At 42.2% G+C, this 115343-nt stretch carries 85 protein-coding genes and 4 pseudogenes (1 of these 89 running past the window's edge); 46 read left to right on the top strand and 43 right to left on the bottom strand.

From position 1 onward, the window contains the following. Window positions 1-139, bottom strand: the 5' portion of a protein-coding gene (locus LC653_RS48270) for a helix-turn-helix domain-containing protein (protein WP_504828427.1). It extends 56 nt beyond the left edge of the window; 139 of the gene's 195 nt are visible here — the first part of the coding sequence; the start codon lies at window positions 137-139; its stop codon lies beyond the left edge, outside the window. Between the two features lie 601 nt (window positions 140-740). On the opposite strand from LC653_RS48270, the gene LC653_RS10470 reads away from it, so the two are divergent. Both LC653_RS10470 and rdgB read left to right on the top strand, forming a co-directional pair. Beyond that, window positions 741-2177 (top strand): phosphoglucomutase/phosphomannomutase family protein, encoded by a 1437-nt coding sequence (locus LC653_RS10470; RefSeq protein WP_229494415.1) that lies wholly within the window; start codon window positions 741-743, stop codon window positions 2175-2177. Window positions 2178-2263: 86 nt separating this feature from the next. Beyond that, on the top strand, window positions 2264-2842 hold the full coding sequence (gene rdgB, locus LC653_RS10465) for an RdgB/HAM1 family non-canonical purine NTP pyrophosphatase (protein WP_229494414.1): 579 nt from the start codon (window positions 2264-2266) through the stop codon (window positions 2840-2842). Between the two features lie 130 nt (window positions 2843-2972). Here rdgB and LC653_RS10460 read toward each other — a convergent pair whose 3' ends face one another. From LC653_RS10460 to thiD, 3 genes are all read right to left on the bottom strand, one after another. After that, on the bottom strand, window positions 2973-3311 hold the full coding sequence (locus tag LC653_RS10460; protein WP_012410794.1) for a P-II family nitrogen regulator: 339 nt from the start codon (window positions 3309-3311) through the stop codon (window positions 2973-2975). A 357-nt stretch (window positions 3312-3668) separates the two neighbouring features. Further along, the gene (locus LC653_RS10455) at window positions 3669-4277 is read right to left on the bottom strand and encodes a cell division protein ZapB (protein WP_229494413.1); all 609 of its coding nucleotides are present in this window, start codon (window positions 4275-4277) and stop codon (window positions 3669-3671) included. 168 nt (window positions 4278-4445) lie between these two features. Continuing rightward, window positions 4446-5288, bottom strand: a complete 843-nt coding sequence (thiD, locus tag LC653_RS10450; protein ID WP_229494412.1) for a bifunctional hydroxymethylpyrimidine kinase/phosphomethylpyrimidine kinase — start codon at window positions 5286-5288, stop codon at window positions 4446-4448. A gap of 805 nt (window positions 5289-6093) precedes the next feature. Between thiD and LC653_RS46790 the strand changes: the two genes are divergently transcribed. Both LC653_RS46790 and LC653_RS10435 read left to right on the top strand, forming a co-directional pair. Continuing rightward, window positions 6094-8934, top strand: coding sequence for a choice-of-anchor D domain-containing protein (locus LC653_RS46790; protein WP_308189064.1), 2841 nt, complete (start codon window positions 6094-6096; stop codon window positions 8932-8934). A gap of 195 nt (window positions 8935-9129) precedes the next feature. Then, window positions 9130-9306 (top strand): hypothetical protein, encoded by a 177-nt coding sequence (locus tag LC653_RS10435; RefSeq protein ID WP_229494411.1) that lies wholly within the window; start codon window positions 9130-9132, stop codon window positions 9304-9306. A gap of 15 nt (window positions 9307-9321) precedes the next feature. Here LC653_RS10435 and LC653_RS10430 read toward each other — a convergent pair whose 3' ends face one another. After that, window positions 9322-9756, bottom strand: coding sequence for a hypothetical protein (locus LC653_RS10430; protein WP_229494410.1), 435 nt, complete (start codon window positions 9754-9756; stop codon window positions 9322-9324). 113 nt (window positions 9757-9869) lie between these two features. Here LC653_RS10430 and LC653_RS10425 point away from each other — a divergent pair, with 113 nt between their 5' ends. Then, window positions 9870-11720, top strand: coding sequence for a S8 family peptidase (locus LC653_RS10425; protein ID WP_229494409.1), 1851 nt, complete (start codon window positions 9870-9872; stop codon window positions 11718-11720). Window positions 11721-11843: 123 nt separating this feature from the next. Further along, window positions 11844-12065 (top strand): hypothetical protein, encoded by a 222-nt coding sequence (locus tag LC653_RS10420; RefSeq protein ID WP_229494440.1) that lies wholly within the window; start codon window positions 11844-11846, stop codon window positions 12063-12065. On the opposite strand, the gene LC653_RS10415 is transcribed toward LC653_RS10420, so the two are convergent. After that, on the bottom strand, window positions 12062-12385 hold the full coding sequence (locus LC653_RS10415) for a thioredoxin family protein (protein ID WP_229494408.1): 324 nt from the start codon (window positions 12383-12385) through the stop codon (window positions 12062-12064). The two genes, LC653_RS10420 and LC653_RS10415, sit on opposite strands and share 4 nt — an antisense overlap. A gap of 2346 nt (window positions 12386-14731) precedes the next feature. On the opposite strand from LC653_RS10415, the gene hetF reads away from it, so the two are divergent. Beyond that, window positions 14732-17263, top strand: coding sequence for a cell division protein HetF (hetF, locus tag LC653_RS10410; protein ID WP_229494407.1), 2532 nt, complete (start codon window positions 14732-14734; stop codon window positions 17261-17263). Window positions 17264-17410: 147 nt separating this feature from the next. On the opposite strand, the gene LC653_RS10405 is transcribed toward hetF, so the two are convergent. After that, window positions 17411-20458, bottom strand: coding sequence for a COR domain-containing protein (locus tag LC653_RS10405; RefSeq protein WP_229494406.1), 3048 nt, complete (start codon window positions 20456-20458; stop codon window positions 17411-17413). A gap of 397 nt (window positions 20459-20855) precedes the next feature. Here LC653_RS10405 and LC653_RS10400 point away from each other — a divergent pair, with 397 nt between their 5' ends. After that, on the top strand, window positions 20856-21092 hold the full coding sequence (locus LC653_RS10400; RefSeq protein ID WP_229494405.1) for a hypothetical protein: 237 nt from the start codon (window positions 20856-20858) through the stop codon (window positions 21090-21092). Between the two features lie 496 nt (window positions 21093-21588). Here LC653_RS10400 and LC653_RS10395 read toward each other — a convergent pair whose 3' ends face one another. Together LC653_RS10395 and LC653_RS10390 are read right to left on the bottom strand one after the other, a co-directional pair. Continuing rightward, window positions 21589-22212, bottom strand: a complete 624-nt coding sequence (locus LC653_RS10395) for a Uma2 family endonuclease (RefSeq protein ID WP_229494404.1) — start codon at window positions 22210-22212, stop codon at window positions 21589-21591. A gap of 52 nt (window positions 22213-22264) precedes the next feature. After that, on the bottom strand, window positions 22265-22888 hold the full coding sequence (locus tag LC653_RS10390) for a Uma2 family endonuclease (protein WP_229494403.1): 624 nt from the start codon (window positions 22886-22888) through the stop codon (window positions 22265-22267). 102 nt (window positions 22889-22990) lie between these two features. On the opposite strand from LC653_RS10390, the gene LC653_RS10385 reads away from it, so the two are divergent. Both LC653_RS10385 and LC653_RS10380 read left to right on the top strand, forming a co-directional pair. Continuing rightward, window positions 22991-23281, top strand: coding sequence for a hypothetical protein (locus LC653_RS10385; RefSeq protein WP_229494402.1), 291 nt, complete (start codon window positions 22991-22993; stop codon window positions 23279-23281). Next, window positions 23281-23706, top strand: coding sequence for a type II toxin-antitoxin system VapC family toxin (locus LC653_RS10380; RefSeq protein WP_229494401.1), 426 nt, complete (start codon window positions 23281-23283; stop codon window positions 23704-23706). The genes LC653_RS10385 and LC653_RS10380 overlap by 1 nt, the downstream gene beginning before the upstream one ends. 95 nt (window positions 23707-23801) lie before the next feature. Here LC653_RS10380 and LC653_RS10375 read toward each other — a convergent pair whose 3' ends face one another. Then, window positions 23802-24617, bottom strand: coding sequence for a type 1 glutamine amidotransferase (locus LC653_RS10375; protein ID WP_229494400.1), 816 nt, complete (start codon window positions 24615-24617; stop codon window positions 23802-23804). Between the two features lie 90 nt (window positions 24618-24707). Continuing rightward, window positions 24708-26066, bottom strand: a complete 1359-nt coding sequence (locus tag LC653_RS10370; RefSeq protein WP_229494399.1) for a Mur ligase family protein — start codon at window positions 26064-26066, stop codon at window positions 24708-24710. Window positions 26067-26390: 324 nt separating this feature from the next. On the opposite strand from LC653_RS10370, the gene LC653_RS10365 reads away from it, so the two are divergent. Continuing rightward, complete coding sequence (locus LC653_RS10365) at window positions 26391-26978, top strand: thylakoid membrane photosystem I accumulation factor (protein ID WP_229494398.1); 588 nt, start codon at window positions 26391-26393, stop codon at window positions 26976-26978. 197 nt (window positions 26979-27175) lie between these two features. Next, window positions 27176-27784, top strand: coding sequence for a hypothetical protein (locus LC653_RS10360; RefSeq protein ID WP_229494397.1), 609 nt, complete (start codon window positions 27176-27178; stop codon window positions 27782-27784). A 324-nt stretch (window positions 27785-28108) separates the two neighbouring features. Here LC653_RS10360 and LC653_RS10355 read toward each other — a convergent pair whose 3' ends face one another. From LC653_RS10355 to LC653_RS10330, 6 genes are all read right to left on the bottom strand, one after another. Further along, the gene (locus LC653_RS10355; protein WP_229494396.1) at window positions 28109-33145 is read right to left on the bottom strand and encodes a PAS domain S-box protein; all 5037 of its coding nucleotides are present in this window, start codon (window positions 33143-33145) and stop codon (window positions 28109-28111) included. A 913-nt stretch (window positions 33146-34058) separates the two neighbouring features. After that, window positions 34059-34274 (bottom strand): hypothetical protein, encoded by a 216-nt coding sequence (locus LC653_RS10350; protein ID WP_229494395.1) that lies wholly within the window; start codon window positions 34272-34274, stop codon window positions 34059-34061. After that, window positions 34271-34774 (bottom strand): CpcT/CpeT family chromophore lyase, encoded by a 504-nt coding sequence (locus tag LC653_RS10345; protein ID WP_229494394.1) that lies wholly within the window; start codon window positions 34772-34774, stop codon window positions 34271-34273. The genes LC653_RS10350 and LC653_RS10345 overlap by 4 nt, the downstream gene beginning before the upstream one ends. A gap of 288 nt (window positions 34775-35062) precedes the next feature. Then, a complete protein-coding gene (gene bioF, locus LC653_RS10340) occupies window positions 35063-36241 on the bottom strand; it encodes an 8-amino-7-oxononanoate synthase (RefSeq protein WP_229494393.1) in 1179 nt (392 codons plus the stop codon). A gap of 148 nt (window positions 36242-36389) precedes the next feature. Continuing rightward, complete coding sequence (gene ruvA / locus LC653_RS10335; RefSeq protein ID WP_229494392.1) at window positions 36390-37022, bottom strand: Holliday junction branch migration protein RuvA; 633 nt, start codon at window positions 37020-37022, stop codon at window positions 36390-36392. After that, complete coding sequence (locus LC653_RS10330; protein ID WP_229494391.1) at window positions 37022-37780, bottom strand: sucrose-phosphate phosphatase; 759 nt, start codon at window positions 37778-37780, stop codon at window positions 37022-37024. Before LC653_RS10330 ends, ruvA begins: the two co-directional genes overlap by 1 nt. A 190-nt stretch (window positions 37781-37970) precedes the next feature. Between LC653_RS10330 and LC653_RS10325 the strand changes: the two genes are divergently transcribed. Next, window positions 37971-38174, top strand: a complete 204-nt coding sequence (locus LC653_RS10325) for a hypothetical protein (protein ID WP_229494390.1) — start codon at window positions 37971-37973, stop codon at window positions 38172-38174. Between the two features lie 637 nt (window positions 38175-38811). Here the strand turns inward: LC653_RS10325 and LC653_RS10320 are convergent. From LC653_RS10320 to xseA, 3 genes are all read right to left on the bottom strand, one after another. Further along, window positions 38812-40623, bottom strand: a complete 1812-nt coding sequence (locus LC653_RS10320; protein WP_229494389.1) for a hybrid sensor histidine kinase/response regulator — start codon at window positions 40621-40623, stop codon at window positions 38812-38814. A gap of 679 nt (window positions 40624-41302) precedes the next feature. After that, window positions 41303-41530: an exodeoxyribonuclease VII small subunit gene (xseB, locus tag LC653_RS10315; RefSeq protein ID WP_229494388.1), complete on the bottom strand. Its 228-nt coding sequence runs from the start codon at window positions 41528-41530 to the stop codon at window positions 41303-41305. Continuing rightward, window positions 41523-42791, bottom strand: a complete 1269-nt coding sequence (gene xseA / locus LC653_RS10310) for an exodeoxyribonuclease VII large subunit (protein ID WP_229494387.1) — start codon at window positions 42789-42791, stop codon at window positions 41523-41525. The genes xseB and xseA overlap by 8 nt, the downstream gene beginning before the upstream one ends. 478 nt (window positions 42792-43269) lie before the next feature. On the opposite strand from xseA, the gene LC653_RS10305 reads away from it, so the two are divergent. The 3 genes from LC653_RS10305 to recA all read left to right on the top strand — a co-directional run bounded on the left by LC653_RS10305 (window position 43270) and on the right by recA (window position 45750). Continuing rightward, window positions 43270-43503, top strand: coding sequence for a hypothetical protein (locus LC653_RS10305; RefSeq protein ID WP_229494386.1), 234 nt, complete (start codon window positions 43270-43272; stop codon window positions 43501-43503). After that, window positions 43496-43981 (top strand): PIN domain-containing protein, encoded by a 486-nt coding sequence (locus LC653_RS10300; RefSeq protein WP_229494385.1) that lies wholly within the window; start codon window positions 43496-43498, stop codon window positions 43979-43981. The genes LC653_RS10305 and LC653_RS10300 overlap by 8 nt, the downstream gene beginning before the upstream one ends. 689 nt (window positions 43982-44670) lie before the next feature. Continuing rightward, window positions 44671-45750, top strand: coding sequence for a recombinase RecA (gene recA / locus LC653_RS10295; protein ID WP_229494384.1), 1080 nt, complete (start codon window positions 44671-44673; stop codon window positions 45748-45750). A gap of 575 nt (window positions 45751-46325) precedes the next feature. On the opposite strand, the gene LC653_RS10290 is transcribed toward recA, so the two are convergent. The 6 genes and pseudogenes from LC653_RS10290 to LC653_RS10270 form a co-directional block, all read right to left on the bottom strand. Beyond that, window positions 46326-47048, bottom strand: coding sequence for an FHA domain-containing protein (locus LC653_RS10290; protein ID WP_229494439.1), 723 nt, complete (start codon window positions 47046-47048; stop codon window positions 46326-46328). Window positions 47049-47834: 786 nt separating this feature from the next. Continuing rightward, window positions 47835-49439, bottom strand: coding sequence for a serine/threonine-protein kinase (locus LC653_RS10285; protein WP_229494383.1), 1605 nt, complete (start codon window positions 49437-49439; stop codon window positions 47835-47837). A gap of 1558 nt (window positions 49440-50997) precedes the next feature. After that, window positions 50998-51828 (bottom strand): squalene/phytoene synthase family protein, encoded by an 831-nt coding sequence (locus tag LC653_RS10280; RefSeq protein WP_229494382.1) that lies wholly within the window; start codon window positions 51826-51828, stop codon window positions 50998-51000. 918 nt (window positions 51829-52746) lie between these two features. Next, complete coding sequence (locus LC653_RS45910; protein ID WP_308189068.1) at window positions 52747-53007, bottom strand: Rieske 2Fe-2S domain-containing protein; 261 nt, start codon at window positions 53005-53007, stop codon at window positions 52747-52749. Between the two features lie 129 nt (window positions 53008-53136). Beyond that, window positions 53137-53697, bottom strand: a pseudogene (locus tag LC653_RS45905) (FAD-dependent oxidoreductase); the annotation flags it as partial. Window positions 53698-53786: 89 nt separating this feature from the next. Continuing rightward, the gene (locus tag LC653_RS10270; RefSeq protein ID WP_229494381.1) at window positions 53787-54482 is read right to left on the bottom strand and encodes an NAD(P)/FAD-dependent oxidoreductase; all 696 of its coding nucleotides are present in this window, start codon (window positions 54480-54482) and stop codon (window positions 53787-53789) included. Between the two features lie 504 nt (window positions 54483-54986). Between LC653_RS10270 and LC653_RS10265 the strand changes: the two genes are divergently transcribed. From LC653_RS10265 to LC653_RS10255, 3 genes are all read left to right on the top strand, one after another. Beyond that, window positions 54987-57368: a glycoside hydrolase family 31 protein gene (locus tag LC653_RS10265; protein WP_229494380.1), complete on the top strand. Its 2382-nt coding sequence runs from the start codon at window positions 54987-54989 to the stop codon at window positions 57366-57368. Window positions 57369-57555: 187 nt separating this feature from the next. Continuing rightward, complete coding sequence (locus LC653_RS10260; RefSeq protein WP_229494379.1) at window positions 57556-61917, top strand: PAS domain S-box protein; 4362 nt, start codon at window positions 57556-57558, stop codon at window positions 61915-61917. Between the two features lie 932 nt (window positions 61918-62849). Beyond that, window positions 62850-63461, top strand: a complete 612-nt coding sequence (locus tag LC653_RS10255) for a helix-turn-helix transcriptional regulator (RefSeq protein WP_229494378.1) — start codon at window positions 62850-62852, stop codon at window positions 63459-63461. A gap of 817 nt (window positions 63462-64278) precedes the next feature. On the opposite strand, the gene LC653_RS10250 is transcribed toward LC653_RS10255, so the two are convergent. Both LC653_RS10250 and holA read right to left on the bottom strand, forming a co-directional pair. Beyond that, the gene (locus tag LC653_RS10250; protein ID WP_229494377.1) at window positions 64279-64761 is read right to left on the bottom strand and encodes a DUF4168 domain-containing protein; all 483 of its coding nucleotides are present in this window, start codon (window positions 64759-64761) and stop codon (window positions 64279-64281) included. A 109-nt stretch (window positions 64762-64870) separates the two neighbouring features. Further along, window positions 64871-65860 (bottom strand): DNA polymerase III subunit delta, encoded by a 990-nt coding sequence (gene holA / locus LC653_RS10245; RefSeq protein WP_229494376.1) that lies wholly within the window; start codon window positions 65858-65860, stop codon window positions 64871-64873. A gap of 260 nt (window positions 65861-66120) precedes the next feature. On the opposite strand from holA, the gene LC653_RS10240 reads away from it, so the two are divergent. Next, window positions 66121-66909 carry a DUF1868 domain-containing protein gene (locus LC653_RS10240; protein WP_229494375.1) on the top strand — a complete coding sequence of 263 codons (789 nt, stop codon included), beginning with the start codon at window positions 66121-66123 and terminating at the stop codon, window positions 66907-66909. Window positions 66910-67395: 486 nt separating this feature from the next. Then, a pseudogene (locus LC653_RS10235) lies at window positions 67396-67626 on the top strand (type II toxin-antitoxin system VapC family toxin); the annotation flags it as partial. 116 nt (window positions 67627-67742) lie between these two features. Here the strand turns inward: LC653_RS10235 and LC653_RS10230 are convergent. Further along, window positions 67743-68522 (bottom strand): RDD family protein, encoded by a 780-nt coding sequence (locus tag LC653_RS10230; protein WP_229494373.1) that lies wholly within the window; start codon window positions 68520-68522, stop codon window positions 67743-67745. Window positions 68523-68567: 45 nt separating this feature from the next. Further along, the gene (locus tag LC653_RS10225; RefSeq protein ID WP_229494372.1) at window positions 68568-69413 is read right to left on the bottom strand and encodes a hypothetical protein; all 846 of its coding nucleotides are present in this window, start codon (window positions 69411-69413) and stop codon (window positions 68568-68570) included. Between the two features lie 80 nt (window positions 69414-69493). Between LC653_RS10225 and LC653_RS10220 the strand changes: the two genes are divergently transcribed. The 14 genes from LC653_RS10220 to LC653_RS10155 all read left to right on the top strand — a co-directional run bounded on the left by LC653_RS10220 (window position 69494) and on the right by LC653_RS10155 (window position 83383). Continuing rightward, window positions 69494-70447 carry a stage II sporulation protein M gene (locus tag LC653_RS10220; RefSeq protein WP_229494371.1) on the top strand — a complete coding sequence of 318 codons (954 nt, stop codon included), beginning with the start codon at window positions 69494-69496 and terminating at the stop codon, window positions 70445-70447. 113 nt (window positions 70448-70560) lie between these two features. Beyond that, window positions 70561-71130 (top strand): Uma2 family endonuclease, encoded by a 570-nt coding sequence (locus tag LC653_RS10215; RefSeq protein WP_229494370.1) that lies wholly within the window; start codon window positions 70561-70563, stop codon window positions 71128-71130. A 541-nt stretch (window positions 71131-71671) separates the two neighbouring features. Next, window positions 71672-72208 (top strand): hypothetical protein, encoded by a 537-nt coding sequence (locus tag LC653_RS10210; protein WP_229494369.1) that lies wholly within the window; start codon window positions 71672-71674, stop codon window positions 72206-72208. Window positions 72209-72465: 257 nt separating this feature from the next. Next, on the top strand, window positions 72466-72693 hold the full coding sequence (locus tag LC653_RS10205) for a DUF6745 domain-containing protein (protein ID WP_308189066.1): 228 nt from the start codon (window positions 72466-72468) through the stop codon (window positions 72691-72693). A 201-nt stretch (window positions 72694-72894) separates the two neighbouring features. Beyond that, a complete protein-coding gene (gene pstS / locus LC653_RS10200) occupies window positions 72895-73938 on the top strand; it encodes a phosphate ABC transporter substrate-binding protein PstS (protein ID WP_229494367.1) in 1044 nt (347 codons plus the stop codon). Between the two features lie 232 nt (window positions 73939-74170). After that, complete coding sequence (gene pstC / locus LC653_RS10195; protein ID WP_229494366.1) at window positions 74171-75172, top strand: phosphate ABC transporter permease subunit PstC; 1002 nt, start codon at window positions 74171-74173, stop codon at window positions 75170-75172. Between the two features lie 63 nt (window positions 75173-75235). Continuing rightward, on the top strand, window positions 75236-76117 hold the full coding sequence (pstA, locus tag LC653_RS10190) for a phosphate ABC transporter permease PstA (RefSeq protein WP_229494365.1): 882 nt from the start codon (window positions 75236-75238) through the stop codon (window positions 76115-76117). 328 nt (window positions 76118-76445) lie between these two features. Next, window positions 76446-77225 carry a phosphate ABC transporter ATP-binding protein PstB gene (pstB, locus tag LC653_RS10185; protein ID WP_229494364.1) on the top strand — a complete coding sequence of 260 codons (780 nt, stop codon included), beginning with the start codon at window positions 76446-76448 and terminating at the stop codon, window positions 77223-77225. Window positions 77226-77958: 733 nt separating this feature from the next. Then, on the top strand, window positions 77959-78738 hold the full coding sequence (locus tag LC653_RS10180; RefSeq protein ID WP_229494363.1) for a phosphate ABC transporter ATP-binding protein: 780 nt from the start codon (window positions 77959-77961) through the stop codon (window positions 78736-78738). Between the two features lie 186 nt (window positions 78739-78924). After that, window positions 78925-80211 carry an IS1/IS1595 family N-terminal zinc-binding domain-containing protein gene (locus LC653_RS10175; protein ID WP_229494362.1) on the top strand — a complete coding sequence of 429 codons (1287 nt, stop codon included), beginning with the start codon at window positions 78925-78927 and terminating at the stop codon, window positions 80209-80211. 86 nt (window positions 80212-80297) lie between these two features. Beyond that, window positions 80298-81002 (top strand): SDR family oxidoreductase, encoded by a 705-nt coding sequence (locus tag LC653_RS10170; protein ID WP_229494361.1) that lies wholly within the window; start codon window positions 80298-80300, stop codon window positions 81000-81002. A gap of 106 nt (window positions 81003-81108) precedes the next feature. Next, the gene (gene hppD / locus LC653_RS10165; protein ID WP_229494360.1) at window positions 81109-82194 is read left to right on the top strand and encodes a 4-hydroxyphenylpyruvate dioxygenase; all 1086 of its coding nucleotides are present in this window, start codon (window positions 81109-81111) and stop codon (window positions 82192-82194) included. After that, window positions 82194-82628: a GNAT family N-acetyltransferase gene (locus LC653_RS10160; RefSeq protein WP_229494359.1), complete on the top strand. Its 435-nt coding sequence runs from the start codon at window positions 82194-82196 to the stop codon at window positions 82626-82628. Before hppD ends, LC653_RS10160 begins: the two co-directional genes overlap by 1 nt. Before the next feature lie 71 nt (window positions 82629-82699). Next, the gene (locus LC653_RS10155) at window positions 82700-83383 is read left to right on the top strand and encodes an HAD family hydrolase (RefSeq protein ID WP_229494358.1); all 684 of its coding nucleotides are present in this window, start codon (window positions 82700-82702) and stop codon (window positions 83381-83383) included. A 275-nt stretch (window positions 83384-83658) separates the two neighbouring features. Here the strand turns inward: LC653_RS10155 and LC653_RS10150 are convergent, their stop codons facing one another. After that, window positions 83659-84285 carry a CPP1-like family protein gene (locus LC653_RS10150; protein ID WP_229494357.1) on the bottom strand — a complete coding sequence of 209 codons (627 nt, stop codon included), beginning with the start codon at window positions 84283-84285 and terminating at the stop codon, window positions 83659-83661. A 646-nt stretch (window positions 84286-84931) separates the two neighbouring features. Between LC653_RS10150 and LC653_RS10145 the strand changes: the two genes are divergently transcribed. Continuing rightward, window positions 84932-85651 (top strand): response regulator transcription factor, encoded by a 720-nt coding sequence (locus LC653_RS10145; protein ID WP_069071980.1) that lies wholly within the window; start codon window positions 84932-84934, stop codon window positions 85649-85651. A gap of 663 nt (window positions 85652-86314) precedes the next feature. Here LC653_RS10145 and LC653_RS10140 read toward each other — a convergent pair. Then, window positions 86315-86506, bottom strand: a pseudogene (locus tag LC653_RS10140) (DUF2811 domain-containing protein); the annotation flags it as partial. 893 nt (window positions 86507-87399) lie between these two features. On the opposite strand from LC653_RS10140, the gene LC653_RS10135 reads away from it, so the two are divergent. Beyond that, the gene (locus tag LC653_RS10135; RefSeq protein ID WP_229494356.1) at window positions 87400-88656 is read left to right on the top strand and encodes an MDR family MFS transporter; all 1257 of its coding nucleotides are present in this window, start codon (window positions 87400-87402) and stop codon (window positions 88654-88656) included. A 263-nt stretch (window positions 88657-88919) separates the two neighbouring features. Here LC653_RS10135 and hisIE read toward each other — a convergent pair whose 3' ends face one another. Then, window positions 88920-89570, bottom strand: coding sequence for a bifunctional phosphoribosyl-AMP cyclohydrolase/phosphoribosyl-ATP diphosphatase HisIE (gene hisIE / locus LC653_RS10130; protein ID WP_229494355.1), 651 nt, complete (start codon window positions 89568-89570; stop codon window positions 88920-88922). A gap of 101 nt (window positions 89571-89671) precedes the next feature. Further along, window positions 89672-89860, bottom strand: coding sequence for a ChaB family protein (locus LC653_RS10125; protein ID WP_100899632.1), 189 nt, complete (start codon window positions 89858-89860; stop codon window positions 89672-89674). A gap of 105 nt (window positions 89861-89965) precedes the next feature. On the opposite strand from LC653_RS10125, the gene hemL reads away from it, so the two are divergent. After that, window positions 89966-91264, top strand: a complete 1299-nt coding sequence (gene hemL / locus LC653_RS10120) for a glutamate-1-semialdehyde 2,1-aminomutase (RefSeq protein ID WP_229494354.1) — start codon at window positions 89966-89968, stop codon at window positions 91262-91264. Between the two features lie 754 nt (window positions 91265-92018). Here the strand turns inward: hemL and LC653_RS10115 are convergent. Beyond that, window positions 92019-92852: a fasciclin domain-containing protein gene (locus LC653_RS10115; protein ID WP_229494353.1), complete on the bottom strand. Its 834-nt coding sequence runs from the start codon at window positions 92850-92852 to the stop codon at window positions 92019-92021. A 736-nt stretch (window positions 92853-93588) separates the two neighbouring features. Here LC653_RS10115 and LC653_RS10110 point away from each other — a divergent pair. From LC653_RS10110 to LC653_RS10095, 4 genes are all read left to right on the top strand, one after another. Further along, entirely contained in the window at window positions 93589-94383 is a 795-nt protein-coding gene (locus tag LC653_RS10110; RefSeq protein ID WP_229494352.1) for a glutathione S-transferase, read from the top strand. Between the two features lie 175 nt (window positions 94384-94558). Further along, entirely contained in the window at window positions 94559-96289 is a 1731-nt protein-coding gene (locus tag LC653_RS10105) for a helicase HerA domain-containing protein (protein ID WP_229494437.1), read from the top strand. A gap of 590 nt (window positions 96290-96879) precedes the next feature. After that, complete coding sequence (locus LC653_RS10100) at window positions 96880-97863, top strand: RNA polymerase sigma factor, RpoD/SigA family (RefSeq protein WP_229494351.1); 984 nt, start codon at window positions 96880-96882, stop codon at window positions 97861-97863. A 523-nt stretch (window positions 97864-98386) separates the two neighbouring features. Beyond that, window positions 98387-98692, top strand: a complete 306-nt coding sequence (locus tag LC653_RS10095; RefSeq protein WP_229494350.1) for a type II toxin-antitoxin system RelE/ParE family toxin — start codon at window positions 98387-98389, stop codon at window positions 98690-98692. 373 nt (window positions 98693-99065) lie between these two features. On the opposite strand, the gene LC653_RS10090 is transcribed toward LC653_RS10095, so the two are convergent. Both LC653_RS10090 and LC653_RS10085 read right to left on the bottom strand, forming a co-directional pair. Beyond that, entirely contained in the window at window positions 99066-101108 is a 2043-nt protein-coding gene (locus tag LC653_RS10090) for a tetratricopeptide repeat protein (protein ID WP_229494349.1), read from the bottom strand. After that, entirely contained in the window at window positions 101098-101742 is a 645-nt protein-coding gene (locus LC653_RS10085; protein ID WP_229494348.1) for a hypothetical protein, read from the bottom strand. The genes LC653_RS10090 and LC653_RS10085 overlap by 11 nt, the downstream gene beginning before the upstream one ends. Before the next feature lie 1118 nt (window positions 101743-102860). Between LC653_RS10085 and LC653_RS10080 the strand changes: the two genes are divergently transcribed. Continuing rightward, entirely contained in the window at window positions 102861-103562 is a 702-nt protein-coding gene (locus LC653_RS10080; protein ID WP_229494347.1) for a hypothetical protein, read from the top strand. Between the two features lie 8 nt (window positions 103563-103570). Here LC653_RS10080 and cobO read toward each other — a convergent pair whose 3' ends face one another. Together cobO and LC653_RS10070 are read right to left on the bottom strand one after the other, a co-directional pair. Continuing rightward, window positions 103571-104248 (bottom strand): cob(I)yrinic acid a,c-diamide adenosyltransferase, encoded by a 678-nt coding sequence (gene cobO / locus LC653_RS10075; RefSeq protein ID WP_229494346.1) that lies wholly within the window; start codon window positions 104246-104248, stop codon window positions 103571-103573. A 703-nt stretch (window positions 104249-104951) separates the two neighbouring features. Next, window positions 104952-106214 (bottom strand): plasmid pRiA4b ORF-3 family protein, encoded by a 1263-nt coding sequence (locus LC653_RS10070; RefSeq protein ID WP_229494345.1) that lies wholly within the window; start codon window positions 106212-106214, stop codon window positions 104952-104954. 185 nt (window positions 106215-106399) lie between these two features. Here LC653_RS10070 and LC653_RS10065 point away from each other — a divergent pair, with 185 nt between their 5' ends. Beyond that, window positions 106400-106936 carry a nucleotidyltransferase family protein gene (locus LC653_RS10065; protein WP_229494344.1) on the top strand — a complete coding sequence of 179 codons (537 nt, stop codon included), beginning with the start codon at window positions 106400-106402 and terminating at the stop codon, window positions 106934-106936. 306 nt (window positions 106937-107242) lie between these two features. Here LC653_RS10065 and LC653_RS10060 read toward each other — a convergent pair whose 3' ends face one another. Then, window positions 107243-107686 (bottom strand): (2Fe-2S) ferredoxin domain-containing protein, encoded by a 444-nt coding sequence (locus tag LC653_RS10060; RefSeq protein ID WP_229494343.1) that lies wholly within the window; start codon window positions 107684-107686, stop codon window positions 107243-107245. Window positions 107687-107858: 172 nt separating this feature from the next. Next, complete coding sequence (locus LC653_RS10055) at window positions 107859-108539, bottom strand: GntR family transcriptional regulator (RefSeq protein WP_229494342.1); 681 nt, start codon at window positions 108537-108539, stop codon at window positions 107859-107861. An 89-nt stretch (window positions 108540-108628) separates the two neighbouring features. On the opposite strand from LC653_RS10055, the gene LC653_RS10050 reads away from it, so the two are divergent. Next, window positions 108629-110248 carry a 2-isopropylmalate synthase gene (locus LC653_RS10050; RefSeq protein ID WP_233718171.1) on the top strand — a complete coding sequence of 540 codons (1620 nt, stop codon included), beginning with the start codon at window positions 108629-108631 and terminating at the stop codon, window positions 110246-110248. 32 nt (window positions 110249-110280) lie between these two features. Here LC653_RS10050 and LC653_RS10045 read toward each other — a convergent pair whose 3' ends face one another. Continuing rightward, a complete protein-coding gene (locus tag LC653_RS10045; protein ID WP_229494341.1) occupies window positions 110281-111252 on the bottom strand; it encodes an alpha/beta fold hydrolase in 972 nt (323 codons plus the stop codon). Between the two features lie 501 nt (window positions 111253-111753). Here LC653_RS10045 and LC653_RS10040 point away from each other — a divergent pair. Then, window positions 111754-112182: a KTSC domain-containing protein gene (locus LC653_RS10040; protein ID WP_229494340.1), complete on the top strand. Its 429-nt coding sequence runs from the start codon at window positions 111754-111756 to the stop codon at window positions 112180-112182. Here the strand turns inward: LC653_RS10040 and LC653_RS10035 are convergent. Further along, a pseudogene (locus tag LC653_RS10035) lies at window positions 112172-114211 on the bottom strand (hybrid sensor histidine kinase/response regulator). The gene LC653_RS10040 and the pseudogene LC653_RS10035 sit on opposite strands and share 11 nt — an antisense overlap. Window positions 114212-115343: the final 1132 nt, after the last annotated feature.

The raw sequence follows: 115343 nt of genomic DNA, 5'->3' as shown, positions 1-115343 counted from the left end.
TACCAAACTTTTTATAAGAATTGATTCTATTATGTACTGCGGCGTTATATATTTCCTTGTGCAATCGTCTATGGTATTGCAACAAATCATTCACTTTCTTGGTAGGGTATAACCTAAAAGTAGCTCTACGTAACGCCAATAGTAATCACCTCCTGTTCGGTCACTTTTTGGAATAGAATCATTGTATCACTACTGTGGATACAATATGAAAGAAAAATCTATAAGAGTTAGACTATCTCAAAAGCGATACGATAAGCTTAGGATTTATGCTCTTAGTAAAGAAAAGACAGTTACCCAACTTGTTGAGGACTGGATTGATAGGCTGCCTAATCCAAAAATTGACGATTCCTCAACCACCCCACTCCCCTATCAACAAGAAGGTTGATATCGGTCGGAGGTGCTTTCGTCATCGTCCGGCGTGATGCACGCCACCCTGCTGTCGCTGAGGGTGGGGAATTCCGCCGAATTTGTTAAATATAGCAGGAGGCACAGGAGTGGAGTTATGATCTGCGTTTGCTAAGTATCAAAGGCTTATTAACGGAATTCTAATAAGACTTAAACACGACTTGGAACAATGTCTGCATCAGTGACAGAATTCCGGGATGATCGCACCTCTACAATGCACAAATTTACTCACTTTTGTGTTGAACATTATTAGTACATATTATTACTAGATTCTTTTTTTACTTTGTACACTGTATAAATGCTAGAATCCTCAAGTAGACAGTTAGGATACTTAGATGCCAGTTGTAGCTAACTCAATCAAGTTTGGTACAGACGGCTGGCGGGGCGTTATTGGTGACGAGTTCACCTTTGAACGCCTAGCCCTGGTCGCGCCAGTTGCCGCAAAAGTATTATATGATACATATTTTTCTACAGTGGGTAGCCGGACAATAATTGTCGGTTATGATCGCCGATTCATGGCAGAAGATTTTGCTCGTGCTGTTGCTGATACTGTCACTGCTGTCGGATTTGATGTGCTACTGAGCGAAACTTATGCCCCAACCCCAGCTTATAGTTGGGCAGCAAAACAACTCAATGCTTTAGGGGCGCTGGTAATTACAGCCAGCCATAATCCTGGAGCATATTTGGGTTTAAAAGTCAAGGGTTGTTTTGGTGGGTCGGTACCGCCAGAAGTCACAAAAGAGATAGAAGCGCAGTTGTCGGTTGGAGTAACATTAGCAGCTACTCCAGGGAAGCAAGAGAAATTTGATCCTTGGCCTAGTTATACAGAAGCACTAGAAGGTAAAGTTGATATTACCAAAATTCGAGAAGCGATCGCATCTGGCGAATTGACATTATTTGCCGATGTTATGCATGGCGCGGCGGCTGGCGGATTGGCGAAGCTACTAGGTAATCAAGTCAAAGAAATCAACTCAGAACGCGATCCCCTCTTTGGCGGTGGTGCGCCGGAACCCTTGCCAAAATACCTTTCAAAGTTGTTTGAAGTCATCAAAGCTCACCGAAAAACCGATAAATCAGGTTTAACGGTGGGGTTGGTATTTGATGGAGACTGCGATCGCATTGCAGCAGTTGATGGAGAAGCCAACTTCCTAAGTTCTCAAGTATTAATTCCAATATTAATCGACCACTTAACCCTGCGGCGTGGCTTTAGTGGTGAAATAGTCAAAACTGTTAGTGGTTCCGACTTAATGCCCCTTGTCGCAGCACTACATAACCTGTCGGTATTTGAAACAGCAGTTGGTTATAAATACATCGCTGATAGAATGTTAGTAGCAAAAGTGTTGCTGGGCGGCGAAGAGTCGGGAGGAATTGGCTATGGCAGTCATATTCCCGAACGCGATGCGCTGCTGTCAGCATTATACGTCCTAGAGGCGATTGTAGAATCTGGTTTGGATTTAGGTGAGTATTATCGCTACTTGCAGAAACAAACAGGGTTTATTTCAGCTTATGATCGCATTGATTTACCCTTAGCAAGTATGGAAGTGCGATCGCGTCTTTTGCAACAACTGCAAACTCAACCCTTAACAGAAATTGCAGGGTTAGCAGTAATTGATTGCCAAACAATTGACGGCTACAAGTATCGCCTCGCTGATAAAAGCTGGCTAATGATTCGGTTTAGCGGTACCGAGCCAGTTTTACGCCTCTACTGCGAAGCCCCGACAATTGAGCAAGTGCATCAAACTCTTGCTTGGGCGAAACACTGGGCGGAGTAAAATTAATTATTAGTCATTAGTCATTAGTCCTTTGTCCTTGGTAAATGACCAATGACCAATGACCAATGACCAATGACCAATGACTAATGATCAAATTACTCGTAGTAGCTACAGGAAATCCAGGTAAGTTGCGGGAAATGCAAGCTTATCTGGAAAATTCTGGTTGGGAATTAACCCTCAAACCTGAAGAATTGGAAATTGAAGAGACAGGCGAAACCTTTGCCGCCAACGCTTGTCTAAAAGCATCACAAATTGCTAAAGCGACAGGAAACTGGGCAATTGCTGATGATTCGGGCTTGCAAGTAGATGCCCTAAATGGCGCACCAGGGGTATATTCTGCACGTTACGCCAAAACCGACTCAGAACGCATTGCTAGGCTATTGAGAGAATTAGATAACGAAGTCAATCGACAAGCTCAATTTGTTTGTGCAGTAGCGATCGCTCGTCCTGATGGTGCGATCGTATTACAATCTGAAGGTATTTGTCGTGGCGAAATTCTCCATGCACCGCGTGGTGATGGTGGTTTCGGCTACGATCCAATTTTTTATGTGCAAGAGTTGCAATTGACCTTTGCTGAGATGACACAAGAGTTGAAAGGATCAATTAGCCATCGAGGCAAGGCTTTTACAGCTTTACTTCCGCAACTGGAGAGAGTTAGGAGTTAGGAGTTTGGAGTTAGGAATTGGGAGTTAGGAGTTAGGAGTTTGGATTTATGAATTTTGCTAAATCTTCACTCATTTAGTCTTGACTCACAGATCATAACTCTTAACTCATAACTCTTAACTCATAACTTTTTTAAACTGCTTCTGTGTTCTTTTCGCCGGTGCGAATCCGAATCACTTGCTCAACAGGCGAGATGAAAATTTTACCATCGCCGATTTCACCAGTGCGGGCAGCAGCAATAATTTTGTCCACCACCATATCAACTTGATTGTCATCAACTACGATTTCGACTTTGAGTTTTTGTAGAAACTCAACGGTGTACTCAGAACCGCGATACCGTTCAGTTTGGCCTTTCTGCCGTCCGAACCCCCGGACTTCAGAAACCGTCATGCCGACAATACCAGCGTTAACCAAGGCAATTTTTACCTCATCTAGCTTAAATGGGCGGATAATAGCTTCTACTTTTTTCATCTTTTTGACTCCTGACTTCTACTAGCTTCGTTTATATATCTAACCAGATCCGTTGTCTGAAGCTGTAACTAGCAGTGCTTTTCCTAAAATATATGTAATAATTACCACTTTTTTAAGTGTAGATGCTCTGCCTGAGGGTTTGGGACATGAAAAGCGGCAAGGATTTATTAATTGGATAATCTTTGAGGTTCTAACATAAAGAAGTTGCTGTCAATTTAGCATTTTATGTAGCTTTTATAACCTAAAAATAAATAAATTCCGCGATTTAGCAGATATGCTCAGATATTTTAGAGAATGATTGCAGAGAAATTGCACGGTAGCTCGAAACCTTAGTGCTGCTGACTGTGGGAGTGTCAACTAACGTTTCTGATGTTCAAACAAGGGGCGCACAACAAAATATCCAGCACTAAAGGCAGTAAGCATGATTAACAATATGGTGATAATTAACCACCAACCATTGATTCCCTTGGGATCTGGCTCAATAGTGGAATAATAACTTACTTGTTGCTCTTCTATAAAAACTGGTTCTGGGATGGGGAAATTCATTTCCATTACAGGTGGAGAAAAGTCTTGGCGGCGGCTTTTTTCGGGTGGCGTCTTGGGGATAACGGGTGGATGCGAACGAGAAACCTGCTGACGTGAACGCCCTTGTGTTACTGGCACTTTAGCGGCATTTTTAACATCATCAGAAGCTTGGGGGACTTGGTGATAACTAGGCGTAGTATGGGAATCCACAAAATTTTGCAAGTGAGACAAAGACTCAACAACTTTGGTAATTTCTTGGCGTAGTAGTTGATTTTCTTGTGCTAGTTGCTGATTTTTAGTGGTAAGTGCATGTAGCTTCGCCTGCGCTGCTTGCAACTCTGTTGACAATTCCCTGTATACAGATAATGGTACAGAGGGAGGGTAGGCTTGAGTAGTCGGTGTTGGCGAATTGCTGTGAACAGAACCTATGGTTGTTCGCATCGGGGGCTTGGTATTAAAAATCAAAGTAAGTAGGTCGTACAGAGATGCTAACAGAGATAGTCAGCCGTGAAACTATGCCCAAGAATAATAGAAAAATAGCGAAAGGGCAAAGATTTATTATTGGGTATTGGGGATTGGGTATTGGGTATTGGGGATTGGGGATTGGTACTAAGAAAACTTTTCCCTAGTCCCCAGTCCTAACAATGGGAAGAAATGTCCTACAGGGCCTTGCCCTTCACCAATATCTAAGGCGTAAGTGAGTGCAGTAGTCACATACTCCTTTGCCTCTTGCACTGCTTGCCACAAGTCTTTTCCCTTGGCCAGATTAGCAGCGATCGCAGCCGATAGTGTGCAACCAGTACCGTGAGTATTTTTTGTCTCTACTTGCTGGCAAGTTAAAACTTCCAACTTGTCCCCATCAAACCAGATATCAACGCCACGCAAATCTCCCTGCATACCTCCGCCCTTGACTAAAACAGCCTTCGTCCGTAAAGTCTTGTGAATAATTTCAGCAGCAGCTTGCATATCCTCCAAAGAGTTAATTTGCAAACCGCTTAAAATCTGGGCTTCGTAGCGATTCGGCGTGATCACAACCGCCTTGGGAATCAGGGCATGGCATAGAGTCTTCACAGCATCATCATCAATCAATTGTGCCCCTGTACGTGACACCATTACTGGATCAACTACTAAATTATCGATTTGTAAAGCTTCCACCTGCTGGGCAACAGCAAAGATAATTTCCTGATTAAGCAACATTCCCGTTTTGACAGCTTGTACGCCAATATCCTCTACTACTGCCTGAATTTGCGCCACAACAGCCTCTGTTGACATGGCATCAACCCTATTCACTCCTAAAGTGTTTTGTGCAGTGATGCAGGTTATAGCGCTAGTACCGTGGACACAGTGAAAAGCAAAGGTACGTAAATCAGCTTGAATTCCTGCACCGCCACCGCTATCTGAACCAGCAATGGTTAAAGCAACGGGTATTCTGGAGTTGATTTCAGTGTTCATATTATGAAGATTAAGTAAGTTGGCACCATTAAACCAAACTATCTCAAAGATTGATGATCTAGGCTAAAACCCTCTTCCTTCCAGCCTCCTTTGTGATCGCAACCACAAAAATTTACGACAACTTGACTTGAAAGTGCTGTTAGCGGTAGCGGGGTGTTTGGTAAAGAAGGCATCGCTTCTTTAAAAATTTTTAGAGAAATTTCATTAAATCCTCGCACAAAGCGCTCTCCACTCCCATATCACTTTGGAAATTAACAGGACTCCACCACGACATCTCCATAAATTTGTTGCTTTTGTTGTAAAAAAAATAACTATATTCAGAATATTCACTGATTTCTATTTCCTGTATCAAGGTTAGTTTTAATACATGAGTTCACAAGGCTCAGTTACACCGCGTACAACAGGTTCGACTAAGTTGTTACATTAGTTCCCTTAAGTTAAAGGGTAAACCTACTAAAGTTTCAACCAATTCAACTTTGACCACTCAAAAAACGCAGAGATGACAGGAAACGTCTTTGGCTTTGCGCTGCCTTGTCTGCGTGCAAATTGTCCGATCACCCTCAATAAAATACTCACGATTGACGGTATCGACATCCCTACTTTAACCATCAACGGTTAATAGGATAAAAATTTTCAGTTTTCCAACAGTTTTTCTACAAGCGACGCGATTTCAAGTTGCGATCGCACAGCTGCGACTGTCTTGAAAAGTCCAGATAAATGATCCATTCAAATAACTACTTAGCAACATAGTTTATTGCTGAGAACGTACTACCAATTCCCCTTATAAACATTCGGAGTTAATCTCATGGCTGGCAAAACATATTACGTTTCTGGAACAGGCAATGATAAGAATGATGGCTTGAACCAAGGAGAGGCATTTCGCACCCTCCAAAAAGCTGCGGACTTGGTGCAGGCCGGTGATACCGTCTACGTCATGAATGGTATTTACACAAACATTTACCCTAATATCCTGAGTATTTCAGATAAGCATGGTACCGCTAATGCGCCGATCACATTTACTGCTTATCCTGGACACACACCTGTTTTAGAAGCACACAAAAACAATTGGAATGCTATCTCTATTACAGGCTCTTCTTATGTAGTAATTGAAGGGCTGACACTGCTGGGAGCACGAGATGAAACTACATTAGAATATGCGCTCGAGCATAAAGATAATTTGAATAACTCAGCAACATCTGGGAATGGTATTAGCGTTACATCTCTGGATGATAACGAAAATCAGCATTCACATCACATCACAATTAGCAATAACAAGGTTTCTAATTTTCCAGGAGGCGGGATTGTAACAATTCAAGCAGACTACATTACAGTAGAAAACAATATCGTTTCTGGAAATGCTTGGTACTCACCTTTTGGAACCCAAGGAATTACAATGTTTAAGCTTTGGAACTCTGACAACAATGTCACAGATTACAAAGTAATTATTAGAGGTAACACATCCTTTGATAATAAGCAATTAGTTCCTTGGATTAATGCAGGAGAAGTAACAGAGGGTCATGGAATAATGCTTGACACTGCTTATATTGGAAATGTTGCATACCAGGGCAAAGCCTTAATCAGTAATAACTTAGTTTACAACAATGGTGGCGCAGGTATTCAGATTTTCAAAGGAGAAAACCCTGTAGACATTGTCAATAACACAATTTACCAAAACTCACAAGAACTTTCAGTCGGAGAAATTCTCCTTAACAGTGCTAAAAATGTTCGGGTTGTTAACAATATTATGTATGCAAAGGACGGAGAGTCTGCCAGTTCTATTGCTAATTCTAGTAATTATTCATTTGATAACAACCTTGCTTACAACGGAGTTTTTAAAGGTACAGGATCAGGAAATGTATTAAACAAAGACCCGTTGTTTGTTAATGCAGCGAATGGTGACTTTAGGCTCAGACCTGGAAGTCCGGCAATCGATGGTGGTTCCAATGCTTTCAATAGCATCACTAAGAACACTCCCCTAGATGGCGATGGCGACGGCAGTGTATTGATTGATATTGGCGCATACGAAGCCCCCACCGATAAGACTCCTAGCCCCGAAATTCAAGTTCTTGATGGCACAGTTGACATTGCAGATAACAGCACTACCGCCATTAACTTTGGCGAGGTGATTGCTGGCAGCACCGTGACCAAAACTTTTACCATTAAGAATACAGGTATAGCTGCACTCAACCTGAGTAATCTCAAACTCCCCGACGGCTTTAGTTTGGTAGGAACTCTTCCATCTACTCTGGCTGCCAAGACTTCGGCGAATATAACAGTGGCACTAAATACCACCACTGGCGGAACCTACACTGGCAGCTTCAGTTTAAGCAACAACGATAGTAACGAAAGCCCCTTTAACTTTGTTATCAGTGGTAAAGTTAATGCTCCCGAAATTGAAGTTGTCAATAACAAAGTTGACATTGTAGATGGCAGCACCACTGCCATTGACTTTGGCGATGCCGCTTTCGGCAGCACCGTATTTAAAACTTTTACCATTAAGAACACGGGTAAAGCTCCACTCAACCTGACTAATCTCGAACTCCCCAACGGCTTTAGTTTGGTAGGAACTCTTCCACCTACCTTGGCTGTCAATAATTGGGCGAGTCTAACGGTGGCACTCAATACAAAAACACCTGGAACCTATGCTGGCAGCTTCAGTTTGAGCAATAACGATCCTGACGAAAGCTCCTTTGATTTTGCCATTAGGGGTAAAGTTCAGCCCGCTCCTGCCCCCGAAATTCAAGTTCTCAATGGCACAGTTAACATTGCAGATGGTAGCACCACTGCCATTAACTTTGGCAACGTCGCTTTCGGTAGTACCATAACCAAAACTTTCACCATCAAGAACACGGGTACAGCTACCCTCAACCTGAGTAATCCCAAACTCCCCGACGGCTTTAGTTTGGTAGGGACTTTTCCATATAGTGTGGCTGCCAAGGATTCAAGAAGTATAACGGTGGCACTCAATACGAATACACCTACACCTGGAACTTATGCTGGCAGTTTCAGTTTTAACAGCAACGATAGTAACGAAAGCCTGTTTAACTTTGCCATTAGTGGCACAGTTAAACCCCCTCTTGCTAGCGAAATTTATCTTCTCAATGGCACTGATAGCTCTGAGTACTTAAAAGGCAATGCCCCAGCCAACAAGATTTATGGGTTTGGGGGTGCAGATAGCATGGTAGGTAATCTAGGAAATGACCAACTTTCCGGAGGCGACGGAAACGATACTCTCTGGGGAAGTGAAGGTAATGACCTGTTGTATGGCGATAGTGGCAATGATAGGCTTTTGGGTGATAACGCTAACGATACGCTATTTGGTGGTATCGGCGATGACCAACTATTCGGGGGCGCAGGCAATGACTGGCTTTATGGGGGCTATGGCAAAGATGTACTTACAGGGGGTTATGGCGCTGACACCTTTGTATTGGCTTTAGATGAAGGCACGGACTCCATTACTGACTTTGAAATAGGTAAGGACAAGGTTGCGTTGTCAGGTAGTCTCCAGTTTGGTCAATTGTTGATACAGCAACAAGGAAGTCAAGCCTTCATTATGGATAGTTCTGATAATCAAGTGTTGGCGAAGTTGGATAATGTTAGTGCAAGTATACTTGTTGCTCAACCTTCCAATTTCATCACTATTTAGTTATGTATTTTGATAACCAAGTCTCTTCTCTTCTTAGGCTGCGCCAACGGAGCAGGTGTAGAGGAATAACTAGACAAAGAAGATTTAATATTGAGCAACTAAATTCTTTGCTGGGCTTCTCTACACCTATAACTGTAAGGGGTTGGGTTCAAAAACTAGCATTAGTCTGGTAAAAGTACAAAAAAGGGGAATATTTTGCAACACCAAAAAATAGACCTCACGGCCAGTGTTCAACTTCACTACGCGATCGCTCTCATTCATACTTTAATTGGTTTGGGTCATAGCACAGCTAATCTGCTGATTACATCTTTGACTTTCCTCTATCTTCAATTAAATATTTTGATTATGATACCTACTACCATAGATAATTAGCCAGACTTAATATAACTACTGATTAGCTTGCGATCGCAAACTTTCTAACACCCTCTGCAAAAACTTATCCCATTCTGCTGCCAAAGGAATTTCTGTAAACGGAACCCGAACTGAATCAGTAGATTCGGAAAATAGAAATTCTAACTCTATAGAACGACCTTTTTCTGGTAGATTTTCTAAATCTACTTTTTTGTCATCTACCAAAAGATATATTTGTTTCACATCAAGCAAAGAGAATGTTTCTAGTTTAATAGGCCCTTTAGGCGTAGGTTTTCCCCAAGTTAAATTGTTGCCTTTTTGACCTAATACAGCATAAATATCGTACTTAGCCCGTTCAAATTGCTCTGCCCAAGCGCGATAGGCTTCAACTTTTTGATATTCCTTCGAGCCTTGCCAAGCCAACCAGAAAAACATTACTAATAAGGGCAACCACAAAAGACCACGTTCCATCGTTTAAAAAAGTCCTGAGTGAAACTTGTAACTAAAAGTGCAAAATCCACCACTAAAGGATGGAGATAAGTTATGGTAGTGAGCAAACTGGCAAAAAGCGGTGATGAGTTAATATGAGAAAACTTATATTATTGTGCTTGTTTGTCATTGGGCTGGGATCTGCCATATTTGGTTTCCTGAATTTCCAGGGATTGGCAGCTAAAGGAGAGTTTGAGACGATTTTGCTTGATTTTCGGGAAGATATTCCATCACTTGTGGTGGAACAGGATCTGCAAGCGATCGCCAAACAATACAACGTTACACCCCAATTAGACAACAAGTTTTCCAAAAAAGATAATGTTTATATTATCAAGGGCGATCGCCAACGGCTCCAAGAACTGAAAAAATCTCAGTTTGCCCAAGCTACAGAATTCATTGAACCAAACTATATCTACAGCAAGATTCCACAACCCGGTAAAGCAGCAAGGCTTGGAGAATTTTTAAGACCCCAAGAAGATGATGAGACAACCCCCTCATTAATTGGCCCCAATGACCAATATTACAGCAAGCAGTGGAACTTGCACAAAATTGGTATTGAAGGCGCATGGAGTCAAACCAAAGGCAGTGGCATCACAGTTGCAGTAATTGACACCGGTATTACCAAGGTGCGCGACTTGTATGAGACAAAATTCGTCAAAGGCTATGATTTTGTTAACGACCGAGAAGAAGCCACAGACGATAATGGTCACGGTACTCATGTTGCCGGAACTATTGCCCAAGCCACAAATAACAAATATGGCGTAGCTGGAATTGCTTACCAAGCCAGTTTAATGCCGCTCAAGGTACTCAGTTCGTATGGTGGCGGTACTGTTGCCGATATTGCCGAAGCGATTAAATTTGCTGCTGATAAAGGCGCAGATGTGATTAATATGAGCTTAGGCGGTGGTGGTGAAAGCAAGTTGATGAAAGAAGCGATCGAGTATGCCCATAGAAAAGGCGTAGTTATCATTGCCGCAGCCGGAAATGAAAACGCCAATGGGGCAAGCTATCCAGCCCGCTATCCGTATGTAATCGGCGTTTCCGCAATTGGCCCAGATGGTGAAAGAGCGCCCTATTCTAACTTTGGTGCTGGGGTAGATATCTCTGCTCCTGGTGGTAGTGAAGCTGGTAAGATTCTCCAAGAAACTATTGACGAAAACGGCGAAGGGGTATTTCTGGGTTTCCAGGGTACAAGCATGGCTTCTCCCCACGTTGCTGGTGTTGCGGCATTAATCAAAGCTGCTGGCATCAAAGAACCAGATGAAATTTTAAAAGTCCTCAAACAGTCGGCGCGAGTTATCCAGGATGATGGTTTAAACTATTATGGTGCTGGACAACTCAATGCAGAAGCAGCAGTCAAACTAGCCTTCGCGGGGCAAATCAGTTTCCCCGATTTCTTTCGGTGGTTACGGGATAACGGCTATCTTAACCCCGGCTTTTGGATTGATGGTGGTGCGATCGCACTGTTACCCAAGATTTTAATGGTAGTTGGTTCCTATCTACTGGCTTGGTTTTTACGGGTTTACTTCCCCTTCACTTGGAGTTGGTCTTTATCTAGTGGACTAATCGCTGGCAGTTCCGGGTTATTCTTCCTCAAAGGAATCTATATTTTTGATCTTCCCCAATGGCCTTTCCGGGTTTTGGGCAGTTCAATTCCCGAACTAGGAAATACTCTCCAGGGAACCGATGCATTGAATCCCCTATTTGCTAGCGTACTGATTCCCATTGTGTTAATGGCATTGCTGCTGGGACATCCTAGTTGGAGATGGTTTGCCATTGGTTCAACCTTAGGTGTAGCAGCGTGCTTGACAGTAAGTGCATTTTTAGATCCAGCAGTTTTGGGTTTGGGAAGTGGTCACATAGCACGCCTCTTCCTCATCGCCAATGCTCTAATCTGTTATGGACTTGCTCGTTTAGCATTGAAAAATGAAGAAAAAATAGCATAAATGGGGAGTGGGGAATGGGGAATGGGGAATGGGGGAAGAATTCTTAATAACTCTCTACTCCCTACTCCCTACTCTCTACTTCCTACCCTCTACTCCCTACTCCCTACTCCCCACTCCCCCACTATGATTACACTTACAGGTACGATCGAACACCGTGATATTGGCACAGGCGCATGGGCGTTAGTCACAGAAGAGGGCGTTACTTACGAAATCCTCAGAGGGGCTGACAAAAACTTACTCAAAGCCGGACAAAAAGCAAAAGTAAAAGGACAGGTGCGTGAAGATATCATGACTACTGCCATGATTGGTCCTGTCCTAGAGGTCAAATCTTTTGAGGTAATTTAGTTCTGACTAGCTGGGGAATTCAAAACTTCTTGAAGACGGCTTCTAAATTCCCCTTTGGGATGACCTCCTTTTACTTCACCCACAATCTGAAATTCCCCTTCTGGAGAATTGCAGATGATGTAAGTAGGCCATCCCATTTCTGATTTATCGGGATACTGAGTTAATAAAATCTTGCGATACTTGCGGTAAGCAGCCGTATCCTGCATTTTTACATCGATAAATTCTAAACCCAGTTCTTGTGCCACTTTTTTGTCATAAAAAGACATTTTGTGGCAAATGCCGCACTCTTCTGAAGAGAACTTAATTACAGCTAAACTCATGGGTTGGGGACTCTTTGATTCTAGGCAAAGTTTTTTAGCATAACGCCATAAAATATTACCATATAGCTGGTCAAAATAATTCGTAATTTATAATTCGTAATTCGTAATTATTACCCCACGACTGAAGTCGGGGGCCTAATTGAGGAATAAATTTATTTGTCTCCATAAAATGTTAGTTAGTTGCTCTGTACCTTTAATTACGAATTACGAATTACGAATTAGTAATTATTTGGTCATTCTTGGCAACTTAATAGTGAAACCCTAAACCAGTAGCTTTTTCTCCTTCCCTGCTTCTAGTAGGGAAGGCGATTTTTTGGGAGTAAGGGTCAAAATGTAGAAAAAAAATTAAGAATTATGATTAAATATCATAGCAATCATTTTGGTATGGCATCTCTAGCTCATAATAAAAAGAAAGCGATTCAGGGACGGGGCGATCGGGTTATGCTTTATCCTGGCAACAGAAGCATACTCAAGGTCTACCAGCAGTAGCAACAAGTATAGTGATCCACTCCAGTTATGTGGGCGATGTCTAACGACAAGCCCGGAGTTTCGGAGTCTTTGGCTTTGCGCTACGCGTCTAAGCCAAAAAAAACCCCCAGTGGGTGTTAGCCAACCAGGGGAGTTAGTTATCAGGGTGCATCTACCAATTAAATGTTCTCAGGTAGAAGACCATACTCCGGATAAATTTGTACAAAGGTCAGTTATTTTTTAAATTAAAAAACCCCAGTTGGTGTTAACCTAACTAGGGGAGTGAGTTATCAGGGTGCATCTACCAATAATCTTTTCTAGGGGCAGCCAGTATCTTCCGGAGAAAATCGTCAAAATCGGGGTTGATGGCAATGTCTACGACGCACTACGCCGAAGCAAGTAGAAAAAACCCCCAGTGGGTTTTAGCCAACTAGGGGAGTGAGTTATCAGGGTGCATCTACCAATAATCTTTTCTACTGTAAATGGGTCGCTACCGGATAAATTAGCAGAGGTTGAATTTGTTACTGTTTATTTATCAAAGAAAAACCTCAGAGGGGTTAGTTATCAGGATTAATTTGCCAATTAAATGACTGGTGCGCTGCCTTAAATAATGGGTGCGTCAGCCCCTTTTCTTCTCTACGAGAGGCTGCGCCAACGAGACGCTGTGTTTCGACTCCGCTCAACATAAATTCGCGTTCGGGGAAGTCAAAAGTCAAAAGTCAGAAGTCAAGCATGATTGTTGCTTTAGGGCTTACGCACAAGAGATCCCCCAAACTCCTGAAAAAGTTGGCTCTTAGCGTAGCGGTAGCAACGTAGGAATGTGTAGGGTATGGAACTACTGAAAGGGTTCCCCGACTCTTAAAGCTTGCTAGCAAAAGCGTTTTTGAACAGCAGAAGCAACTGGCGTAGGCTTATTTAGATATAGGTTTCAAGCTTTTAGTGCGTAAGTTTTGTGCTTACTTCCTTCATAAAAAACCCCCCAGTGGGCGTTAGCCAACCAGGGGAGCTAGTTATCAGGGTGCATCTACCAATTAAATGTTCTAGGTTTAACCACCATGCTCCGGATAAATTTCTGAGAAAATTGATTCTTCTTTTGTGTCAAAAAAACAAGAGTGGATATGAACTGATTAAGGGAGTTAAAAATCAAGGGACATCCCATCTATTATAGGACTTACGCACGGGTAACGGAAAACGTAGACGCAAAGCGGTGAAGCAGCGCGGTCTTGGGGGTTTCCCCCATGAGCGACTGCTGTTAGCGCAGCGTTAGCGTTCGCGCAGCGTCTCGTAGAGAGGTACGAGCGTCACCCGGAGGGCAAGCCGTCCGGCTACCACAGAGAAGCCAGTGCGCCCTTGCGGTTAAGAGACTTGTCCCTTGCGCGTCTCCCCTTGGGAGAAGCAACTGGCGCGGCGCAGAGAAGCCAGTGCGCCCTTGCGGTTAAGAGACTTGTTCGCTCAAGCGCGTTCCCGTTCGCGCAGCGTCTCCGTCAGGAGAAGGGTAGCAACTGGCGCGTCACGGAGGAATGAGAGTTTGTAGAGGGTTTTTGCGTAAGTCCTATATTAATCAAGTATTCTAGGGTTAAGCACTATTTTCTGGTAGAGAATATCTGCGTCAGAAGTTGCTGTTGTTTGCCAAAATTGAAAAAAACCCCCAGTGGGTTTTAGCCAACTAGGGGAGTTGAAGATCAAGGTGCATCTACCAATTAAGTGTTCTAGTCGCAAGTAATCCGATCCGGATAAAGTTGTAAAGGCAGAAAAAGCAAAACAACTAGAATCAGAAACATTCAGGGGTGGGATGCATCTAAGTTATCAGAGGGAGCGAAGAATCGACTTGAAACTTTCGCGTTTCAAACCAGATTTAGGAGGCAAACAGGAGAAACTGTGACCCAGGAATTCCACATTTCGGTAACTCCTGTAGGGCAAAATGACTACTTGGTGCGGACGGAACAAGTCGCGCCTGGGGTACCATTGGCAGAAGAATTGGTGACTTGGCCTGTAGCTGATTGGTTGATGGCTGCTGGGCATTTGATGAATGATCCGTTGAAGTCGGTGTTGCAGGGAGATATATTCGCCTCTGCTGGGCAGGAAAGCAATATCGCCAGAAACTCTGTTAATTTGGTGGCGTTGGGTCAACAATTTTATAACGCCCTATTTCAAGGCACTCTCAGGGATAGTTGGATTACTGCCCAAGGTATTGCCCAGAACCATCAACAAGTACTACGCTTACGCTTGGGGCTAAAAGACACGAGGCTAGCTCGTTTGCCTTGGGAAGTGATGCACGCAGGCGATCGCCCTCTGGCTACCGGGCCTTATATCGCTTTTTCTCGCTTCCAAAGTGGAATTTTGGGGGCTTCCCCTTTGCGATCCCTGCGGGGGGCTACGCCTACGCAAAATATGCCCACGCCACTACAACAAGGTGGTGTAAAAGTATTGATGGTAATTGCTTCCCCCTCAGATCAAGTCCGCCTTGACTTACAGACACAGGAAGCTATCAAACTGCAAGCAGAACTTCACCGTATACCACGACTTGCTGAAAATAGCAATCGTTTCCCAGAAATTGAACTCACTGTATTAGATCAACCAGGGCGGGAAGAACTGACGCAAGCTCTAGAACAAGGCAGATACCATGTTCTCCACTACTCTGGTCATAGTAACTTAGGTTCTAATGGCGGAGAAATTTATCTTGCTAGTCGCAGAACTGGCTTAACGGAAATTTTGACTGGAGACGATCTGGCTGGTTTGCTCGTCAACAATAATATCCAAATGGCAGTGTTTAACTCCTGCTTGGGGGCGTATACACCTCCATCTGATCCCTCTGGAGATACTGGCGAACGAAACCTGGCAGAAAGTCTGGTGAAGCGCGGAATTAGAAGCGTTTTGGCGATGTCAGAACGGATTCCTGATGAAGTGGCGTTAACGCTCACACAATTGTTTTACCGCAACTTGAGTCAGGGATATCCAGTAGATTTGTGCGTCAGTCGGGTGCGCCAAGGATTAATTTCTGCTTATGGTTCTCACCAGATGTACTGGGCATTACCGATTTTGTATCTCCAGCCAGAATTTGACGGTTTTCTGAGCCAGGAAACTGAGTTATCGGAAAGTGCAAAGTCCAACCAGTATAATTCGCCTTTAGGGGCAACTTCTACGATGTACTCTGCTATGGCAGATGATAGCGAGATGCCTTTAGGAATGGAGCATATGATTCCTTCTGGTTTGGCGCGTGATTCTGGGTTGGACTGGCTAGGTGAAGATACTTGGGGCGATCTTGTTGATGAAATTGAGTATGATGACCCAAGTTATGCAGAAGATTGTGCTATAGTTTCGGATTTATTTCGTCAGCTAGATAACCAAACAGCTCCAACTGAACTGGATCAACAAATTTCAGAAAATAGTCTTCAGCAAAGCCAGGTTTCAGAAGAAATGACTTCTTCGCAAGAGGAAGCAGATTTGTGGGGAGAAGCCCCAACACCGCCACCTCAAACTCCTGGAAACTTGGAAGGAAATTGGCAAAATTCTGCTGATTTTTTGCGTAGGCGTAGCCCGCCGCAGGCATCGCAACCAGCTCCACCAAGAAATCGTACTCGTCGCCGCAAGCTTTGGCCAATTGTGGGTATTGTGGGGATCAGTGCTTTAGCTGCTGCGATCGGTTTAAATTGGTGGTGGCATCGACCCCAGCAGCCAATTCTGCCTAACATACCAGTAATTCCCACCCAGTCTTTACCTATTAAAAAGCAGCAAAATACCGATTTCCAAACAGCAGAGACTGGAATTGTCACCGCCACCGCTACAGAAAAATTGAGCCAGGGCGACTTGCAAAGTGGGTTATTGGCTGTAGAAGAACTACTCAATCGTGGCGCACTGAGTGCGGCTGAAACTGCCCTGAAACTGATTCCAAATAAACAAGCTGACGAGCCATCTGTCAACTTTTACAAGGGACGGTTAGCGTGGCAGTCTATCCAAACTGGAGACAATAACTATAGCGTCGATGATGCCCGCCGTTACTGGGAAACTGCTGCAAGAGCTAACCCAGAATCGCTTTTGTATAATAACGCTTTGGGATTTGCTTACTACACTGAAGGCGATTTAAATCGAGCTAATGATTCTTGGTTCAAGGCTTTGAATTTAGCTCTCAAAGAGCAGAACACAGACTCAACATTTACAAAGACAGCAGTGCCTCAAGATGCTTTAACTTCCTATGCTGGTTTAGCTCTCGGACTGTATAAATCTGCACTGAGTCAGTCTAATGGTAAGCAGACACAATATCTGAATGAAGCGATAAAGCTACGGCAAATGGTTCTCAAGTCTGATCCTGTAAATTTCCAGGTAGATCAATTAGCTAAAAATTGGCTGTGGACGGAGAAGGCGATTGAAGATTGGCGATCGCTCCTTCAGGAGAAAGGTGAAGAACAGTAGAAGGAGTTAGGAGTTAGGAGTTAAAATTCCAAATTAACTGGTTAGTAAAGGGTAATTTGTTTTATAAGTTATTACCCAAGTAACTATTTAATTACTTCAAAATAGCCGAGGAAAGTTGCTGTGTACTCTGGATAAATCAAGATATATTCAGGTATCCATAAAGCCCTTGGCGGCTGCTATGACAATGCTAACAGCAGGATGATCAACTGCTTTTTCCAGAGCTTCTGATCCTGCTTCTTTCAGGGCATTGATAATTCGAGCTTTCAATTTTGGCTTCTGTTCTATTTCTTCTACTGCTTTGACGCCAACAATCGCAGTATTAGAATATTCCTGTGACAGTTCATCTAAAAGTTCTTTAATATCTTTTGCAGCTTGTGCCAAGTTTTGTGAGTTGTTGATTTGAGTGCCGATTTTATCACGCATAACTTTATCGCTACCAATGTTATCCCCAGAGCCATATTGATGATTTACTGTTGACATTGATTTAGTTTCCTTTTGACGAATTTGATTTTGTTCTTGAACTTGATTTAGGTTGATATTTATATTAGATGATATTTGCGGAGATTGAGGAGGATTTGGTTCAACCCTTAACTGCTCTACAAAAAACCTCTCTTTACCCCCCTTTATCACATCATCAATTAAGCCCGACACCTTAACCATTTGATAGCTTTTTTGACATTGAATGCCTTCTTGGTTATCAGCTACAAACTGTCGCAATATCTCAAAGGGGTAAAAGTGTGGTTCTTGGCTATCTTTGCAGATGTTGTAGCAATTACAGGGGATTAACTTGTTGTACTTCAGTCGCTTATACAAGGTATGAATTTTATCGAGTTCATGTGTAACTATGGTCATCAAATCTCTTTTGTAATGACCTGAGAATCGAATCTTAATCTCCCGCTTGCTGTAATATTCAATTACCTCTGCTTTCGTCTGGTCTTTACTGAGAACAACCCCACTTTTCCAAACACATTTTTGTTCATTAATCAACTCATGCATGGCGACGATGAATTGGGTGATGATGCCTTTGGGCATGAACTCGTAGGTGTAACGCAGAATCAGGTTGTTAGTTTCATTCCAATCATAGGAAGGTTGATTAGCAGATAGCAATTGTGGCGCAATATACTTTCCTTGGCTTCTAGGAATTTCGTAGCACAGTTTGAAGTTGATCATCAGGCGCAAGAGTTCATCATGCATCGTGGTGTATTCGTCTTCACACCAGATGTTTGCCAAATCAGACCGGGTAAAACTGCCCAGGTTACGAATCACCTTTTCATTATCCAGCACTTTGTAGACTGCATCAGTTCCCCACTTGGGTTTGAGGATGACGGTTTTGTTCAAAAGTGGGTCTTCTTGGAAATGCAAGCATACTCCAAAATCGTGCAGATAGCTGCTCAACTGCAACTTGTAATTTCTTTGGGTGAACCCATTTTGTTGGCAGATGTTCAGGTATTCATCCAAGCTGATGTAATTGCGTGCGTCACTCTCCAAAGCTTCCCGGACTCTAACCCAGGTTTTTGGAAGAGGATTGCCAATATGGGGCAGGTTTTTAATATAATGCTTGATTTGTTCTAAAACTTTTTCTAAACCTTTATTGTCAGCAAGGTTTGTTGGTAAAGTCTCCTTCAAATTAGTAAACTGTCCCCGTAACTCACGTTCATTGATTTCTCGGTGGCGGTTTTGCTTCTCATTTTTAATGATTAGCAGTGGACTGTTATCACTTAACAGTTCCACCACATTCAACCAGTAATGAAAATCAGTGTCTTCCTTGCGCGTATCTGCCACTAAAACGTAGAGGGAACGCTTGGTGAGGAAAAACTGGTGAGTCGCATGGTAAATCTCTTGCCCACCAAAATCCCAGACATTGACTCGAAATTCTCGCCTATTTTCCATTGGAAAATGCCACTGGATTACCTCAATTCCCTTCGTAGAGTCTTCCTCTCGGAGTTTATAATTTTGGTTTTCAATTTTCTTTGCCAGTGTTGTCTTCCCTGCTCCTCCTTCGCCGACAATTAGTAACTTTGCTTCGCACAGATAATCTGTACCTTCTACTTGTATTTGTCGGAGATAATCCTTAATCGCCTTAATACCTTTTTCAACAACTTCTTGCGGTGGCTTCTCGATGGGATTGTAGTTTAAATTCAGGGAAGTGAGTTGTTGCAGACTGGTAATCGCTTCTGGCAGCATCGTTAATTTGTTGCCGTTTAAATCCAGGGAAGTAAGTTGTTGCAGGCGGGCGATCACTTCTGGCAGTGTCGTTAATTGGTTGAAGCTTAAATCCAAGGAAGTGAGTTGTTGCAGGCGGGTGATGGCTTCTGGCAGTGTTGTTAATCGGTTGCGGCTTAAATCCAGGGAAGTGAGTTGTTCTAGGCGGGTGATGGCTTCTGGCAGTGTTGTTAATCGGTTGCGGCTTAAATCCAGGGTGATGAGTTGTTGCAGGCGGGCGATCGCTTCTGGCAGCGTTGTTAATTTGTTGCGGCTTAAATCCAGGGTGATGAGTTGTTGCAGGCGGGCGATCGCTTCTGGCAGCGTCGTTAATTTGTTGCCGTTTAAATCCAGGGAAGTAAGTTGTTGCAGGTGGGCGATCACTTCTGGCAGCGTCGTTAGTTGGTTGTCCCTTAAATTCAGAGAAGTGAGTTGTTGCAGGTGGGCGATCGCTTCTGGCAGCGTCGCTAATTGGCTGTCCCTTAAATTCAGAGAAGTGAGTTGTTGCAGGTGGGTGATCGCTTCTGGCAGCGTTGTTAATTCGTTGAAGCTTAAATCCAGGGAAGTGAGTTGTTGCAGGTGGGCGATCGCTTCTGGCAGCGTCGTTAATTTGTTGCCCCTTAAATCCAGGGAAGTGAGTTGTTGCAGGTGGGCAATCGCTTCTGGCAGCGTTGTTAATCGGTTGTCCCTTAAATGCAGGGTAGTAAGTTGTTGCAGGCGGGCGATTGCTTCTGGCAGTGTCGTTAATTCGTTGCCGATTAAATTCAGGGAAGTGAGTTGTTGCAGGCGGGCGATCGCTTCTGGCAGTGTCGTTAATTCGTTGAAGCTTAAATTGAAAACCTCCAACCATTCCAGTTCAAACACCTCAGCAGGAATCTCTGTTAATTTTTCCTTGGCGTCAGTATTCCAATCATTGCTTAAATCTAATTCTTTAAGCCGTTTCTCTTTCGCTTCTCGGATTTTTTCAAATAAATGTTGACACCTGTTTGCCATACTGAAGTTCACCTGTTAACGAAAATTCTATGTAATGCCCCTGATTCGCTGGACAATTTCGCAACCACTAACAACCACTAATATTTTGCACTAATCCCAGCAACCGCCACAGGTTAGAAACCTATGGCTGATAGCGAAAGTCCTCTTGAGAGGACTAAATTCTTTTTAGACTTAGGTTTTAGTCTACTTGAGTGGCTTTGGCTATTGGTTCCTAGAACTTCGAGTTTCAGGCGATCGCGGCTACTAATTAAGAATGCTGCAAGATATCAAAGCAATCTACTATCTTGTGTAAGACTACACGAGTGTTAATAATTTTTACTGAATCTAAAAATAATTTATCATTACCAATGACTCAGATTAGCTTGTAAACGAGTCTTTGATACTCATTAATGGGGCTATGAACTCCGTTAATGAGTCTTTGATACTCATGAACGAGTATATTTTGCCAGTTAATGAGTATATTTTGCCGGTTAAAGAGGATATTTTGCTGGTTAACGAGTATATTTTGCCGGTTAAAGAGGATATTTTGCTGGTTAACGAGTATATTTTGCCAGTTAATGAGTATATTTTGCCGATTAATGAGGATATTTTGCCGATTAATGAGGATATTTTGTCGGTTCACGAGTCTTTGTAATTTGTCGATGAATCTCAAATACTCATGGACGAGTTTTTGAGACTCATTCACGAATACTTGGAACTTGTGAATGAGTATTTGAGCCTTGTAGATGAGTATTTCAGACTCGCGCACGAGTGTTTGTCACTCATTAATGAGTTGTAATGACTCTCAATACGGTTCGGTTAAAGTTTTAATATTTTGAAGATCCCCCCAACCCCCCTTAAAAAGGCAGGGCTGTTTCATTCCATTTCAAACAGGATTTGTCAAGATGGTTAGCGATAAAATTGTAAATAAGGGTGACAATAAGATGAACATTTAAGCCCTTAAATATCAGTAAAATAGTTCATTTTATCGGCACGCTGGTAACAAAATAACCAATTTTTAATTGCTAGAACCCTTGATTTTTAAAGCTCTTTGGGGAATGAAACAGCCCTGCCTTAAAAAGGGGGGCTTAGTTCCCTCCTTTTTAAGGAGGGTTAGGGAGGATCAAGTATTATTGGTCTTTAGCCGTTTTTTACACGACTTCTCCAGCCTGAAAAATCTGTTCAGCAGTTAAATTCAACTCTGGGAACGCTAGCGAGTCAATGCGATCGCTTCTCCTAAATTGCCTAACTTGATACTCACCTTCAATTAGTTGGTAAATCGAAATAGTTGGTTGTTTAGGATTGCCAATAAAGTTCCTACCACCTAAACCTAAATAGTCTACAATCCAATATTCAGGTATTCCGACCTCTTCATATTTACCTGCTTTGGTAAAATAGTCGTCTCGCCAGTTGGTACTTACCACTTCAATTACTAAAGGAATTGATGCCGCTTGGCTTACAGTAGATTCTTTTTTCCACAGAGGTTCATTTACTAAATTAGAGTTATTCAACAACAGTACATCTGGTGAGTAAGCTGCTTCGCTCTGATTCGGTTTAATGAATGCTGTTTTGGGGATGAAATAAGGTAGTTTTAAACGTTTGTATTCTGTAACTATTTCCCCAACTAAAAATCCAACAATTTGTTCATGTTCACCTGTGGGAGGAGCCATTTCGACAATTACTCCGTCATGCAGTTCATAGCGTCGTTGTGAGTTTTCTGGATACCAAGCGATAAATTCATCAAATGTTACTAGTTTGCGTAAGGTTTGAGTCATACTTTCCTCTTGCTTTAAAGTCAGATAAAAATTTAAACCTTAGCCACCTAAATCACGCAACTTCTCCAGCCCGAAAAATCTGTTCAGCAGTTAAATTCAACTCTGGGAACGCTAGCGACTGAATGCGATCATTTCCCCTAAATTGCCTAACTTGATACTCGCCTTCAATTAGTTGGTAAATCGAGATAGTTGGTTGTTTAGGATTGCCAATAAAGCGCCTACCACCTAAACCTAGATAATCTACAATCCAATATTCAGGAATGCCCAAAGACTCGTAATCTTCTAGCTTTAAAGCATAATCATCACTCCAGTTGGTTGAAACAACTTCTACAACCAACTTGACGGAACTACCCCGCGTAATGATAGATTCTTTTTTCCAACGAGGTTCATCTCTAACAGCTTGTCTATCAAGAACGATGACATCTGGTTCATAACCTGAATCAGTGTTAAGTGACTTGATGACGCATTCTTTAGGGATAAAACAAGGAATAGACAAACGGGTGATTTCAATAAACAAAGAACCATTGATGAACCCGGCTATCTCTGAGTGCTTCCCTTTTGGTTTAGGCATTTCAACAATTACCCCATCATGTAGTTCATAATGCCTGTCTGAAGATTCAGGATACCAGGCGATAAAATCGTCAAAGGTTACTTGTTTGGTTAAAGCTTGAATCATACTTTGCCCTTTGTTAATTTAAAATGAAAAGCAGAGTCTCCTGAATTGCATTACCTGTCAAATCCAGGAAACGAAAAATTATATAATTTCCTGGGGGTAAAAATGGAAACAAAAAAATTGCGATCGCATATTGGGACAGATGGGATATTGCACATTCAGACACCCACTGATTATAAAGATACATCTGTAGAAGTAGTGGTAGTTGTGCAGCCGTTAGATAAAACAGACCTTGCACCATGCGATGACACTATACTGCAATATAACGCTTGGGGAAAGCCGACGACAAAAAAATCAATTCAAGAAGCAATTGCCAAAATGCAACAACTGCGGCGAGAAGTAGCCTTAGATAAAACCTCAATCCGCGAAATGCTTGAAGAGGGGCGAAGGTTTTAATGGAGTTTGTTTTGGATTGTTCTGTAGCAATTAGCTGGTGTTTAGTGGATGAAAACGATGATTATGCTAATGCCATACTGGCAATGATGCCAGATTCTGAAGCTTTTGTACCAGGAATTTGGTCGCTGGAGATTGCGAATACTCTTGTCGTGGCTGAACGACGTAACCGTATGACTAAAAAACAATCTGAGCAAGCTATTGCTTTGTTACAGTCACTATTAATTCAGGTTGATTTATTTACGGATGCAAAGGCGTTGGATGCAACCTTGAAGCTAGCACGACAGGAAGGTTTAGCAGCTTATGACGCAGCTTATTTAGAATTGGCGTTGCGGTTACAATTGCCGTTAGCAACTCTTGATACTCGGTTAGCAGAGGCGGCGACTCGTTGCGGTGTGGGGTTAGTAGTTGTAGACAAGGAAACATGAAATCAAGGCTGATGGGGCGTTTGTCACACCTTCCCATGCGAAACCGGGGAATCGCGTTCCCTGTGAAAGTCAGGGAACGAGAAAAACACGAAAATTTAAACTTTTGCCGCAGGACTTGGTAAACTCACTTTCAATCGCTTAAACATCGCTTCTCGTGCTTGGATAGCGAGGCTATCGTCAAAAGGTTTTAAGGTAATTTCCTGCTGATACTTTAGCCGCAGCGCTGTTTGAATTAACCAATCGGCGACAAAGGGATTTTTCGGTAACAAAGGGCCGTGAGAATAAGTAGCGATCGCATTCTGATAAAATGCTCCTTCTGTCCCATCTTCACCATTATTTCCCAAACCGTACACCACTCGCCCCAATGCTTCCACTTTCCCCAACTTGGTGCGTCCGCCGTGATTTTCAAAGCCTACCAAATATGGTGTGCTACCCGTCATCTCTTTTAAATCTCGCGCTAGGCGTGAAGCTGTCACTTCAATTACCAAGTTACCAATACAGCGCTTAGTATTTTCACCAGGATGCACGGAAACTAAATCGAGTATTCCTAAACCATCAATCCGTTGTCCCAAGCCTGGTTCATAATAATGTCCCAGTAATTGGGGTGAACCACAAGTAAATACTCCTGGTGTTGCATTTTCGATTTTCTCGCGCATCGCGTCAGCTTTTGCACCTTGCAAATCACGCATGACAATTTCTTGCTGACGGTCTTGTGCGCCACCACCAACGATTACATCTACAGTTTTAATATCTGCGGCTGTGGCATTTTGATCTAGGGGTAACACTTTAACATCGTATCCCCGCCACTCGGCGCGACGTTCTATAGTAATTACATTACCGCGATCGCCATAGGTACTCATCAGCGTCGGGTACAACCAACCTATTGTTAATTCCAAATTTTGATAACTCATAAATTTAGGGAATGGGGCATGGGGCATTGGGCATAGAAAATAACTGATAACAAATGACAAATGACCAATGACAAATGACAAATGACAAATTTAAAGAATTTTCCGCCCAGTCAAAACTTCTCGCACTTCTAGCATGGCTGAATAGGTAGGCAGAATGTGCAGAGTTTCATTCTCTGGTGTATGCTCTAATGCAGTAGCGATCGCTTGTCGCAAATCTTCTTCGACAATTAAATTTAAGTTACTCTCAGGGGACTTTTGGCTGTAACGTAGACGTAGTGCCATATCGTAGACGCGATCGCCACTCACTACTAAAGTCCCGCCGCGTTCGACTAATTTCTCGGTATCCACGTCCCAAATCCAGGATACATCAGTGCCATCGGGCGTGCGATCGTTCAAGACTAGCAGTGTGGTTTTATCTGTGCTTTGAGTAACTACGCGAATGGTTTCATTGGTTCCTACAGGATTTTTTGATAACAATATCCGCACTCGTTTACCGTTAATTACCAAATCTTCTGCACGACCAAAGGCAGCTTGAAAGGTATTAATAGTATCTCTGATTGTTACTTCATCAACTCCCAACTCAATAGCCGCAGTAGCAGCAGCTAAAGTATTATATTTGTTGTACAAACCAACTAGAATTTGCGACCATTCACTACTTTCAAGAGTCGGCTTACTTTTACTAAAACCACACTTGGGACAAGTAAAATCTCCCAAATGAGACAAATAAACACCCTTGTAATCTAGAGAATGTCCACATTTGGGACAATAAATAGAATCAACAGCGTGAGGAATTGCTTCTAAATAATGTTCTGGTTCATTCAAGCCAAAGAATAACACCCGTTGGGGTAACTGCTGACCGAGGTTAGATAAAGTTGGGTCATCAGCATTGGGAATTACCACTGTTTCTGGTGGTAGGGTAGAAATAACTTTTGTCCAACGCTTACTAATTGTATCTACTTCCCCGTACCTATCGAGTTGGTCACGGAACAAGTTTAAACAGAGAATAATTCGCGGCTGGAGTGGTGCTAATACTCTTGGGACAATATTTTCGTCAACTTCCAAAATGGCGTAATCAGCATTTAGCGTACCTAGTAAGTTGGTGCTTTCTAACAGCGCCGTCATCAAGCCATTTTCCAGATTTGCACCTGTAGAATTATGAGTGACGCGAAAACCCTTGCGTTCTAATATTGTGCATAAAAGCAGCGCTGTAGTGGTTTTGCCGTTTGTACCAGCAATTAAAATCACCCCGTTTTTAACTTGCTGACTCAATAATTGTAAAAGTCGGGGTTCAATGCGACGAGCAATTGCGCCTGGTAATACACTTCCAGCACCCAGACGGAGCGTAGGCGCAGCCCGTCGAAGACATCGGACTGTAAACGTTACACTCTTTGCCACTGACACCGCCAAACCCAATCGCAGCCTATCTATAAATTGTATTTTGTTTCCCACATCGGTATCCTAGTCTTCTGGCAGTTGCTAATTGAAAGTATTTAATTGCAAATTTAATATGCGTGAGTTTAGCGAATCCTGACTTAAAAAGCCAGCTTTGACATCAAGTTAGAGATTCTGCCTCCAGTCATAACAACAACCCTTTTTCCTCCTTTGCCTTGTACAGACGCGATTAATCGCGTCTCTCCCAACTCCCCCTTCCGAGAGATAATCTCAGTAGGCGTTATCTTAAAAAGTAGTGCGCGGGCGTAATTACATATCCAGCCCAGTTTGCCGAATTCAGCACAAACTCACGACAAGTAGTAGCTTGCAAGGTTTCTTTTGATGAATAGCACAAAGTTTCTTTTTTTACATAAACAAATTACTTGCTGGCAAAGGTGGTTGTCCAAATGCCTGTTGTTGCTTGCAAGTCTTTTCATTATAAGTATGCAACCTGCACATGCTGGTCTCAATAATGATTTATATGATGGCAACATTTTTGTCGTTTATGCTGGCAACGGTTCATTGGTTCCTCCCAGACAGACACTTGCACAGGCTTTAGCGGAACATAAACCCATCTTTTTAGCCTTTTATTTGGATGACAGCAGCGATTCCAAAAGGTATGCCATTTCCATATCACGGGTACAAGAATTCTATGGTCGGGTAGCAGAAATTATGCCTATTAATGTAGATTCTATCCCACTGAAACAGACCTATAATTCTACAGAAGCAGGATATTACTATTCTGGGGCTGTTCCTCAAGTCGTGGTGTTTAATAAATCAGGTGAGGTCGTTTTAAATAAAAAAGGTCAAGTACCTTTTGAAGAGATAGACGATGAATTTCGTAAAATCTTTGATTTAGTGCCACGAACTGAAACAGCACAGCTAAAACGGCGAGCTTTTAATGAGTTTAGTAGTGAGTTAGCTAAGTAATTTATGGGGTAGTCCAAATTGGTCTACCCTAATTTTTAGTGATATCTGTTACCACATTGCCGCCGATGTCAAAGGATAATATTGAAATATCTGTGTTAACAGATTAGAAAGTTAATTCATAGTCTATAGTCCATAACAAATGACTAATGACTAATGACTAATGACTAATGACTAATGACTAACTAGAGTGTATTCTAATGTCAAAGGTTTACACGACCCAGGAGCTAATTCAAATTTTGGCAGCCGAACGCCAAGCCTGCCTCAAGGGAAAACGCCTAAAATTAGAAATACCAGTATCTGGCAATCCTGTAATTGACCAGTTTCTCATAACTGATGGGCTGCAACAGTTCACTGCTTATCAAGATTTCAAAGCTGCAATTCATAAATATCAGAGGGAAAATCAAGTTTCAGGTATTATTTGGCGTGAGGTAACAGTTAAAGGTAAAAACTTGAACTATCCCGAAGTAGACAGCGAGTTAATAGCCCTCACTAGTGACTTAGAAATATTAAAAACTGCTAAAAATTCTATCGTAGAATTTTGGTATGAAGTTTCTATAGGGATGGATTTGTACTTGAGTTTCAATAATAATAAACAGTACCAAAAAATTGTCACATCTGATGTAGAGAGAATTGTTCAAATAACAGAATGGGCAAGTTTGTGCAAGTGGGAAAATTCTAGCTTTTTGGAAATGATTTTGCAGCTAGGATGGGGTAAACCAGAAGAAGCTTGTTATAAACGAGGAAGACCGCAATCGGGTAGTGAATATATTCATGCAGTCAATCCTGGTAATCGGCCTATTGGTTGAGCAAAGAGGCAGGGCAATACGGTTCGGTTAACGTGTTTAGTCCTCGAAGATCCCCCCAACCCCCCGATAAATTGGGGGGCTTCTGACCCTCTTTTACCCCCTTTTTAAGGGGGTCGCCACAGGCGGGGGGATCTTATCCGAACCGTATTGAGAGGCAGGGGGCAGGGGGCAATACTGCTCGGTTAAGCCTAAAAAAGCACTCCGGGGTAGGTTGGGTTGAGGAACGAAACCCAACATTTTCAGGGCTTTGTTGGGTTTCACTCCGTTCAACCCAACCTACGAATGCCCCATTTCCTCTTCTTTGAACAAACCCTCCTGCCTGCTTCAAGGTTGATTCTGCTCGATAAGATTGACGATCGCACTAGCTAAATCTGCCGGATCGACGGGTTTAGGTAGGTGTTTTTGAAATCCTGCTGCCATTGCTTGGTTGTAGTTAATTTCTCCAGCATAAGCTGTCAATGCGATCGCGGGAATTTGCCCGCCTTGCTCTGGTGGTAATTTTCTCACCTCCCGTAGCAGCATATAGCCATCCATTGCAGGCATTCCAATATCACTTAACAAAATATTTGGCTTTGATTGCACTAGTATTTCCAGCGCTTCACTTGCTGATTCAGCTAGTGTTACAGTTGCGCCATATTGTTCTAGCGCAAAGCTAAAAAACTCTCGCACATCTGCTTGATCGTCCACAAGCAGGATTTGCACTCCAGCAAGTAATGTGTCGTCAGTACTTAGTTCTGCTTGAGAAGCTTCACCACTCTCAACTCGCAACTCAGAATTTTTCAGCAAAGGTAGTCTAACTGTAAAGGTAGCCCCTTGTCCTTCTCCCTGACTCTCTGCCTGAACTGTACCACCATGAAGTTCTACTAGATGACGCACAATTGCTAGTCCCAATCCCAGCCCCCCAAATATCCTGGTTGTCTTGGCATCTGCTTGTCGGAAGTAATCAAATACGTAAGGCAAAAATTCCAGCATGATTCCCTTACCTGTATCAATCACCTGGATTTGGGCTTCTAACCCAACTTGCTCTAGACGTACTTCTACTCGTCCTTCTGTGGGTGTGAATTTAACGGCATTGGAGAGGAGATTCCACATCACTTGTTGCAAGCGATCGCCATCACCCAGAACTTTGCCGATATCAGGACTTAGCACCGTTTTTATTTCAATTGATTTGGCTTCGGCTGCTAAACGCACCGTTTCTAGTGCAGCTGCGATCGCTACTTTCAAATCCACTGCATAAAGATTTAACCTAACTTTACCTTGTAAAATCCGCGAAACATCAAGTAAATCTCCAATCAGTTGGGTTTGTAACTTGGCATTACGCTCGATTGTTTCCAATGCCCGGATTCTCGTGGCTTCGTCAAACTTGCGGGTTCTGAGTAACTTCGCCCACCCTAAAATTGGATTTAGGGGAGTTCTGAGTTCATGGGAAAGGACAGCAAGGAATTCATCCTTAATCCGGTTGGCTGTCTCGGCTTGCGCCCTTGCAGTTTTTTCGGCTTCGTAAAGTTGAGCGCGGGCGATCGCTTGGGCACACTGCTGTCCTAGTGTCAACATAAATCCCCGGTCTTCTTCATTAAATATTTGTCCAGTAGTAAAGCTTAATCCCAAAGCCCCAATTACTTTACCTTCTGCTACCAAGGGAATAGAAGCCCAGGCATTATTCCCTATAACAGTCACAACATCTGCTAAGTCGGGATATCTAGCAATCATGGCTGCTAAATTTTCTAAAAAAACCGGCTGCCCAGTTCTGACTGTTTCTGCTATTTGGTTAGGTGCTGTGATGGGAAAAGTTGCCCAAGTATTTATAAGTGTTTGCGGATAGCCAATTGCTTGCACAACTTTTAGGGTAGTACCTCCCTCAGTAAGTAAGACAACGGAACCACCAGTAGCTTCCAAGGCGGCAATGCCTTGGTTCACCACTACATCGGCTACTTCCTGGGGAGTTAAGGCTTCCGAGAAGGCAGCAGTTATTCTTTGTAAAAGTATGGTGCGATTGACAGACCGTTCAGTTTCCTGGTATAATCTTGCGTTGTCGATGGCTGTGGCTGCCCGACGAGCAATATCTTCTGCTAAAGCCAAGTCTGTCTGTTGATAGTGCCGACCTGACTCGGCTGTAAAAAAAGAGATTGCTCCAAATAATTGCCCACGGGAACGAACTGGAATCACCATAAGAGAACGAATACCCAGGCTTCGCAGCAATTGCAGATGTTCCTCATTTTGAGCCATCTGTACAAGATTAGAGTCAGATAATTCGGAGTAAAAGACAGATATTCCTACCTTTAGCTGCTGTACAAGCTGTTTTACTTTAGTTTTGGGTGGATAACGCCGTCGGATTTCCTCTAAAGTATTTTGTTTTGTGGGATCGGCTATTGCGATCGCAATTTGTTTACTTGACCAATCTTTTTGGAAAACATCTACAATACACCAGTCAGCTAGGGCAGGAACTGCTAGATTAGCAACACTTTCCAAGGCGATTTCATAATCTAATGAGGCAGCTAATAAGGTGCTGGCTTCGACTAGAAACTGTTGTGTGGCTTCAACTTGTTTGCGAGCGCTAATATCCTCAAGAATACCTAATGCATACTTTGGTTGTCCCTTAGTATCCCAAACTACTGATGAAGTTAGGTTTGCCCAAACAATGGAACCATCTTTGCGGATGTAGCGCTTCTCTAGGGAATAACCACTAATTTCTTTTGCTAAAACTTGCCGAGCATTTTCCCAATCAATTTCTAAATCCTCAGGGTGGGTAATTTCCTGAAAGTTTAATTGGATTAACTCTTCATGGCTGTATCCAGTAATCTCACATAGGGCAGGATTAACCTGAAGAAATCCTCCATCCAACGCTACCAGAGCAATGCCGACAGCTGCCTGGTTGAACATTGCCCGGAACCTTTCTTCGCTTTCTCGTAAGGCAACTTCTGTTTGCTTTGCTGCTGTCACATCTGCCAAAATAATTCCAATCCCTATCCTTTCCCCCATTGGGTTGTTCACCGGGTAATAGTTGCCCAGCCAGTAGCCGTAACGTTCTGATTGTTCCCTTGTCTTACCACTGATTTCTACATTCAGCAGGGGTTCTCCAGTATTCAACACACGCTGTAACTGTAGCTCCAACTCAGCCGCCATTGCTGGCAATACTTCCCCAAATTTGCGTCCTAGATGTTCTTCGATGGTCAAACCGTTAATGTCAGCGAAAACTTGATTAATTCGGATATATCGCAGTTCCCGATCCAAAAAGCATAGAGCAACGGGAGCAGCTGCTAAGAGCGCATCTAGAAGAGATAGAGATTCGGCATAATGAACTAAAGCCTGGTGGATATCTCGATAAAGTCGGGCATTTTCCACTGCTAAGGCAGCACGATGGCTAATATCTGTTGCTAAAGTTAGGTCAGTGCGATCGTAGCGACGGTCTGATTGGGTGCTGACAAAGCTAATAGTACCGAGGACTCGCCCTTGTGCGATTAACGGCACAATCATCACAGACTTCATCCCCAATTGCCGAACAAGTTCTAAGTGTTCCTGATTCTGAGTACTTGCCACTAATAGCGAGTCAGATACCTCTGAGATTAATTCACTTTGCCCGGTTTGCAGTACTTTAGTAATCGCACTTGCACCTTTGTAATCTGGCGCATACTCCTGAAGTTTACGCGCCAACTCCGCTTTAGATGGGTCTGCATGGGCAATGGGTAGACGGCGAATAGAACCATCTTCATTTAAAATATCAACGCTACACCAATCAGCAAGCTGGGGAACTGAGATTTTGGCGATCTGTTCTAAAGTTTCTTCGTAATCTAGCGAAGTAGAGAGTAAACTACTAATTTGGGCGATATGGCGGAGTCTTTCTTCAGCTTGCTTGCGCTCTGTAATATCAAGAACAAAAAAAGCTCCTCGGTCTACAGTCCCTTCAAAATGGCTAGCACCTACCAAAATCGGGAAACGCGAACCGTCTTTACGAATATATTCTTTTTCATAAGATGTGCAAAAGGATCTGTCTTGAAATTGAGTCAGTGCTTCCTTATCGAGTTGCACGTACTCTGTAGGAGTTAGGTCTTGCCAGCGAAGTGTTCCGGCAAGTAATTCTTCACGAGAGTAACCCACCATATTCAGCAAGGCATCGTTAGCGTCTGTAATCCTGCCGTCTCTATGCCAAAAGCCAATACCAATCATATTGGACTCAACCACACTGCGAAACTTCGCTTCGTTTTCTTGCAGTGCTTGCTCAGTTTGTTTTAGTTGAGTAATATCAATTGAACTAACGCCCACTCCTAATAACTGCCCATCTGGTAAACACACCGGATAATAGCTGACAAGACCATAACGATACATCCCAGGAGGATAGGTTTCACCGCTCACTTCCTGGTTGAGTAAGGGCTGCCTAGTTTGCATCACTTGCTCAAAAACAGGCTCAATTTGCACCGCCCATTCCGGTAATACTTCCCTAAAGGTGCGACCAATATGTTGACTTTGCGGTACACCATTGGTAGCTGCTAACGCTTCATTCGCATGAATGTAGCGAAGTTCAGTATCGAGAAAAGCCAGCGCCACTGGTGAACTAGTAACCCAAGCATTGAGTAACGCCAGAGATTCGTCTTTTTGCTGAATCGCTTGCTGAAGTTCCTGGTGCAACGTGGCTTTTTCTAATTCTGCCTGCTTGCGCTTAGTAATATTCACAGCTGCACAGATAATGCCCTGAATGCTATTGTCTACATGCCTTAGCGGTTCAACCAGCAAATCGTAGTAACAGTTTTCTCCACCAATTGTCAGATTAACCTCTTCACGGGTTGAAACACCAGTCTCTAGTACCTTCTGCTTAATTGCCGTCAATTGCTCTGCTACTAAGGCTGGAAATAATTCATCATCAGACTTACCCAGCATTTCCTCAGCAGTGTCTAGACCTTGAGGATTATGAATCCACTGATATCGCAAATCACGATCCTGCTGAAAGACCACGATATCTGAACTACTTAACGCTAATCGAAATCGTCCCTCACTAACTCTCAGCTTTTGGAGATTTCCATCAGCCCGGCTTTTAGCAGTCTTTAATGCCTCACATAAGATACTAAAGAGCGATCCTTGTAATGCAAACAACCCAATTCGCAGAAAATTGGATAAGTCAAAACTCAGATCATAAACTGGAGGGAGAAAGAAGTAATCGCTCAATAACGCAGACAAGCCGGTTGCTAACAGCCCTGAATTCAAACCACCATACCAAGCACTCACCATTACAGCGCTAAAAAACAGCAAGAAAGGAGTTCCACTCATGCTTAACCAGGGGTCTAGCATCAACATCAGCACTAATGCAAGTGCGACGATTAATACAACAATGCTATAACGCAGTAACTGGGAATAACGAATATGGAGCATGAAAATGTTTTGGAACAACCAATACTTATTGCAAAAGCTTTATATACCCTAAGCTAGGTTGCAAATTTTAGTAATTTATCTCCAGATAGATTTTTATTTATTTATAAAACTTCTTTTGTAAGAGGTTAATTATTCAGTAATATAGTAGCCAAAGCCAAAATTTATTATTAATCTTCTATATCAATAACATCGGTTTGCTGCTGATAAATACTCAATTCCAAGAAATGCAGTGACCCAAGTTTATAACAAATGTCAAAATAAACAGGACTTACGCACAAGGAACGGAAAATCGTAGACGCAAAGCGGTGAGGGGGTCGCAGTCTTCTCCCAAGAGGAGACGCTAAAAGCGATAGCGTAGCGTTAGCGAGTCCGCGAGCGTCTGGCGGTTCCCGTCGTTAGCGCAGCGTTAGCGAGTCTTCTCCCAAGGGGAGACGCTTTAGCGCAACGAGCGTCTTGCGTTAGCGCAGCGTTAGCGACGTTAGGAGCGTCACCCCCGAACCAATACAGTTCAGTTAGAGCTAAAAAGCTGATTCTTGCGTAGGTTGGGTTAAGGAACGAAACCCAACATTTGGCAGGGTTTGTTGGGTAACGCATTGCCTCAACCCAACCTACAAATATTCTTAACTGAACCGTATTGACCCCCGAACCCGGAGGGCTTGCCGCAGGCTACCACAGAGAAGCCAGTGCGCCCTTGCGGGTTCCCCGACTTGAAGCAACTGGCGCGACGCAGAGAAGCCAGTGCGCCCTTGCGGTTAAGAGACTTGTCCCTTGCGCGTCTCCCCTTGGGAGAAGCAACTGGCGCGACACGGAGGAATAAGAGTTTGAGAGGTTTTCTGCGTAAGTCCTAATAAAGATGATTTTAAATATCCGATATGTCTTCTGGTTTCAATAAATCACAATCAACCAGAGACTCTTATTTGACTGTCGATTTCTGTTTGTGTTTGCGTAAAATTGTTTTGCTTGTACTCCAGACACCTAGAGCTAGTATTCCTAATGTGAAGGAGGGTTCAGGAATAGAGTCAACTCGGCGAAACTCAATCGGCGTAGCGAAAAGCAAATTATCATTGGCTCCAAAAATCTTGTCTAAAGAGTCGATGCCATTTTGGGAGACATTTACACTAGAAATCACCTTCCCACCAGAACTTGTTGGACAGCCATTAGGAGAGTTATTCCCAATGTAATCAGAGGTTCCCACAAAAGTTCCAAGTTGCAGCTTGTTGGCAAAACTTTGCTAGAGTCAAGAGTCTGTTCCGACTCTAGCCGATTACATAATCCAGTAATAGAATAGTTTGCATCAAAGGCACGAATGCTGAGATTCACTGCTGAATTCTCTTGGCTAAAAGAATAAAGACGGAAGCGATTAATACTTTTTTGTTCAAGATAAATATTCTCTATTCCAGTTACAGCATTGGCATTGGTCAATTCCACATTACAACTTGACAAAGTAATAAGTGGAATAGAAGGATTAGTTGCCACTTGTTGGGAATTATCGAACAAACCAGTAAACCACTGTGCTACTTGCTTCACCTGTGTCTCAAGTGGTGGAGCAGTAACAGCAGTAGCGCAAGCCTTAGCAAACGTAAATGCTGAAAATAACGCTGTCAGAGTATATACTTTGACGAAATTCATAGATTAATGCTTAAATTTAAAAGTGTTTTATCTTAGCGTCTTTTAATTAGGGTGCATCCCAGTTTTTATTTTTTAAGGAGAAAATAATTGTCATTGCGAACGCGAGTGCGTCTCGTAGAGAGGAGGAACGACGAACGCAAGTGCGTGTCGCAGACAAGCAATCGCATGGACTCGCTCTGAGTTGGAGGATTTTGCGATTGCTTCGCTTCTCTTCTTAGGCTGCGCCAACGCTCGCAATGACATGCATGCAAACTGGGATGCTCCCTTTTAATTATGAATTACTAATTATTAATTATGAATTATGTTAACATTCTTCAGCACTGCTACTAATTTTTCAATATGTGCTGCTTCATGAGTTGCCATTAAAGATATTCTAATCCGACTTGTGGGCACTGTGGGGGGGCGAATTGCTGGGGCAAAAATGCCAGCATCTCTTAGCTGTTTTCCAGCTTTGAGGGCATCTGTCGCATTGGACAATTGAAAACATAATATAGGTGATTCCGAAGGTAATAATTTTAAATTAGCTAACTGTTGTTGCAGCAAATTTTTCAAATAATGTACATTTTGCCACAATTGGGTACGGCGTTGCGGTTCTTGTTGTACTATCTTGATTGCTGCTAAGGCCGCCGCCGTATCAGCAGGTGAAAGTCCAGTTGTGTAAATCCAAGTGGGTGCGCGGTTTTGCAAAAAATCAATTAAGGCGTTACTTCCTGCTACATACCCGCCTAAACTACCCAAAGCTTTACTCAAAGTCCCAACTTGAATTAACTGCTTTCCTGTACATCCAAAATGTTCGACACACCCAGCGCCAGTTTTTCCTAGTACCCCAGTAGCATGAGCTTCATCAACTAGCAGCATACAGTTAAATTCATCAGCGAGATCCAACAGTGGTGGCAACGGACATAAATCGCCATCCATACTGAAGATGCTATCAGTAAGAATCAAACAGCGTCGGTAGTTTTGTCGCTGTTGACTCAACTGAGTTTTTAAGATTGCAATATCACAGTGCGGGTATTCCACAAATACTGCACCGCTAAGAATCGCTCCATTTTTCAGACTGGAATGATTGTACTGGTCAGATAAAATTAAATCACGCTTGCCAACGAGGGCGTTAATGACACCCAAATTTGCTAGATACCCTGAACTAAATATCAAGGCATCTTCTGTTCGTTTGGTAGATGCGATCGCCTCCTCTAATTCCCTGTGTAATTCCCTATGTCCACTGAGTAATCTAGAACCAGTACTACCAGTTCCAAATTCTGCGATCGCAGCAGTTGCGGCTGCCATTAATCGCTCATCCCCAGCCAATCCTAAATAGTCATTGCTGGCAAAATTAATTACCTCTTGCCCAGCTAAAACCACCGTTGCACCAGGACGACCATTGATAGGTTGTACCGAACGATACCAGTCAGCCCGATGAATCGTTGCTAAGGAATGTTCTAGCCAAGCATAAGGGTCAGTGGGCATGGGGAGTGGGGAGTGGGGAGTGGGGAGTGGGAGCAGGGGGCATGGGGCAGGGGGCAGTGGGCATGGGGCAGGGGAAGAATAACTAATGACTAATGACTAATGACTAATGACTAATGACTAATGACCAATGACTAATGACAAATGACAATTAAACTTGTTCGCTGCTGAGATGAGCGATCGCTTGTTTAATCCAATCTTCGACATAGGCATCTTTGGGTAGTCCGATGTCTTCACTTACCACATGCAGGGCGTGACTGACTTCATGGGCAGTGTATCCCAAGGCGAAGAGGGTCATTTGCACCTCTTCGAGAATTCCCGGTGCTGGCCCACCTGTGGCGACGAAGAACCCGGCTGATTTGCGCCACTCGACTAATTTGCTTTTCAGTTCCAAACAGATGCGTTCAGCGATTTTTTTACCAACACCGGGAGCCTGAATTAAGATTTGCGTATTGCCGCCGATAATTGCTTGGACTAAATCTGGTAGTTCCAGAGTGTCCAAGAGTGCGATCGCTAAGGCTGCACCAATACCAGTAACAGTCAGCAAGTGGCGAAATAAATCGCGTTCGGATGGCGAAGCAAAGCCATATAGAAAGGGCACTTCTTCACGAATTTGGAAATGGGTAAAAATTTGCGCCACTCCTCCCGACTCTGGTAACTGGTTTGCTAGCCGTTGGGGAACTTGCAAATCATACCCCAACCCGTTCACTTCCAGAGTCAGAATCACGCGATTAGCGCCAATTGTTTGGATACCAGCGACTATACCTTTTAGATAACTAATCATTACAAAAAACCAAAATAATTTAAGCCTTCAATAATTCCACCTGCACAAAAACATGAAGCCAGGTAGCGGTGTTCAGAGGGATGCTCATTGTGCCATTGGAGTAACTCTTTGCGGGCATTCCCGACAATGATTCCCCGTTCGTTGCCTACAGCAAATAAAGCAATATCATTACCTGAATCACCACAGACAACTGTTTGTTCTGCTGCAAATTTCCACTTTTGGCGTAAAAACTGCATTGCCTGACCTTTATCGCTGCTATGGGGTACAATGTCAAGGTCAATACCGCTACTGTAGATTAACTTTACATTTAATTTATATTTCTGCAAGTGGGCTTCAAGTTGTGGTAAAACATTCGCAGACGCATCTTGCTCTAGGAAAAAACTCACTTTAAAGGGACGCTGTTCTGAATCTGGTTGCCGAACTAACTCACGGTATTTTTTAGTAATAGATAATACAGTTTCCCTTTCCCATCCCGGAGAGAGGATTTCTGACCAACTTGAGTCTGGAGTATCAGTACCATCAAGGTAAATTTCTGTACCCACGGAAAGGACGAGGGCATCGGGTTGCAAAAGATTTTTTTGAGCTTGGAGTTCTTTGTAAAGTACAGGTGATCGCCCAGTAGAATAAACAATTTTCGTACCGTATTCTTGGCGATGTTGACTCAGCAGTTGATTTAGTTCTGCTAAAGCGCTGTCATCGCCCACTGTGCGATACACGAGGGTGTCATCTAAGTCAGTTACAAAAAGGAATTTAGCCATAATCATCTCTTATGCTTTGCTTTAACATCGAATTTGCGCTTATTTAAAGAAAGCATAGATGTAGTCTGCTTTAATAAAAAAATCAGCCAGGAGATATACAGGAGAAATACTCCTTCCTGCAAAAACTGCCTTTGCTGTTATATTTCACGTAATAAATAGATTTATAAGTTCATTACAATGATTGTTGCAAATGCTTAAGCGTTTCTTATACATGGAAGAGCATTTGTTGCAAAGTATTAAACGTTTGCAACAACTAATTATACATTTGCTGCAAATGCTTAAGCGTTTCTTATATATGGAAGAGCATTTGTTGCAAAGTATTAAACGTTTGCAACAACTAATTATACATTTGCTGCAAATGCTTAAGCGTTTCTTATATATGGAAGAGCATTAGCTGCAAACGCTCAAACTTTGACAACTAATGTTTAAATTTGAGCGATGTCTACAGAGACGTAGGACTGAAAAACAATGTAGAGAGGTGGGAATAATGTTTGGTTAAGGCAAGAGACGCGATGAATCGCCGTCTATACAAGAATACAATCTATTTAAACTCCTCTACTGCTTGCGATCGTGGTTAACACGTCTCCATAACATGCACCAACCGAATTAATAAATCTCGCACTGCGTTTCTATCCCGCCTCGGAATGAATTCCGAGTCTCATAGCTAAAGTCCACGCTTTGTGGACTTCAGCTATTAGCCCTGAACTTTAGTTCTGGGCGGGATGTCGATAAGTGTGACAGTTTAACTCTGACAAAAATGTGAGTAAAAGAGTTGAAACGTATGTGGACAGCACTTGTGTGTACACCGTAGGTTCACGGGGCGGCATACCTCTGCGTCACATCCAATCAATAAGCGGGCATAAGACCCTATCGGCACTTGAGCGCTATTTAGAAGTGATCGACGACTCTTAACGTCAGGCGATCGCGCTTGTTGATTTTTTAATCTTCACAAAAAATTGTACTGTTTTTAGCTTTGCGATTTACTGAGTTTTCCTCTGCCTCTGCCTTCCTCGATAAGTATATGAACCGAATCATTTTAAGGAAGGGGATGGTTTACTGTGTGCAAGTGCCACCACAGCTTGAACTAACTCTTGTGGATCAAGGGGCTTGGTAACGTGGCGTTGATAGCCACTGGTTATCGCTCGCTGGTAATCATCAACTCTGGCATAAGCAGTCAAAGCGATCGCCAGAATGTGTCCCCCTTTTTCCGGGGTTAAAGTTCGGATTTGTTGAATCAGGGAATAACCATCGACTTCGGGCATCCCAATATCACTGACTAAGACATCGGGTTGAAAGGACTCCAGGTTTGCCAAAACTTCTGCCGCAGAGGAAACAGTCAGGACTTGCGCTCCGTATTCAGTAAGCAATACTGTTAATAGCTCACGGGCATCAGGATCATCATCAACTGTGAGGACTCGAATCCCCGTGAGTTCAAGTGCTTGTTGTGACAACTCATCTATCTGCTTGATTTCCGATTCAACATTCAGCAGTGGCAACTGGACTGTAAAGGTGGCTCCAAAGCCTTCACCAGGACTATCAGCCGCGATCGTGCCGCCATGAGCCTCAACTAACTGACGGACGATCGCTAACCCCAATCCCAACCCCCCATACTTGCGAGTAATTGAGACATCTTCTTGACGGAATGATTCAAAAATATACGGGAGAAAGTCAGGGCTAATACCTTTGCCAGTGTCGCTGACGATAATCTGTACTTGATCATCGACTTGCTTTAATCGGATTTCTACCCGTCCGCCTTTGGGAGTAAACTTGATAGCATTAGAAAGTAAATTCCAAACGATCTGTTGCAGGCGGTTGAAATCTCCAGAGATTTGCCCAATATTCGGCAGTACTGAATGTAATAGTATTGATTTAGCAACAGCTGCTGTACTTACGGTGTCGATCGCACATTTAATGACAGATGCCAGATTTACAGGAGTAGCATCGATGCTGAGTTTGCCGCGCAGAATCTTGGCGACATCGAGCAAATCATCAATCAGTTGAGTTTGCAGTTTAGCGTTGCGTTCGATGGTAGCTAAGGCTTCAACTGTTTTAGTTTCATTAAATTTGCGAGTTTGCAGCAGTTTTGTCCAGCCGAGAATGGGGTTGAGAGGCGATCGCAATTCGTGGGAGAGAACGGCAAGAAACTCATCTTTGATGCGATTGGCACGTTCTGCTTCAGCCCGCGCGGCTTGCTCTAGCTGGAATAGGCGATCGCGTTCAGCTTCGAGTTGTTTTTGCGCTTCGATATCAGTTGCACTGCCAAACCATTTGACAATTTGACCTTGCTTATCCTTTTGCCCAATTGCTTGGTGTAGATGCCAGCGATAAACACCATCTGCTTGCCGCATACGACCTTCGGCTTGATAAGAAGTACCCTGTTCTACTGCCTTGCTCCACCGTTGAGCCATAATAATTACATCTTCTGGATGGACAATTTCTTTCCAGCCGATGGTGTAGGATTGTTCTGGCGTTAATCCTGTGAATTCCAACCAACGTTGATTGACATCGAGTAACGCTCCTTCAGGGTTGGCTGTCCAGACTAATTGTGGGATTAATTCTGCCAAGCACCGATAGCGTTCCTCGCTTTGGCGTAATGCTTCTTCTACCTGTTTGCGATCGGTGATATCTTCGGCAATACCTGCAAACCGATAAATCTCTCCTGTTTCATCTCGAAGCCCAAAGCAGCGATCGTGAACCCAGCGAATGCTACCATCGGGTAAAATAATCCGATATTCCTGAGCAAATTTACCTGCAACAGCTTTTTCATGAAACGCTCTCTGGGTCGATTCTCGATCTTCTGGGGAATCATCGACAATTAGGAGTGTGCGCTGTTGCTGAGACATTGTAAATTAATTGAGCGAATAGAGTTAAAGCCCACATTCCGCAGATTATCATAGAGAAATCAGTCTTTTGAAAATAGCGCTAAAATCCTCATTTATATAAAGATTTTGCCATAGCCATATTTCTTAGCAATGCCTAAAGAAAACAGGCGTTTCATAATCGCGGTATGAAAATAATTTTGCAATGTAGACGATATTGACTATATCGTGCCACTTTCAGATATTCCTTCTATTTTGGTAGCTTTAGTTAATATCCCAATGGAAATAGAACCAGAAAACCCCATACCTAGCAAGATGGAGTTTGAAACTGAATTGAAGAAGAATTCAGCTATTCTGAATTCAGGAGCGGAGCCGGAGACGTTTCCGTTGCTCCGGTCAGAATCAAGACGCTCTCTACGAAACGCTCTTGCTAGCTTGCTTCCCCGCAGGGGTACGCGGACTCGAAGGAGCGCTGCGCTATCAGTCGGGGATTGGGACCCGCGACTACGAAAGTTGACCACCAAAAATTCTAGTTTTGTGGGGGTGCAAAAACGCCGATTATTCAGACGCGACTCGAAAATACTCGCTAACGCTGCGCTATCGCGGACTCGCTAACGCTACGCTATCCGCTTTTTCAGTCAGAATACCCAACTGAATTCTGACGACTGACGCATGTATTCTGTTCGATAATAGCGTAATTGTTCTACTCATCACTTAACGTTTCAATCAACAAATCCACCTGTTGCTGTCGTTGCTGCAAAAAACCTTCGCACTGACGCAAATACTCAACAGCAGTTGCAAATTGGTCAAACACCGCTTCCAACTCCAACTCACCCGCCTCAATCCGAGCAATTATTCCCTCTATCTCAGCAACCTTCGCCTCATAATTCCAACCTTCCTCAGAACTAGAAGCACCCTTACGTTTAACCATTAACCTCTCTGTGTCCTCTGCGCCTCTGCGGTTCGTTTACTTCCATAACCTTCACTTTAACCCCACCCTGCCCCAACTGAATCACTAACTCTTGCCCCACAGCCAACTCCGCCGCAGAACGAGCGATCGCCCCATCTTCCCGCCTTACCACCGCATAACCACGCTGCAACACAGCTTTCGGGTCAAGACTAGCCAACTTCTGCCGCAACAACTCTAAATGCTGCGTTGCTTGCTGCGATCGCCCCGTCGTAATTTGCACCAAATGCTGACGCTTCCAACCTAACTTGTCCACCTCCAGCTGCACTTGCCGATCTAACCGCAACCGTCGCAAACGATTTCGTAATACTTGCAGTTTATTAAGAGAATTTTCCCCAAAGTCATATACCGCCTCATGTAAAGCCACAACTCGCCCCCGATGCTCAGTATACAACTCTGAAAGTGATGGCACAACCAGTTCCGCCGCCGCAGTCGGTGTATGCACACAAGCATCTGCAACTAAATCTGCTAAAGATTCATCTCGTTGATGACCGATACCAGTAATTACAGGAATAGAACAACTAGCAAGCGATCGTACCACTCGTTCATCATTAAAACAAGCCAACTCCTCCACCGCGCCACCACCACGGGATAAAATTAACACTTCGGCGCGGCCATCTCTTTCCACCCGTTCAATTGCCTTAACGATAGATTCAGGTGCTTGCTCACCTTGTACTGTTGCGGGAGAAAACAAAACCTGTAAACCTGGATACCTTTGCTTGAGAGTTTTTTGAATATCACCCCAAGCAGCCGCAGTTGGTGAAGTGACGACAGCGATCGTTTGGGGATGGATTGGGAGCGATCGCTTTCTTTGAACGTCGAACAACCCCTCAGCCAGCAAGCGATTTTTGAGTTGTTGATAGCGTAGCGCCTGTAAACCAACACCAGCAGGTAGAGTCTGCCAAACTGAGAACTGATACTCTCCCCGTTGCGGATAGACGCGAATACTACCCAAAATGATTATCTGCTCACCAGGAACGGGTATCTGGGCGAGTTTTGGTAATTGGCTATTCCATACTACACACTTAATTCCGGCGGTGCGATCGGTATCTTGCAGCGTAAAAAATAAACCACTGCGATGGTGGTTAGCGCTGGAAACTTCGCCAGTTACCCAAACTTGGCGTAATTGTTCATCTTGCTCTAACAGCAAGCGGATATAGTCAGTTAATCCAGATACTGAAAGTGCAGTATGGAGAATGAGAGAGTCGGGAAGGTCGAAAGTCATCAAAGATGCGTAAGAGCAAAAACCTAATCAAATCTTAGCAAATAACGTTAATTGATAGCTATTGTGTTGAATTATAAAATTGGAAATACCTCAAAATTCCATTAGACATAAATTAATCAGTAAATAATGCAAGGAATTGTTTAACTTCTATAGGTAGATAAGAAACTTATTCACCGATAGGGCTATTTCGTTCTAGACATAAACCGCTTAGAACTAAAGTTCCTTTCTTATAGCTAAAGTCCGTTTTAACGGACTTTAACCTTTTATCAGTCGTCTTTAGACGACTTCGCTATTAGACTCAGAATTCATTCTGAGGCGGGCTAGATGAAAATGAAATAGCCCTGATTCACCGATTTATTCATTACAAGCAAACAACTCTGCACTTCTAACAAATATTTTGCCCCACTGCACCGCCATTAATGCTGAGTTACACTAGATTAAGGAACCATAATAATTTATATTGGAGTTTCAAACCATCATGGAAAAGATAGAACTTGAACTAGATAGACTCACCTTTGAGCGAGCAAAAACTTTGGCAATAGTCAATCAATCAACTTTAACAGAATTGATTACTTATGTAATTGAACGTTTAGCAGAAATTCAGGAGAAAAAAGATCCATTAATGGGATTATATGCGGATGTTCCAGAAATTGTTGATGAAATTGTTGCAGAGGCGATGGAAAAAAGAGGATATACTGGATCAGATGAATAAAGTAGAAAAGTCCCTACTTGATACGGATATTCTTTCAGAAATTATTAAACGAGCAAATCCTCGTATTATTGCTAAAGCCAATATTTACTTAAACCAGTTTGATAAATATACAATTTCTGTAATTACAGTTATGGAAATTGTAGAAGGTTGGCAAAAACGTAAGCAAGAAGAACGCCTTCAGCAATTTTTAACTATCGTGAGTTCACAGGAGATATTATCCTTTGATTTGACAGAAGCTGTTCATGAGCGATCGCCCATTATGGCTGAAAGAAACCATTCTGTTTTCTTAGGAGCGGTATTAGCAGGGAAAATCTACGCTGATTTAGAGACAACCAAAAAAAGAATTGGTTATCCTGATTGTATGATTGCAGCAATTGCCATCCGTCATAATCTAACTTTAGTTACTGGTAATTTATCTCATTATCAAAGGATTAAGGATTTAGATTATTCACTAAGACTAGATAACTGGCGTTTATAGTGACAATGGTGATGGATGAAGTGGCATCAAGTTTAGCCATTAGCTAAATTCTCTAATGCAGATGTATTTTATAACTTAATTTTTATATCCTGTATTACAGTATGGATGGGTTATCTGTCCGTTATCTACACTTGCCAATCCACCATCTTCTCGTGGAATCAGAGCATCTAGATTAACTTTAGCCATGATGTTTTTCCCTGTATTGCTACAATTATACGTCAAGCTCATAGGCAGCAAGTACAATTGAACATCATAGCCTCTCAAAGCTGAAAGTCATCTCAAGCATTGAAAATCCCTTTACTACTACCCTAGAAGCTTTCTATATCTAACCCCGACCCGATGAAGCTGCTGTCGATGATATGATGATTGGCATAGCGATCGCTCCTAATTTAGCAACCTCCGCAAATGCTCACGAGTCCGGTTCTACTGACAGTGTTGTTTAGGTAATTTATTTTTTTGTTGAAAACCCCTTGCTTACCCAGCCAAAAAAAGCTATCTCTGAATGCAAGTTGGTATCATTGTGCAAGACTACCCTAATCTGGTAGCGATCGAGTTACGATCTTGTTACACCCCTTTTTTGATTTGAGAAGTCCTATTCCAGAATTTTCTGGTTAAAATAGTATATCTGTTCTACTCAAACTTCCACAACACTCCTTAAAACCATATATTTAGAGGCATTAGAAGCAGGAATGGCTATCAACACCGATACTTCTGGCAAGCAAAAAGCGCTGACTATGGTGCTCAACCAGATTGAGCGCAGCTTTGGTAAAGGAGCAATCATGCGCCTGGGCGATGCCACCCGGATGCGGGTGGAGACAATTTCCAGTGGAGCGCTTACCTTAGATTTAGCATTGGGTGGTGGTTTACCCAAGGGGCGGGTAATTGAAATTTATGGGCCGGAAAGTTCCGGGAAGACTACAGTAGCGCTACATGCGCTCGCCGAAGTGCAAAGAAATGGGGGTATTGCTGCCTTTGTTGATGCTGAACACGCCCTTGATCCTACATACGCTGCGGCATTGGGTGTAGATATTGACAATTTGCTGATTTCCCAACCTGACACAGGCGAATCAGCTTTAGAAATTGTCGATCAGCTGGTTCGCTCTGCTGCGGTTGATATTGTAGTCATTGACTCAGTAGCAGCACTGGTTCCCCGTGCTGAAATTGAAGGCGATATGGGTGACGCTCACGTTGGTCTGCAAGCACGGTTAATGAGCCAAGCTCTGCGTAAAATTACTGGCAATATAGGTAAATCTGGTTGTACAGTAATTTTCATCAACCAGTTGCGGCAAAAAATCGGTGTTACCTACGGTAGCCCAGAAACTACTACTGGCGGTAACGCATTGAAATTTTATGCTTCGGTGCGCTTGGATATTCGCCGAATTCAAACCTTGAAAAAAGGTACAGATGAATATGGTAATCGCGTTAAAGTCAAAGTCGCCAAAAATAAAGTAGCGCCGCCTTTTAGAATAGCGGAATTTGACATTATTTTTGGCAAAGGTATTTCTACCTTGGGTTGTCTTGTTGACTTAGCAGAAGAAACTGGCATTATTGTCCGCAAAGGAGCTTGGTATAGTTACAACGGCGATAATATCTCCCAAGGACGAGACAACGCCATTAAGTATCTAGAAGAAAAGCCTGAATTCGCTGACGAAATTAAGAAACTGGTGCGGGAAAAACTAGATAAAGGTGCTGTTGTTTCTGCTAACTCTGTCGCTAAAGCCAGTGAAGAAGACGAAGAGGAAGAAGTCGATTTAGAGCTAGAAGAATAAGGAATGCGGATTTATCTGCAACTTTTAATATGTAGTGGGTTACATAGACAGCTAACCCACCTTTTCCAAAGTATTGATGAGTTATAGCAAGCCTAACAAAATGGTTGCCACTATATGATCAGCAATCATTTTATTTTCATGGCGTTTGTCGTTGGAATCAGTAAAAAAAAAGGGGCACAACATTTTTGTGCCCCTACGAATTGTGTATACTTCACGCAATTAACTCATCCCACGGCTATGAAAACATAGCCGTGAGGAAATCGAAGTCATTAGAAACTAATGACTAATAGACCTCTTGCAAAAGTCGAACATCCGCCCGAAAATTTATTTTCGGGCTAATAGCTCAAGTCGGTTTAAACCGACTAATAACAATAATTTTAGTCCGTTTAAACGGACTTTTGCTATAAGAGAGGGACTTGAGTCCCTGGCGGATCAAGGATTTTCGCAAGAGGTTTAATGACCATTGACTAATGACTAAATCGGCGGGCGGCTATCTCGGACACCCCTTGAAGGGATGGGATTCCCGCCGATTTTCGTTGAAAATTGCTATAATTTCCAATTTTTTAGCTGAGATTCTATGGTATTTGTCTGCTAAAAAAGCGGTCTAAAATTTCTGATTTCTGTTCCGAACTGAAGTTGTCATACCAATCTTCAAACTCTTCAACTAGTCCAGGATTTCTGAAAATCTCTGAATTATCATCTGGTTTTTCAGTCAAAAGTTTTGGTCTGTTACAGGGATAAGTAAGTATTTCTACTTGATTATCCCTCTTTCGATGCATAAGTTGCATCAATAACTCCATTGCTACAGTTGGCAATACGCGGCAGGTAGAACTCATGAAAAAATCAAAAGTCATACTACCTAGACGGATGCGATCGCCATCTTTGAGCTTGATCGTCCCAAAAGCGCGATCGTCATTCACAAATGAGCCATTGGTGCTGTTGAAGTCTATAAAGTAGAAGCCTTGATCGTCAATATATTGAATAGCAGCGTGGCGACGAGACATATAACTATCAACAATGCAAATACCACTGCTGCGATTACGACCTATTGTCCAGATTTGCTGTGGCTGCTGTAAACTTTGGGTCTGATTGTCGCACAAATTAGTCATCAAATAAACAGCAGAAGTATCCACTACACCATGTACATAACATCTCTTCCCTCTCGTCAACGACGGTTGAGATAGGTTTTCTAGCTGAAGAATTTCATCTAGAAGGCTGCTGTTGTGTTCATACAACTTAAGAAATACCTGATATAAAGTTAATCTCCGTTCTATTTCCGTTTGTGCAAAGTCAGCCATCATACGTAAACCTTGTATTACCTGATTTCGGTTGTGAATATTTTGCTTCAGCCTACAACCAGGGATAATTAATTTTTAACTTTCCGCTGCCATCTGAAAACTTGAGTAGCTTAAGAGCGTTAAATTTTACAATTTTTAAATTCGAGATTCCCTGTTGTTCCTAGCTATAAAAAGCATGGAAACATCTAAAACAAATTATTATGATCCTTTATTGTTTATTGTAAATAATCATTTGTTATTTGTAACACATAAAAATTATAAAGATTTGATTAAGAATCGCCAACTATCTACGTATTTTTGCTGGATAATCGGATATTTCTTAATATTTTCAAGAGCGATTACTATCGTTCAACCCAACTATAACCATCCTGAATTATTCGTGATAAAAAAGATCCCCGACAACTTTTACTAAGTCGGGGATCTGCGGGTTGGGTTGCAATTCTTACAAATTAAATAGGATTGTTATTATCTATTTGGTCAATTCTGAATAAATCTGAGTTTTATCGATAAGAATAAGGGCTGATTTATCTAAGCTAATGAGGAAATAAAAGCCTTGTGAGCTTTATAAACAATACAGTTCAGTTTAAGACTTGCTCCTCCCTAAGCCTCCTTAAAAAAGAGGGAACTAGTACAGAACGAAGTAAATAGAGCAACCATTTAAAATCCCTAAAGAGCTTATTCCATAATACTTTTCAATGCGTGATTTTTGAATGCGTGACTTCCGCCTTGCGGTACTAGTCTGGGAGGCAGGGCAAGGGAGTAACTTCTCAAATTTAAACTTTTAATTCACAACAAGCCTCGTTTCCCATTGGGACGGATGGTCATCCAATTTGTTTTTGCTAGTGCAAGCTGTTCATCAGAAATTTTGGCACTGGTGAGATTAGCACCACACAGATTAGCTCCTCGGAGGTTGGCATTACTGAGATAAGCATTGCTGAGGTCTGCGCCTCGCAGGTCTGCCCCTTCTAAATCAGCATGGTTAAAGTATGCTTTGCTCAAATTAGCATCCTTGAGATTTGCTCGAGTGAGACTGGCTCTGCCAAAGTCACTATTGTGAAGATTAGCTCCCTGGAGATTAGTTTTTTGCAATTGAGTGGAATGGAAATTTGTTTGGGATAAGTCAGCACCTTGCAGATTCAGCAAACTTAAATTGTGTAGAGCAAAATCTCGTCTTCCCTTCTGATAGGCAGTTAATAAACCTTGGGTATCTAATTTACGCTCAACTTTAGAAGTTTTAACTTGTGAACCATTACTGTTACTGTTAACAAAAGTCGTTGATTTGGCCATCCCAGAACCCTGGTGTAATCCAGCTGCTTCCGCTGCTGCCTTGGCTCGTCTAGCACGAATTGCTGCCGCTACCTGCGCCACTCCTGTACTGGTAGCAGCAGCAGAGTTGTTACATAAAACAGCAGAATTATCCAGGTGGTTGTGTCCTCGCTCTTTAGACCCAGTATCTGATTTAATTAGTAAACCCTTTGCTAAACTTTCTAAGTATGGTTCTATTTCCAATGCTCTAAGAACTTCTGTTGCTGACTGATAGCGATTACGTACAGACACCTCTAACATTTTTCGCAATACATTGCTCAAGTGGTCACTCACTTGCACAAGTTGCTCCCACATGATCTCGCCAGTGTTGGGATTGTAATCTAAATCTTTAGGAGTTTTGCTAGTCAGTAAATAAATGCATGTCACCCCCAGTGCATAGATATCACTGGCGTAGACTGGACGCATAGCCATTTGCTCTGGAGGTGCAAAACCAGGAGTACCAATGGCATAGGCAGTTAATGCTGTCTGTCCTGATTGATTTACCGCACCTTGGCTGATTTGGTTTTTGACGGCACCAAAGTCGATGAGTACCATTCTGGAATCTTGAGTGCGGCGAATTAAGTTGGCTGGCTTGATATCACGGTGGATCACCTTTTGATCGTGGATGTATTGCAGTAGTGGCAGAATCTCGCTCAAAAATTGCTTAACTCCAGTTTCGCTTAAGATGCCGTTAAGTTTGACCTCTTCCTGTAAAGTATCACCACTGATGTATTCTTGAACTAAGTAGAATTGCTCATGATCTTCAAAATAGTCTAACAATCTTGGTACTTGGGGATGATTGCCAATCTTACCTAAAGTTTTGGCTTCTCGTTCAAAGAGTTCTCTAGCCATCTGTAAAACGTGTGGGGCGCTTCCTGATGGGCGTAATTGTTTAATTACGCAACTCGGTTCTCCTGGTAAGCCTTGATCATTGGCTAAGAAGGTTGCTCCAAAGCCACCCTGACCTAATGGTTTGATCACCTGATAGCGATCGCGCAACAGTAGTTGCGAGCCACAAGAGCGGCACCTTTGGCTATATACCAAATTTTCTGGATTGGGACAGGTAGGATTTAAGCAGTAGCTCATGCACTGTCAACTCGCTGCACGAATAATCACGGTGAGTTGTTATACTCTCTTTCAATTATTTAGATATTAATCAACTCTTGCCAGGTAATTTTTGCTGGAAATGCTTTGAAGATTTTCTAAAGTTTAGCTAATATTACGTAAATTAATGGCAAAATAAAATAATTATTATACTTACAGTGCTAAATAGTATTTAGATTACTTTATACTATATACCAATTCGTTATAACGCTCTCTTAAAGCTTGTTACACTTAGTGTGCTGCTCTACCGCCTCGCTAATGTAATTCGGAATTGTGAAACTCAGCTTTAATCTGGGTTTTTGCATGATTTAGGACTTACGCACTGTACAAATGCATCGTGATGTGAATTAACGATGCTCCCGGAAGTTTTCAGGCTTTTCTTAATTATTCTGCGATCATAAATAGACCATGCTGTAGGGGCACAGGATTGCTCGCTTAGGAAAGATATGGTTTTAGCTTTATTCATATTTAGGGACTTCCAAATAAAAATAGGACTTACGCACGGGTAACGGAAAACGAACCACAGAGAAGCCAGTGCGTTGGGCGGGTTCCCCGACTTGAAGCAACTGGCGCGGCGCAGAGGTCACGGAGGAATGAGAGTTTGAAAGGGTTTTTGCGTAAGTCCTAAAAAAAATACTCAAAAAACTGGCGAAAAAACTCTCTTTTCCTTATTCCTCTGTGTTCTCTGTGTCTGGAGTGGTAGCCTGCGGCAAGCCCTCCGGCTTGGTGCAGTCGCTCATGGGGGAAACCCCCAGACGCTCGCGGACTCGCTAACGCTGCGCTATGCGCGGCATCGTCTCCCCTTGGGAGAAGACCGCGCTGCTTCACCGCTTTGCGTCTACGTTTATTTGGATAATTTATTTCTTGGAAGTCCCTTAGTATTTATTGTCAATAGGTAAATTCTTGATTGTTTCTGTAGTCTTATTTTCCAGAATTGGTATTTAAAGCTATTGGAGGGCAGTGCCCAACGCCAGTTGCTCTACTTGGAGCAAAGTCGAAGTGACGGCTTGGGCCAATAGCACGGCGCTAATGCTGCGCTATCGGCCTACACCTACAATGGCGTCTCCCCGAATCCCAAAGGGAGAGGCAGCACCAAGGCATAATATCAAGTTCGGGTGATAACTTATAGTAAAATCTGTCAATGTAAGTTGGGTTGTAGCAAGATACCCGTAGGGGTACGGCAGTGAAACCCAACATAAATAAGGATAAAATGTTGGGTTACCCTGCGGCAAGCCCCTTCTCTACAAGACCCTGTTCGCGTTCCGGTCTACGTTCTTCAAACGCCACTTGCTACCCTTCTCCCGATGGAGACGCTGTGTTTCGACTCCGCTCAACATAAATTCGCGTTCGGGAACGCTAAGAGCGAACAAGCCGATAAACCGCAAGGGCGCAGTGGCTCCCCAACCTAGAGATATTATAAGTGTTTAACCGAACCTGATATAAGACCGCAGTGACTCCCTTACAGAAAATCGCTGTAGAATTTTAGATGCCCAAATTTGGAGACAATTTAGAATCATCTCCATTGGTCGTTAAGAGACTATTAGCTGGCTTTCATGTTCACACTAATCAGTTGTTCGAGAAGTGCAAAAACATCACTGCGGCTGAGTTTCTCTTTACCACTAGCAAGGGCGTCAAGAGTGCCATTAGCCAAGGTTAAGGGAATTTGGCAAAAATCTAAGGCTGGGCCAGTAGGAAGGTTTTTGGTATAAGCTTCTGCCAAGGCTAGATTGCGCCGGGCATACTCTTGCATATTTTCTGCACTCCAACCCTCTGGGAAAAAGTCTACCCCACGCCCTAAATCGTCAGTATGGTTACGCAGGATATTAACTGCTTGTAAACCCCGGCCAAACCCGATCGCTTGGGTACGGTTAGTTTGCGTTCCATCGTACCAAGCCCATAAGTCCGATAGTAACAATCCCACTGCACCTGCAACCCCAAAGGTATAACGATCCAAATCAGATTCTGTATAAATTTTCCAGTTTCTTTCTGCCCAGTAAGCCATCCGGTCTGCCATTGCAGCAGTGGCATCCCAAATTCGAGGTGCAATGGTCTCTGGTGCTAGTATCGACCATTCTCTAATCCTCACTGTGACTTCTTCTAAGGTATTCTCATACCCACTAAATCCTGCAAAGAAAGCATCTACCGCGAAGCCATCAACGCCTGCCTGTAATGTCAGGCTAATCGTTCTTAACAGCTTTGCTTTAGTAGCGTTATCTAGTTCGGGATGATCTTCAATTTCATCAATGGCACGCATACACAAATATGCTGATGCTACTGCTTCTTGTAATCCTGGCGGTAAAAGACTAATTGGAATATAAAAAGTTCGGCTAGTTTCTTTGAGGATTTGCAATGCATCTCTACGTAAATTCATGTTTTCACTCCCCGATTGATTTTTGCACCACATGAAGTTTGCAGTTTTTTGATGATACTGGATATAGTTTTGACTAAACCTTAAAAACTATAGACTATAAGATACGCTAGTATTTCATCTAAAAATTAATAGTTTTTGGTATTGCAATTAACAAAACTCTCAAATTTATCAAAGTCTAATTTAGTATATAGGGTTTTGGTCGCAAAAATCTTTAATGTGCCGTTTGATATAGCTATCATCAACTTTTAGTGTATATATAAAGAATTATGCTAATATTTGGTTGATTAGCGCAAAATTTTTCCATCAGGAAACATCAGTTGTCGGGATTTTAAAGTATTTTAAGTCTGCGTTAAATTGACTAAGAAATTATAATTATTGTATATATAAAGACAATTTAGGAAAAGCTGGTAATGGATAACAGTAAGTGTACGCACCTTTAGATGCGAACGGCGGCTTATCGAAAAGTTGGGGTAAGTTAAATTAGACATAGAGGACTGCAATACCTGGGTTGGGCTACGTCCACACTTGATTGATTACGGAGTGAAACTGCTTACTGTTTAAGGTGGTATTAAGTGACCATAACCTAGAACCAAAAGTTCCCGTATATTTACGAGATTGACAATAAAAAAGTGGGCTGTTTGCCCACTCAATAAAACATTTATGAATATTTGACCTCTCATATCATGTCCGCTTGATTGCTTATTAACTCGAAGAACCCCAAAGAGCCAAAGCTATGCTTTGTCTCCCCTCTCGAAGAGCAGGGTTACAGTGTATACACAAGTCCTGTCTGCATACGTTTCAACTCTTCTAGCCCCCTAAATACCCAAATCTTGGGAGACTTGAAACTCCACTTATAACCCAATAGGCTTGGGTTAAGGGTTATTGGTGTAGTCTTTCAAGACGCGATAAATCGCGTCTCTACATCAGCAGCCCATTAATCGCTGGGCCGTTGATTACCTTTCCCTGTGTATCAAACCGCGAACCGTGACATGGGCAATCCCAGGTCTTTTCTGAGGAATTCCAGGCGACGATACAGTTGAGGTGAGTACAGATTGCAGAATGTTCGTGCAGTGTGCCGTTTTCATCTCGGTAAGCTGCAACTTTTGTCAAACCACGTCGCACCACTGCACCTGTACCGCAAGCAACTTCTTCAACGGAATCAACATCACCTGGTGTCACCCACTCTAAATACTGGGCAGCAACGTTAAGATTCTCAGAGATAAAATCACCGACTCCACCAATTCTCACACGCGATGGCTCATAAAGCTCTGCCCAGCTATTATTTCGCCCTAAAATCAAGTCAGTTAACAATATCCCCGCGATCGCGCCGTGGGTCATTCCTATGCCTGTGTCACCGGTGACGATATAGACGTTTTCCTCATCAAAGGGGTTTTTGCCAATGTAAGCAATGCCATTATCAGAATTCATTACCTGGCCCGACCAGCGAAATAATACCTCCTGTGCCATTGGGAAACGTTCTCGCGTCCACGTTTGCAGTCTGGCATAGCGGGCATCGGCATCGTCAGCTTGTCCGGTTTTGTGGTCTTCGCCACCAACAATTAATACATCATATTGTTCGTCAATGTTTTGTAATCTTACGTAGTGGTAGGGGTCGAGGGTATCCCAATAAAGCGCTTTGGGAACAGAACCACGAGGCACTTTTGCACCGATGACAAAAGTGATGTATGGAGCCTGCTTAAAGTGCATAGTAGCTAAATTACTGATGGGTGAGTTGGTTGCTACTACCACAGCATCGGCTGTCACAACCTTACCACTGCTTGTCTCAACACGAGCGGGTAAACCACCTTGGATTTTTTCTACGTGCGTCCCCGTATAAATTCTACCCCCACGGCGTTGTATGGCTTCTGCAAGTCCAGCTAGTGGTCTGTTTCATTAATTTTGAGGGGTGAACAAGTTCGTAGTAAGGACTTTAGTCCTAGATAGGACTTACGCAAGAGTTACGGAATAACGAACCTTATTAGGCGCAGAGTACACGGAGAAATCAGAGTTTGAGAGATATTTTGCGTAAGTCCTACTAGATTTTTAAGCACTTCAGTGCCTACTACGAACCCAGCAAATTTAATGAGACAAACCACTAGATATTTTAATGGATCAAATTGCCCTTGTTGGGGAAAGCGTAGACACACTCCTGTATCAAAGTCAGTCAACGGCGCTTTCTTCACCATTTCAACATTAGTGAGTCCAACCCGGTGTGCTGCTTCTAACTCTTGCTGAATCTCATCTATTGATTTCAGGTCTGGCGGAAAAAGATAGCCGTCAAGTCGCTCAAAGTCGCAATTAATGTTTTCTTGGGTAGCGATCGCCTCTATAGTATTAATTGCTGTTGTATGACTTTGAGCAACCAGTTTTGCGTCCTCTTTACCGTGCATTTGCTCCAGTTCGTAGTAACGATAACTCAGCACATTCGATACGTGTGCCGTTGTTCTTGCCGTTTGACCGCCACCAATGGGGCCATCATCCAGCACGACCACTGATTTACCTTCGCGGGCTAACATATAGGCAGTTGACATCCCCGCTATCCCAGCACCGATAACGCAAACATCTGCATGAGTATTTTCGGTAAGCACGGGTTGATCTGGGACTTCTGCCGTTGTCATCCAAATATAAATAGTTTTACCAGAGTCGTTTTGCATATTTTTTTAGAGTCTTAAGCCTAACTTATTCTGCTGGAAAGAAGGTTATGAAGGTAAGAGTAATGCGAAAGGAGAAGGAAAAATATTTTGATATTTTCCCTTCTATGATTGTGCCTTTATGTCTCTTTCAACCTTGCCACAACCAAGCTAAGATGTATATTCCAGCTTGTTATTGTATAAGCGTAGACGATTAATTGTAAATAATGTATCTGCATCATGATAGACATAAAAATATGCTTAATAGGGGATGAAATTGTCAAATATATATTTATTATATTCTTGGAAAAACTTAGATGATTTTGCAAAACATTTGACTCTGGAGTAGATAATTTATGATTTGGTATTTTCTTAGTGTAGTAGCAACAACTTGTGCATTACAAAAACCACTCTTGCTAATAAATATCTGCTAATCTTTCACGCAACTTCTAGCGAAAGAAAGAGTTTGAGGCTGGATATCTCTGTAATCATGAATGCGGACAAGTGTTTACCTGCTGAATAACTGATATGCCCCAATATTTTGGAAAACTACCCACTACTAACCAACCTTGGACAACCATCGGCAATGTAAAAACTGTAACCTGGGACAATAATATTATTAATTTTGACTGTGGCGACTCACGCCTTATCATCAGCGTACTTGCTCCCAATTTAATCCGCGTGCGTTTCGCACCAACTGGAGAATTTATGCCCCGCCGTTCTTGGGCAGTGGCGCCAGATGATGCAGAATGGGCAATAATACCTTTTACGGTGCAAGAAAATGAAGCAACGGTAGAAATTGAAACAGCGCAGATTCGTGTGTGCGTCCAGCGAGAAAAGTGCCGCATCGTCTGTTTCGACAAAGCTAATCGCCCTTTTGCCCAAGATGCAGAGATGGGTATAGGTTGGCGGATGGGTGCAGTTGCAGGATGGAAAGAAATTGCAGCCGATGAACATTTTTATGGTTTTGGTGAACGCACAGGCTTTCTGGATAAACTCAGCGAAGTAAAAACCAACTGGACAACGGATGCCTTAGATTATGATTCACTGACTGATGAAATGTACCAGGCAATTCCATTTTTTATGGCTTTGCGCCCGCAGGTAGGTTATGGCATCTTTTTCAACACCACTTTTTGGAGTCAGTTCGATATCGGTGCTGAACAACCAGGTATTTGGAAGATGGAAACTCGTGGCGGTGATTTGGATTATTACATTATCTACGGCCCCGAACCTGCCAAAATCCTGGAGACTTACACTCAGCTAACTGGGAGAATGTCATTACCGCCGAAATGGGCGCTAGGTTATCATCAATGCCGTTGGAGTTACGAATCAGAAACCGTTGTGCGGGAACTAGCAAAGGAATTTCGTCAACGCCGCATTCCCTGCGATGTTATTCACTTAGATATTGACTATATGCGTGGCTATCGAGTGTTTACTTGGAGTCCTCAACGCTTCCCCAATGCGGCAAAACTCATTAGTGATTTAGCAGAAGATGGTTTCAAGACAGTAACAATTATTGATCCTGGTGTGAAGTATGAACCAGAAGGTAATTATCATGTTTTTGACCAAGGAATAGAAAACGACTATTTTGTGCGTAAAGCTGATGGTACGTTGTTCCACGGCTACGTTTGGCCAGAGAAAGCTGTTTTTCCTGATTTTTTGCGTCCTGATGTGTCTAACTGGTGGGCTGATTTACACAAAAGCTTAACTGATATTGGGGTGGCAGGGATTTGGAATGATATGAATGAACCTGCCATAAACGATCGCCCTTTCGGCGATGATGGTGAAAAGATTTGGTTTCCTCTAGATGCACCGCAGGGGAGTGAGGGGACAGGGGGCAGGGGGCAGGGGGCAGGGGAGAAAGAATTCTCTGTGTCTGCTTTTACTCATACGGAAGTGCATAATTTGTATGGGTTGATGATGGCTAAAGCTTGCTATGAAGGATTGCAACGGCATCGAAGTTTAGAGCGATCATTTGTGTTAACGCGATCGGGTTATGCTGGTGTGCAACGCTGGTCTTCTGTGTGGATGGGGGATAACCAATCGTTGTGGGAGCATTTAGAAATGTCTCTGCCGATGCTTTGCAATATGGGACTTTCGGGTGTGGGGTTTGTGGGTTGCGATATTGGTGGCTTTGCTGGTAATGCTACAGCTGAATTATTCGCTCGGTGGATGCAGGTAGGAATGCTCTACCCATTGATGCGGGGTCATTCGGCAATGTCTACTGCTCGTCATGAACCTTGGGTATTTGGCGATCGCGTTGAAAATATCTGTAGAGAATACATTAATCTACGTTACCAATTACTTCCCTATATTTATAGTCTTTTTTGGGAAGCGGCAACGACGGGCGCACCAATTTTAAGACCATTATTGTACCACTTCCCCAATGATCTGAAAACCTATAGCCTCTACGATCAAGTATTACTAGGCGCGTCGCTGATGGCTGCACCAATTTACCGCCCTGGAGTTGAGCATCGAGCTGTCTACTTACCTGCTGGCACTTGGTATGATTGGTGGAGTGGTGATCGCTACGAAGGCCCAATTCACATTCTTGCTCATGCACCGCTTGAAAGAATGCCACTGTATGTCCGTAGTGGTGCGATCGTTCCCATGCAACCTGTCAGACAATACGTTGATCAAGCCCCACTCGACGAGATCCGATTACGGATTTGGCCTGGTAATAACGAATATCAGCTATTTGAAGATGATGGACAGACAAACGAGTATCAAGAGAAAAGGTTTTCGCTAGCAAGTATCAGCGTATTTACTGAATCTAATCAAACAGTAGTTGAAATTGGAGCGAGAATGGGAGAATGGACACCTCCACGGCGTGAAGTGATTGTAGAACTTGTTGGGGTTGGAGAGCAACGTTTCCCAGATGATGGTAAGCGACATACTCTGCAATTTTGAAATACTCGCAAAGGTGGTTTTTTAAACCACCATTATTTCCTACTGTAAATTGTGCAATAAAAAATATGCATAGAGGTAGATGAAAAATAAGTCAAGGGGTAACATACAATACAAAGGATAGAAATAGTTAAACCGTAAGAAATAGGTAAGTTTACTACGCTAAATAGATGCGGTTAGAGAACAATCAATGTTAAATGTTAACCGCTTGCGGCTGCAAGATATATCTAAAATCCTTACAAATTCACTTGTGGCAAAAGTCGCAAGTGCGATCGCTGTTTTTGTTGGCAGCTTGGTACTAGTTGGTTGGTGTCTTGGCATTGAAGTTATTAAGCGCGGCTTCCCTGGTAGTCCTGCCACAATGAAAGTAAATACAGCGCTGTGTTTTGTGCTGTGTGGTGTGTCGCTGTGGCTATTTTTAAGAAGAGGGGAGCAGGGGAGCAGGGAAGAAAGAACAATTCAAAATTACCCCCATAGTTCCCTTCTAATTTCTAGGGTTTGTGCAATAGCGGTTACCACAATAGCTGCGTTTACACTTTGTGAATATCTATTTGGCTGGAATCTCGGCATTGACGAGTTACTGTTTCGTGATTTGTCAACTAGTATAGCGACATTGCATCCAGGGCGAATGGGCGTGAACACAGCACTGAACTTTATGCTGGTTAGCGTCGCCCTACAGATTTTGATTCATCCAAAAACCCACCGCAGTTATTGGTATGCTCAGATTATCGCTTTGATCGCTACTTTAATTTCCTTTCAGGCGCTCATGGGCTATGCCTACAAAGTGAAAGTTCTCTACGGACTTGCCCCTTATACAACATCAATGGCTTTACATACAGCGCTGTTGTTCAGCTTATTAAGTATAGGCATTCTGTGGGCGCGGGCTGAACAAGGGTTAATGAGGGTAGTTACAAGTGATAGTTACGGCGGCTTACTTGCACGTCGTTTATTAATTGCCGCGATCGCAGTACCTTCTATATTGGGGTGGGTAATTGTTGAAGGTCAACGGGCAGGACAATACGATCCGGCTTTTGCAGTATCGGTATTTGCGATCGTCCTGATTGTGATTTTTACTATTTTGATTTGGCAAAGTGCCAGGGTTATTGAAGGCCTCAGCCATCAGCGCGATCTTGCACAGCTTGCACTCAGAACCTACGAAGCTAAACTGGGAAGTTTCGTAGATTCTAACGTCATCGGCATTCTGTTTGGCGACGTGTATGGCGGTATTCAGCAGGCAAACGACGAATTTCTTAGGATGATTGGTTACACGCAGGAGGATTTGTTAGCAGGTAGGTTAAGTTGGAGGAATATCACACCACCAGAGTATTTATACTTGGACGAGCGAGGTGTCGCCGAAGCAAAGGGAAGTACCAACCCTACTTGTACGCCCTACGAGAAAGAATATATTCGCAAGGATGGTAGCCGCATTCCGGTTTTAGTTGGTTACGTGCTGCTAGGAGAAAACCGCGACGAGTCAGTAGCGTTCATCCTCGACTTGAGCGAACGCAAGCAAGCAGAAGCAGAGCAACAAAAATTAGTATCGCTGGTAGAAAATAGCTCTGACTTTATCGGCATCGCCACCCTTGAGGGTCAATTACTCTACATAAATGATGCAGGTCAAAAGCTGGTAGGGCTTGCAAGCCTTGATGAAGTCAGGCAAAAGGCAGTATTAGATTACTTCATGCCCAAAGACAAAGCCTATTTTCAACAATATATACTGCCGACTGTGCTATTAGAAGGGCGCTGGCAGGGAGAATTCTGCTTTTGCCACCTCCAAACAGGTCAACCGATACCAGTTGATTACAATATCTTCACTGTTACAGACAAGAAGACAGGTCAGCCAATTGCCTTAGCAACTGTGACTCGCAACATCAGCGAACAAAAGCAGACCAAGGAACAAATCTTACAACTAAACAAGGATCTACAGCGCCGCATTACTGAGTTACAAACTCTGTTAGAGGTAATTCCCATTGGAATTGGCATTGCCGAAGATCCAGAATGCCAAAATATCAAGGTCAACCCTGCTTTTGCCAACCAGTTGGGAATATCGTCAGACACAAATGCCTCCCTCAGCGCTCCCTTGGACGAAAAACCGACAAGCTTTAAAATCTACCGCCAGGGAAGGGAACTCTCAGCAGAAGAACTCCCGATGCAATACTCTGCAACTCATGGTGTTGAAGTTCTGGATTGTGAACTTGATATAGTCCATGAAAATGGAAAAATCGTCAACCTGTTGGAGTACGTTGCACCCTTGTTTGACGAAGAGGGTAAAACCAGAGGAAGCGTTGGTGCATTTTTAGATATTACGGAGCGCAAACAGGCGGAGGAAGTACTTCTAAATCAGCAAAAATGGCTGGAGGATGTGTTAAATCTGATGCCAAGACCGTTGCTGTTTATCGAACCAGGAACGGCGCGGGTAACTTTTGCCAATCGCTCTGCTAACGAATTAGCTGGGGGGGAATTTCCCAAAGGTGTACCAGCCGCAGACTATCACACAGTCTACCACTACACGAATGCGGCTGGCGATCGCATCCCCAATGAGCAAATGCCAGGAGTGCGGGTTGCCCTTGGCGAACGCCTGAATGGATTGGAGGTAGACTGGCACACCCCCGGTGGTGTGCTATCTCTACTGATATTTGCTGATACCTTGCCAGCAATGCATGGTCATCCCGCTACCTGTATCTTGGTGTTCCAAGAGATTAGCAACCTCAAGCAGGCAGAAAAAGCACTCTCGTTAGGTTACAAAAGGCTAAAGCTACTATTTGACACAGCCAACGATTTACTATCAAGCCAGGAACCAGTACTACTAATCGATAGCGTCTACCGAAAACTAAGAGAGCAAATTGGAATAGAAGTTTATTTTAACTATTTGGTTGAGGATAACTCTCAAGTAATGCGGTTGGGGTCTTACAGTGGTATTTCCCCAGAGATGGCAAAGGAAATTGAGTACTTACCATTTAGTCAAGGGGTTTGCGGTACTGTAGCGCTCTCACGCCATTCCATAGCTGTAGAGAATGTGCAGCAATCCATTGAGGCGCAAACAGAATTGATTCGCTCTTTAGGCATTACTGCTTATTATGCATACCCATTGATCGCCCAAGGACGGCTGTTGGGTACTCTTTCTTTTGGCAGCCGCACTCGGTTAAGCTTCACCGACAATCAAAAGGGGATGATGCAAGCAGTATGCGACCAAATAGCGATCGCAATGGAACGAGCTAGTTTAATTGCTTCTTTGCAACAACAAACTGAGCAGTTGCAAGAGGCGAACCGCATGAAGGATGAATTTCTGGGAATATTATCCCACGAATTGCGATCGCCTCTCAATGCCATTCTTGGCTGGGCGCAATTACTGCAACGAAGCAAGCTTAGTGAAACCCTAATGGCTAGGGCCACGGAGACAATTGAGCGCAATGCTAAAGCACAAACCCAGCTAATTGAAGACCTGCTAGATATATCGCGGATGATGAGAGGCAAGTTACGCCTTAATGTCTGTACTTGTAATTTGGTTCCAATAATTGAGTCAAGCCTAGAGACTGTTAGCCTAGCCGCCCATTCCAAGGAAATCGATTTAAGATTTTCTCTTATTCCTTCTAAAGAAACGCGAAATGCGCCACCGGGGATACTCCCCGTAGTCACTTTCGCGCAAAATTCAGATTTGGGATTAGGAATCAATCACGAAAATTTAGAATCAAGAGAAGCACAATCCCAAAACATGTTGGGCGAAAATTCTCAATTCTTAGTATCCGGTGATTTTGAGCGCTTACAGCAAATAATCTGGAATCTGCTATCCAATGCCATCAAATTCACACCCAGAGGAGGACGGGTAGAGGTGCAATTGTCTGTAGTCACTGGTCAAGAAAAACAACAGACAACGGATAAATATGCCCAAATTCAGGTGATTGACACAGGTATTGGTATCAGCCCTGATTTTCTTCCTTACGTTTTTGAGCGCTTTCGTCAAGCTGATAGTTCTAGCACTAGAACCTATGGTGGATTAGGACTAGGATTAGCGATCGCGCGTAATTTAGTAGAATTACATGGCGGTACTGTCTACGCAAATAGTCCAGGTAAAGAACAAGGGGCGACGTTTACAGTCAAACTACCACTTCTGAAAAATCCACCCCTCCATTCCATTGCCCCTGCACCCCTGTTTCCCTTCACCCCTGTTTCCCTCCTTGGTGTGCGCGTGCTGGTTGTAGATGACCAAGCCGATACCCGTGACTTCATCACCACAATCCTCGAACAGTACCAAGCCGAAGTTCAGGCTGTAGCATCAGTAAAAGAAGCATTGCAGGTAATTACACAGTGGAAACCAGATGTTTTAGTTAGCGACATTGGTATGCCCGATGAAGATGGTTATTCTTTGATCCGCAAAGTGCGGGAGCAACCACCAGAACTAGGGGGAAATATTCCAGCCGCAGCGTTAACAGCTTATACCAGGGCAGAGGATCGGATGCGAGCTATACAAGAAGGTTATCAGCTACATTTACCTAAACCTATCGAGGCAGCTGAGTTAGGTACAGTAGTTGCCAGACTTGCTGGACGGGCTTAGGGACTTCCAAGAAATAAATTATCCAAATGAACGAACCACTCCAGACGCAGAGAACACAGAGAGGGAAGAAATAGAGAAGATTTTTGCGTCAGTTTTGGGATATTTTTTTATTTGGAAGTCCCTTAGAGAAAATGAAGAATGGGGAATAGGATTAAATTTTACCCCATGTCCCATTTTCTTTGTTCCTAATATCAAAATTTATACAAAATACCAATTTTTTCCCAAGGTCAATACCTGCATTATAAAAATATTTAGATGTATATTTTTATTTCAGTATAAATAATTATTGTCTTTTGGGGCGATCGCTATTTAGGAGAAGGGGCTTCAATAGGCAATGACTCCCCTTAAAAAGCCTGGCTCTTTTCCTCCTTTAATCCATTTTTAACTAGTTCCGTGGGTTTAAGTCCCCCGGTTCAATAAAAATTTTGTTTTGTGTTGGGGTTAAATCCTCATTACAAAACTTAATTACGTTAGCGTAGCGGTAGCGAGGAACGAGCGTCATTACGAATTACGAATTATTTAAGGGGGTCACTAGTACCGCATGGCGAAAGTCAAAAGTCAAAACCCAAAAAGCTTATAGGCCAGGCTTTTTGGGGATTTTGAATAGGTGGTTTATTTCCGCCTGTACTAGGCGGAAATAACTTATTTAAAGCTTATTAGAAGCGAATTCCGAAATAGGCAATTTCAGAGTTGTATTTAAATCATGTAACTTAATCTAATGCAAACAGACTACATAAATTGCAAGTTGGGTATTTCAATAAAATAGTGTAAAAGAACACTTAGTATACTGCCATTAGCATGATTGGTCTGTAATATTTACCCAATTTATTCAGATAATCATGCAAAAAATAGATGGTGCATCTTTCAACTCCCATAAATCTAACTAATAAGCAGTATTTTGTACATTAAAATCTTTCTTTAGAATCTTTCCTATGACCGCTCTAACAAAGACATTAGTAAAAACAGTAGCTAAACCACAAAAGCTAGATAGTATTGACTTTCATGATTCAAAGCGAGCTGATTTTTTGCAAAAAGTAATTGAAGGCTTAGAAGACGGTATATTAATTTTAAGCCAAACTGGTGAAGTAGTTCATGCTAATGCATCTGCTCGGCGTCTTTGTTGTCAATTTAATCAAGGCAACTTCAAGCAAAATTTTGTACCACCAGTCATCTGGAATCTTTGTGAATCGTTATTCAATAGTCGGTATTTGTTTTCTGACAAACTTCTAATTCTGTCAGATGAGATTGTGCTTGATAAGTCCAATATTTTTAGGATTAGGGTGAGATTGTTAGATTTAGAGGGGTTTGAAGTGCCTTGCTTATTGGTGACTATAGAAAATCAATATGAATCTGTGAAAAATGTGGCACTCACTGAAGTGAAAAAATTTGACCTAACGCCGCGAGAAGCTGAAATTTGGTTTCTCTATAGAAGCAACTACAGCTACAAAGAAATTGCCACTAAGCTTTACATCACCATAAACACCGTGAAGAAGCACATGAAAAATATTCACACCAAGCGCCAAGCAAACATGTCTTATGATTGAGTGGTAGCATTTTATTGAAGAAGAATTCTCGCTTGTAGAATTCTTCTTCAATGAGTGGAATATTCAAAAAGATCACTAATTGTTCGGGGAGCATCCCAAATGTGTAAGTTATATCAAAACCACGTTATAAATTGTCATTACGAAAGAGTTTTAGCCTTAACTTAACCGTTTGATAAAAATTCACTCGTAAAATGCAATAGATTATTAGCGATTAACCTATAGGACTAGTATTTGATTTTTGAAATGCACGTAGTGGACTGTCTACGCAAAATAGTGCATTAGACGTAGGTTGGGTGGAGCGGAGCGCAACCCAACATATATCAGGATGTTAGCAATGGCTTAGCCTCCACCCAACCTACAATTTTTTTGCAATCATTTTAGCCATGACAGCATTAGACGTAGGTTGGGTGGAGCGGAGCGCAACCCAACATATATCAGGATGTTAGCAATGGCTTAGCCTCCACCCAACCTACAATTTTTTTGCTTAACCGTTTGATAAAAATTCATTGGTAAAATGCAATAGATTATTAGCGATTAACCTAGTATTCACAAACAAGTATTTCATGATATGATGTCCGGGCAATTAAGCATAATACCCCCAAGCCCACCCCGCCAAACCTACGCTTTGTCTCCCCTCCCCGCAAGCTCTTAGGGGTTGGGGGTGGGGTTCTTTTATTATGGGTAACTTGGCGGACATGATATGAATCAATGTTCACAGCCTTTTTTAGAAAAGCAATACTAGCCCCACTAGCCCTCCCTTTCATGCAGGGGTAGTTAATTTTAACGTGTTCCTTTCTAATTTTTATGCAACTTTTAACTACGGAGAGTCAGGAGTTTTTTGCAGGCGTAATAAGGTATTGTAAACTTGCCGTTTTAAGATATCGTTATTTTGTAGTTCTATAGTGATTTTGTTGAACTGCTCAAATCTCAACCCCTTCTCTTCGACAACTTTTTGAGCGTAGGTACAGTAATTCACTGCGATATCTTGAGCCTTCTTTGGAAGACCACTTATACTGTTAGAATCGTTACAAACAATCTGGGGAATTTCTCCATTTCCAATAAGTTTTTTAATTTCTTCAAAGGCATTTTGACGCGCTGGCTCCATTGCTAGCACGGCTTTAGCATAGCTGTCGATTTGAGTATTGTTAACTATTGGTGTTGGAGTTTGGCCATAAGCTTTTGAACTCAATGAAAAAGGGTTGGAAATTAGACCCACAGTGGCGATCGCGCCGAAAAAGAATGATTGGGAAAGGATTCGCTTTCGGCTAGATCGGGAAAATAAATCAGAAATTTTCTTCATATAGTGTGTGACACAAAACTACATCAGGGATATTATAAGAACGTTGAATTATTTTCGGAGTTGGAAGTTCCAGCGACTGCTCAATACATCAAGCTTTTATATTTGATTGTCAATTCCCTCGGCATACTTGACAAAGTTCGATGACTTTAGTCTGGAGTGTTGGTATTTCTGATGCTCCTTGCTTGAGACTCACTTCTAATTCCAATAGTAGGGGTAAGCAAGAGATTAACTGTTGCACAGAAAGAAGCTTGATTTCTTGCTGTAAGAAGTAGATCCGTTTGGGATTACCAATATCAGCAGCAATAGCTATCGCTTGTTGATTGCGCTCCCCACTTTCTATCATAATCTTCACCCGCAGCCATGTACGAAATTGTCCAATCAGCGTGGCAACTATCCGTAATCCCGGCTCGGAAGCATTGCTCAAATCTGCCAGTGTCGTCAAAGCTTTAGGTGTATCTCCTGTTCTGATTGCTGCTGCTAATTGTAAGCTATTTTGAGTAGTATTTCTTACTAACTTGGTAACAGTATCTGTGTCTAAAGGCTTGTTGCTACCTTGGGCATATAGCCGTAGTTTCTCTAACTCATTGTAGAGCAGCCGTGTATCATTTCCTACAGATTCTGCCAAAAACTGGGCAGCATTAGCAGTTAGTTTTACGCCCATAGTCTGAGTTGCTTGATTAACAGATTGCACCAGCAATTCGGTTTTCCAAGGGGGAATGAGGGGAAATTCTCGGAATTCGGTAGCAAATTGTTTTAACAATTTTGTGGATTTGAGACGTTCATCTGGCTTATTCCGGCTGGTGAGCAATAAAAATGAGTTTTCGGGAATGACAGATAGCGATCGCACCAGTTCTGCTAGCACATTCTCTGAAAAGTGCTGGCAAAGAGTAGTATTTATCAGCCATACCAAGCGCCCACCAGCGCCAAAAGTGGGTGTCATGACCTGATTTAACCCCTGGATAGCAGCATCAGCTTGATCTGGGGTGAATGCAGTGTAATTAAAACTTACCCATTGGGGATCGAGGACGCGATCGCGCAGCATAGCGATCGCCTTTTCTATAGCAAAATCATCCTCACCCCAGTAAACATAAATTGGCATAGACTAACCTCGTAGTATATCGGGGAATGGGGAATGGGGAATGGGGAATGGGGCACTTGTACTGAGCGTTGCCGAAGTATTGGTCAATAATCAATAGTTCTTCTCCCCCAGCAAGAACTGCCCCCAGCAAGAACTGCCCCCTGCCCTCCACTCCCCACTCCCCACTCCCCACTCCCAAAATTAAATACTTTTGAAATCATTCTGTTAATCAAGGTAATTTTCCCTAAAATCTATCAAGTGAGAGCATGAGGCTATGAAGATTGGACGACAACTATCAAACTTACTTAAATCGGTTAGCACGGCTAACGCTGCCAGAAGCCTACAGATCCCAAGTCCAGCATATCCAGGAATCTTCTAAATTTCAGCCACATTCTGGGTTGAGACAAGCAGCGTCCTTTCCTGGCTATACGCTAATTACCCTGCCAGCAGGAGAAGAATCGCAAAATTCTGCTTTCTATGCCAAATTACAGACTTACCAACAGGAACTTTTGCAGTTGCCTGTAAGCCGTGATTTGATTGTGCCTCTACCTCCTGCTAGCTTCCACATAACTTTAGCGGATTTAATTTGGGACAATGCTTACCTTGACGCTTGCGAAAAAAATCCCAAATTTGACGAGGAGTTACACTCTTGTTTAGCTGAAACCTTTCAGCAATATCAACAATTGATGACAAACAAGAGTCATCCGATTAAATGGCAAATGCTGGGACTGATACTGATGCCAAGAGCTGTAGCCGTTTGTTTAGTACCCCAAGATGAACGCTGCTACGAGGAAATTATTAAATTTCGCCGAACAATTTATCAAAATCCCAAGTTAATTGCCTTGGGTATTGAGCAGCATTATCACTTCACGGCCCATGTTACATTAGCTTATTTTGGGGAGGTTTCATCTGATTTAGACCGCACAAGTTTCAGCACAATGCTTTCTCAATTGAATGATCAATGGCTGTTAAATTTGCCGGAATTTTTGATCAATCGCGTCGAATTGCGGAAGTTTGACAACATGACACGCTATTATCGTGAACCAGACTGGCCGGTTTTAGATTTTTAAGTCATTAGTTAGTAGTTAGTGGTCAGTAGTTTCCACTCACTGACCACTGACTACTCATTATTAGTTATCGAACAGAATTCAGGAGCTAGGAGCGGAGCCGGAGACGCTCCGCCTCCCAATACGGTTCGGATAAGATCCCCCCGCCTGTGGCGACCCCCTTAAAAAGGGGGTAATAAGAAAAAAAAGCCCCCCTTTTTAAGGGGGGTTGGGGGGATCTTCGACGAATAAACACGTTAACCGAACTGTATTGAGTCGGCAATCGAAAAATGACTAATTCAACGAGTAAATTTAAGTGCGATCGCTAGGCTCATGAGCAAATAAAATTTTTGAGTTACCAGATTTTTAGGTTGATACGCTTGTAAATTCAGGTCTTTTAGGGAATGAAACAGCCCTGCCTTAAAAAGGGGGTAAATAGGAGGAAAAGCCCCCCTTTTTTAAGGGGGGTTGGGGGGATCTCCGAGAGCCAAATATACTAACCGAACCGTATTGGATGTGTTGCAACAAGAACAAGTGGTTTTTGTGGAGATTAATGCTGCTATTGCGTGAGAAGCTGCGAGAATTCGGGTGCGCTACAACCTTCAGTTACCCGATGCGTTGCAGGTAGCGGCGGCAATAATTGCTGGTTGTGAGGCGTTTTTGACTAATGATGCAGCTTTGAAGCGGGTGACGGAGTTAAGGGTTTTGGTGGTGTGTGAGTTGGAAAGCGAAAACCCGTAATTACGCGCTAGTTGTAGACATACATAGCAGAGAAAATAAGCTCAAAGATAAATCCTATAATTTTGTCTCTTAGGTAAACTTAGCTTTTTGTCAATGCTCTAAATAAAATCTCTATCCTAAAATTCCGGTTGTTGATAAACAAGATAAATAGCTTCTAAAAATACATCAGGTGTAACAGCTTCTGGCAAGTTTTCTAAATTAATAATAGCTTTAACTTGCTCGGCTAGCTTTAGAGATAGTGATGCTCTTGCCTTTAACGACATTGCACCACGTCGCTGTAAATACTCACGAATCACAGCAAAATCATCTGGCATCAATTGCGATAAATCAGCAATTTCGATTAACTGTTCATGAAGTCCTTTTGCCTGTTCTGAAATTATCAATGTCGCGGATACAGTGGGTGTTTGGGCTTGAATTACAATTGTGCCAGCAGCTAAATCACCTAAACGCTTTTCTCGACGACTCAACATAATTAGAAAAGCGCCAATAAACAAAGTTTCATCAAACGGTCGCAGTAAGGCACGTAGCGTTGCTTGCTGTAGCCCGATGAGTCTACCATCATCTCGAACTACGCGAATTTTAGCAACCCGTTTACCAGGGGTTTGCCCGAACCATAAGGTTTCAAAAATTACGAAATATCCTACATAAATAATAAAACTGGCAAGGAATGCGATCGCGATCAACCACAAAGTCACTGCGGTACCGAAAATATCTACCCAAAAATCTCCTAACTGATTTAAAACGATAGACCAAGCTACGACAAATCCCACCAAAATCACAGCCAAAACGTGATAGTCAATGATCAAAGCCCAGGCACGATTTCCAATTCCAGCAAGAGTAAATTCTAGTTCTACACTTTCTGGAGTCTGGAATGTGATGCGATTAAAAAAGCGCATATTTTAGCTAATTCAAAATTAACAGAGTTGAATTTAGATGTTGAGTTAACGAAAATCCGGCGAAGGAGGTTCTCGTAACTGCAAACCCAGACCCTCACGCCGACTACGCAAGTCCAAGTATAAAACAGCTTTTAGTGCTTGCCAGAATGGCATGACTAAAACTCCACCTACTAAGCTGCCGATCCAAGAAATAAAATACACAATCGAGTAGATAGTAGAACCTTGCTCAAGCTTTAAGAGGAATAAGCTGGGTATATAGTTTAATACAAACACTAACGGCAGTGTAACGAAAAAAGCAACTAAAACGATGCCCACAATGCGAAGTACCGACGCTTTGGTTAGCTCCCAACTTCTAGCGACACTTTCGCCACCATTAATATTTTCCTCAACTGCTAGCGGTACCTCAGCTACTACCCAACGGGAGTAAAACCAAATTAGTCCTAATAGCACAATACCTACCGTTACAATTATTGCCAATGTGGTTGCGACTACAATACCTGAAGTACCTAATATGCTTCCTAATACTACTCCCAGTAAGGCAGCTAAGATACCACCCACGATCGCTAATCCAAAATAAATTAAAAGCAAAGATATTCCTACTTGAAAACCAACTCTTAAAAATGACCACAGACGCGGATTAACATGGCTCCTGGCGGCTTGGACGCTTTCAGGTTGGTAAATCAATTCTCCAAAAGCCAAGCGTGAAATGAGTCCACAGATGGCTGCATATTTTGCCCAGCCATAAATCGGAACTAGAATCCACAAGTGAGCGATCGCAGCCAGATTAAGATAACTCTTTAGATGAGAACGATACAACCGCACGGCAGCACTCACTACATTCCCAATACTGAGTGGTTGTATCTGACCGGAAGATCCAAAATTTTCAGACATAATGGCAAATTTACCCTGAAACTACGGAGATGAATTTGAGGCTATCTTAAGCTAAGTTAAACTCAGCGTTCCTAAAATTAATGAATATTCAACGTTGGATTGCGCGACGAGAACCAAATTGGCAGCGTTTGGATGCCCTATTAAGGCAGATAGAAAAAAAAGGGTTAAAGTCCTTAAGGGCAGCAGAAATTAGAGAGTTAGCGAGTTTGTATCGTTCAGTAGCGGCAGATTTGGCCCGTGCCCGCACTCAGGAAATCGGCAATACTTTGATACAAAGTTTACAATCTTTAACGACTCGTGCCTATACGCAGATTTACCAAGGTTCGCGGCGACAGGAATGGCAGGCAATCCTAAAATTTTACCGATGGGGATTACCATCTGTAGTTCAGAAAACATTTGCATATATTGCTGCTGCAACGGCGCTGTTTCTACTGGGAGCATTAGTGGCTTGGTGGTATTCTTGGCAAAACCCCAGCTTTCTGACTTTGATCGTACCTGAAAGTTTGATTACCAAGGTGCGAGATGAGCATAAATTATGGATGGGGTCAATTGTCGGCATTGAACCTTTGGCATCCAGCAGTATTATGATCAATAACCTATCGGTGTCCTTTGGTGCTGTTGCTGGTGGCATCACGGCTGGGCTATACACAGTCTATTTGATGATTTTTAATGGCTTATTGATTGGTGCTGTTGGCACTTTAGTGGGTCAAAATAATCTTGCTTATCCTTTTTGGGCGTTTGTGTTGCCGCATGGTTCCTTAGAATTACCCGCCATTTTTTTTGCTGGGGGTGCAGGATTTTTATTAGCAAGAGCAATTTTGTTTCCTGGTAAATATCGGCGTGGGGATGCACTGAAATTTTACGGTTCTCAAGCGGTGCAGCTAATATTTGGGATTGTACCAATGTTAGTTATTGCTGGTGCGATCGAAGGCTTTTTTTCACCTAATCCCAGCGTACCTGATGCAATTAAATATCTGGCAGGAATAGGATTGTTTATACTTTTGGTTATGTATTGTAGCCGCAAACCAACATAAAATAATTTAGATTTTGGCGAATTTGTAAATTGAAAAAATATTTTAGAATAAGGTAAATACTTTTTAGTTAAGACTTCACCAGTTAGGACTTAACTATATAAAAAAAGATAATTATGGTACAAACATCAAATAAAATATTGAGCCTAGAGGAGTTTCTCGCATTACCAGAAACTAAACCGTATTGCGAATACATCGATGGTAAAATCATTCCAAAACCTATGCCTCAAGGAAAACATAGCACTATTCAAGGAGAACTCTGTCCCACAATCAATTCTGTTGTCAAAGTACAAAAAATGGGTTGGGCTTTTCCCGAATTACGTTGCACTTTTGCAGGACGTTCTATAGTTCCCGATATCGCTGTATTTTCTTGGGCAAGGCTTCCTGTAGACGAGAATGGTGATATTGCCAATACATTTGCCGCAGCACCCGACTGGATAATTGAAATTCTTTCTCCGGAACAAAGCCATACAAAAGTTACAAAAAAAATCTTACACGCTCTCAATCACGGAACTCAAATGGGTTGGTTAATTGACCCTGATGAGCGATTCATTGCTGCTTATCCTGCAAGACAACAACCTTTACCTTTTGAGGAAATTGAGTCTGTTTTGCCAGTGCCAGAGTTCTGTCAGGGGTTACAGTTGACGGTAGGTGATATTTTTGGATGGTTAAAGGTGACTGCGTAACAAATATTAATCGGATTAGTTTAGCATTACAGCTATTTTCAGGTAAATAGACCACGCGGTAGGGGCACAGCATTGCTCATTGGTGTCAACTTAAGCTAAAAATCGCTTATCTGTTGGCTTCCACGCCCGCCCAGAAATGAATTTCTTTGGCTTTTAGCTAAAGTCTACTGAAGTAGACTAAAGATTTTTTGCTATATTTAGTCATCAACAGAAGACTTTCGCTATTAGCAAGGAACTGAAGTTCCTTGCGGGACATGGCTTTTACGTTAAGTTGACACGTATGAGCAAAGCTTAGCCCCTACGATAGATGTGGTTCAAATACATGAAAACTGCTGTAATGTTTTAGCCCAAGAGTAACAAAAGATGTTCTGTTCGCTTAGTTAAACCCAACCTTGTATCTTAGAAACAGTAGTAGACCGTCCCCCCTTCTTCATCGGGGGGACTACAGGGGGGCTAAAACGATCTCAAATTCTCACGAATGATTTAAGACTGCTATATAAGCAACAGATACCTCGAAGTCATGTTGAAGTACTTGAAAGTCATGTTGAAGTACTTGAAAGTCGTGTTGAGGTACTTGAAAGTCGTGTTGAGGTACTTGAAAGTCGTGTTGAGGTACTTGAAAGTCGTGTTGAGGTACTTCAACATCGTGTTGAGGTACTTCAACATCGTGTTGAGGTACTCCAAAGTCGTATTGAGGTACTTCAACATCGTGTTGAGGTACTCCAAAGTCGTTTTGAGGTACTCCAAAGTCGTTTTGAGGTACTTCAAAGTCGTTTTGAGGTACTTCAAAGTCGTTTTGAGGTACTCCAAAGTCGTTTTGAGGTACTTCAAAGTCGTTTTGAGGTACTCCAAAGTCGTTTTGAGGTACTCCAAAGTCGTTTTGAGGTACTCCAAAGTCGTTTTGAGGTACTTCAAAGTCGTTTTGAGGTACTTCAAACTTTGTCGCACCGCGATCAAGTACACAGGTGCGACGCCGAATAGCCCGCTTTCTCTACGAGACGCACTCGCGTTCGGCATCGCTTTCATAAATCTCCACAAACAAAGCGATGTCTACGACGGGCTATTCGGCGTCGCTTGACTTTTAAAACAGTCGCTACTATTCTTGACCTTCAAAATTCAAAATGACGCTCGCGGACTCGCTAACGCTGCGCTAACAAAATTCAAACATTTTAGACATTTCAGACGAACGCGAGTGCGTCTCGTAGAGAAGAGAAGTGCCAAGCGATAGGTTAAGAGCGTTGTGGCAACTTCGGGCGATTTAAACCCCGACTGAAACTGGTGCTACATATAGATGTAGGGGTCTTAAACCCTTGAACTTACAATAAAAAATGGAACATACTTCAAAATTTCATGCAACATTGTGGTTTTGTATTCCAATTTGAAAAGGTTTGTATAGTCTGCGATCGCCCTTGTAAGTTGTCTTTTGACCAACAAAATATGCTTCATGCTGAAGGGGAACCTGCTCTTCAATTTCCTGATGGCTATAGTGTCTATGCTTGCCACGGAAGACATGCTTCTCAACAAGAGCGATATTATGAGGAGCAAGATCCTGATTCTGTGTAGATGCACAGCCTAATTAAGTTTTTCATCAGCAACCTAGCTGACTCAATCAAATCTCAACAATCACAAAATATTTATAAGTAATATTTAAACACACCTTAATTTTTTATTGATCATTTGTTAAAGAAAGTTTAACTATAAAAAATGTAGCCTATCTAAGACTGAAATTACAGCAGGAAAATATTCCTTGAAGTCAGAGGTAATATGATTTTTTCGACCACCATCTTGAATCGTGTCGTCGCTACTTCAGTGGTGACAACTTCTGTTGCACTTAGTCCATTTTTTGGTGCGATCGCACAAGCTCAAACTCTCAATGGTGCAGGAGCAACTTTTCCGGCTCCGCTTTACGAACGCTATGCTCGTGAAGTGAAGAAGAAGTATCCAGACTTGAGAATTAACTACCAAGCAATAGGTAGCGGCGGCGGTATTCGTCAAGTCACTGCTGGAACCGTTGACTTTGGTGGTAGTGATGCTGCAATGAAAGATGATGAAATCGCTAAAGTCAAGAACGGTGTAATCTTAGTACCCACAGCAGGCGGTGCTGTTTCTGTTGTTTACAATCTTCCGGGCGTTAATAATCTCAGATTATCCCGCACTACACTACCGGCAATTTTCTCAGGTCAAATTAGCAAATGGGATGACGCAAAAATTAAAGCTGATAATCCAGGTGCTAATTTACCAAATCAAACAATTAAATTTGCTGTTCGCGCTGATAGTAGCGGTACAACTTTCATTTTCACCAATCACTTGAGTGCCATTAGCGGTTATTTTAAAGGCAGAGTTGGAACTAATACCGCTCCAAAATGGAATCTGCCAAACGTCCTCAGAGGCAAAGGTAACCCAGGCGTAGCTGCTATAGTAGCTCGTACTCCCGGTTCTATTGGTTATGTAGAATATAGCTACGCTGTCCAAAATAACCTGAAATCAGCACTCGTACAAAATAAAAAAGGAGAATTTGTTGCTCCTTCTTTACAATCTGCAAATGCAGCTTTAGCAACTGTGAGTTTCCCAAACAACTACCGCGTTTTCGTAGGAGATCCAGGACAAGGTTATCCCATCGTCGGTCTCACCTGGATGATGGTTTACAAACAGTATGCTAATGCTTCTAAAGCTGATGCTGTCAAAAAATGGATTAATTGGGTATTGAAAGACGGTCAACAGTATAACGATGACCTCAACTACACCAGAATTCCATCTAATGTCGCAAATCGGGTGCTTCAGACAGTGAATAGCTCTGTCAAGCCTTAATTTCCAATCATAACTAAGCTGTTACGCATTTAATTTGTACATTTACCTGATGACTGATGACTGATGACTGATGACTGATGACTGATGACTGAAAACCCGTCAACAGTCATCAGTCAACGACCATCAAGAGTGTTTATATACTTTAGACGCGCATCAGCTTACTTTCCTAGCCTAATAGGGTGATTTGTTAACTCACCCTAGTAGCAAAAAAAATCTATTTTATTGATTTGTAATGGCAAATTCATCGGAACCAGCCGACAGAAATTCATCAGATGATTCAAATCTAGGCGATGAAAATTTCAATTTAACAGCTATCGGCGGCACAAATCTCTGGTTTGACCAAGGTTTTACACGGCTAGTATACTTATTTGCCGTGATTACCGTTGCAGTCTTATTTCTGATGAGTTGGGTAATTTTCTCCGAAGCTCTACCAGCCATTAAGCAGTTTGGGCTGGGGTTTTTGTGGGATCAAGATTGGGATACAGGTAATCAGCTTTTTGGTGCATTACCTTATATTTATGGAACTTTGGTAAGTAGTGCGATCGCTATTATATTCGCTGTCCCAGTGGGAATAGCAGTAGCCTTAGTCACGAGTGAAAATTTCTTACCTTCATCGCTGCGAATCACCCTAGCATTTGTTGTTGAATTAATTGCAGCAATTCCCAGTGTCATTATTGGTTTGTGGGCGATTTTTGTCTTTATTCCAGTTTTAGAACCTCTACAAAGATGGCTAGGCAGCACTTTTAAATGGATACCACTATTTAATACAGAAGACCCTTCTGGGACTAATATGTTGACTGCTGGAATTATTCTAGCCATCATGATTTTGCCCACAATGGCAGCAATTACTCGTGATGTATTAATGGCTATCCCTAAAGAATTACGTAGCGCATCTATGGCTTTGGGTGGTACTCGTTGGGAAACAATTTTTCGGGTTTTGCTACCAGCAGGATTTTCTGGAATAGTGAGTGCCGGAATGCTCGCCTTGGGACGTGCTTTGGGTGAAACAATGGCTGTCACTATGGTGATTGGCAACTCTGCTCAAATCAGTGCTTCTTTACTCAATCCAGCTTATACAATTCCTTCTGTATTAGCTAATGAATTTGCCGAAGCTGAACCGGGTTTGCATATAGGCGCTTTAAGCTATTTGGCGTTGATTTTGTTTGGGTTGACTCTAGCTGTAAATATTGGCGCTGTACTATTGGTTAAGTGGGTTGGCAGGAAAAATAAATAGCATTGTTTTAATACAAATATTTTAGTGTAATAAGACGTTTATCAATCAAAATTTATAAAAAACATGAGTGGTTATATCCAGTCAAAAACTGATGAATCTTTGGCGACAGAATTATGCAGTCCTCTACCAAGAGAACGAGTAATATTTACTTATCTAATGAATGCGATCGCCTTTGGTTTGACAGGTGTAGCACTCATTCCTTTATTATCAATTTTGTGGGAAATTTTCGTTCGGGGAATATCTGGACTGAAATCGGAAATGTTTGTCAAAACAGTGATTGACAATGGCTTTGGTAATGCCATCCTGGGAACCATAATCATGGTGGGAATTGGTGCTATTTTAAGCATTCCCACAGGGATAATGACAGGAATTTTCTTGGCAGAATTCGGTCAAACCAACTCAATTGCTGGTTTTGTTCGTTTTATCAGCAGTATTCTCACAGGTGTTCCCTCAATTGTTGTAGGCGTATTCGCTTACGGTATGATAGTTTTGGTAACTAAAGGATTTAGTGCGATCGCAGGCGGTTTTGCTTTAGCCGTAATTATGCTACCTGTAATTATACTGACAACAGAAGAATCCTTAAAACTGATTCCCACATCTCAACGTCTAGCTTCTGCTGCTTTAGGAGGAACTCGCTTTCAAACTACCCTTCGCATTGTTGTCACTGCTGCAATTCCCGGAATTACTACAGGCATTTTATTAGCTGTAGCTCGTGCTGCTGGTGAAACAGCACCCTTAATTTTTACTGCTTTATTTAGTCTAGATTGGTCAGAAGGATTGTTAAGTCCAACAGCTTCCTTACCAGTATTAATTTTTAACCTCTACAACGACCCCGACCCGCAAAAAAGCCAATTAGTCTGGACTACTTCTATAGTTCTACTTGGCTTAATTTTATGCGTCAGTATTCTCTCTCGCTTAGTTATTAGACAGAGAAGACTAAAGTAAAACAAATAATTTATTGTATTTTTTTACATGTTGGCAAAGTATGATATTAAAATGGTAACCCACCAGGATAAACCCTTGTTTTATCGTCAATCAAAGGGTTTAAGACCCCAAGCATTATACGTAGTATCATTTTAAGTCGGGGTTTAAATCCCCCGAAGTTGCCACAACGCTCTTAACCCGCGCATCGCCCTTGGCGTCTCCCCTTGGGAGAAGGCACTTCTCTTCTCTACGAGACGCTACGCGAACGTCTGAAAATGTCTAAAATGTTTGAATTTTGAATTGTTAATTGTCTTAATTACGAATTACGAATTACGAATTACGAATTAGCATGAGTAACTTAATTCCAGCTATCAAAGTTAAAAATATTAGCTTTTACTATGGCACAACAAAAGCGATCGAAAAAGTGTCAATAGATATTTATCAAAATCAAGTAACCGCAATTATTGGCCCTAGTGGTTGTGGTAAATCTACCTTCATCAAAATTCTGAATCGCATTAGCGAATTAGAAGGGCCTGTGAAAGTTGAAGGAGATGTAGAATTTTTTGGTCAGAATATTTATGCTCCTCGTGTCAACATCAATCGGTTACGTCGCCAAATTGGTATGGTGTTCCAAAAACCGAATCCTTTTCCGATAAGCATTTACGAAAATGTTGCCTACGGGATGAGAATAGCAGGCAGATATTCAAAATTAGAATTAGATGAAATTGTCGAATCTGCACTTCAAAGCGCTGCTCTGTGGGATGAAGTGAAAGATAAGCTGGATAAATCAGCTTTAGGGCTTTCTGGTGGTCAACAACAAAGATTATGTATTGCCCGTGCTTTAGCAGTCAAGCCGAAAGTTCTGCTGATGGATGAGCCTTGCTCGGCTCTTGACCCCATCGCTACCATGAAAGTTGAGGAACTGCTCCATAGTTTGCAGTCTGAGTTGACTATTGCGATCGTTACCCATAACATGCAGCAAGCCAGTCGCGTCTCTGATTTTACGGCTTTCTTTAGCACCGATGAAAGTCGGATAGGTCAAATGGTTGAATTTGGCGCTACACAGCAAATCTTTAACAACCCACTAGACCCCCGCACCCGCGACTATATTTCAGGGCGTTTTGGTTAATGATTTTTGTCGAACCATCTCATATTAGATGATATTCATAAAGCGCGGTTTAAAAATAATTACTAATTTATTTTGATTAGATAAACTAGCTCCTCACTACCCATGAGGGGTATATGATATAGCGGTTCCCATTCAGATGCGGTACAACATTATATCGCGGGGTGTAGGGGCACGGCACTGCCCATTGGTGTCAACTTAAGCTAAAAGTAGCTTAACTGAAAGCTTCCTCACCCGCCTCGAACTAAAGTTCAAGGCTGATAGCTAAAGTCTACTGAAGTAGACTAAAGATTTTTGGCTATATTTAGTCATCAACAGAAGACTTCCGCTAAAAGCCAAGGAAGTTCAGTTCCTTGCGGGACATAGCTTTTACGTTAAGTTGACACCTATGGGCAAAGACAAGCCCCTACGGGTGTAACTCACGTAAACGAGAAGCGCTATATTAATATTTTTATTTATACATAGCTATTTTAAATCGAACCAGCCCCAATCCTTTTTAATTGGAAAGGATGGCATATAGATCAATCTACCAAAGGTGGGTATAAAAAGTCTATAAAAGATGATTTTTGGAGCATAGTCTTAATATAAATATCCATTAACAGTTTATCTGCTGTATGACTACTGTATAGCTACGTAATTTCCATGAATATCTCCTTTTAGGAGTAACATAGTGAAACAGCGCTGCTGATTTGTACTACTTTACTTCGTCAACTTTTATTTCACACGTTTTGGGAATATGAGTAAACTAATTCCAGCCATCAGAGTCAAAAACTTCAGCTTCTCTTACGACACTCAAAAGATAGTTGAAGGCGTGTCAATGGATATTTACCAAAACCAAGTCACGGCAATTATTGGTTCTAGTGGTTGTGGCAAGTCTACTTTTCTTAAATCATTAAATCGCATGAGTGAATTAGAAACAGATGTGAAGGTTGAAGGAAGAGTAGAATTTTTTGGACAGAGTATTTATGAGCGTCGTGTCAACATCAATCGCTTACGTCGCCAAGTTAGTATGGTTTTTCCCAAGCCAAATCTTTTTCCCATGAGCGTTTACGATAATGTTGCATACGGGGTGAAATTAGTTGGATGGCATCCGAAAGTAGAATTAGATGGGATTGTTGAATCTGCCATCAAAGCTGCCGAACTTTGGGATGAAGTGAAAAATAAGCTGCACAAATCTGCTTTAGAGCTTTCTGGCGGTCAACAACAAAGACTATGTATTGCGCGTGCTTTAGCAGTCAAACCGAACGTTCTATTAATGGATGAACCTTGTTCAGGTCTTGATCCTGTTGGTAGTATGAAAGTTGAGCATCTGATTCATAACTTGCGCTCTGAGTTGACAATTGTGATGGTTACTCACAATATGCAGCAAGTTACTCGCCTATCTGATTTTACGGCTTTCTTTTATAGTAATGAAAATCGCATTACTCAAATGGTTGAATTTGGTACTACAAATAAAATCTTTACTAACCCCGTGGATTATCGCACCCGCGACTACGTTTTCGCCCGCGTCAGTTGAAGTTTTTCTAAAATTCTAGCTATTCAGAGAACTACCACATAGTGCAAGCGTAAATTAAGGGTTAAATTTAATTTCCGTTTGTTTTGAGTTTTTGTTGTGTTGAGCAATGCAAAGTGATGTTGACAGTAATTTTTTATACTGTATATTTAGAGGCAAGCATCTACTCTAGACCACCTGAATCACAAAATGAAATGTCCTCGGTGCGAATCTACTTTATATCGGAAAAATGGTCGTCGGAATGACAAGCAGAATTACCTCTGCAAAAATTGTGGTAAACAATTTCTTGAGCCTGCATTCCCTCGTTCCTTGGAAGGTGAGTTGCTTGCTAACAGCAATGGACATACTAAAGTATCTATGGACGCAACTACGGAAGTTCCTTTAGTCAAAGACTTGCCGGAAGAAAAAATCACACAGAAGAGTCTTGGCTCTTTTAGTCTTACATTAGCTGAAGAACTGCTGCAAACTATATTATCACCTGATTGGCTAGAATCTGCTGCCTTCAGCCAATTTATCCAAAAATTTCAACAAAAAACTGAAATTAAACATCAATTAGAGACAGGAATCTCACTTCTGCTTTTAGATGCAGAAAACTTAAAATTAGATATTAATTCCGAATTGTTTTTAGCCAGTGTCTGTAAGTATCCTCTCCAAGTTAAAATTGCATTTGCTAATTGGAGAAATCCAAGTACTGGCAAGCAAGATATTGAACTATACAATCGTAGCTATCAACTTATCCATGTGCCTGGAGGTAAAGACAGTGCTGATGCAAAAATGATCGCACTTGGTGTTTCTGTCTTACGCTCTTATCCAACAGTTAAAGAAATCTTGGTCTGTTCTGGCGATGGAATTTTGATCCACCTCTGTAACGAACTTCAAAATCAAGGATTAATTGTTTACTGGGTACGTAGACAAGGACAAAATTTGCAAATAGAAAACCGGAATACTGGTAAATTAACTCATTATTCCTTACCAATGGCAACAGAAGTTCCATCTTTTGAACAAGTGGTTGATAAAATTCAAGAATTAATTAAAAGTGAACAGGAATCAATTAATGCTCGATTAAACAGTTTAGTGGCTGTTGCAACTTTATTTCAAGAAAGATGCGATATCAATATTAAAGATAATCCAAATCAACCAACTATTGAAAAAACAATCCCTGTTGTAGATAAATCATTTACAGAATCTATTCAAGAACGAGAAAAAGAATATTCTCCGAAAATACATAATGAAAAAACATTAGATAAATTACTATTAAAAATTATTCAAGATATAAAAATAAAGTCTCCCAAAACTAAATTATCTGTGTCCAAGCTAGGTACAGAGTTACGGAAAATAACCGGAGAGTCTCCTAATTCAATTATTAAAAAATTAAAGTTAGGTTCTAGTTTTACTAAATATTTAGAATCATCTCCCACATTTACATTAAAGGCGAGTGGCAAGGAATATGAGGTAATACCGCTACTCTGTGAGTAAATATTTTCTGGATGTCTACGTACAACCTGAGTCTGTAATTCAGTATTGTATTATGTAAAAAGATGTAAATAAATGTAAATATTACAATGCAGGATAAAGTCGTTGTTGTTGTCGGTGCTACTGGTGGTATTGGTTCAGCGTTAACACACAAACTTGCGCCTACTGGAGTCCGGTTGGTACTGGCTGCCAGAGATGCGGTTCGTTTAACAACACTGGCAGCTGATTTACTAGGGCAAGTTTTGACCGTTCCCACCGATATTACTGACCCGCAACAGGTAGATACTTTGATCGAAAAGACCATCGCTGAGTTTGGTCAAATCGATATTTTAGTAAATGCAGCTGGTGCCGGTATACTCAAGCCCTACAACAGCCTGGAACCCGCTGATTTAGACAAGATGCTAGATGTCAACTTAAAAGGCAGCTTTTACACCACTCAAGCGGCGGCTGAAGAGATGCAAAAGCGCAAGTCTGGTCACATCTGTAACGTGGTTGGAATTCTGGGCAAACATTCGATGGGAATGGCAGCAGCTTATTCTGCTTCTAAGTTTGGTGTTGTCGGTTTCAGCAAATGCATGGCAGAGGAACTCAAGCGTTTTGGTATCAAGTTCACGCTATTCTACTTTGGTGGGGTAGATTCTCCTTTTTGGGATAACGTCAATTTAAAAGTAGACCGGAAAAAAATGCTTAGTCCTGAAACTGCTGCCAATGCGATTTTCTTTGCCCTTTCTGCTGAACCGCAAGCTGTGCCAATGGAAATTAACATTCAACCTGATAGTCATTTGTTTTTTTAAAGTGGGAGTCAGCCTATATAATTCTTGCCTGGGAAAGACCTGAAAATTTAGCAAAAAAGGCAAAATTTACAGAGATATAAGCTGTTATGCTGGATTTTCAGTATCTATGAAAATTGATCACGTTCATTTCTATGTAGAAGACGCCAAAGTATGGCGGGATTGGTTTGTACACCATCTTGGTTTTCATGTAGTAGCCGATCGCATTAGTTCATTTCACACTTGTACAGAAGTAGTAAAAAGTGGTGCAGTCTGCTTTTTTCTGTCTTCTCCACTGTTATCCACAAGTCCAGTAGCTGAGTTTCTGCGTCAATATCCACCTGGTGTGGCAGATGTCGCTTTTGCTGTCGAAGATGTAGAAAGCGCGATCGCATTAGCTCAAAAACACGGTGCTACAATCCTACAACCCATCCAGGAACGCCAGGTGGGTACGGAATTCCTCAAGTGTGGCAAAATTGCCGCCTGGGGTGGACTGACTCATACGTTGATCGAAAGGTCATTAGTCATTTGTCCGTCGTCATTTGTAACTAACACAAATGACAAAGAACAAATGACAAATGACAACACTTTTACTGCTATAGATCACATAGTGTTAAACGTCGCAGTTGGTGAATTGGAAAATGCTGTCGCTTGGTACGAAAATATCCTAGATTTTCAACCCCAGCAGGCTTTTAAAATTAAAACCAATCGTTCTGCTTTACACAGTCAGGTGATGGTTTCGCACAATGGCAGCGTTCAATTGCCAATTAATGAACCAGCTTCCAGAAATTCCCAAATTCAGGAATTTTTAGATGTCAATCGGGGGCCGGGAATTCAACATATTGCCTTGCGGACGACTAATCTTGTAAGTGCGATCGCTAAATTTCGTGCCACTGGTTTATCCTTACTCTCAGTTCCCCAAAGCTATTACACGCAACTAAAACAGCGTCCAGGATTGCCTCTATCACCCTTAGAACTGGAAGCGATCGCTCAACAGGAAATTCTGGTAGACTGGCAAGAATATACTCCTTTAGAGGGAGGAAATACTGCGCCTTTATTACTACAAACTTTTACCCAGCCAATATTTGAACAGCCGACATTTTTCTTTGAGTTTATTGAACGCCGTTACCAAGCTCAAGGTTTTGGCGAAGGTAACTTTCGCGCCTTATTTGAAGCCATTGAAAGCGAACAAATTAAACGCGGTACGCTGCAATGATGCCTGATTACAAAATATCAATTGAAATTCATCCAGACTCTAAACAAGTTGATTTTATTGACAAGCAACTTCAAGATTTTAATCTAGGCAAGATTGGAGATTACCAATATACGCCACTGTTTCTATTACTTCGTGATTCAAAAAAAAATGTCGTGGGCGGCTTGGAGGGTTTTATCGGCTTGGGATGGTTCCATATTGCTACTCTCTGGGTTGCAGAGGAGTTAAGAGGTTATGGATATGGAAAAGCACTTCTTTTGGAGGCAGAGCAAGAGGCTGTTAATCGTGGCTGCTTAAACGCATATCTTTTTACTTACAGCTTCCAAGCTCCCAAATTTTATCAGCACTTGGGGTATGAAATTTTTGGAGAGTTAGAAGATTTTCCTCCAGGTCATCGTCGATACTTTCTTAAAAAGAGTTTACAAAAAAACCTTTAGCTAGACTTAATACCCTTAAAAAATAGCCATACATCTGAGATAAACTTAATAAAAATTAACTTTTACCGCCGATGCTAAGACTTATTACTGACTTCGACGGCCCAATTATTGATGTTTCCGAACGGTACTACCGTGTTTATCAATTCTGCTTAGAGAAAACCCGTCGCCCAGATCAAGTAGTACAAGAACTTCCGAAAGCGGAATTTTGGCAGTTAAAGCGATCGCGCGTTCCCGAAAAACAAATCGCCTTAAATTCAGGGTTAGACGAAGCCCAAGCCCAAGAATTTGCCCAGTTGCGGCGGCAAACTGTACATACAGAACCTTATTTCAACTATGACACCCTCGCGCCTGGTGCTGTGGATGCACTGTTAAAAATTCAACAAGCTGGAATTGATTTAGCAGTTATGACCATGCGCCGAGTTCGGGAACTAGATTATGCCTTCAAAAAACACGATTTAGGGAGATTTTTCCCTGAAAATCGTTGTTATTGCTTGAGTAACGACTACGTTAAAACTCGTGATATTGAAGATAAACCCTTGTTGATGGCTAGGGCTTTACAAGAACTGCCCCCGGCTACTGATACCTGGATGGTGGGAGATACGGAAGCCGACATCACCGCAGCTAAAAATTATGAGATTAAGGTGATGGCTGTAGAATGTGGGATTCGCGATCGCACCCAATTGGAACTTTACCACCCCGACTTAATCGTTAAGGATTTCAGTGCTGCTGTAGATTTAGTCTTAAATAATTCGTAATTCGTAATTCGTAATTAAGTTTTGTAATGGGGATTTAACCCCAACACAAAACAAAATTTTTATTGAACCGGGGGACTTAAACCCACGGAAACTAGTTAAAACCTAAACACCTTGTCTAAAAAGGCTTTCTAGCTGCAACAGATCGAATTAATCGGCATTCAGGTTGCAATTAAAATAGGAGTCAAAATAGGTATTCTGACTCCTGACTCTGAAATTTTAAGAAGAACACATATAAACCATGTCTTCTTTACAGAAACTTGCTTACGGATATTGATTTACCGTAGAAAGCTACTAACCAACCACAACAATATAAACGTTAGTACAGTAGAGGACTGATTCGATGACAAATTGAGGAATGATATTTGTGGTGAAAGCCAGCCAGCAACTAGTCCCCCAGCGATTAAGCCAATTATTAAACTGACTAGGGTAAATAAAACTGCTCGGCCAAATTTGCTTTCCTTGCGATTGAGGAAGTAAATAGTAGTGCCTACCCCAACTACCAATGCTAACTGCAAAACCTGATCGCCTCCCTCTGGGTAAAACACACTGATAGAACTCAAACCAAGAAACCAAGCTCCTGGTAAGAATATATCAGCAGGCGTTGGTTGATCCAGCATCCGTTGCAGCCATGCAGGTGACTGCTCACGAGGGGTTGGACTTTCTTTAGGAGGCGATTGCACTCGCAACTCTGGAAACCGAATACGCTCAGGGACTTTAATTTTACCTTCTTGGCGCATCCGTAAGCGATCCATTAAAATCGCATCGTAAGCCGCTTCAATTACTTCTAAATGCTTGGCATCGCTACTATGTTGCTCGAATAGGCGATTACGAGCATCTTGAATTTCATCGAAGCTAGCCTCTTCTGATACCCCAAGTTTTTCGTAGGGATTTTGATCGCTCATGGGAGTTTGTTACTTCAGCCTCAGTCAGCGGCAGTCTTTTGTCGAATAAAAAACAACTTTAGGTTTTGTTTCAATCGAAACGAAAGTCTCGACCTATTTTATGCCCTAACAGGATAGTAGCACGGGTTAGTTTAATCGACTTTGTAATTTCAACTATAGCCACTTTAACATATCGCTATAACTCCGTGTATACCCTCATGTCGTTGTCTAATTCTGGCTCTAATCTAGAATTTGAACGGAGAGTACCTAAAACACATAGTTTTTATGAAAATATCAACTTTACTTTTTCAGATTTGGCAACTTACTGTGCCCTAATAGAATTTTTTTAATTATACTGAATAATCGCTTGTGGTATATATCCGCATAACGATTTAAAATTGAGACGTTTTAAGTTACCACCTAACTGGAATCGTGAACGTGTCTTGGTATTAAGAACTGTTGCGGCTAAAGTCAGAGCGCCTATATACTGTGGCTAACAGAAGTTTAGCGTTCTCATCGCCCACAATCCTGATTAGAGTATTTCTTTTTGAATAATCAGGAATCTCATACCGTAGCCATGTAGATTCTTAGTTAGTCCCCAAGTGGCAACTGCGTTTTTACGCAAACCTTTTGTTAATCTTACGAATTTTTGTGCAAAGTAATGGTCATGGCTCCTGCCAAGATTCTTGTAGTTGACGACGATCCTGCGGTTCGGAATTTAATCCAACGCTTTCTGATTAAGCAGAACTATCAGGTGGAGGCTGCCGAAGATGGAAAGACAGCCTTAACTCTATTTGAGCAATTTAACCCCGACTTGGTAATTCTAGATGTGAATTTACCAGATGTAACTGGGTTTAACCTCTGCCAAGAGATGCAAAGTCGTAATGGTGTGTTTGTTCTGATGTTGACTAGCCGTGCTGACGAAGCTGACAAAATTCGCGGCTTTGCTAAAGGTGCTGACGATTATCTCACCAAGCCTTTTGGGCTAGGAGAGTTAGAAGTCAGAGTCGGAGCTATTTTGAGGCGTCAACGAGTGATAACTACTGCCGAGCAAAAACGCTTGGTATTTGAAAAACTTATGATTGACCCAGTGCGACGGGAGGTGGCACTTAATAACCAAGCAGTACCTTTAACTGCTCTGGAATTTGACTTGTTGCATTTTTTAGCCAGTCATCCAGGTCGAGTTTGGCGGCGTGCGGAGCTAATCCAAGAGGTATGGGACTATGAATATGTCGGCGACCAAAGGGTTGTAGATGTCCATATCGGGCAAATTCGCAAGAAGATTGAAATTGATGCTAGTCAGCCAGCATTAATTCAAACTGTACGTGGCGTAGGGTATAAGTTTGAATCTCCTGCTCATCCCCAGCACTTGGAAGCTAAGTCCTGAGTTAACAGTCAAGAGTTAAAAAACTCTAGACTGTTAACTCTTGGGGGAGGGATTAGTGAATTTCTTGGCTTTAGTAAAAGACAAATTTAGACGAGCAAAATAAGTAGATATTGCTCAAATACAGACCAGGCAGTTATTTGAGATATTTATTTATGCATTTAAGACAGGGGAAAGAGTCCACTGGAAAATATTTCTTTGCATCTGACCGTTTCGGTAGACATAAGGCAATACGCTTGGTTAGCGCCAAAAATCTTAAACTGTGTAGGTTGGGGAGCCACTGCGCCCTTGCGGTTTCCCGACTTGTACCCCTGCGGGGATCTTGCTAGCAAGAGCGTCTCCCCGAATCCCATTCGTGAGAGGCTAGCGCCTGCCGTAGGATGCCCGAACGCGAACAGCGTCTCCTGTCTTGAGAAGGGCTGTAGGGAGAAGGAAGTGGCATTTGAGGAACGTAGACCCGAACGCGAACAGCGTCTCCAAGAGTTGGGGCTTCCCGCAGGGTAACCCAACATTATATTACCCCGATATGGCCGATCGCTTTGGTTCAAAATCCCATTAATGGGGCACGGTTTGCCGTGCCTCTATAGGGCTTCATACCAGTACCTATGGGGTATCTAGTAAATTAGCTGTTGCGGGTGAGTCGGTACAGGGTATTTCTACTGAGGAGTGGTGGAACAAAGTTTCCAGATAGACTCGAGCAGCACGGCGATCGCTATCTCCATTTTGGAGTAAAAACAATGATAGCGCCGCCGTCAATACTCTGTTTTCATCCCAATCAGGATGGGTTTCTAAGTAGTTTTTTAAGGATTCGTGGAGTGTTTCAGGAATTTCTGTAAAGATGCTAACCGTTGCTTTCATGAGATTTTCCTCCTATGAGGATAATCAAGAGGGACAAGTTGCTTGCGCTGAAGCGGCTTAGGGCTACTTCACACGCTCTTTCGCCAGCCCGCCAATCTACGCCCACATCTGGTGGTAATATATTTTACACATTTGATGCCAACGGTTGAACGGATTACAAAAGCAAGCCGAATCATTGTGCGCCAAGAGGGGGTGGGTTTGTCAATGCTGCGAAATGTTAAAAACGAGTGTATAAAAAATAAATGCGAACGTAATAATCAGCATTAGAGGCTATTTTTCGTTACTTTACTTTACAAAAACTCAGTCCTTTAAGTTCCTTCCCACTGTTAATCAACAATCCCCAACAAGAGAGTAAGAAGCCCATTAGCTCGTAGACAACCTGTGGAAAACTGCTAAAATCCCTGTGGAAACCCTGTGGAATGAGTGAGGAAAATAGCAGCCAATGATAAGAATTACAAAAATGTCATCAAGCTATGACATTTAACGGGTCGCGGAAGTCCCCATCTTCTCTACGAGACGCTATTTGCGTTCAAGGTATTCCTAAGATGGGGATTGTGAGCGGGTGATGAGGATTGCATCTGGAATTGATTTAAAACGTTTGTAAAAACAAATTCGCTTGTGTATGACGAATCACCTTTTCTGGTAAACTAAGCATTGTCTTGACCATCAATGCCATAAGCGAAAACCAAGCTAACAGGTATATGTTGCAAGAAAACCCTTCCCTACGGGACGCTACGCGAACGACTTCGCTCATGGTAAAAGATTTGGGTCTTGGGAACCAGGACTCCTGCCCTTGGAGGGAATGTAAGACCAATAGAACTACGGAGTTCTGGAGGCTATTCCCGATGAATTGGGAAGCTCCGTCCGTCTATACGGCGGAGTAGTTCACACTCATGAAATTAGCTTCGCAATCGCAGTTATCATCGTGGCTGCCCTCGATACATCCCCAGATATGGATTTTTGCAATTGGTAGATTTCTATCGGAAGTTGGCACCGGCTGTACCCTGTTTTACGCCCCCATCTTTTTTGTAAATCAAGTTGGTTTATCTGCAACCAGTGTTGGGGTAGCCTTGGGTAGCGCCTCGATTTCCGGCATTGTAGGGCGGATTGTCGGTGGTTCTTTGGCTGATTCTGAACACTGGGGACGCCGCCGCACTTTGTTGCTAGCTACAGCGATTTCCGCAATTGGTTCTCTGGTTTTAGCTGCAACCAATAATTTTACGATTTTGGTAATCGGTAGCTTGATTAGCGGTTTAGGGATAGGTTTCTATTGGCCGGCGGCTGAAGCTGTTGTTGCTGACGCTAGCCAGATTGACAATCGCCGCGAAACTTTTGCGATCGCCCGCCTAGCTGATAATCTTGGGTTAGCGATCGGAATTGTGCTGGCTGGGTTTTTGATTGCGGTAATTGGGAGTTATCGATGGCTATTTGTGATTGATGCCATCTCTTTTTTGGTGTTTTTTGGGGTTGTCTATGTGGGAATTAGTGAAACTGAACAGCAGCAGATAGGGGAACCTGAAAAGACAGAATATATTGCTTCTTGGATAGCAGTATTAAGCGATCGCCGTTTCCTGGTCTACATAACAGTTAATATATTCTTTACAATCTATATTTCTCAAATCCACAGCACCCTGCCGCTTTTCTTCAAAAACTTTGTTATAAAAAGTACTCCAGAAGGATTTGCTCAAACTACGATTAGCGTTCTATTTGCTTGGCATCTGGTGTTCGCCATCATCTGTCAGTTGCCTGTCACTAGCATCTTAAAACGCTGCTCTCACACACTCGCACTCACTGTTTCCGCCATTCTCTGGGCAATTGGTTTTGGCCTAATTTGGGTAAGCGGCACTGCCCCATCTCATCATCTGGTTTGGGTAATATTGGCATTGGGAGTATTTGCTGTGGCGATTGTCTCCTATACACCATCTGCTGCCTCTTTAGTGACTGAGTTAGCCCCGGAAAATCAACGCGGCGTTTATTTTTCCATCAACGCTTTATGCTGGGCTGTTGGCTCTTTTATTGGTCATCCCTTGGGTGGATGGGCATTAGATCAACCACAAATTATTACCAATAGTTACTGGCTATGCTTCATCTTGAGTGTAGCGATCGCTGTGGCAATTTTACAATACCTGAATCGAATTTTGGCTGAGTAGGGGCGCACATCTGTGCGCTTATTTTTCCCCTCTATTGACCTCTCAGGCTAATAGCCCAAGTCCACGCTTAGTGGACTACAACCCTTACTTAGTCTTCGATAGATAGACTTTAGCTATAAGCCTCAGAATTCATTCTGAGGCGGTCGTCGGGACTGGTGCAAGTTCTGAGTTAGGGACTTTTGCAAGAGGTCTACTTATGATTACCGTATCTGTGCAAAAATCCCAAAAGCCTCTTTCCCCAAGCTTTGTGTCCCCTTTCCTCCTCATTGACGACGTTCTTGCAACTTACGATATACAGATTTTAAATCAACTTGATGGTAAGCTAAGGCAACCAAAGTATGATATAGCAAATCAGCCACTTCACCTGCGATCGCATCTGCTTCATCATCCTTAAAGGCCATTACCACCTCGGCGGTTTCCTCACCGATCTTTTTCAATATTTTGTTATCGCCACCTGCGAATAGTTTACAGGTATAAGAACTTTCAGTAGGATTATCGCGGCGATCGCATATTATTTGAAACAATTGCGACAATGTATCCCCTGGTGGCGGAGCAATTTTCCCTTCTATTTGGTGAAAGCAACTGCGTTCTCCAGTATGGCAGGCAATATCTCCTAATTGCTCTACACCTATGAGTAGCGCATCACTATCACAGTCATAACGGATACTTTGCACTTTTTGAATATGTCCAGAAGTCGCCCCCTTATGCCACAATTCTTGCCGGGAACGGCTCCAAAACCAAGTTTCTTCAGTTTCTAAAGTTTTTTGTAACGACTCCTGATTCATCCACGCCATCATCAGGACAGTACCATCCAAATAATCTTGGACAATTGCAGGCACTAGACCCCGTTCATCGTAGCGAATTTCCTCAACAGGGATAGCGTAATGCAGTGAGTGCGAATCGTTAGAAGACATACCAGCTAGTTTGCTCTAATGAGAATAATTCATGGATTCACGATACCATTCTCAATAGGGCAACTGGCATGTTTTTTTGAATTGAACTATTTTATCTAGTTCTAAACAAGAACATTCCGTTCCATAGCAGACTGCATCTTTACAGCACTCAAAGCGACTTTGTGAGCTTTTGAGGCTTCACCATACCAATGAATCGCCGAGTTAAAAGCTGCTCGGTAAAGATCCTGGTATGCTTCAGATAATCGAGTTTGAATATCTAGAGGTAAGTCTTTATTCGAGTTGTATAACATATTATTATTTTTTGGTTCAGCTATTTATATAGGATAGAAATTCTAAGTAGTTTTTGAAACTATCCTAAGATAGAGCTTTTTATTGCCCACTGTTAGGAGAGAACCTTGGTAAATACCACAATTAAAACAACAAAATCACAAGAAGTCTTTGCTGCTGCTCAAAACCTTATGCCCGGAGGAGTTAGTTCTCCAGTTCGTGCCTTTAAATCTGTGGGCGGACAACCCATCGTTTTTGATCGTGTTAAAGGCGCATATATTTGGGATGTAGATGGTAACCAATATATAGATTATGTAGGCACTTGGGGCCCAGCTATTTGCGGTCATGCTCATCCAGAAGTAATTGCAGCCTTGCATGAAGCTTTAGAAAAAGGTACGAGTTTCGGCGCTCCCTCAGTTCTAGAAAATGTTTTGGCAGAAATGGTAATCGATGCCGTTCCTAGCATCGAAATGGTCAGATTTGTCAACTCTGGAACTGAAGCCTGTATGGGAGTTTTGCGGCTGATGCGGGCTTTCACAAAACGAGACAAAATCATCAAGTTTGAAGGCTGCTATCACGGACACGCCGATACGTTTCTAGTGAAGGCGGGTTCTGGTGTTGCCACACTTGGCTTGCCAGACTCACCGGGAGTTCCGAAAGCGGCAACTAGCACTACTCTAACCGCGCCTTTTAATGACCTAGAATCCGTCAAAGCCTTGTTTGAAGAAAACCGCGACGAGATTGCTGGTGTCATTCTTGAGCCAGTTGTCGGCAATGCTGGATTTATTGCACCTGACGCTGGCTTTTTAGAAGGATTACGAGAACTGACTCACGAGCATGGAGCGTTATTGGTATTTGACGAAGTGATGACAGGCTTCCGTATTGCTTACGGTGGCGCTCAGGAGAAATTTGGTGTTACTCCCGACTTAACGACTTTGGGTAAAGTTATTGGTGGTGGTTTGCCAGTAGGAGCTTATGGCGGTCGCCGAGATATTATGTCAATGGTTGCCCCCGCCGGCCCCGTATATCAGGCTGGGACTCTTTCTGGTAATCCTTTGGCGATGACTGCTGGTATTAAGACTTTAGAATTGCTGCAAAAGCCAGGTACTTACGAGTATCTTGACCGGATTACTAAGAAGCTAGCAGATGGTTTGCTGCAAATTGCCAAAGAAACTGGTCATGGGGTATGCGGTGGTCAAATCAGCGCCATGTTTGGCTTATTCTTTACCTCTGGCCCAGTTCATAACTACGAAGATGCCAAAAAGTCTGATACAGCCAAATTCGGACGCTTCCATCGGGGTATGTTAGAACGTGGTGTTTACTTAGCACCCTCTCAATTTGAAGCTGGGTTTACGTCTTTTGCTCACACTGAAGAAGATATTAATCAGACTTTAGCAGTTGCACGGGATGTAATATCGAGCCTGTAATGCGAATCTAGTAAAAGTAGGGGAGCCAGGGCGTTGCGGTGAATCCAGTGTTGTAGGGGCACGGCAGCGCCCATTGGTGTCAACTTAACGTTAAAAGTCTTGTCCCGCAAGGAACTGAACTTCGTTGCTAATAGCAGAAGTCTTCTTTTAATTAGGACTTACGCAAAAACCCTCTCAAACTCTCATTCCTCCGTGACGCGCCAGTTGCTACCCTTCTCCTGACGGAGACGCTGCACGAACGGGAACGCGCTTGAGCGAACAAGTCTCTTAACCGCAAGGGCGCACTGGCTTCTCTGCGCCGCGCCAGTTGCTTCTCCCAAGGGGAGACGCGCAAGGGACAAGTCTCTTAACCGCAAGGGCGCACTGGCTTCTCTGTGGTAGCCGGACGGCTTGCCGATGCAGCGTCTACGTTTTCCGTTACCCGTGCGTAAGTTCTATTAATGACTAAGATATACCCAAAAATCTTTAGTCTACTTCAGTAGACTTTAGCTATAAGAGAGGAACTTTAGTTCCAGGCGGGTGAGTCAAGCCGAAAGTTTTGCTATTTCTAGGCTTTTGTTGACACTAATGAGCAATGCTGTGACCCTACGACAGATATGGTTTTTCAAATCATATTTGCTCTTTCGTGTCAATGGGTAAGTCATACAATATTTCTTACAAAAAAACCGTCCAAAACTAACATTTGAACGGGGTTTTTTCCTATTAATACTTAATGCCAACCTAGTCTGCTACAGGTTGTACTTGTACCTAAAAACTACAAGTCAGGAGGTAAAATCACCTGATCAATTGCGTGAATTACACCGTTAGTGCCTGTGATATCTGCTTGTGTCACTTTAGCATCATTGACAGTTACACCGATTGCAGGATCAACTTTAACGTTGATTGCTCCACCTTCAAGGCTTTTAACTTCACCAGACTTCAAATCAGTGGACAATACCTTACCAGGTACTACATGGTAAGTTAAAATCTTGATCAATACTTCTTTGTTGGCTGGATTTAACAATTCTTGCAAAGCATCTTGTGGCAACTTAGCAAAAGCTGCATCAGTAGGTGCAAAAATGGTTAAGTTATCTTTGCCTTGCAAAGCTCCGGTCAACCCTGCTGCTTTCAAAGCCTTAGTTAAGGTTGTAAAGGAAGCGTTTGACTCTGCCAACGCTAACAAATTTTTACCTTGATTGTCACTTGCCCCTGGCCCTGGTGGAGTTGTAGTAGGTGTCTCAGTGGGTTGAGTTTCCGGGATAGGACGTGGGGTGCGGGGTGGAACTTCACCAGGTGTAACACTACCACCACCACGGTTATAGGGCGGCTCGTTGAAAATACTTGGTCTGGGATTTGTTACACCACTTTGCTGCGCTACTTGTTTGGGTTTGGTATTGCCCTTTTCTATTTCCGAAGCAGCTTCAACAGGTGTGTATTGAGCGTTTACTTCAAGGCGTTGACCCTTGTTATAAGGGGCTTCGTTGAAAATACTGGGGTTAGGATTTAGTGCCTCTTTAGCTTCAGATGGTAAAGTAATAACGAGGCTGAAACTACTAAATCCTGCTATGCCTGCCAACGTGATCAGCAATTTGCTGTAATTTGTCTTCATAAATTTTGTTTGTCTTTTTGTCCACACATTACATAAAGATTTATAACATTTTGTTATGCACAAAATCTAACCTAAGAAGGAAGTAAAATTTTTCCCCAGAAGGGTTTGTGCTGGTCAGGTAAAATATCAAACGTCGGCTCACGCTGAGAATTATGAAATATATCTAGCACATATTTTATGTAATGACTATATTTTTTCCCTTACACAAAAAAAGTTAAAAAGCCTTACTTGCTATAGCGTCAACTTTCAGAAAGTGTGAAAATCTTACATCTACAAGGTATGAGTTACAATAAACTGGGAGAAATATTTTACTTACTTAAAAGCAAATTTATACACAATTCCATACGTAAAATATTAGGTGATTAAAAAATACTGAATTCCATAATGAATAAGGGGATATCTCTAAATTAACCATTGATTATTCAGCAAAAGCACAGAAATTAATTACCTAGATATCTTAACGTAGCCTAAACAGTGACGGAAATTAAATTAACTGCTGAAAACTTACAACTGAGCGGTTAAGTTTATTTATATATGCCAAATTCAATTATTTAATTATTTGATATTTTAATCAGAAAATAATACTTTTTAAATCGATGATTTTGCTAAAAATCAGGCATCAGTTCAACCACAATCTCAATTAAATAGACAAAAAACAACTAATGTAAAGAAAAATTACTTTAACTAAAGATACAATTGTAAAGTTAAGAAGTTGACCAGTTATAAGGTATACAACATGCTGGAATTATACCAATGGGAACTATCTCAATACTCAGAGAAAGTGCGCCTAATTCTAGATTTTAAAGGACTAGATTACCGCAAAATAGAGGTTACGCCTGGGATTGGACAGGTAGAACTATTCCGGCTGACTGGTCAGAAACAAGTCCCGGTATTAAAGGATCGTAATAGATATATTGCGGATTCTACGGAAATAGCTAAGTATTTAGACTTAGAGTATCCCGATCGCCCAATAATACCGCAAGATCCCAAAAAACGGGGTTTAACTTTATTAATAGAAGAATGGGCTGATGAGTCTATAGGCATTAAAGGTCGCAAAGCACTATTTGCAGCCATAAGTCAAGATCAAAATTTCCGCAAGTCTTTATTACCCACCTCAACACCAGATATATTTAAAAGTCTGGTTGGAGGAGTACCCACTGACTTACTGTCAGTATTGGGTTTTGGGGTAGGTTATAGTCCAGATGTGATAAAGTCAGCGATCGCATCTTTAAAACAAGACTTGGAAGCGGTAACGTTATTATTGGCAGATAGTCCTTATTTAACAGGAGATGAACCGACTTTAGCTGACTTAGCAGTAGCTGGCTTATCGATATTGCTCAAGTTCCCCTCTGGCCCCTATCTGGATTTACCAGCTTCTATTAGAGGTAAAGGATTACCAATCTTTTCAGAGAATATAGATTATGAACCATTTTTTACCTGGCGCGATCGCCTTTACGCCCAATTCCGCAAACCATTAATCAGTACCACTCCACCAACGGGAAGTGTGCCAACTTCGATTCAGATTGACTAGTACCGCAAGGCAAAAGTCAAAAGTCAAAAGTCAAAAGTCAAAAGTTTTGTATATCAAGGCTTTTGCAAGTTTTAAAATGGTAGCTTGATTTACGCCAAGCTGTACTAGGTAGTGGGGCATTGGGCATAGGGGAAAATAACTAATGACTAATGACTAATGACTAATGACTAATAAAATGAATTCAGAGCAGCCATTAGGTTCGGTTATTCAAGGTTCTCTAACTGAAGGTTTAGAAGTACGATTGCATCCTGACATTTCTGTGGAAGATATGCGGGTGGGTAAGTTTCTCATTGTGCAAGGGATGCGATCGCGCTTTTTTTGTATGCTGACAGATGTAGCATTGGGAGCTGCTAATGCCCGAATTATTGCAAATCCCCCTAGTTGGGAAGACACTTTTTTACGAGATGTTTTAGCCGGAAGTGGTACTTATGGTACTATCAACCTCGCGCCGATGTTGATGTTCACTCCCGAAACTGAAGAATCTTTCTCCCCAACAAATGGCAAATCGACAAATCCCTTCCTCCCATCGGTGACGGGTTTGGCTTCATTTGTGCCACAAACCAGTACTACAATGGAATTGTTGCCTGTTAAAACTATTCCTAGCCACTTTAGCCAAGTTTACGATGCAAGTGTTGACGATTTTCGCCGGGTATTTGGTTGGGAAGATGACCCCCAAAGGCGCAATTTTTCCATCGGCAAACCTTTGGATATGGATGTGCCCGTTTGCATCGATTTAAACCGCTTCGTGGAACGGAGTAATGGGGTTTTTGGGAAATCTGGTACTGGTAAATCCTTTCTAACACGGTTACTTTTAGCTGGCGTTATCCGTAAAAATGCGGCAGTAAACTTGATTTTTGATATGCACTCTGAGTATGGCTGGGAAGCCGTTGCAGAAGGGAAAAACGTAAATACAGTTAAGGGTTTAAAGCAATTATTTCCCAGCAAGGTAGAAGTTTACACCCTCGACCCGGAATCGACAAAGCGCCGGGGTGTGCGTGATGCTCAAGAACTTTATTTGAGTTATGAGCAAATTGAAGTTGAAGATATTAAGTTATGTAGCCGAGATTTAGGACTCTCTGACGCAGCCCTGGATAACGCGAATATTCTATATAGCGAGTATCGCAAGTCTTGGATTGTCCAGTTGCTGAATATGACCAACGAAGAAATCGAGATGTTCTGCGAGGAGAAGCGGGGACACAAAGGCTCGATTATGGCGTTACAGCGCAAACTGATGCGTATGGATAATTTGAAGTATATGCGTGCGGTTTGTCCCCAGAATTACATTGATAAAATTGTGCAATGTCTGGAAGCTGGGAAGAATGTTGTGATAGAATTTGGTTCCCAGTCTAATATGCTCTCTTATATGTTGGTGACGAATATGATCACCCGACGTATTCACGAGCATTACGTCAAAAAAGCAGATAGATTCCTGCAAAGCAAAAATCCTTGCGATCGCCCGACGCCATTGATGATTACCATTGAAGAAGCGCACCGTTTTCTAGACCCAGGAGTAGTACAAAGCACTATCTTTGGGACTATCGCCAGGGAATTGCGGAAGTATTTCGTCACACTTTTGGTAGTTGATCAACGCCCATCGGGTATTGATAATGAAGTCATGTCCCAGATTGGGACTCGGATTACCGCTTTGCTTAATGATGAAAAAGACATTGACGCGATTTTTACGGGTGTATCTGGTGGTAGCGGACTGCGATCGGTATTGGCAAAGTTAGACTCTAAGCAACAAGCTTTAATTTTGGGTCATGCTGTTCCTATGCCAGTAGTAGTACGTACCCGTCCTTACGACGCAACTTTTTACGAAGAAATTGGTGAACCAGCCTGGGAAGAAAAACCTGATGCAGAAGTATTCGCTGCTGCTGAACTAGCCAAAGCTGACTTGGGATTCTAGATAGTCATTTGTCAGTTGTCCTACCCTGCGGGAAGCCGCTGGCGCGTCTATGTCCTTTGCAAATGACCAATGACTAATGACTAATGACTAATTCGTAACATCCCTCCATTCTGGCAGGAAATTAAGTTCGGTTATCCGGCTAGTTTTGGGCAACAGAAGAGGGGTTTTTAGCGTCACTATAGATATAGTCAGTAATTTCAAGGAAGTTTATTTTTTTTTGCAAATCGGCAATTTTGAATTATAATTAAAGATTTTATCTTAAAATACTTTACTATTTGCCTGATTTATCGTACTATAAAGTAAATGGAACTCATACCGACTTCGGATTTCATCTGCTATCAGTAACTGCCTAAAAGAAGAATTCTCAAAAACAACCAGCGTGCTTATATAGAGATTAAAAATTTAAGAGATTGAAAATTTAGGGAAGGTAGGGGAACCTATCATTGGGAGTTTACGTCTCAACAACGGCTAGATCAATTGATGATTACTTTTGATAGCTCCTAATATTTCGTGATAGATGTACTACCTTTCTCCATTGACTTTAGTAAGAAAAGATACATTGTGTTTACGGAGTAGAGGATAACACATCAATGCCTACTGTCAACACCCAAACGGAAAACCTCAATACCAAATTCACGGCTGATATGGTGCGAACCTATCTGCGAGAAATTGGTCGTGTACCACTGCTAACCCGTGAACAAGAGATTGTCTATGGGAAGCAGGTGCAACAAATGATGAAGTTCATCGACGCCAAGGAAGCTTTGGCGAAGAAACTGCACCGCGAACCGAATATGTCAGAGTGGGCTGACCACGTTCAACAATCGGAAACCGAGGTACAACAAACGGTGGCGCAAGGGAAGCGGGCAAAGCAAAAAATGATCGAAGCGAATTTGCGCTTGGTCGTTGCTATTGCCAAAAAGTACCAAAAGCGGAATATGGAGTTTCTGGATTTAATCCAGGAAGGAACACTAGGATTAGAGCGGGGTGTAGAGAAATTTGACCCAATGAGGGGTTATAAGTTCTCAACCTATGCTTACTGGTGGATTCGCCAAGCCATTACCCGTGCGATCGCTCAACAAGGTCGCACCATCCGGTTACCGATCCACATTACCGAAAAACTGAATAAAATCAAGAAAGTGCAGCGCGAATTGGCTCAAACCTTGGGGCGATCGCCTACTCCAGCAGAAATTGCCAAAGAACTGGAAATAGAACCTGCTCAGATCCGCGAGTACCTGAACATGGCGCGTCAACCAGTCTCTTTGGATGTTAAAGTTGGCGATAACCAGGATACTGAGTTGCAAGAAATGCTCGAAGATGACGGTCCATCACCAGAGTATTACACCAACCAGGAATTCTTACGTCAAGACTTGAACAACCTGCTAGCAGAACTGACTCCGCAACAGCGACAAGTTTTAGCCCTGCGCTTTGGTTTAGAAGATGGTAATGAAATGTCATTGGCGAAAGTGGGTGAGAGATTGAATCTCAGCCGTGAACGCGTCCGCCAGTTAGAGCATCAAGCTTTGGCTCATCTGCGTCGCCGTCGTGCCAATGTCCAAGAATACGTTGCTAGTTAAAATGAGAGACGCGAAATGCCGCGTCTCTACACCCCTTGGTGATGCGCCTCCTGAATTCAGGGGGCTATTTTTTTATGCTGATAACCTAATTAACAGTTATCAGTTATCAGTTATCAGTTAAGAATTTGATTGTCAATTGGGAGTCAGAGTCCCCCACAACTAAGCAAGTGGTGTGTTTGGTGTCTTTCTTCAAATCCCTGAGAGAGTTATTGTGATAACTAAACCTCTTGCGAAAATCCTTGATCCGCCAGGGACTCAAGTCCCTCTCTTATAGCAAAAGTCCGTTTAAACGGACTAAAATTATTGTTATTAGTCGGTTTAAACCGACTTGAGCTATTAGCCCGAAAATTTATTTTCGGGCGGATGTTCGACTTTTGCAAGAGGTCTACTGATAACTGTTGACTGTTCACTGATTTTAATGGTTGTAGGTCGGATGCGATCCAATACTGCGTAGGTTTTGCCTAAAAAATAACTCCAATGTAGGTTGGGTTGAGGAACGAAACCCAACATTTTCAGGGATTTGTTGGGTAACACTAAAGTTCAACCCAACCTACAAATCTTCAAAACCTACGCAGTATTGGGATGCGATCGCATTGTCACCGGATGCAAGCCCATCATTAGTAGTTTTGATGCTGCGGAGCCTTTGCTCAAGAAAATTAACGAAAAGTGCAGTAATTTAGCAAATTTTCCCAATATGGGACGCAAGCGTAATGAACTTTTACCTTTATTACGTAGCTTTGCTGTAGATGATTATCTGATTTTCTATCGTGCGATGTCTCCGACGGGCTACGCCTACGCAGGCATTCGGCTCAATGATATACCAAAATGAATGCGTGAATTACTCAAATGAGAAAACATTCAGGCAATTGAGAAAGTAAAAGCTTCTTTTGAGAAAGTAAGAGCTACTTTTACTTGCGGAAAACACTAAAATGAGAAAGTAAAAGCTGCTTTTGAAGAAGTAAAAGCTGCTTTTGTTTGTGGAAAACACTAAAATGCGAAATTAAAAGCTGCTTTTGAAGAAGTAAAAGCTGCTTTTGTTTGTGGAAAACACTAAAATGCGAAATTAAAAGCTGCTTTTGAAGAAGTAAAAGCTTCTTTTGAGTAAGCAATCAGGCATTTTTACTTAATTCAATATGAATTTTAGTCTAGGCGAATCGCGTGTCTAAGTTTTAGCATGGTACGCTTTGCTAAAAAGTCAAATTTTACTGTGGTGGGGGGAGGCGATGCCTGCGGCGGGCTTCGCCTACGCGAAGATATGCTAAATTGTCACCAGTAGTAACAGTATTAGGATGATTCACCCCTAACTGTCGCTCAAAAATATCTAAAGCTTGGATGTAAAGGGGTTCAGCTTCGCTGTATCTGCCTTGGGAGTAGTAGAGTAACGCTAGGTTATTGAGGCTAGTGGCGACATCTGGATGTTCATTTCCGAGCAGTTGACGCCTGAGTGCCAAAGCTTGGATGAAAAGGGGTTCGGCTTCGCTGTATTTGCCTTGGGAGTGGTAGAGTAACGCTAGCTTGTTGAGGCTAGAGGCGACATCTGGATGTTCATTTCCGAGCAGTTGACGTCTGAGTGCCAAAGCTTGGATGAAAAGGGGTTCAGCTTCGCTGTATCTGCCTTGGGAGTAGTAGAGATTAGCTAGGTTGTTGAGGCTAGAGGCGACATCTGGATGTGATTCTCCCAGCAGTTGACGCGTGAGTGCCAAAGCTTGGATGAAAAGGGGTTCAGCTTCCCTGTATTTGCCTTGGGAGTGGTAGAGTAACGCTAGGTTGTCGAAGCTTTGTGCGACATCTGGATGTTCATCTCCGAGCAGTTGACGCCTGAGTGCCAAAGTTTGGGTGAAAAGGAGTTCGGCTTCGCTGTATCTGCCTTGGAAGTAGTAGAGATAGGCTAGGTTGTTGAGGCTAGAGGCGACATTTGGATGTTCTTCACCCAGCAGTTGACGCCAGAGTGCCAAAGCTTGGATGTAAAGGGGTTCAGCTTCGCTGTATCTGCCTTGGGAGTGGTAGAGTAACGCTAGGTTGTCGAAGCTTTGTGCGACATCTGGATGTTCATCTCCGAGCAGTTGACGCCTGAGTGCCAAAGTTTGGGTGAAAAGGAGTTCGGCTTCGCTGTATCTGCCTTGGAAGTAGTAGAGATAGGCTAGGTTGTTGAGGCTAGAGGCGACATTTGGATGTTCTTCACCCAGCAGTTGACGCCAGAGTGCCAAAGCTTGGATGTAAAGGGGTTCGGCTTCGCTGTATCTGCCTTGGGATTTGTAGAGTGACGCTAGGTTATTGAGGCTAGAGGCGACAGATGGATGTGATTCTCCCAGCAGTTGACGCCAGAGTGCCAAAGCTTGGATGTAAAGGGGTTCGGCTTCGCTGTATCTGCCTTGGGATTTGTAGAGTAACGCTAGGTTGTTGAGGCTAGTGGCGATATCTTCCTCTAACCCTAATTCTTTTTGCAATTCTAGCGCTTTATAAATATACTTAATTGCTAAATCTAATTCTTGTTGATAGTCCTGGGCTTCACCTCTGTCTAATCTCTGTTTGTAAATATTCGCCAATGTAATATACAAACTTCCTAATTTCGCGTCTTTAATTTCGCTTTGCTGTTCTATTTGCTGAATTAATCTTTGTAAATCTTCAATGGGTAAAAAATAGTCATTATCACTATTAAAGTTTTCTAATTCCGTACTTGTTAGTGCAAAACGTATCGCCTCAACTTCTCTCGCAGAAATTACATTTTTAGCATGGGAAACAAACCGAAATACTCCATTACGCCAACTCCAAAAATCCGGCGCTTTTTTGATTAAATTAATCATCAATTGATGCGTCACCCACAGGACAATCGCAAAGGGAAATTTCCCCAAACCTTCTCTTGTCCACTGCAAATAACCAAAGAACTTTTCTTGTGCTGATTGTTCTTCCCCCAGTCTGAGAAAAAGCAACTTTTCTGCACCCGTGACAGTTATCACTGCCGCTTGATACTGTTGTAGACATTCTTCTTTTTCTAAGAGTTGTTGAATAGCGGCTTTTAAATTAGGTTCTTGTTCGTTTAATGTAACAGTATAAGTACAAAAATGAGGTTTTAATTCTGTTTCATAGCGGTCAATTATTTTATTACGAAAATCAGCATTATCACAAACACCAATGAGTAAATTAAATTTGCCTTCTCCTGCTTCAATGGAGACAATTAAATCATCAAAAGCATCTTGATTTTTTTGATCAAGGTTAATATTTTGATTATAATTATTAGCTGTCATCAATTAAGCCCTCCTCACGCAATAATTCGACAACAATAGGATGAACATCATACCAATTTTGACGGTTGCGATATTCAAGCACATAAAGCCCGTGTAGTAAATCGAGAAATTCTTGCTGTTTCGGGTCTTCTGGCTTAAAATTTTGATAAGTTGTTTGCAAAATTCGATAATCTACACTACCTAAAGGCATAGCAAAATCATTGCGGATATTATTAATTGCTTGGTCTAAAATTTCATCATTAATTATTACTTTATCTTCTGGCCTCCGGCGAATTAACCGCAGACAAATCCGACAACATTCATTAGAAATGCGAATTAATTCCCGCAACACACCACCACTATTTAAAACTATTTTTTCTGCTGTTGATGATTCGAGTAAATTATTTGAGATTCGTTTAGTCAATATTTCACAAAGAATATTCAAAGTTTTTGGAAATGGTGTAGCACTTGCTAAATGACTCTCCCCTTTTTTAAATAACTTTAAAACAGGCATTGCCACAACTTGGTCATTAGTTTCATTTTCAATAGTTGGTTTGAGTGCTGTTTCCCGCAAAGCCGCGATGGGGATAGTATAAATAATCCTAAATCCAGGTAGGCAAAGAGCTTTAATATTATCTTTAAATAGATTATTCACTACTACTAAATCAAGTTTATCTAAATCATCAATAATTACTAATATTTGTTTTTTTGTAACCGCTTGAATTGCTGCGGCAATAATATTTAATTGAGCAATTGATCGTTCCTGGGCAGAGGGATGATTTTATCCAAACCCAATACGCTTGGGTTAAGGATAATCGTAGGTTGGGTGGAACTTAAGTGTTACCCAACAAACCCGCGTCGTAGGTTGGGTTTCGTTCCTCCACCCAACCTACGCAGTTTATGGTTTTTGGCGCTAACTGAACTGTATTGTATCCAAACCCCCACAACCCATCAAGATTGCAACTTAATTTGGTCACGATATTTACACCGTCGCAACCCTTTCTCAATCTCACGCACTTTCACGTCTAGGCGCAGTCTTGCTTTATCTACGGGACTAGCTGCAAGTACCAGAATTGTTTTGACTGTAGGACTATTACTTATAATTGAGTAAGAAATTTATCATCAAAACTCAGTACTCAGCTAAGGTGTAATCCTTTTTTATGAAAGCAACAAGGGAGCGATGCCTACGGCGGGCTACGCCTACGCAGAAATTGGCGTTGGGAAGAGATTATCGCAGAGGCAAGGGCTGAACTTGCTGAAAGACCGATGAAATCAGCATTTTTATCACCTGAAAAATCTCAAAAGCAAGATGTCAAAAAATTGAATGTTAATTGAGAAGGTTTAATTTGTGATTAACCTCACCCAATGGGATGAATCTATTGAATGAAGAATAAAGACTCTAAGTGATGGTAATCGGGAGCATCCCAAATGTGTAAAAACATATTTTGTCATTGCGAGCGTAATGAAATGAAGCGAAGCAATCGCAGCATCTAGACTTTGCGATTGCTTCATTCCGCTTCTCTTACGAGACGCTACCGCGAACGCTCCATTCGCAATGACTACCTGCTAACTTGGTAAATTTGCTTGCATTGGGATGCTCCCTGGTAATCTAAGGTTGTTGAGCTAAATTAAATAAAAACTTCAGTTTTTGACAGTTTTCTTTTTTGGACAATAGTAATATAAGTCTTTAAGAAAGTCTTTAACAATTAAGACTAGGCTATGCTTGAAGCAAGTTCTAAATAACTTAGTTCGTTTTTTAACAGGAGAAGTAGGGTGCTTAACAACCTTCATCAGTTCTTATCTCCCCGTCAATGGGGAATTTCTCTCGCAGGCTTAGGCTTACTTCTCGGTTTGGGCTTTATAGCCAAGCAGACTCAAGTAGTACCAGTTACAAATTCTTCATTATCATCGGCTCAAATTCAGAAAACCACCGACAACTCTCTTTTGTCCCAGCTAAGAAGAGTTAGAGAGCAGAGAAGTCAACTTAATGCAACTTCTGGAGATAGAGGGCTTTTTGGCCATCAGAGTGGAAAAACATTACCTGCAACCACAGCGTTGGTTCCAGGTTCTCAGGAAGCTACAAAAGATGCTGGAGTTTTACCAAAAGTGGATTTTCCTGAAAAAGATGGGATTTACCTCTATGGTCAATCCCCAAAATCAAACCAGCTTGGTCAAGGTTACATCATATTTCAAAAGCAGCAGGAAAAGATCACTGGTGCATTGTATATGCCCCAATCAGAGTTTAATTGTTTTCAGGGTACACTCAACCCATCAGGAGAGTTGGCGATGACGGTTAATAGTTCGTCAAATCAAGCCAGTTCTGCTCAGTCGAATCAGGTAGCTGCAAGCAATAGACTGCCTCAAGTGAGTGAAGATGAGTTAAGCAGTTATCCTTACTCAGTGGCTCTGCAAGACTTTCATCGCTTAAATTCTATCACTGCTAGCGATCGCCGCACGTTGCAAATGTGCAAGTAATCTTTAAGTTAATACTCAATTCCTGGTTGCGCTTTAACACCTTGATCGCGGAAAGGATGCTTAATTAGTGTCATTTCGGTTACGAGGTCAGCACGCTCAATTAAAGCAGCAGGTGCGCCTCTACCTGTGAGAATAACGTGCTTATCAGCTGGTTTTTGCGCCAAACCCGCTAAAACATCCTCTACTTCTAAGTAAGACATTTTGAGGGCGATATTGATTTCGTCTAACAACACCATGTGAAAGTCTGGGTTGCGAATATATTCTAATGATTTTTGCCAAGCGGCGCTAGCTTTATCGAGATCGCGATCGCGGTCTTGAGTTTCCCAGGTAAAGCCTTCGCCCATTGCGTGAAATTCTAACTGGTCTTCCCAATTACTGAAAACTCTTTTTTCTGAAGGTTCCCAGCTACCTTTGATAAATTGGACGATCGCTACTTTATACCCGTGACCTAGCGATCGTAACACCATCCCCAAAGCAGCAGTAGTTTTACCTTTACCATTACCAGTATTTACAATAATTAATCCTTTTTCTGGTACAGCTTGTGCTATGCGTTGATCCTGCACTTCTTTGCGTCGCTGCATCTTTTTGCGGTACTGTTCATCAGTCAGAGATGAAGACATGACTTCATCAATCAAGCGCCCAATCTCTTTGTCTGGGTTTAATTCTTCTGGTGTATCGTTTTTCATCAATTTTGTGTGCAAATAACTGTTAAAACTTTCAATAATGAACTGAAATTCAGTTTATTCTCTGATTTTACTGAAATGACATACTTGAATATGTCCAGTAAGATTTTATGGAAAAATATTGATACCGTGTTAGATTTTTTAACATCATTGGCAAACAACTAAGTAAAACTCTATGATATACAAACTCAGGTTATAATTTGAGTTCAATATTGCTATTTTAAATAATTTAATAGGTTTATTAAATCATTTTACTAAGATTTCCTTCGACAGACGAGTTAGTTAGGATAAAGATTATCATTTCATCACTTGTTTAGAAAGTTACATTAGTTTTAACTAAGTTTGGGGGTTTAATATCATGTCCGCTTGATTACTTATGAAACCCGAAGAACCCCACCCCGCCAAAGCTATGCTTTGTCTCCCCTCCCCGCAAGCTCTTAGGGGTTGGGGGTGGGGTGTAATGACTGTGGTTAGCGTAACTATTTATACGGACATGATATAAGTCCCCTGGCTAACGACGGCAGAACGTTTTGTGTCGGGGTCTAAATCCCCGGACGCTCGCAGACTCGCTCTAAGCGAAGCTATGCCGAAGGCTTTACGCTTCGCTAACACAAAACGTAATTACGAATTACGAATTACGAATTACGAATTACGAATTATTTAACAGGGATACTATTTTAGAAATCGAGTTACTAAAATAGTAAAATTACTCTCCCTCATCCTCCTCATCCTCACTCCAATATTGTTGAGGTGCATTTCCGTGAACTTCTAAAATCTTTGGTTTTTTGATTTTATTATCAGGCTGATTAATTGCTTCTAACTGCACATCAAATTTCCAGTTATCACCAAAATCATAAAGATAGGTCATTTTAGCATCCGGTTCTAGAGACAAATCACCAATCTGCACTTGGTCAGCAAATGGGGGTGTTTCCATGTAGGGATGACCTATTTTAATTGTGCGACCAAAACGGTCTTTATAACTAAACTCATATAAATGGTCGTAATCAAAATCAAAAGCATCGAGAATTGTTTCTGCTAGCCAGCCTAATGTTTTTTTCGCTGGTATGGCAATGCGTCTCCAAGCCTGAGAAATAGACACTTTAAAAATATAAATACCATCGGTGAAGCCTTGCTTTGGAACAAATAAATTATGCTTCCATTCTGGAAAAAAGGGTTGTAAATGTGACTGCAATTTTCCAAAATTCACATTTACATCATCCTGTAATTCTCCTCGTATACCTAGCGGAAATAATAATTGTAACAGAGCATCCCCAAAAGGCAAGCGTTGTAAACTGGTAATACGCCACCCCTTACCTTCTTGGGGTTTTACCTGCTTGATAGATAACAATCCAAATAACTCTAACAGGGCAACGTTATGCAAACCAGGGTAATAACTAATATTGTGTTGGTCTTCATATTTAGGAAATTTTAACCCTTTATCTGGGACGCGAGGCCAAAGTTGAATACATCTAAATAAATTACCGAATGAGTCTTGATGCTCACCCAAAATTTCGTTATTTCCCCAAATAAACCAGGCTTCTAATAAGTTGAAATAGCGTTCTGTTGGATTGAGATTTGACCATGATTCTAAGGTGGCTGTGTCTAATAATAAAATTTGCTTCTTACCTTGGGATTTAATTTGGGCTATCCCAGAACTGCGTAATAACAGATATAGTCCATTAATGTAGGGGTATGATTTCTGGACGGGGCGTTTGAGTTTAGTTTCAATTGGGTGACTTAACCGAGAATTAACTTCTGATAGTACTTTCAGTGGTAAAAGGTTATTAACACTACTAACTTCTACTCCATTTGGTTGCAAGAAATCTATCAGGGTTTGAAAGTCATGCAGAATCGTACCAGGTTGATTTTCATCAATGCTGAGTTCTTGTAGAAGTTGTTGTTGTGACTCTGCAAGGGTTGGCAGTTCAGGATTGAATGTGCGTTCTAGCCGCGCAAATAAATCTTCCATAAATAAAAGTTATAAATTCACAATTTAACCTTCCGTAAAACCCTGTTCTCTTTATACTATGACTTCAGCAGTTACCCTAATAAACCTTGAACTGCCAAGTGTCACCGTAAGACTATCAAGACCGTAAGCTTAATGAGATGTGAATAATATTTTCACCTTCTAGTTGATAATCCCAGGAATTTGATATGAATAGTAACACTAGTCTACAAATGATTTTAGCTGATACACCTATTGATACAGTATTAAGAGCGATCGCTCAACTAAATTTACCTAATTGGTGGTTAGCTGGGGGTGCAGTCCGAAACACTGTTTGGTCTTCAATTTTTGGCAATGAGTGTAAATTAGGTATTAAAGATTTTGATATTGCATTCTTTGATATAGAGGGGAACCGTTCTCAAGAACTAGTAGCAAAGGCGACTCTCACAGAACAATTTCCTCATGAACAGTTTGATATAAAAAATCAAGCTAGTTTTGCTCGTTGGCGACTTGGTAGCAGACCCTACACTAGTACGGAGGATGGCATCACAGATTGGCTGCACACTGCTACTGCTGTAGGAGTTCGGCTAGATGCACAAGGTCAATGGCAATTTTTTACTCCCTACGGGTTAGATGACTTATTTGGTGGCATTATTCGACCTACGCCAGCACATATTGGTAACCTGGATGCCCACAATAAGGCAGCTACATTCTTGCAAAAGTGTCCTTATCTGCGGTTGGCGTAAAAGTTATAGTCGGGTTGTAGCCATTGGTTTGGGTTACAACTAAATATCTTGCACCAGTTTCAACAACCGCCTCAGAATGAATTCTGAGGCTAATAGCTAAAGTCGTCTCAAGACGACTGATAAAGGGTTTTAGTTAACTAAGCGTGGAGTTGGGCTATTAACCTTGCACTTCAAGTACTCCGCCTCCTCTCTCAACGCAACCTCAAACAGCGCGAAATCAGACCATAGTGCAATATAAAACACAGTTTGACATTCAATAATTTAATGAAAAAATATCCTAATCTAAGCTTTGACAAAGCTGCAAAATCATTCTTTATTCTGTTTTATGCGTGAGTAGAGAAGTTCGCGATCGCTGTGAGGATTTACAATTAAGCATGGACTATTACCGCCACTTCCATTACTTACAATAACGACAGTAATGCCAGATTTTGGACAAATCCCTAAACAACTGGTGCTAACAACCCGAAATTTTCCCCATAATCCCTCAAATTTTAAACGAGATTTTAACCAATTCTCTAAGTCTTCGGAAGCTGTTGAGCTTCTACTAGTTGGATGAAAACTATTTGAGCGCTCGTTTGCACATTGTGAACACACAAGCACCAAACCAGACTCCCATCGGGGAGAAACACTCTTGATAGAAGTTTCTAAGGGGTGAGAATTTATTAAGGGCGATGTTTGCTGAAAATTGGATGCAAACCTCTTGAAGATACGTTGCAGCAATCTTTTAATACGCTGGATCAGTTTTTTCATGGACGATCCTACTTATTTTTCTGAACAACTTAAAAAGACCTCTCCCTGGTTTTACTACGTAAAACCGTCCCTCTCCGAGGCGGAGAGGGATAGAGTTGAACTTAGGGAGAGGTTTGTTGAACAGGATAGTGTAATTTTCGCGTTTAGTCTGTTCTGCTAAATCATTAAATAATCAGCGTTTCTGAGCAATTTGCTGCAAGTATGCAATTAGCTGTTCTCCTGCGGTCTCAATGTGTCGTTTTAGTAACCTGACAGCAGTTTTTGTATCCTGCTTTTGACAAGCATCTAAGAGTTGATAGTGTTCTTTTTGCGATCGCTCCTGATAATCCATCTGCGCTAATTGTACGCGGACATAGCGATCGCAATTAACGTGTAAAGTTTTAATCATTGTCAGCAACCGGGGACGTTCAGCAGTGGCGTACAGTGTCGCATGAAATTCCCAGTTGAGTTTCGCCAACACACCTGCATCAGTTGCTTGATCTGTCGCTTCCAGAATCACAGCAGCTTTTTCTATATCTGTTTCCCTGAACTTGGGTATTGCCAACTGCATCGCTTTCACTTCCAAGGCGCTGCGAATTTCACAGATTTCTTGCGCCTCTTGTGCTGTCAACACCGATACGATCGCACCACGATTTAAATGCAGTGTCACCAATCCTTCTGCTTCTAACTGCTTGAGCGCTTCACGCACGGGAATACGACTGACTCCAAACTGAGTGGCGATTTCATCCTGTCTCAGGGATTGTCCTTCCTGAAATATACCGCAAAGAATCGCTTCCCGCAAAGCATCGGCAATTAAATCTGGGGTACTGCGTTGTTGTTGCAGCACATTCGCTGCTAGGTCATTTAAGTTCATATTTTATATTGTATACAAAATCAGAAAAATTGTATACAATATCCAAAGTAAGTTTTTTAAACATCCCTTCAATACCACGGGAGACAATTATGAGCATCGCATCTCAACCAGACCGAGTTATCATCTTCGACACCACGCTACGGGATGGCGAACAGTCACCGGGCGCAACCCTGAATGTAGAAGAAAAGCTGGCGATCGCTCATCAACTAGCTCTCCTTGGTGTCGATGTGATTGAAGCAGGTTTTGCCGTTGCTAGTCCGGGAGATTTTCAAGCTGTTAAAACCATTGCTGAACAAGTCGGCATACCCGGTGGGCCAATCATTTGCAGTTTAGCTAGAGCCATTCGCCAAGATATTCACGCCGCCGCCGAAGCTTTGAAGGGAGCGGCTCGTCCCAGAATCCACACAATGATTTCTACCTCTGATATTCATCTGAAATATCAGTTGAAAAAGTCTCGCAGCGAAGTATTAGCGATCGCATCAGAAATGGTTGCTTATGCTAAGTCGTTTGTAGATGATGTAGAATTTTCACCAATGGATGCTAGCCGCACTGAGCCAGAGTTTCTTTATGAAGTTTTGGAAAGAGCGATCGCAGCAGGTGCAACTACAATTAATATTCCTGATACCGTTGGTTACTGCACACCCAAAGAAATCGGAACTCTGATTCAGGGAATTCGAGAACATGTTCCTAATATCGATGGGGTGATTCTTTCCATTCACACCCAAAATGATTTGGGTTTGGCGACAGCTAACGCTTTGGCAGCAATTGAATATGGCGTGCGTCAGGTGGAATGTACCATTAATGGCATTGGGGAACGAGCAGGTAATGCAGCATTAGAAGAAATTGTGATGGCGTTGCAGGTTCGCAAACCATTTTTCAATCCTTACTTTGGTCGTCCGGTTGATGGCGATACACCTCTGACTAATATTAAGACTCAGGAGATTTATAAAACCTCATCCTTGGTTTCCCAATTAACCGGAATGCTGATTCAGCCCAATAAGGCGATCGTGGGAGCAAACGCTTTCGCCCATGAGTCTGGTATTCACCAAGATGGGATCATCAAACACCGCCAGACTTATGAAATTATGGAAGCTGCTGCGATCGGTTTGCCAGAAAATCGCATTGTTTTGGGCAAGCACTCTGGAAGAAATGCTTTCCGTACCAGGCTTAAGGAGTTGGGCTTTGAATTGAACGAAGCAGACTTGAACAAAGCCTTCAATCGATTCAAAGAAGTCGCCGATAAGAAAAAAGAAATCTCAGATTGGGATTTAGAAGCGATCGTCCGAGATGAAACGCAGATTCAAGTAGAAAGCGGCTTTCAAATCGAACACGTCCAGGTGATATGCGGTGACTGCACTTGCCCAACTGCAACCATTACAATTGTTACCCCTGAAGGTAAAATCCTCACAGATGCGAGTGTAGGCACTGGCCCAGTGGATGCGGTGTATCAAGCAATCAATCGATTGGTGCAGATTTCCAATCAACTAATTGAATTTTCCGTCCAATCTGTGACTGGCGGGATTGATGCATTAGGAACTGTTACAGTTCGGATAGGGCATCAAGAGCGGATATTTTCTGGGCAAGCATCTGATACCGATATTGTGGTGGCAGCAGCTTACGCGTATATAAACGCATTGAATCGGCTTTATCGTTACTTACAAACCCAGAGTCAAACACCAGTAGCGGCTGCGAAAGAACTTAAACGATAGACGAAGGAACTTTGCCTGCTGCAAGAGACTGGTTATGCCGGGTTCGTTAAAAACTCGATCAGCAACCGATTAATCTCAGCAGGTTGTTCCTGCTGAATCCAATGTCCGGCGTTTGGCAGCAATACCTTTTTTCTCAAGTTCGGCACTGTTTTTTCTAAATTGTTGACGAGTTCTCGATTTCTGGTCACAACTGCATCGAACTCTCCCCCAACAAACAAAGCAGGTTGTTGGAGCTTTGCGCCACTCAAAAAGCGCGTGAGTTCCCAATCTCTGTCCAGGTTTCGATATCGAGCTAACCCGCCTCGAAATCCGGTTCGCTCAAACTCTTGGGTGAAAAAATCAAGGTCTTGCTCGCTCAACCAACTCGGAAGCTGCTCTGGTTCTGTTAAAGTGTCTAGAAATTTTTCTGATTTGTCGAACAGAAACTGCCATCTTTCTTCAGGAGGTGCATCTCCGGCGGCAGAATAGAGCATCATCCGAAGAGACTTACGAACGTTAGCTTCTAGTTCTGCCTCCGCTTTACCAGGTTCCTGGAAATACAACATATAAAACTGTTGCTCACCCGACATCCGTTTTAGCATTTCTGTTGGCGGTCTACTTTCCCAGGCTCTAGCGCGATAAGGGACACTTAGTAAAGCGATCGCTTTAAACAAATCTGGACGTAACAACGCACAATGCCAAGCTAAAGTTGCACCTTGATCGTGCCCGACGATGATGGCTTGTTCTTGATCGAGAGCATGAACTAGCCCAACGATATCGCTAGTTAGCTCCAGTATATTATATGCCTCAACTGACTCTGGTTGGTCGGTTTGCCCGTAACCACGTATATCGGGCGCAACAACGTGGAATCCAGCTTCTGCAAGGGCTACAAGCTGATGTCGCCAAGAGTACCAGCATTCTGGAAACCCATGACATAGGATTACAAGGTTTCCTCGACCTTGTTCAGCAATATGCATTTTGATGCCGTTAGTCTCAATCAAGCGATGATTTATTGCTTGCATCATTCTTCTTGTTTGATGACAGGTGCAGTGGTTGGATGTTCAGTCCAATCAGTTGAACGAATTTTGTAATCGCTCCATCTTATCTTAATAGATGATATTAATGCTTTTTTTGAGGATTATTAAACTTGAATAATTGGTTTGACCTTTTTCTTTATGGAATCAATCCAAAATCTAAAATCCAAAATCTAAAATTGGACGACTAGCTCTAAAAGGAACAAGGCATTTGGAACGATGTCACAATTTTTTATACCTTTGGTCGCAAGCCAATAAGTAGGTCGGCGTAAATAATTATTGTTGGGATAAGGCAGGGAAGGGGGCAGGGGGAAAAAAGGGTTTTATTGTGCCAACTTACTTAGAGTAATACAGTTGGGATCAGTAAATTCTCTCTAGGTAGAAAAAACTTGACAGCGAAATGCTTTATTAGTATATTTGTACTAATAAACTACTTACGTGTTGCATAAAACTTTAAACACCCGACTACGCCAACAAGAGAGTACAAAATAAATGAAGCTATCTAAGGTAGACTTGAGCAGTTTAGTTGCGATCGCTCACTCTGATGGATATTTGCAGTTGTTGCTAGATCGAGGCGACGAACTAGAGTTTTTGGAAATTCCAGCGCCAGTACAAGCTTATGAAGGATTGCAAGAACTGAACGAGGCGATTGCCCAAACGCCTGCGCTACCCTTTAAAGAAGAACCAATTGCTATGTTACCAGTTAGCTCATCAATGGCGATCGCTGTAGGCTACGATCGCGACGAACACATTTTGCAAGTTGAGTTTCAAAGTGGAGCCGTTTATCAGTACTTAGGTGTAGACGAGGATACTTGGTCAGATTTACATGCCTCTGACTCAATTGGCAGCTTTTATAATCAAGAGATTAAAGGTAGATATGACTGCGATCGTCTAGATAATGCAGATTATACTATTGACTAATAACTCCATGTAGGGTTTTCAATAATTCTTGCGTTGTGTAGGGTTTGGGTAAAAAGGCTGTATGTTCATCTATTTTGTCGATTGGTACTTGTTCACTTGTTGCCAGTCCACTAACAATAATAATCGGCAATAACGGATTGATATTTTGCAATCTCCGAATGGTAGTTGCTCCATCCATATTGGACATCATCATATCGATAATTGCGGCGCTAATTTTATCTTTATGCTGGGCATAAATTGCTAATGCTTCGATGCCATTACCAGCAGTCATTGCCGTGTAATTATAATTTTATAGCGATGTTTTAGTAATTTCCTGAATGGAAGCTTCATCATCTACAACCAAAATACATTCTCCAGAGCCAGTTGGTATTTCCGTATCTTCTAACAAGTGGATTGGAACTTAATTAACTGCTGGTAAGTACACCTTAAACTTTGTCCCCTTGCCTACAAAACTTGATACAGTGATAAAACCATTGTGTTCTTGAATAATTCTCATTACTGTTGATAACCCAAGTCCTGTACCTTTACCCAACTCTTTTGTTGTAAAAAATGGTTCAAAAATTCTATCTAATATTTCACTGTTGATTCCCAGCCCGGTATCAGCAACTGTCAGAACAATGTAAGCACCAACTGTAGCTTCTATATGCATACTGGCATAAGTTTTATCAATCCAAATATTCTCGGCAGATATTGTTAAAGTTCCGCCTGTAGGCATGGCATCCCGCGCATTCAGACACAAATTAATCAGTACCTGATGCAATTGAGTACTATCGACACAAATAGGTAACAAGTCCTCCTGAATTTCTGTGTACACTGCGATTGATTTGGGAAATGTTTGTGAGATAATTTGCTGCATTTCTAAAATCAGTTGTTTAACTTGAAGAACCGTGCATTGGCGCGTAGCGGCTTGTCCTTGGACATTGCCTTCAATTCCCCTAGTAAATGACAGCACCTGCTTTACCAAATCAGTACCACGTTTGGCATTGCTTTCTATTATTGACAACATCTGATTAATCTGTTGATCGCAGCTTTTTGATTGGAGCAGATGCACTGACATCAAAATTGGTGACAACACATTATTTAAATCGTGAGCAATACCACTAGCAAGAGTGCCTATACTTTCTATGCGTTGAGCACGTAAAAATTCTTGTTCTAGTTGTTTTTTCTGGGTAATATCAGTATCAACAACAAGGATTGATTTGGCTTGAGAATGTTCATCATTTATCAGCGCCCAACGACTTTTAACGATGACTTTTTTGCCAGATTTGCTACTTTTCTGTAACTCACCTTGCCAATATCTATCCTTTAACACAGTCTGATAAATTTCTAGGTTTTGCGGCAAAGGTTCAGCGAACCAAAGTTCATCTGACTGCTTGCCTATGGCTTCTTCTGACTTCCAGCCATAAAGTTTCTCAGAATTTTTGTTCCATAATAAAATTTTGTTGGACAAATCTTGTACGACAATTGCATCAGTGACAATATCCAGCAATACTTCTTGTGCCTGCTTGTACTCCTGTTTAATACTTGCCAGTTCAGCGAATTCCCGCCGGATTTCTAGTTGTCTAACTACCAGGCGGCTAAAAGCTTGCAGTGCTTCCACCTGTTTGGGACTGATTTGGCGTGGTACGCGATCGCCTATACACAGAGTCCCGATCGCTTCTCCCCCTGGTGCTAACAAAGGTACACCTGCATAAAATCTTACGCCAAGTCCAGCATAAGTAACTATAGGATTCGTAGCAAATCGTTCATCAGCTAATGTATCGGGAATAATTAAAACTTCCCCACTTTCCATACAAATCGATCCGAACCCAATATCTCGTGGCATTTCCTGTACATCTAACCCTACCTTGGCTTTGAACCACTGACGGTTAGCGTCAATTAGATTAATCAAGGCGATCGGTGTGTTACAAATCTGTGCGGCTAAGAATGCTAGATCGTCGAATGCTTCTTCTGGTGGAGTGTCGAGAATCTGGTACTGACGCAGAGCCTCAAGCCTCGCTGCTTCATTGTTACACACTAAAAAATTCATTAAATCGTTCCTAACTCTTGTTGAATGACAACTTGCCCTCGTTTTACTAAAAAATGTCGATTTAGAGCGCTTTCTGTAAGGGATTCATCTGTCACTGCACTTGATAGCTCATTGAAGTCACTATGAGATTATTTAAATAAATCAGCAGCATATAGCTTGATGGCTTTAATTATACTAATATGCCTTAAGAAGGATGAACAAGAGTTTTGGTAATTTTAAGTAAATTTTAGAAGATTTACAGCCTGATAATTTTTTATTAACAGATAAAATTACTTCCACTAAGATTAAGTAGGCGGTAATATATGCAACTAGTACCGCAAGGCGGAAGTCAGCCCCAACTCTTGGAGACGCTGTGTTTCGACTCCGCTCAACATAAATTCGCGTTCGGGGAAGTCAAAAGTCAAAATTAAGGAGGCAGGAAATAATCCAATACGCTTGGGTTAAGGATTTTTTTCTCTTCTCTCTGTTTCCTCTGCGCCTGGAGCGGTAGCCGGACGGCTTGCCCTCCGGGTGACGCTCGTACCGACGCTCGATGACTCGCTTGCCGCCGGCGCTATCGCTAACGCTGCGCTAACAGCAGTCGCTCATGGGGGAAACCCCCAGACGCTCGATGACTCGCTTGCCGCCGGCGCTATGCGCGGCATCGTCTCCCCTTGGGAGAAGACCGCGCTGCTTCACCGCTTTGCGTCTACGTTAAAAATTTGACTTTGATAAAGAGTTTTAGGCTTAACCCAAGCGTATTGGGAAATAATCCCCATAAATTTATTTATGGGGATTTAACAAGGACGCTGTATTTCAGGACTTACGCACAAGCAACGGAAAATAGAACCACAGAGGACGCAGAGAAGCCAGTGCGTTGGGCGGGTTCCCCGACTTGTTCGCGCAGCGTCTCCCCTTGGGAGAAGCAACTGGCGCGACACGGAGGAATAAGAGTTTGATATCATGTCCGCTTGATTACTTATTAAACCCGAAGAACCCCACCCCTTAATCCCCTCCCCGCAAGCAGGAGGCAGGGTGGTTTCATACAACCACAGAAAAACTAAAACTGGGTTTCAAAGCCTCTCTCCGCTTCGGGGAGAGGAATGGAAGTGGGGTAAAAAGCTATGTCACAAAACGAGAAATCAAGACTTAT

It is taken from the genome of Nostoc mirabile CHAB5784, from assembly GCF_020829645.1.
Lineage (GTDB): Bacteria > Cyanobacteriota > Cyanobacteriia > Cyanobacteriales > Nostocaceae > Nostoc > Nostoc mirabile.
This window is presented reverse-complemented; position numbering and strand designations above follow the sequence as displayed.

Bases quoted from the DNA above. Each gene is read 5' to 3' on its own strand.
- LC653_RS10260 (WP_229494379.1), top strand. From the start codon at position 57,556: ATGTTAAATGTTAACCGCTTGCGGCTGCAAGATATATCTAAAATCCTT.
- LC653_RS10090 (WP_229494349.1), bottom strand. From the start codon at position 101,108: ATGACAGCTAATAATTATAATCAAAATATTAACCTTGATCAAAAAAAT.
- LC653_RS10160 (WP_229494359.1), top strand. From the start codon at position 82,194: ATGCCTGATTACAAAATATCAATTGAAATTCATCCAGACTCTAAACAA.
- LC653_RS10250 (WP_229494377.1), bottom strand. From the start codon at position 64,761: ATGAAGAAAATTTCTGATTTATTTTCCCGATCTAGCCGAAAGCGAATC.
- LC653_RS10040 (WP_229494340.1), top strand. From the start codon at position 111,754: ATGAAGCTATCTAAGGTAGACTTGAGCAGTTTAGTTGCGATCGCTCAC.
- LC653_RS10375 (WP_229494400.1), bottom strand. From the start codon at position 24,617: ATGAGTTATCAAAATTTGGAATTAACAATAGGTTGGTTGTACCCGACG.
- pstA (WP_229494365.1), top strand. From the start codon at position 75,236: ATGAGTGGTTATATCCAGTCAAAAACTGATGAATCTTTGGCGACAGAA.
- LC653_RS10290 (WP_229494439.1), bottom strand. From the start codon at position 47,048: ATGGCTGACTTTGCACAAACGGAAATAGAACGGAGATTAACTTTATAT.
- LC653_RS10390 (WP_229494403.1), bottom strand. From the start codon at position 22,888: ATGATTCAAGCTTTAACCAAACAAGTAACCTTTGACGATTTTATCGCC.
- rdgB (WP_229494414.1), top strand. From the start codon at position 2,264: ATGATCAAATTACTCGTAGTAGCTACAGGAAATCCAGGTAAGTTGCGG.
- hisIE (WP_229494355.1), bottom strand. From the start codon at position 89,570: ATGTCTTCTAACGATTCGCACTCACTGCATTACGCTATCCCTGTTGAG.
- LC653_RS10145 (WP_069071980.1), top strand. From the start codon at position 84,932: ATGGCTCCTGCCAAGATTCTTGTAGTTGACGACGATCCTGCGGTTCGG.
- pstS (WP_229494367.1), top strand. From the start codon at position 72,895: ATGATTTTTTCGACCACCATCTTGAATCGTGTCGTCGCTACTTCAGTG.
- LC653_RS10150 (WP_229494357.1), bottom strand. From the start codon at position 84,285: ATGAGCGATCAAAATCCCTACGAAAAACTTGGGGTATCAGAAGAGGCT.
- LC653_RS10210 (WP_229494369.1), top strand. From the start codon at position 71,672: ATGTTGAAGTACTTGAAAGTCGTGTTGAGGTACTTGAAAGTCGTGTTG.
- LC653_RS10395 (WP_229494404.1), bottom strand. From the start codon at position 22,212: ATGACTCAAACCTTACGCAAACTAGTAACATTTGATGAATTTATCGCT.
- recA (WP_229494384.1), top strand. From the start codon at position 44,671: ATGGCTATCAACACCGATACTTCTGGCAAGCAAAAAGCGCTGACTATG.
- LC653_RS10470 (WP_229494415.1), top strand. From the start codon at position 741: ATGCCAGTTGTAGCTAACTCAATCAAGTTTGGTACAGACGGCTGGCGG.
- LC653_RS10125 (WP_100899632.1), bottom strand. From the start codon at position 89,860: ATGTTATACAACTCGAATAAAGACTTACCTCTAGATATTCAAACTCGA.
- LC653_RS10070 (WP_229494345.1), bottom strand. From the start codon at position 106,214: ATGGAAGATTTATTTGCGCGGCTAGAACGCACATTCAATCCTGAACTG.
- LC653_RS10055 (WP_229494342.1), bottom strand. From the start codon at position 108,539: ATGAACTTAAATGACCTAGCAGCGAATGTGCTGCAACAACAACGCAGT.
- LC653_RS10385 (WP_229494402.1), top strand. From the start codon at position 22,991: ATGGAAACAAAAAAATTGCGATCGCATATTGGGACAGATGGGATATTG.
- LC653_RS10265 (WP_229494380.1), top strand. From the start codon at position 54,987: ATGCCCCAATATTTTGGAAAACTACCCACTACTAACCAACCTTGGACA.
- LC653_RS10175 (WP_229494362.1), top strand. From the start codon at position 78,925: ATGAAATGTCCTCGGTGCGAATCTACTTTATATCGGAAAAATGGTCGT.
- LC653_RS10110 (WP_229494352.1), top strand. From the start codon at position 93,589: ATGCTGGAATTATACCAATGGGAACTATCTCAATACTCAGAGAAAGTG.
- pstC (WP_229494366.1), top strand. From the start codon at position 74,171: ATGGCAAATTCATCGGAACCAGCCGACAGAAATTCATCAGATGATTCA.
- ruvA (WP_229494392.1), bottom strand. From the start codon at position 37,022: ATGATTAGTTATCTAAAAGGTATAGTCGCTGGTATCCAAACAATTGGC.
- holA (WP_229494376.1), bottom strand. From the start codon at position 65,860: ATGCCAATTTATGTTTACTGGGGTGAGGATGATTTTGCTATAGAAAAG.
- LC653_RS10255 (WP_229494378.1), top strand. From the start codon at position 62,850: ATGACCGCTCTAACAAAGACATTAGTAAAAACAGTAGCTAAACCACAA.
- LC653_RS10215 (WP_229494370.1), top strand. From the start codon at position 70,561: ATGGTACAAACATCAAATAAAATATTGAGCCTAGAGGAGTTTCTCGCA.
- LC653_RS10425 (WP_229494409.1), top strand. From the start codon at position 9,870: ATGAGAAAACTTATATTATTGTGCTTGTTTGTCATTGGGCTGGGATCT.
- LC653_RS10045 (WP_229494341.1), bottom strand. From the start codon at position 111,252: ATGATGCAAGCAATAAATCATCGCTTGATTGAGACTAACGGCATCAAA.
- LC653_RS10170 (WP_229494361.1), top strand. From the start codon at position 80,298: ATGCAGGATAAAGTCGTTGTTGTTGTCGGTGCTACTGGTGGTATTGGT.
- LC653_RS10270 (WP_229494381.1), bottom strand. From the start codon at position 54,482: ATGCAAAACGACTCTGGTAAAACTATTTATATTTGGATGACAACGGCA.
- LC653_RS10060 (WP_229494343.1), bottom strand. From the start codon at position 107,686: ATGAAAAAACTGATCCAGCGTATTAAAAGATTGCTGCAACGTATCTTC.
- LC653_RS10380 (WP_229494401.1), top strand. From the start codon at position 23,281: ATGGAGTTTGTTTTGGATTGTTCTGTAGCAATTAGCTGGTGTTTAGTG.
- LC653_RS10285 (WP_229494383.1), bottom strand. From the start codon at position 49,439: ATGAGCTACTGCTTAAATCCTACCTGTCCCAATCCAGAAAATTTGGTA.
- LC653_RS10305 (WP_229494386.1), top strand. From the start codon at position 43,270: ATGGAAAAGATAGAACTTGAACTAGATAGACTCACCTTTGAGCGAGCA.
- LC653_RS10300 (WP_229494385.1), top strand. From the start codon at position 43,496: ATGAATAAAGTAGAAAAGTCCCTACTTGATACGGATATTCTTTCAGAA.
- LC653_RS10320 (WP_229494389.1), bottom strand. From the start codon at position 40,623: ATGTCTCAGCAACAGCGCACACTCCTAATTGTCGATGATTCCCCAGAA.
- LC653_RS10360 (WP_229494397.1), top strand. From the start codon at position 27,176: ATGTCAAAGGTTTACACGACCCAGGAGCTAATTCAAATTTTGGCAGCC.
- LC653_RS10355 (WP_229494396.1), bottom strand. From the start codon at position 33,145: ATGCTCCATATTCGTTATTCCCAGTTACTGCGTTATAGCATTGTTGTA.
- LC653_RS10180 (WP_229494363.1), top strand. From the start codon at position 77,959: ATGAGTAAACTAATTCCAGCCATCAGAGTCAAAAACTTCAGCTTCTCT.
- LC653_RS10430 (WP_229494410.1), bottom strand. From the start codon at position 9,756: ATGGAACGTGGTCTTTTGTGGTTGCCCTTATTAGTAATGTTTTTCTGG.
- LC653_RS10420 (WP_229494440.1), top strand. From the start codon at position 11,844: ATGATTACACTTACAGGTACGATCGAACACCGTGATATTGGCACAGGC.
- LC653_RS10100 (WP_229494351.1), top strand. From the start codon at position 96,880: ATGCCTACTGTCAACACCCAAACGGAAAACCTCAATACCAAATTCACG.
- LC653_RS10220 (WP_229494371.1), top strand. From the start codon at position 69,494: ATGAATATTCAACGTTGGATTGCGCGACGAGAACCAAATTGGCAGCGT.
- bioF (WP_229494393.1), bottom strand. From the start codon at position 36,241: ATGCCCACTGACCCTTATGCTTGGCTAGAACATTCCTTAGCAACGATT.
- LC653_RS10230 (WP_229494373.1), bottom strand. From the start codon at position 68,522: ATGCGCTTTTTTAATCGCATCACATTCCAGACTCCAGAAAGTGTAGAA.
- xseA (WP_229494387.1), bottom strand. From the start codon at position 42,791: ATGACTTTCGACCTTCCCGACTCTCTCATTCTCCATACTGCACTTTCA.
- LC653_RS10050 (WP_233718171.1), top strand. From the start codon at position 108,629: ATGAGCATCGCATCTCAACCAGACCGAGTTATCATCTTCGACACCACG.
- LC653_RS10400 (WP_229494405.1), top strand. From the start codon at position 20,856: ATGAACTCCGTTAATGAGTCTTTGATACTCATGAACGAGTATATTTTG.
- LC653_RS10105 (WP_229494437.1), top strand. From the start codon at position 94,559: ATGAATTCAGAGCAGCCATTAGGTTCGGTTATTCAAGGTTCTCTAACT.
- LC653_RS46790 (WP_308189064.1), top strand. From the start codon at position 6,094: ATGGCTGGCAAAACATATTACGTTTCTGGAACAGGCAATGATAAGAAT.
- LC653_RS10460 (WP_012410794.1), bottom strand. From the start codon at position 3,311: ATGAAAAAAGTAGAAGCTATTATCCGCCCATTTAAGCTAGATGAGGTA.
- LC653_RS10330 (WP_229494391.1), bottom strand. From the start codon at position 37,780: ATGGCTAAATTCCTTTTTGTAACTGACTTAGATGACACCCTCGTGTAT.
- pstB (WP_229494364.1), top strand. From the start codon at position 76,446: ATGAGTAACTTAATTCCAGCTATCAAAGTTAAAAATATTAGCTTTTAC.
- LC653_RS10225 (WP_229494372.1), bottom strand. From the start codon at position 69,413: ATGTCTGAAAATTTTGGATCTTCCGGTCAGATACAACCACTCAGTATT.
- LC653_RS10135 (WP_229494356.1), top strand. From the start codon at position 87,400: ATGAAATTAGCTTCGCAATCGCAGTTATCATCGTGGCTGCCCTCGATA.
- cobO (WP_229494346.1), bottom strand. From the start codon at position 104,248: ATGAAAAACGATACACCAGAAGAATTAAACCCAGACAAAGAGATTGGG.
- LC653_RS10345 (WP_229494394.1), bottom strand. From the start codon at position 34,774: ATGAATTTCGTCAAAGTATATACTCTGACAGCGTTATTTTCAGCATTT.
- LC653_RS10455 (WP_229494413.1), bottom strand. From the start codon at position 4,277: ATGCGAACAACCATAGGTTCTGTTCACAGCAATTCGCCAACACCGACT.
- LC653_RS10325 (WP_229494390.1), top strand. From the start codon at position 37,971: ATGCTTAAGCGTTTCTTATACATGGAAGAGCATTTGTTGCAAAGTATT.
- LC653_RS10365 (WP_229494398.1), top strand. From the start codon at position 26,391: ATGAATAGCACAAAGTTTCTTTTTTTACATAAACAAATTACTTGCTGG.
- LC653_RS10415 (WP_229494408.1), bottom strand. From the start codon at position 12,385: ATGAGTTTAGCTGTAATTAAGTTCTCTTCAGAAGAGTGCGGCATTTGC.
- LC653_RS10280 (WP_229494382.1), bottom strand. From the start codon at position 51,828: ATGAATTTACGTAGAGATGCATTGCAAATCCTCAAAGAAACTAGCCGA.
- hppD (WP_229494360.1), top strand. From the start codon at position 81,109: ATGAAAATTGATCACGTTCATTTCTATGTAGAAGACGCCAAAGTATGG.
- thiD (WP_229494412.1), bottom strand. From the start codon at position 5,288: ATGAACACTGAAATCAACTCCAGAATACCCGTTGCTTTAACCATTGCT.
- LC653_RS10405 (WP_229494406.1), bottom strand. From the start codon at position 20,458: ATGGCAAACAGGTGTCAACATTTATTTGAAAAAATCCGAGAAGCGAAA.
- LC653_RS10155 (WP_229494358.1), top strand. From the start codon at position 82,700: ATGCTAAGACTTATTACTGACTTCGACGGCCCAATTATTGATGTTTCC.
- LC653_RS10115 (WP_229494353.1), bottom strand. From the start codon at position 92,852: ATGAAGACAAATTACAGCAAATTGCTGATCACGTTGGCAGGCATAGCA.
- LC653_RS10065 (WP_229494344.1), top strand. From the start codon at position 106,400: ATGAATAGTAACACTAGTCTACAAATGATTTTAGCTGATACACCTATT.
- xseB (WP_229494388.1), bottom strand. From the start codon at position 41,530: ATGGTTAAACGTAAGGGTGCTTCTAGTTCTGAGGAAGGTTGGAATTAT.